Below are 112,788 nucleotides of genomic sequence, written 5' to 3'. Positions count from 1 at the left end.
CTCCGAGGCGTCCGGCGAGGCAGACTCCTCGGTCGGCGTGGGACTCGGCGTCGGGGTCTCCGCCCCGAGAGTCGAAACCTCGGGCGGCTGCTGTGCGTCGGAGGAGTCCCCGCCCATCCCGCATCCCGCCAGTGCCAGCGTCATCGCTGCCACCGCTGCCGCTCGTCGCCCTGCGCTGCGGATCACTCTCATCGTCCGTCTCCTCTGCACGTCGGTGATCACCATCATCTCCCGCTCCGCACCCCACGGAGGACGGAATCGTGTGCGCGATCCGCGACGGCTGTTGCCGTCCTGGCACAGGAACGATGACGTCGCGTTGACCGCGCCGGCGCGGTCTTGGCACGATGAGGCGATGCAGCCTGTCCTCGGTGTCATCTCCCACGGCACGTCCTCTCCCGACGGTCAGGCCGTCATCTTGGCCCTCGCCGAGGCGGTCGCCGCCGGGGACCGCCTCGCCGAGACCCTGATGTCGGGCCCGACAGAATGAACAGACTGCTGCGACGAGCGCAGCGGCTGATGGTGTTCGGGCTGCTCGCGTCCTTCCTCGGCTCACAGCTGGTCGAGGGGGCCGTCAACGGGCTCATCGTGCTGGGCGTTTTCCCCCTTGCGTGGATACCCATCTACCGCACGATCACCGACGTTCAGGATGCGTTCGCTGCGGCAGTGTCCCGGTTCGTCGAGCGGCACAATCCGGGTCACGTCCTCGTTGTCTGTGAAGCAACCGATGTCGTCCTCACGAGTGTGGCCATCGCCATGATCCTTCTCGGGCCGTCCGGCTGGGTGGCGCCGGTGCTCGTCGTCTACCTGTTGGTTGCCTCGTTCCTTCCTCTCGTCGTCGATCTCGCTGAAGAGTTCTATCTCAATGACGTTGCTCAGATCGACGGGGGAGCTGTTGTCCGAGCGAACACGCTCATCGCAGTGGGCACCGGTGTCGGTGGGCTGCTCATCGGTCGCCCCGTCGGTGCTTTGACCAGCGTTTCGGGTATCGCGACGGTGCTCGCCCTCAACGTCGCGCTCTCCCTCGTCGCGATAGTCCTGCGCATTCGCTCGGGTCGGCTCTATGCGCCCGAGCATGCGTCACCCTCGCCGGAGGCCGATGCCGACGGGTTCGTCGTGGGGATCAGGCGCTTCTTCTTCCCCTCCGGGCCGGGTGTGATCGTCCGCAACGGATTCCTGTCCCCGGTCTTCTCTTTCGTGTTCATGCTGAGTACGTCCGTTCTCGGAACGTACGTCGTCCTTTGGGTAGCGGGTGAAGCTGACGGGAATGGAGTCGTCACGCGGCTCAGCGTCCTTCTGTTCGCTATGGGCGCTTCTGCCATCGTCTCCCCGTATGTCATCGGTCGAATCCTCGAACGCAACGGCGAGACTGCCGGCCGTCTGCTGCGGTGGCTGCTCGGTCTCTTCTCCTTCGGCTGCACAGCCGCCGTGGTCGTTAGGCTGACCTGGGACGACGCGGTCGGATCGCTCGTGATCTTTCTTTGTCTGCTTGTCATCACTGCGAGCTCGCAAGGTGTGCTCTTCGCCGTATCGACTCTCAGGCAGCTTCGGTTGAGTTCCACGGAGTTCCGGGAGGTCGTCGGGTGGTCGTTCTCGATGTCCGCGATCGGCGGGATCTGCGGTGCGTGGTTGGGCTATGTCCTCCGAGCGGCCCAGGATCCACTGGCAGCTCTCCTCGTCGCGGCGGGGATCGGCACTGCCCTGTTCGTCTGGGCCATGATGTCGCGATTCTCCACCAGGTGACGGACTGTTCGGGACGGTACCCACGGGGGGCCGCTGGGCCCACACGACTGCCGAGCCTGAGGACGGCGAATCACCGTCGTCGGGCCGATGCTCAGGCCGAGTCTCGTCGTCGCGTTGACCGCGCCTGCGCGGTCTTGGCACGATGAGGCGATGCAGCCTGTCCTCGGTCTCATCTCCCACGGCACGTCCTCTCCCGACGGTCAGGCCGTCATCTTGGCCCTCGCCGAGGCGGTCGCCGCCGACCTGCGCGAGCGCGGGATCACCGACACCCTCGCCCTCGGCCACGTCGACGTCCAGGCCCCCGACGTCGCCGAGGTGCTCGCGACCCTGCCCGCGGATCGCACCACCGTCCTCGTCCCCCTCCTCCTCTCACCGGGCTACCATGTCCACGTCGACCTCGCCGAGGCGGTCGCAGGCGCCGGCGGTCCCGCCCCGGACGGAATGGGCTCGGTTCCCGGCCTGCCTGTCCGCGACATCCGCGTCGCCGGGACCCTCGGTCCGGACCCTCGCCTCGCCGAACTCCTCGCGGCGAAGCTGCCGGACCTCGACGACGGCGACGAGGTCATTCTCGTCGCGGCCGGATCGAGCGACGAACGCGCCAACGACGCGTCCCGTGCTGTCGGAGACCTCCTCGCCGAGACCCTCGCGCGTCCTGTGCACACGACCTTCCTCGCCGGAGACCGCGACAACCTCCGCGACATTGTTGAGCAGAAGGGTCATCTCGGTCGTCGGCTCGTCGCCGCCAACTACCTCCTCGCACCCGGCTACTTCGACGACCTCGCGGCCCGACTGCTCGCAACAGTCGGCGGTCGCCTCTCCGCACCGCTCCTCCACCCGTCGTCACCAGCCCCAAGACAGCTCGTCGACATCGTGCGCGACCGTATGGTCGCAGTCCTCTGAACCGACGTCAACCCCGTCCCTGCGATCCGTCATGCGGCGTCGCACAGCGTCATATGTCGAACAATGACGAGCTTATGCGAGCCTAATTTGTTGAGCAATCCTGTCGGTGTGTAGCGTGGCTGACCTAGCAATCGCACCAGCATGGGGAGATGGCAATGTCCACAGACGTGGAGCAGCGCGCCGCAGGCCGCGCAGACAGGGCCGCGACGCGACCGAAGAAGTCCAACGGACAGTGGAAGATCGACGGCCGCGAACCGCTCAACGGCAACGAGGTGTTCAAAGCCGAGGACAACGGCCTCAACGTCCGTGCACGGATCGAAGAGGTCTACGCGAAGTCCGGCTTCGCGTCGATCGACCCCGATGACCTCCACGGCCGCTTCCGCTGGTGGGGCCTCTACACCCAGCGCAAGCCGGGCATCGACGGCGGGCGGACCGCCACCCTCGAGCCGCACGAGCTCGAGGACGAGTACTTCATGCTCCGCGTGCGCATCGACGGCGGCAGGCTCACGACCGAGCAGCTGCGCACGATCGCCGACATCTCCAACGAGTTCGCCCGCGGCACCGCCGATCTCACCGACCGGCAGAACATCCAGCTCCACTGGATCGCGATCGAGGACGTCCCGGAGATCTGGCGACGACTCGAAGCCGTCGGGCTCCAGACCACGGAGGCCTGCGGCGACGTCCCCCGCGTCATCCTCGGCTCACCGGTCGCCGGCATCGCCGCCGATGAACTCATCGACCCGACCCCGGCGATCGAGGAGATCTCCCGCCGCTACATCGGGGATGAGAGCCTGGCGAATCTGCCGCGGAAGTACAAGACCGCGATCACCGGGCACCCCAGCCAGGACGTCGTCCACGAGATCAACGACTGCTCGTTCGTCGCCGTCGAGCATCCTGAGCACGGCATCGGCTACGACCTCTGGGTCGGCGGGGCACTGTCGACCGTTCCCCGCTTCGCCGAACGCCTCGGCGCCTGGGTCGCCCCCGACCAGGTCGTCGAGACCTGGCTGGGCGTGACAGAGATCTTCCGCGACTACGGCTACCGCCGCCTGCGCAACAAGGCCCGTCTGAAGTTCCTCATGGCCGAATGGGGTCCGGAGAAGTTCCGCGAGATCCTCGAGACCGAGTACCTCGGCTACCGCCTCGCCGACGGCCCGGCCCCCGCGAAGCCGCTGACCGAAGGGGACCATGTCGGCGTCCATCGCCAGGCCGATGGGAAGTACTACATCGGGGTCAGCCTCATCGCCGGCCGCGCCTCGGGAACCCTGCTCGGACAGATGGTCGACATCGCCGAGAAGTACGGCTCGACCCGGCTGCGGACGACCCCGCACCAGAAGATCCTCTTCCTCGACATCCCCGAGGACGACATCGATGCCGTCGTCGCCGACCTCGACGCGGTCGGTCTCTCGAGCCGCAAGGACCTCTTCCGCCGCTCGACGATCGCGTGTACGGGCATCGAATTCTGCAAACTCGCGATCGTCGAGACGAAGCAGACCGCCGCGGACACCATCGCGACCCTCGAAGCGCGCCTGGCCGAGATCGACCTGCCGCACCCGATCAGCCTCCACCTCAACGGCTGCCCGAACTCGTGCGCGCGCATCCAGACTGCCGACATCGGACTCAAGGGCCAGCTGGTGACCACCGACGACGGGGAGCAGAAGCCCGGGTTCCAGGTCCACGTCGGCGGGGGACTGGCCTCGAGTGACCGCGATGAGGCCGGCCTCGGCCGCACCGTGCGCGGCCTCAAGGTCACCGCGGACGATCTCAGCGACTACGTCGAGACCCTCGTGCGCCGCTTCCTCGCCGGTCGGTCCGAGACCGAGACGTTCTCCGAGTGGGCACACCGAGTTGACGATGAGGAGCTCGTATGACGAAGACCCAGTCCACTGACACCCAGACCGCCGGCACTCAGCCGACCACGACCACCGAGGCCGCGGTGACGCCGCCTGCCAAGCGCTCCCTCGAGGAGCTGCGCGCCCTCGCCGAGGCGGGTGCCCGCGAGCTCGCCGGTGACCCCGAGAACGGGGTGCCCGAGGCGAGTCCGGCCGACGTCATCCGCTGGGTCTCGAAGCACGTCGACGTCCGCGCCGCCGCCGTGGCCTGCTCGATGGCCGATGCGGCGCTGCCGCACTACGTCGCGCAGTACCTGCCCAACGTCGACGTGCTCTTCCTCGACACCGGCTACCACTTCCCGGAGACGTACGAGACCCGCAACGAGGTCGCCCGGACGATGGACGTGCGCATCGTCGACGTCCTCCCCGAACAGACCGTGGCCGAGCAGGACGCCGAATTCGGCGCCGAGCTCTTCGCCCGCGACCCCGGCCTCTGCTGCGCCCGCCGGAAGGTCGCGCCGCTCAAGCAGTCGCTGTCCGGCTACGAACTCTGGTTCACCGGGGTCCGCCGCGACGAGGCGCCGACACGGGCGAACACTCCGCTGGTGACCTTCGACGAGAAGAACGGCCTCATCAAGGTCAACCCCGTGGCCGCGTGGTCCTTCGACGACCTCCTCGACTACGCCGGGGCCTTCGGGGTCCCGGTCAACCCCCTCCTCAACCAGGGCTACCCGTCGATCGGGTGCCAGCCCTGCACACGCAGGGTCGCCCCCGGAGAGGATCCGCGGTCCGGGCGCTGGGCAGGTTTCTCCAAGACAGAATGCGGGCTGCACGTATGAGCATCGACACCACCACACCGACGACCCTCGACGTCCTCGAATCCGAGGCCATCCACATCATCCGCGAGGTCGCCGCCGAATTCGAGAAGCCGGTCCTCCTCTTCTCCGGCGGCAAGGACTCCGTCACCGTCCTCCACCTCGCGGCCAAGGCGTTCTGGCCGGCGAAGATCCCCTTCGGCCTCCTCCACGTCGACACCGGGCACAACTTCCCGGAGATACTGAACTACCGCGACCGCACGGCAGAGCGCTACGGGCTGAACCTCACGGTGGCCAAGGTCCAGGACTACATCGACGACGGGCGGCTGCGCGAACGCGCCGACGGCACCCGCAACACCCTGCAGACGCAGCCGCTCATCGACGCGATCGCCGCCGGAGGGTACGACGCCGTCTTCGGCGGGGCCCGCCGCGACGAGGACAAGGCGCGGGCGAAGGAGCGCATCATCTCCCTGCGCGACGAATTCGGCCAGTGGGACCCGAGCAACCAGCGCCCCGAGCTGTGGAACCTCTACAACGGCCGCCACGTCAGCGGTGAGCACGTGCGCGTGTTCCCGATCTCGAACTTCACCGAACTCGACGTGTGGACCTACATCGCCCGCGAAGGCATCGAACTCCCACCCCTCTACTTCGCCCACGACCGGGAGGTCTTCTCCCGCGACGGCATGTGGTGGGCGACCGGGGAGTTCTCCCAGCCGCGACCCGGCGAGGACGTCGTCACCCGGTCCGTGCGCTACCGCACGGTCGGGGACATGAGCTGCACCGGAGCGGTCGAATCGACTGCCGCCGACATCGCCTCCGTCGTCGCCGAGGTGGCGGTGACCACCGTGACCGAACGCGGCGCCACCCGCGCCGACGACAGGATCTCCGCCGCCGCCATGGAGGACCGGAAGAAGGACGGATACTTCTGATGACGACTGTTGCCCCCACGACCACGAAGACGCTGCTGCGGTTCGCCACCGCCGGCTCCGTCGACGACGGCAAATCGACCCTTGTCGGTCGCCTCCTCCACGATGCGAAGGCGATCCTCGCCGACCAGCTCGCGGCCGTGACCGCGACGAGCGCCGAACGCGGCTTCGTCGGCGGCGAGTTCGACTTCGCCCTCCTCACCGACGGCCTCCGGGCCGAACGCGAACAGGGCATCACGATCGACGTCGCCTACCGGTACTTCGCCACCGACCGCCGCTCGTTCATCCTCGCCGACTGCCCCGGACACGTCCAGTACACCCGGAACATGGTCACCGGCGCGACGACCGCCGACGCCGTCGTCGTCCTCATCGACGCCCGCAACGGCGCGACCGAGCAGACCCGCCGCCACCTCACCGTCGTCCACCGCCTCGGCATCCGCCACATCATCGTCGCGATCAACAAGATCGACCTCCTCGACTACGATGGGGCCGCCTTCGCCGAGGTGGCCCGTGAGGTCGGTGCGATCACCGAGGAGATCGGCCTCGAGGCACCCCACCTCATCCCTGTCTCCGCGCTCGCCGGGGACAACGTCGCTGCCGACTCGGCGAACACCCCGTGGTACGAGGGTCCCTCCCTGCTCGAACTCCTCGAGACCCTGCCGAGCATCGAGGAGGACCAGGCCGACCTCGAGCCCTTCCGCCTCGACGTCCAGTCCGTGCTCCGCCCGCAGGGCGGACTCGCCCCGGGACTCGATCCCGAGGACTTCCGCGACTACCGGGCCGTGACCGGGCAGATCACGTCGGGACGGGTCCGCGTCGGCGACGAGATCGACGTCCACCCGGCCGGGATGCGCACGAGAGTGACCGGCATCGACACCGCCGACGGCCCGCTCGAATCCGCCGGAGCCCCGCTCTCGGTGGCGCTGCGGCTGGCCGACGACATCGACACCGCCCGCGGCAGCGTGCTCGCCGCCGCCGGCAGCCTGCCGCCTGTGCGCAAGACCCTGCGCGCCGAGGTCTTCCCCTTCACCGCCGCCGGCCTCCGCACCGGCGACCGGGTGCTCGTCAAGGCCGGGACGACGACCGTCAAGGGCATCATCGGCATCGAATCCCGCCGGAACCTGCTCACGAACGCATCGGAGCCCGCCGAGGTGCTCGCCGGCAACGACATCGGCGTGGCCGAGGTGCGGCTGTCCGCGGCGCTCACCCTGCCCGACTTCCGCACCCACGGTCGTGCCGGAGGATTCCTCGTCATCGACGAGCAGACCGGAGCGACCGTGGCTGCCGGCATCCACACCCCCGCCGAGGAGGACGAAGGATGAGCATCGACCGCTTCGCCCCCGGCAGCGTCCTCCTCGTCGGCGCGGGACCCGGAACCCTCGACCTGCTCACGGTTCGGGGACTGCGCGCGCTCGAGACCGCCGACGTCATCGTCGCCGACCGCCTCGGCGCCCGCACCGTCCTCGACGACCTCGCCGCCGAACGGGGAGAGCCGCTGGACGCGGAGATCATCGACGTCGGCAAGACCCCCGGACACCACCCGGTGCCGCAGCAGCGGATCAATGAGATCCTCGTCGAACAGGCCCGCGCCGGCCGCCGGGTCGTGCGCCTCAAGGGCGGGGACCCGTTCGTCTTCGGCCGCGGGAGTGAGGAGCTCGCCCACCTTCGGGAGGCGGGGATCGTCGCCCAGGTGGTCCCCGGCGTGACGAGCGCGAACTCGGTGCCCGCGGTGGCCGGGATCCCGCTCACCCACCGCAGCCTGGCTACGACGTACACGGTCGTCACCGGCCACGACCAGCTCAGCGATCTCGGCGGGGGACGCGACCACACCGTCGTCATCCTCATGGGCATCGGGACGCTCACCCACTCGGCGATGGTGCTCGCCCGCGGCGACCGCGGCGGCGACTGCCCCGTCGCGATCATCGAGGACGGCTACGGCAAGAACCAGCGGGTGACGGTCGGGACGCTGAATACGATTGCCTTCCAGGCCGCACACCGGGGTGTGCGCTCACCGGCCGTCGTCATCGTCGGCGACGTCGTCCGGCTCAGCCCTTACGCCGCCGGTGCCTTCGACCAGACCCACCGACCAGCCCTGACGAGGACCCCATGACCTACATCATCGCCCAGCCCTGCGTCGACGTGAAGGATCGGGCCTGCATCGAGGAATGCCCCGTCGACTGCATCTACGAAGGCGAACGCAGCCTCTACATCCATCCCGACGAATGCGTCGACTGCGGGGCATGCGAACCCGTGTGCCCTGTCGAGGCGATCTACTACGAAGACGACGTGCCCGAGCAGTGGGAGTCCTACTACACCGCCAACGTCGAGTTCTTCGAGACGATCGGCTCTCCGGGAGGTGCCGCCGGCTTCGGCGTGAGCACCTTCGACCACCCCATCATCGCGGCCCTGCCGCCGCAGAACGCCGAGGAGTGAGGGCAACTCCCTCACGACCTCGCCCCTGACCGGGCACACAGTCGATGTGCCCGACAACGACTGAGGAGAACCATGACCCGTCCTTTCCGTGTGGCTATTGTCGGTGCCGGTCCCGCTGGGATCTATGCGGCTGATCTGTTGACGAAGGCTGAGCGTGATTTCGAGGTGAGCATCGATCTCTTCGAGCGACTCCCGACCCCGTTCGGTCTGGTCCGGTACGGGGTGGCTCCGGATCACCCCAGGATCAAGGGCATCATCAACGCCCTGATCAAGGTCCTCGACCGGGGTGATATCCGCCTGTTCTCGAACGTCGACTACGGAGTCGACATCACCTTGGACGAACTCACCGACCGGTATGATGCGGTGATCTTCTCCACCGGGTGCATCACGGATGCGCCTCTGAACATTCCCGGTGTCGACCTCGAGGGCTCGTTCGGGGCGGCGGACTTCGTCAACTGGTATGACTCCCACCCGGACGTCTCCCAGTCCTGGCCGCTCGAGGCTGAGTCCGTGGCGGTGATCGGGAATGGGAATGTGGCCTTGGATGTGGCCCGGGTGCTGGCGAAGCAAGCTGACGATATGCAGGTCACGGAGATCCCTGACCATGTGTATGAGGGACTGAAAGCGTCGAAGGTCACTGATGTCCATGTGTTCGGCCGCAGGGGTCCGGCACAGGCGAAGTTCACCCCGCTCGAGCTGCGGGAGCTCGGGCATGTGCAGGATGTCGACATCGTCGTCTATCCGGAGGACTTCGAGTTCGATGAGGGGTCGATGGAGGCGATCGAGTCATCGAATCAGGTCAAGCAGGTCGCGAAGACGCTGACCGATTTCACGCTGCGTGAACCGACCGGTGCGAGCAGGCGGCTGCATCTGCATTTCCTCCATGCCCCGACCGAGATCCTCGGCGATGGGCAGGTCGAAGGTCTGCGCACCGAGCGTCAGGAGCTCGACGGGACGGGCAACGTCCGCGGCACGGGCGAGTTCGTGGACTGGCCGGTACAGGCGGTCTACCGCGCCGTCGGCTATGCCGGCTCAGCACTGCCGCAGCTGCCGTTCGATCCGCGCCAGGGTGTCATCCCCAACCATGAGGGGCGTGTCGTCGACACCTTGGATCAGGCCGAAGCCCCGTCTGCTGATGTGGTGGCGGGTGTGTATGCGACCGGCTGGATCAAGCGTGGTCCAGTGGGTCTGATCGGGCATACGAAGGGTGATGCTCTGGAGACGATCGGGCATCTCATCGCTGATCGTGGTGCGGGTGTTCTGTCGGAGCCGGTGTTTCCCGAGGAGTCGGCGATCGTCGACCTCCTCGAGTCCAAGGGTGTGGATTTCGTGGATTGGGAGGGGTACCACCGGGTCGAGGCTGCCGAGAAGGCCGCTGGTGAGGTTCGGGGTCGTGAGAGGGTGAAGATCGCCACCCGTGAGGGGATGCTCGCCGCCGCCCGCGATGCCGCGCGCGCCCAGTCCGTGAGCTGATCCACTACGAGAAGTAGCCGTTGCGGTACCCGTACTCGACGGCGTCCCGGCGGTTGCGGACCCCGAGCTTGCGGTAGATCGCGGAGAGACGGTTCTTCACCGTGCCCTCGGCGAGGGAGAGATCGGCGGCGATGCGCGCGAGCGGTGTGGCCTTCTCGAGTCGGTAGAGCAGATCGAGCTCATGGGAGTCGAGCAGACGGTTCTCCACCCTGGCCTCCGACATCGTCACCGGCAGATCGAGGAGACGCGCCCGCAGCTGGGCTCCGGTGACCGGGGACATCGCGAACGTGTCGGCGATCCACTCCCACTGCGGGAAGTCGACGGTCATCTCGACGAAGTACGACCGGAGGTCGCTCGGCAGCAGCGCGAAGGGCAGGACCGAACCGGAGACGACGCAGTAGTCGAGGGCGTTGCGCACGTCGGCCAGTGCCGCCGCCTCGCGGCCGCGGCGGACGAGGGCTGCTGCACGCAGTGCCAGGGCCGCGCCCTTCTCCCGTGGGTCGGTGCCGGTGATGAGCACCTGGGAGGTGAAGGAGTCGACGACGTCGTGCTGGCCGAGGGCGAAGGCGACACGGGCGCGGGAGAGACCGTGTTCCCGGTCGAGTCGGGACGCCTTCGACGCGAGCGCCTGCGCCTCCCGCAGCGCTCCGGTCGCCACGGAGAGCATCGTCGTCAACGAGAACGTCGACCCCATCACCTGCGGTTCATGACCGGCCATCGGGGACTCCGGGGCCAGCGCGTGCTCCTTGAGATAGAGCTCCGCATTGCCCGAGTACATCGCGTGCAGGGCCTCGCCGTAGCGGAAGACGCCGGACCCGCGATGGGCGGGGGAGAGGGTGCGCGCGAGCGCGATCGCCGCGGCGGAGGCGACGAGGTCGAGCTGGTCGAGGGCCCGATGCAGGCGGGGGGTGTTGGCGATGTAGTCCGTCTGCAGGGTGTGGAATTCGAAGCGGGCCCGCAGCTCGTCGTAGCGGGAGAGCACCTGCTCGCTCTTCGGGCCGAAACCCGCAGCGATGTAGCCGACGGCTGCCACCGCGAGTGACGGGAGCAGAGGGAAGGGCTCGAAGGGGAGGATCGATTCGGCGATGACGACGGCGCGTTCGACGAGGTGCAGGCCTCGCCGGACGTCCCCGGTACGAGCGAGATCGAGGCCGCGCTCCATGAGGAGACGGGCATCGTAGAGGCGTGAGAGCGAGCCCGAGCCGGACTGCCGGGCGAAGATGAGCTCCATGCCCGCCTCGGCGGCGGCCACTGCGCCGTCGAGATCGCCGTGCTGCCGACGGTCGCGCATGGTCCGCAGGGTCATCACCGCCACCTCGTCGGCGGTGAAGTCACCGTCGTCGAGGCGCGCCCTCTCCTGCTCGAGAGTGGGGACGTCGAGGCGGTCGAAGGTGACGAGCGGAAGGACCTCACGCGGGTCGGTCGATCCGGTGCGGTTGCTGATGTTCGCGATCTCTCGGGCCGCGCTCTGCGCTTCGGCGAGGACGAGCGACCCGCGGACGACGGAGGCGGGGACGGAGAGGATCGTGTGGACGGCGGCGACGAACTCCGGGTAGAAGACGTTGAAGCCCCGCTCCGACCACACCTCGGTGAGCAGAGACCACGCCCCGAGATCGCCGATGAGGGCGAGCAGCGCATCGGGACGCACCGTGCCGACGTCGAGGAGGGAGCGGTGGGACTCCTCGAGCTCGAGTCCGAGCGCCTGCCTCGGCGAGATCCGCCCCTCCGGGGGATTCGGACCGATCCTGCGGGCCACGGCACGGATGAGGCCCGGCATGACATAGCTGCCCGCGTGCTTCGGGCAGAGGCTGAGCACCCCGGTGAAGACGAGTTGGGAGGTGAGCTCGTCGGCGCTCGGGACGGCGTCGTCGGGTGCCTCGCCGATGCGGGGGATCGCGCGATGGGCGAGCGCGATGAGGGGCGCCTCGATGGTCTCGACCTGCGCGACGAGGAGGAAGAGGCGCACGGCGGGGGAGTCCCAGTCGAGGGAGTCCGCATCGAGGGAGAACGGGGCGAGCAGGGTGCTGTAGTCATCGGCGGCGACGGCGTCGAGCGCGACCCGTGCGCGCTGGGCGCCGCTGACGACGGTGCGGGCGAGGCTGATATGACCGGCGGTGAGGTCGAACAGCGTGCGGACGGTCTCCTCCGACAGCGTCCCAGCGGTCAGTCCGGCCGAGAACTCGGCGAGATCGTCGATCCGCTCACCGAGGATCGCGTCGAAGGGGCCGGGCTCGGGGGAGGAGTGCGTCGGGGGATGGGGGATCACCTGTGTGCCTTCGGTCGTGCGTGAGGCGAACCTCGGCGGAGGCGCCGCGGCTCACTGGCGCAGCTGGGGAACGCTGCAGCTCCTGGGTCGGAGCACTTTCCAAGGCTACATTCAGCCGGGGCGCGAATCTGCGCGGGAAGCGCCGGGATGACCCGTCGGTAACCTTCGATGACGTCGATGTGACTTCGGGGTCGCAATTGTCCGGCAGGAATCCCTGCCGCCGGGCGGCCGGGCCCGCCGCGGCGGATGGGTGGTCCGCAGCCCCCGGGGCACGAGGGCTGCGGCTGACCTCACCGCGCGGCGGGAGCGTCGACGTCGGGGCGGGCCACGGTCTTCGCGAGGGCGTCGAAGGCCCGGATCGTCGGGAAGAGTTTCCGCGCGTCCTGCGGCAGCCCCCAGCTGGAGAGCTTGACGCCGACGAAGGAGGCTCCGGGGTTGATGTAGATCATCTGCCCGTGGATGCCGAGCGCGAGGAAGGCGTGCGAGTCCGGGTACGGGAACCAGAACTGGTTGCGGTACATCCCGCCGGGCATCCGGTTGTCGCCGGGGCTGTCGGCGAATGCCTGCCTCGTGTCCTCGCTGCCGGTGAGCGTGTCGCCGATCCACGAGGTGGGGACGACCTGTTCGCCGGTGAGCGAGACGCCGCGATTCGAGTAGAGGTAGCCGAAGCGTGCGAGATCGCGCAGGGTGGCATTGATGCCGCCGTCGAACATTCCGACGCCGAACTGGTCGGTGGCGATGAGGGCGTCGCGTTCGGCACCGATGCGCGACCACAGCACCCGCGACATGAGCGTCTGCATGCTCTCACCGGCGACCTTCTCGCACACCCAGCCGAGCACGTCGGTCTCGCACGAGCGGTACTCGAACGGTCCGCCGTGCGGGGCCTTCTGCTCAAGCGTGCGCAGGTAGGCGTACATGCCCACCGCCTCGGGGGAGGGCTCCTCCTCCGACCAGCCGATGGCCCGCTCGATCTGCCGGACCTCGGACTCCGGGTCGAGGTAGTTCTCGGAGAACCGGATGCCCGAGCGCATGTCGAGGATGTCGCGCACCGTCGCTCCTGCATACCCGGACTCTGCGAGGTCGGGGACGTAGTCGGTGACGAGTCGGCTCGTCTCGATCTCCCCGGCGCCGACGAGGACCCCGGCGACCGTGCCCACCAGCGACTTGCTCACCGACATGAGGAGATGCTCGGTCTCCGGCCGCATCGTGCCGAAGTACTCCTCGGTGAGCACGGTTCCCTGGTGGAGGACCATCCACGCGTCCGTGTCGCTGGACTCGATGACGCTGCGGACGCTGCGGGCCGCGGAGTATTCCGTCTCCGGGATCTCGATCCCGCCGAGATCCCGGAGGTCGACGGGGAACTGCGCGACCGGGCCGTCTCCGCGGGAGATCGGCGTCGTCGGCAGCACCTCGTCGACGTGCTGGAACGACCAGCGCACATGCTCGGCGTCCTGCCAGTTGTCCTTGTCGACTCCCTCGCCGGAGTCGACCGGGGTCGGCTCGGCGTGCGGGGCGAGCGACTCAGCGGGGTCGGTCGGGGCGACGACCGCCTCGGCGGAGGGACCGGCGGGAGCCGACCCTTCCGCCGCGAGGGCAGGGTCGGGCAGGGTCGGATCCGAAGACGCTTCGGTCACACTTCACCTCTCGATCTGTGCAGGGGTTGAGGACGAGACTATCAGTCGCCCTTCGCCCCCGGTCCGCCGATCGTCGGCGCGGGATCCTCCGCGGCGACGGGAACTCCGGCGTACATCGCACGGATCGAGTCGATGAAGTGCTTGGCTCGGATGCTCAGGGACTTCTTGCCGTCGGCATCGACCTGGAGCGGGTTCTTCGTCACGAGGACACCGAGGTCGGCGCCCTTCCACCGGTATTCGCCGGCTCCGTAGATGCGGAGGAAGAAGACTTCGCTGCCGTTCTGCAGAGGATGCCAGTCGAGTGCTGCCCGCTTGTACGTCAGCGTCCCGTACTGGTCGAGGAAGTACTGTCCGGTCAGCGGCGAGTGCGTGATGTACTCGGTGATCGGCGCGGTCTCCTTGATGACCATCTGGCTCCACTCGTCGGCTCCGGAGAGCTCCTCCCACCGTTCGTTGATCTCGTCGACGTCGAGGTCGAACTCGACGTCGAGGTACTCGAGGAGGTGGAAGAGGAAGAGCGGAACGTCGGCGTAGGCTCCCGCGGTGACGTTGGTGATCGCCGAGGCTCCGGAGATCCGGGGGTTGAGCTCGCCGAGGTAGACGTCGTTGGTGTCGAGATCGACGAGGACGTCGACCTCGAAGAATCCGCGGTAGCCGCGCTTGCGCAGGCCTTCGCCCATCCGGCGGACGAGCTCGCGGGCCCGTCCGCGCTGGTCGGCGGTGAGGACATCGGGCGTCATCTCGTTGCCGCACCAGCCACCCTTGTAGGGGGTGAGCTCGGGGAATCCGGCGAGTTCGGTGAGGAACGGGCCGACGACGACGCCGCTGCTCGTGATCACGGCTTCGACCGCCACAGGCGTGTTGTTGATCCGCTTCATCACCTTGAGCTGCTCGCCGATGATGTCGTCCCGGTGCTTGTCCCATTCCTCCTCGGAGGCGATGAAGAACGTCGTCTTGCCCGAGTCGCCGTAGGGGGTCTGCACGACGAGGTCGGTGCCGAGACCGGCCTCCGTCGACGCCTTCGTCAGCTCCTTATACGTGTCGGCCGTCGTGAGGACGTTGGGCACCGAGTAGGCACCGGCTTCGTTGCCGAGCTTCGTCGTCTCGATCTTCGAGTCGAGCTGGTTGCGCAGCTTCGCCGAGGGGAGGATGAGGTCGTAGCCGAGCTCCCTGCAGATCCGTTCGGTCTCCTCGTCGAAGAAGACCATGGCGACCTTCGGGCGCTCGCCGTGGGGGACGTTGCGGGTCATGTGCGCGCGGACCTCGGCGTTGAGCAGGAGCCAGTTGTTGATCGCCTCCCCTGATTCGAACTCGACGAACGGCTTGTAGCGGGGCGAGAACACGCGCGGGTGTCCCCCGTCCCAGCCGTCGTAGTACGTGATGTAGGAGAAGTTCCGGACCCAGCGGTCGAGACCGAGGAGGTTGAACGGGGTGGCGCCGATGAAGTAGATCGGCGTCTGGTTCGTACGGAAGAAGTGGCGGACCTCGGAGATGTTGCGCAGCGGGCGGCGCAGCTGGGCGCGGTCGGCCTCCTTTCCGGCGTAGGCGGCGTCGGTGCCGACGTGGACCTCGGCCTCGGCGGGGTCGGTGAGTCCGGGCTCGACGGGAGCGAGGGGCTCGACCGGGGCTGCAGCGGGTGCGGTCACCGGGGCTGCGGGTGCCGCGGCCGGGGCGGCCACCGATGCGGCGGCCACTCCGGCGGCTGGTGCCGGCGCGGGTGCGACGGGGGTGCCGGGAGCCGGCGGAAGGGCCGGTTCGACCGGGGCGGCCGGTGCCGGTGCCGCAGCGGCGGCCGGGGGAGCTGCGGCTGCCGGTGCTGCGGCTGCGGGTGCCGCAGCGGTGGCGGGGTCGGTCGCTGCCGCAGCGGGCACGGCGACTCCGTCCTTGACCGCCCGTCGCTTGGCCTCCGGAGCGGCGGGCGCGGTCGACTTCGCCGCCGGAGCCTTCGCAGCCGTCGACTTCTCAGCTGCAGTCTTTGTCGCGGCAGTCTTCTTCGCTGCGGGAGCCTTCTTCGTCGAGGGAGCCTTGGCGGCCGTGGACTTCGTCGCCGTCGACTTCTTCGCCGCGGGAGTCTTGGCGGCTGTGGACTTCGTCGTCGAGGGAGCCTTGGCGGCGGTGGACTTCGTCGTGGTCGACTTCTTCGCCGCGGGAGTCTTCGCCGCCGTGGTCGCCGTCGAGGACTTCTGCGTCGAGGACGTGCTCGCGGCGGACTTCGTCGTCGCGCCCGTGGCCGGCTTCGCCGACGTGCTCGCGGCAGCCGACGTCGTCGACGACGACTTCGCCGGTGAGGACGAGTTCGTCTTCGCCGCGCCGCTCCTGCTGGCGGACGTGCTCGTGCTCGCCGGTGAGCTCTTCGCCGTCGAGGCGCTCTTCGCGGACCCCGACTTCGCCGTCGAGGACGTCTTCTTCGCCGTCGGACTCACCTTCGTCGTCGCCGTCTTCGTCGTGGGCTTCTTCGCGGCGGCCGATGTCGCCGTCGTCGTCTTCGCCGCAGGCTTCTTCGTCGCTGACGTCTTCGCAGCCGATGCGGGCGACTTCGCGGAGGTCGAGCCTCCGGACTCCTTGTTGCCGCGGGGGGTGGCGGACGATGAGCTCGAGGGGTGGTTCGTCATTGCAGTGCTCCTTAGGGAAACGCCCGACGCCGGGGTTTCGTCGGCTCTGCCGAGGCTTCGGGTGACGCCTACAGCAGATGTGATGGGGACAACTTATCTCAGTTTTCGACGCCTGAGGTCGATGGTGCACCGATTGAGTGAATGGGAAGCGAAATCGTGACCACGGGAGAGGGTTCCTTGACCGAAGTCGCCGATTCCGCGTGCCCGGGTCGGTGAAGTTAGGCTGGGGCGAGTACCGACCTTTGTCGAAAGAGAGCAGACATGCCGGTGAATGCCGACAAGCAGGGAACCTCGTACACCCTGCCGCGTCCCTATGACGTCTCCCGTGAGGCGATCGCCGAGTTCGCCCGCGCGACGAACGCGACGGCCGACTACCACTTCGACCCCGCCGCCGCTGAGGCCCTGGGGTACAGGGACGTCATCGCCCCGACGACGTTCGCCGTGATCATCGCGCAGCGCAGCGAGGCCGCCTACATCTCCGACCCCGACTCCGGCATCGACTTCTCGAAGGTCGTCCACGGCTCAGAGCAGTTCAGCTTCGCCCGCTCGATCGTCGCCGGCGACAGCCTGCGTGCGACGACCCACGTCGACGGTGTCCGTGCAGCCGGCGACAACGCCATGATCACCACCCGCACCGAGATCACCGACGCCGCCGACCAGCCGGTGGTCACGGTGACCTCGACCATCGTCGTGAGAGGAGACGGAGAATGAGCCTCGTCGACCTGTCCCAGCTGAAAATCGGCGACGTCGTCGTCGAGACCGAGATCCCGCTCTCACGCGCCTCGCTCATCGACTACGCCGCCGCGTCGGGCGACCACAACCCCATCCACTGGTCGGAGCGCTTCGCGCAGGAGGTGGGCCTTGAGGGCGTCATCGCCCACGGCATGCTCTCGATGGCCGTCGTCGTCTCCCCGATCGCCGAATGGCTCGGCGACCCGGGGGCCATCGTCGACTACCGCACCCGGTTCTCCGCCCCCGTCCTCGTCCCCGACGCAGAGTCGGGTCCGCCGTCGACGCCGACCACCGCGCTCACCCTCACGGCGAAGGTCGGCGCCGTCGACCCGGCCGTCGGCACCCTGCGCATCGACGCCACCGTCACCGCCGGCGGCACCGACGTGCTCAGCCGCACTCAGATCCGGGTCGGACGGTGAACCTCTCCGAGCTCACGACGTTCCACCTCGGCGGGCCCGCTCCGGACCTCACGGTCGCAGGCTCCCGGGAGGAGCTGCTCGCGTTCGCCGCTGACAATGCCCTCGTCCCGAGCGCACCCCGGATGCCCGGCATCCTCCTCGTCGGCGGCGGATCGAATCTCCTCATCGCCGATGCGGGCTTCGCCGGTCCCGTCGGCGTCGTCGCGACGAAGGGCGTTGAGACCACGGAGCTCTCCGACACCCATGCCCAGGTGACCGCCGAGGCGGGGGAGGACTGGGACGACTTCGTCGCCGGCACGCTCGCGCAGGGTCTCACCGGGCTCGAGGCCCTCTCCGGGATCCCCGGATCGGTCGGGGCCACGCCGATCCAGAACGTCGGGGCCTACGGGACCGAGGTCGCCGAGCTCATCACCTCTGTCGAGGTCTACGACCGCGTCGCCGGGCAGATCCGTTCGCTGAGCGCCGCAGAGCTCGAGTTCGGATACCGCACCTCACTGCTCAAACGCGCCCAGCAGGCCGCGGGCACCCCCGCCCACATCGTCCTCTCGGTGACGTTCACCCTGCAGCGCGGACCGGGGTCGCTGCCGGTGCGCTACGCCCAGCTCGCCTCGGCGCTCGGGGTCGGGATCGGCGAGAGCGTTCCGGCCGCTGACGTCCGCGAGGCCGTGCTCGCGCTGCGCCGGTCGAAGGGCATGGTGCTCGACCCGGAGGACCATGACACGTGGTCGGCAGGGTCGTTCTTCACCAACCCGATCGTCGACGCGGAGGCCGCGCTGCCCGCGGAGGCTCCGCGCTTCCCGGTCACCGATCCCCTCAGCGGGGCACCGATCCCCGGGCTGACGAAGACCTCGGCCGCCTGGCTCATCGAGCGCGCCGGGTTCGACAGGGGCTTCGCCCTGCCGGGCGCTCGTGCGAGCCTGTCGACGAAGCACACGCTGGCTCTGACCAACCGCGGCGGGGCGACGACCGCCGACGTCCTCGACCTCGCCCGAACCGTCGTCGCCGGAGTCGAGGAGCGGTTCGGGATCGTCCTCGAACCCGAACCCACCTTCGTCGGCGCGAGCCTGTAGGCCTGGACCCGGGGCCGGAACCCGGCCCCTCAGGCCGTCGTCCGGTCCTCCAGCCACGCGTCGATGTCGGCTTGGGCGGCCTCGCGCACGGACTCGGGGGCGGCCGAGATCGCGAACGAGTCACGGGCCAGGCCGGCGAGGTCGCCGGCGGTGAGACCCAGCTGCTCGGCGAACCGGTACTGGTCGACGAGTCGGGTGTGGAAGATGAGCGGATCGTCGGCACCGAGGGCGACCTTCGCACCCGCATCGAGAAGCGTCCGCAGCGGCACCTCATCGATGTCGGGGTAGACGCCGAGGGAGACGTTCGACCCCGGACACACCTCGAAGCCGACACCCGCCTCGACGATCTCGCCCAGCAGCTGCGGATCCTCACCCGCACGGATCCCATGCCCGAGGCGGTCGGGGGAAAGGTCGCGGACGACCGAGCGGATGTGCTCGGGACCGAGCAGCTCCCCGCCGTGCGGGACCGAGAGCAGCCCGGCACGGCGGGCGGTGTCGAAGGCCCGGGCGAACTCCGCGGTCTCACCTCGGCGCTCGTCGTTGGACAGTCCGAAGCCGATGACCGTGCCCGGACCCTCACCGGCGTGGTGGGCGGCGAGACGGGCGAGCATCCGCGCATCGAGGGGGTGCCGGGTGCGGGAGGCGGCGACGATGATCGCCATCCCGAAATCGTCGTCGCTGGCCTTCGCCGCCTCGTCGAGGATGATCTCCAGGGCCGGGGTGATGCCGCCGACGAACGGGGCATACGAGGTCGGGTCGACCTGGAGCTCGAGCCAGCGGGACCCCTCGGCCCGGTCGGCTGCCGCCGCCTCACGGACGAGCCGGCGCATGATGTCCTCCCCGCGGACGACGCCGCGGGCCATGTCGTAGAGGCGTTGGAAGCGGAACCAGCCGCGCTCGTCGGGGCTCAGTCCCGTGACCTTGTCGGCGAAGAGCTGATCGGACAGGCTCACGCCCGCCTCGGCGGCGAGGTCCTGCAGGGTGTCGGCCGACATCGAACCGGTGAAGTGCAGGTGCAGGTGTGCCTTGGGCAGGGACACGAGAGGGTCCGTCATCTGCCCAAGGATAGTCCGACGACCAGGGCGCATCCCTAGAATGGGTCCGTGTCGTCACCCCGTCTCCTCCTCCTGCTCCTCGTCCTCACCGTCGTCACCCTGCCCTGGGCGCTCTTCACCGCCCGTGCCGATCTGAGCTTCGGCCCCCATGAGGCGCAGTACCGCGTCACCGCCGATTCGCGGCTCACCCTCGACTTCGGGCCGCTGGGCACCCTCCTCGTCCCTGCCGGGGACTATCTGCCGCTCGGACTGGGGGTGAGCGTCGACATCGGGGAGATCCCCGTCTCCGGTGCCGCCGAGGACACGACCTCGGCCTCCGGCGGTGCCGCCGACAGCGGCGGAGGGACGATCGACGCCCTCGGTGGGGACATCGCCTCCTATGCCTCGCTCTTCTCCGCCCCGCAGGTCCAGATCGACCTCATCGTCGAGGGCCTGACGCGGGAGATCCTCATCCGCTGGGCGCTCGCGGTGTGTCTGCTCTCGGGAGCCGTCGTCGGCGGCATCCACCTGCTCGGGCCGGCACGGATCGCCGCGCTGCGGCAGGGACTGGCGAGCCGGGAGCTCACGGCGATCGGCGCGGTCGTCGTCCTTCTCCTGTCCGGGGTGAGCGCCGTCGCACTCACCCGTCCGGAACCGCTGCGGCCGGACCCGGCGTTCGCGGGGACCCCGCTGGCCGGATCGCAGGTGACCGGCCGCCTCGGCGGGATCATCGACCAGGCGTTCACCGCGGTCAGGGACTTCTCCGAGGACAACGACGCCTTCTACGACGCCGTCCTCGCCGGCCTTCGCGGAGCGTGGAGCGAACGCCCCCTCAGCGGCGACTGGACCTCGCAGGGCATGGTGCCCCCGCCGGCAGGGAAGGCCGGCGTCTCGACCTTCGTGCTCAGCTCCGACGTCCACTGCAACATCGGCATGGCTCGCGTGGTCGGTGCGGTCACCCGGCTGAGCGGGGCCGACGCACTCATCGACGCCGGCGATGTGACGATGACGGGGACCTCGGCCGAGAACTACTGCATCGACGTCCTCGGGAACGAACTGCCCGAGGGACTGCCGCGGATGTTCGTCAAGGGCAACCACGACTCGCAGGAGACCGCCCGCCATGCCCGGCGCAGCGGGTGGACGGTCCTCGATGACTCCACGGCGGAGCTCGCGGGCGTGCGCTTCTTCGGCGGTCCCGATCCTCGCCGGACGGTGTTCGGCTCCGGACCCCAGCTCGAGACCGAGCTGAGCGCCGACGAATACGCGGCCCGGCTGCGCGACGAGGCGTGCACGGCCGACTTCGACGTCATGCTCGTCCACGACCCCAGGATCGTCCAACCGGCCCTCGACTCCGGGTGCGCGGACTACGCCCTGAGCGGACACTGGCACCGCACCGTCGGACCCGAGGCCTTTGGTCGGGGAGTGCGATACGTGAGTTCGACGACAGGCGGAGCGCTCGCGAACGCGCTCACCCCGGGTCCCTTGAAGATGGATGCCACGGTGAGCATCATCCGCGTCGACAACCGGACGAAGAGACCCATCGACCTCCAGATCATCACTGTCTCCCCAGGTGAGGAGGTCAGCATCGGTCCGTGGGTGCGTTTCCCCGAGCCGCAGCCCCTCGTCGCCGACCCCGTCGAACCGAGTGAGTAGGGGGCCACGGCACACGCGGACTGCGCTCGGTTCGACGGATCGCGGTGGGAGACGGTATGCTCGTTTCTCGTGGTTGGACACCCCCTCAGCTGGGGGAGTCGAATCGAAGGGGTGTGGCGCAATTGGTAGCGCAACGGTCTCCAAAACCGTAGGTTGCAGGTTCGAGTCCTGTCACCCCTGCGCAGTCGAAGCCTGCCGCGGCGATCACCGCCGGACAGAGCGCAGACTGACTGGCTGAGGCAGTTGAGCAGTCCCAAAGGATTCCGACCGAGTGAGGATGTGTGAGCGACACACCGGCAAAGAAGACAGGAAACGCGTCTGAGAACGCCTCCCGTCGCAAGCAGCTCGGATTCTTCGGACGGATCATCCAGTTCCTCCGCGAAGTCGTGGCGGAGCTGAAGAAGGTCGTCACCCCGACCCGCAAGCAGCTGGTCAACTACACACTCGTCGTGCTGGGGTTCATCCTCGTCATGATGGTCATCGTCACGGTCCTCGACCTCGTGTTCGGCAAGCTCGTCGGATTCGTCTTCGGCGGAACTCCGCTCTGGCCACTGTGGTGAGTCGCCCCGTGCGGCGATAACCTGGATACAAACAGCACATCCTTCGGACACGCAAGCCGTCCGACTACACGCGAAGCGAGGAATTGATCGGTGTCGGATACCAGTTCACCCGAACAGGACGCCCCTGAGACTGAGGTCGACGCGCCTGAGACCGAGACGGTCGAGGAGTCGACGACCGAGGCGACCGCCGACGTCGACGCGACCGCTGCCGATGAGGCACCGGCCGAGGACTCCGCCGCTGACGATTCCGCCGAGTCCGGCGACGACGTCGACCCCGCCGAGGAGTTCAAGGCCGAGCTGCGGATGCAGGAGGGCGACTGGTACGTCATCCACTCCTACGCCGGCTACGAGAACCGCGTGAAGCAGAACCTCGAGAACCGCGCCGTGAGCCTCAACCTCGAGGACTTCATCTTCGAGTCGCAGGTCCCCATGGAGGACGTCGTCGAGATCAAGAACGGTCAGCGCAAGCAGGTCCGCCGCGTGCGCGTGCCCGGCTACGTGCTCGTCCGGATGGAGCTCACCGACGAGTCGTGGGGCGCCGTGCGCCACACCCCGGGCGTGACCGGCTTCGTCGGCAACGCCTACGACCCGGTCCCGCTCTCGATCGACGAGGTCTTCACGATGCTCGCTCCCGTCTTCGAGGAGCGCCAGGCCGAAGCCGCCGCCGCTGAGGGCGTGGCTGCCGAGGCTGCGGCGAAGTCCGCCCCCATCACCGAGGTGGAGTTCGAGGTCGGCGAATCCGTCCTCGTCAAGGAGGGCTCGTTCGAAGGCCACCCCGCCACGATCCAGGAGATCCGCCCGGACTCCCAGAAGCTCACCGTGCTGCTGTCGATCTTCGAGCGCGACGTTCCCGTCGAGCTCGGCTTCGACCAGGTCTCGAAGCTCTGACCCGACCAGCGCACACCATCGCAGGGGCCCGGTTCCGACCGGGCCCCTGACGCGTTCTTCCACCCTGTGTTCCCGCTCACGACCATTTGCCCGAAGCCGGGCGAGCGTGGAATGATGGTGTGGTTTGATTGTCGGCCCTGTATCGGCAGGCCGGCATCGGATGATGCGCCGCGTTCTCTCGGCGCATGGACACTCTCAAGATTAAGGACCGCACATGCCTCCCAAGAAAAAGGTAGCCGGCCTCGTCAAGCTCCAGATTCAGGCAGGCGCCGCCAACCCGGCGCCTCCGATCGGTCCGGCGCTTGCCCAGCACGGCGTCAACATCATGGAATTCACGAAGGCGTACAACGCTGCGACTGAATCCCAGCGCGGGAACATCGTTCCCGTCGAGATCACGGTCTACGAAGACCGTTCGTTCACCTTCGTCCTCAAGACCCCGCCGGCCGCGGAACTCATCAAGAAGGCCGCCGGCGTGAAGTCGGGTTCGGCGACCCCGCACACCGTCAAGGTCGCGCACCTCAGCGCCGACCAGGTCCGCGAGATCTCCACGACGAAGATGCCCGATCTCAACGCCAACGACCTCGACATGGCCGATCGCATCATCGCGGGCACCGCTCGTTCGATGGGCATCACCACCGACATCGAGGTCTGAGACCAGACATCCCACTGTGGCAGGGCGGACGCAGCCCCGACCACGACTGCAAGGAGAGAAGCAGATGGCAAAGCGCTCGAAGGCCTACCAGGCCGCGGCTGAGAAGATCGCCGCAGATGTGAAGTACGAACCGGCTCAGGCGATCGACCTGGCCAAGGAGACCTCGGTGGCGAAGTACGACGCCACCGTCGAGGTCGCCCTCCGCCTCGGGGTCGACCCCCGCAAGGCAGATCAGATGGTGCGCGGCACCGTCAACCTCCCGCACGGCACCGGCAAGACCGCCCGGGTCCTGGTGTTCGCCGCCGGCGACCGTGCAGAGGCAGCCCGCGAAGCAGGTGCCGACTACGTCGGTTCCGATGACCTGCTGGAGAAGGTGGCCGACGGCTTCACCGACTTCGACGCAGCGGTTGCGACCCCCGACATGATGGGCAAGGTCGGACGTCTGGGCAAGGTGCTCGGTCCCCGCGGCCTCATGCCGAACCCGAAGACCGGCACGGTGACCATGGACGTCGCCAAGGCCGTGTCCGACATCAAGGGCGGAAAGATCGAATTCCGCGTCGACAAGCACTCGAACCTCCACTTCATCATCGGCAAGGCCTCGTTCTCCGAGCAGGCCCTGCAGGAGAACTTCGATGCTGCGATCGAGGAGATCCTCCGCCTCAAGCCGTCCTCCTCGAAGGGCCGCTACATCACGAAGGCGACGATCACGACCTCGAACGGTCCCGGTATCCCGGTCGACGCAGCCGCGCTGCGCGCCTGATTCCGACCGTGGAGTGATCCGCGCCTGAAGGGCGGGAAGTGAGTCTCTCACTTCCCGCCCTTCGTCGCATCTGCGCCTCTTCGCTTCCCACGGGTCCTCACGTGCGCTGGTGACCTTGCTCACGTTCGTCGCAGCCGATAGATTGGGATGACCCCAGTGACCTGCATGACGACCGCCGACGGAGGTGGAGCGGACTGCGATGAGCACGACACCGCTGCTGCACGACGACTATCAGCTCATCGTGCGTCGGGCCCACAGTCACCTCGCCGCTCCCAACCCTGAGCGGCGCGGCGTCCCCGGGGTGCGATCGACGGTCCTCGAGTCCTGGACCCGTTCCCTCGATCGACTCCGCGACCCGTCCGGCGTCCGTGCCCGGGTGGCCTATGAGGACGCTCAGCTCGCCGAGGTGCGCCGCCGTCATCCCTTCCACTCGATCATGCCGCTGCTGCGCTCCCACCTCATCGAACCGGCCACCGGCGCGGGCCTCCTCGTCGCCCTCGGCGATGAGCAGGGATGTCTGCTCTGGGTCGAGGGGGAGCGGTCCGTGCGCGAGCGTGCCGAGTCGATGGGCTTCGTCCCCGGCTCCGACTGGTCCGAGGATGCGATGGGCACCTCGGCACCGGGTCTCGCCCTCCAGTCCCGTTCGGCCGTCCAGATCAGCCAGGCCGAGCACTTCGCCAGCGACGTCCACGCGTGGAGCTGCAGCGCGGTGCCCGTCACCCATCCCGGCACCGGCGAGGTCATCGGCATCATCGACGTCACCGGGGGAGACGATGCCGTGTCCTCGATCGTCCTGCCCCTGCTCGGCTCGACCGCTCAGGCTGCCGCCAGAGGACTCTCCCGCCTCTACCGGTCCGATGCCGCCGAGGCGGGGGACCGGGACTCCGCCGCCCGCGTCCGCCTCGCGGTCAGCGGTTCGGCTCCCGCCCTGACCGGGCCCGACGGCGCGCGCATCGAACTCTCGAAGCGCCACGCCGAACTCCTCCTCCTGCTCCACCGCAGCCCTGCCGGGCTGACCAATGCCGAACTCGCCGATCGGCTCTGGCCGACCGGAGGCAGCGACGTCACCGTGCGCGCGGAGATCGCGCGCCTGCGCAAGACGATCGCCGCCCTCAGCGACCTCGAGGTGGCCGGACGGCCCTACCGCCTGGTCGGCGATCTCGACAGCGACGTCGACACCGCCCATCGGGCCTTGGGCCAGGGCGACGTCGAGACCGCACTCGAGGCCTACCGCGGCCGGGTGCTTCCCGAATCCGACGCCCCCGGGGTGCGGGAGATCAGCGGCGAGCTCGAGGCGCTGCTGCGCGAGACCCTGCTCCAGGACGGGACCTGGCAGCAGCTGTGGCGCTTCGCCAGGCTGCCGGAGAACCAGTCCGACACCGAGGTGCTCATGGCCGTCCTCCGGCTCGCCCCGCCCGACGCCCCCGAGCGCACCGCCGCACTCGTCCGTCTCGAGGCGCTCGGCAGCTGAGGTCCCGCCTCGGCGATGCAACGCTCATGCAACGTTGCCCTCTGTAGCGTGATCGTCAATCGGGGATCACTCCCGAGGACATCGCAGCAAAGGAGTTGCCATGACGGTATACGCACGGCCGGGCGAAGACGGCTCTCTCGTCACCTTCAAGCCCCGCTACGAGAACTACATCGGCGGGGAGTGGGTGCCGCCGACGAACGGAAACTACTTCGACAATCCCACGCCCGTGACCGGCCAGCCCTTCACCGAGGTGCCCGCGAGCACTGCCGAGGACATCGAACTCGCCCTCGACGCCGCCCACGCCGCGGCCCCCGCATGGGGGAAGACCTCGCCGACGGAGCGGGCGAACATCCTCCTCCAGGTCGCCGACCGCATGGCGGAGAACCTCGAGATGCTCGCGGTCGCCGAGACCTGGGACAACGGCAAGGCCGTCCGCGAGACCCTCAACGCCGACCTGCCGCTGGCCGTCGACCATTTCCGGTACTTCGCCGCGGCGATCCGCACCCAGGAGGGCGGGCTCTCCCAGCTCGACGAGCAGACCGTGGCGTATCACTTCCATGAGCCGCTCGGCGTCGTCGGACAGATCATCCCCTGGAACTTCCCGATCCTCATGGCCGTGTGGAAGCTCGCTCCGGCCCTCGCCGCCGGCAACGCGGTCGTTCTCAAGCCCGCCGAGCAGACCCCGGCCTCGATCCTCGTCCTCATGGAGCTCGTCGGCGATCTGCTGCCGCCCGGCGTCGTCAACGTCGTCAACGGCTTCGGGCTTGAGGCGGGCAAACCGTTGGCCTCGAACAAGCGCATCCGCAAGATCGCGTTCACCGGTGAGACCACGACGGGCCGGCTCATCATGCAGTACGCCTCGCAGAACATCATCCCGGTCACCCTCGAGCTCGGCGGCAAGAGCCCGAACATCTTCTTCGATGATGTCATGGCCAAGGACGACGCCTATTGGAACAAGGCGCAGGAGGGCTTCACGATGTTCGCCCTCAACCAGGGCGAAGTCTGCACGTGCCCGTCGAGGGCGCTCATCCAGGAGGGCATCGCCGCGGACTTCCTCGAATCCGTCGTCGCCCGCACTGAGAAGATCGTCCAGGGCAACCCGCTCGACACCGACACGATGATGGGTGCGCAGGCCTCGAACGATCAGCTCGAGAAGATCGTCTCCTACCTCGACATCGGCAAGCAGGAGGGCGCCGAGGTCCTCATCGGCGGCGAACGGGCCGAACTCGACGGGGACCTCTCCGGCGGCTACTACGTGCAGCCGACCATCTTCAAGGGCGACAACGGGATGCGCATCTTCCAGGAGGAGATCTTCGGCCCCGTCGTCTCGGTGACGACGTTCACCGACTACGACGACGCGATGCGCATCGCCAACGACACCCTCTACGGCCTCGGCGCCGGTGTGTGGAGCAGGGACGGCAACACCGCGTACCACGCCGGCCGCGACATCCAGGCCGGTCGCGTGTGGGTGAACAACTACCATGCGTATCCCGCGCACGCGGCGTTCGGCGGCTACAAGGCCTCGGGCATCGGACGCGAGAACCACAAGATGATGCTCGACCACTACCAGCAGACGAAGAACCTCCTCGTCAGCTACTCCGACGAGGCCCTCGGCTTCTTCTGAGCCGACCTCCCGCCGGTCCTGCGCGCCGGACCCCAGCGCGCAGGACCGTCACGGCCGACCGCCTCGGCGGTCCTCCGTATTCCCCTCCACCCAGTGCATCCGCCCCATCGCAGCCACTCCCACCTCGGCGAACGCCGCCCCTCCAAGCGAAACCCCGGAACCACCCCATCACAACGAAGGAGTCGATGATGTCGGCAATGAAAGCAGCAGTCGTAGAAGGATTCGGCGAGGACCTCGTCGTCGGGGACAACCCGATTCCGGAGCCGGGTCCGGGTCAGGCCCTGGTCAGGCTTATCGCCTCGGGCGTGTGCCATACCGACCTCCACGCCGCCCACGGGGACTGGCCCGTCAAGCCGAAGGTGCCCCTCATCCCCGGCCACGAAGGCGTCGGCATCGTCGAGAAGGTCGGCGAAGGGGTCACCGAGGTCGAGGTCGGCCAGATGGTCGGCAACGCCTGGCTGTGGGCGGCCTGCGGAGTCTGCGAGCACTGTCGGCAGGGCTGGGAGACGCTCTGCGAATCCCAGGTCAACGGCGGTTACGGCGTCGACGGGTCGTTCGGGGAGTACATGCTCGTCGACGAGAAGTTCGCCGCCGTCATCCCCGACGGCGCCGACCCCTATGAGATCGCCCCCGTCCTCTGCGCCGGAGTGACCGTCTACAAGGGACTCAAACGCACCGAGGTCAAACCCGGACAGTGGGTCGTCATCTCCGGCATCGGCGGGCTCGGGCACATCGCCGTCCAGTACGCGGTGGCCATGGGCATGCGCGTCGTCGCCGTCGACGTCGCCGACGACAAGCTCGCCCTGGCGAAGAAGCACGGGGCGGAGATCACCGTCAACGCCTTCGCCGAGGACCCGGCCGAGGTCATCCAGGAGAAGATCGGCGGCAGCCACGGCGTGCTCGTCACCGCCGTCCACCCGGCAGCGTTCGGGCAGGCGATCGGCATGACCCGCCGAGGCGGCACGATCGTCTTCAACGGCCTGCCCCCGGGCGACTTCCCGGCCCCGATCTTCGACATCGTCCTCAAGGGCCTGACGATTCGCGGATCGATCGTCGGCACCCGCCAGGACATGGTCGAGGCCCTCGAGTTCTACGCAGCCGGCAAGATCCACCCGACCTACTCCAAGCGCCCCCTCGAGGACATCAACGCCGTCTTCGATGAGATGCTCCACGCGAAGATCGACGGTCGCGTCGTCATCGAGTTCTGACCCGCCGAGGCGGTGCCCGCTTCCGCCCACACCGACCGAGGACCGTGCCGTCGTCCGCTGCGAACGCCGGCACGGTCCTCCCATGTGTGTCAGGGAAGGGTCATGTCAGGGCGGCATGCGACCATGACTCCATGTTCGAGTCATTCACCGCGGAGACCTTTGGGACCGGCGACGCTGAGATCTATGTCCGCCATGGTGGGGATGGCCCGGCCGTCGTCCTCCTCCACGGTCACCCGCGTACCGGGTCGACGTGGTACGCCGTTGCGCCGGCTCTCGTCCGTGCCGGCTTCACGGTGGTCGTCCCGGACCTCAGAGGCTATGGGCGATCGCGCGGACCGCGCCCGGCGCCGGATCATCGGCCGCATTCCAAACGTGCCTCAGCTGGAGACATCGCGACGGTCATGACCGCCCTCGGCCACGAGCGCTTCAGCATCGTCGGTCACGACCGGGGCAGCTACGTGGGTCTGCGGCTCGCTCTCGACTGCCCCGAACGGACGCAGGCGGCCGTCCTGATCGACTGTGTGCCGATCAGTGAGCACCTGCGACGGGCGGATGCGAAGTTCGCCGCGCAATGGTGGCACTGGTTCTTCTTCGCACAGCCCGAGGTGCCAGAGCGCGTGATCAACGCCGATCCGGATGCCTGGTATTCCGGCGACCCCGCTGTGATGGGGGAGGAGAACTTCGCGGAGTTCCGCCGAGCGACCCGCGATCCCGAGGTGGTCACGGCGATGCTCGAGGACTATCGAGCGGGACTCACCGTTGATCGGGCTGACGAGGAGGCGGACAGAGCCGCCGGCAGACGCCTGCGGATGCCGGTGCAGATCCTCTGGTCGCGCCGCGACGACCTCGAAGACCTCTACGGCGATCCGTTGGAGATCTGGCGTGAGTGGGCCGATTGCCTCACGGGGCATTCGATCGATTCCGGTCACCACGTGGCTGAGGAGGCTCCCGGTGAGCTCGTCGAATCTCTCGTTCCTTTTCTGCGTTCGCATACCGCATGAGGACTTAGGTGATGTGACCAGTGTCTCCGGGGGAGCGACGGCTCCCGATTGGACTGAGCGCGGGGGGACTGGCTAAGCTGGAGACACCGAAGACCGTCGGTCTCTGTGGGAATGCATGAATCCGCCATCGGATCCCTGTGCCCGCAGACGAAGACTCCGCAAGGAGTGACCCTCGCAGGTGAGCCAGAGATCCTTCAGTGAGAACCTCGTTCTCAGCCTCGAAGCGTTTCGCGCGTACCTGCGTGGAGCGCTTTTTTCGTTGTCGGGACGCAGACCGGCGCCTGTACGAAAGGAATACCATGGCGAGGCCAGACAAGGCAGCCGCAGTCGAGGAGCTCAAGCAGCAGTTTGAGAACTCCGACGCTGTATTGCTGACCGAGTACCGCGGTCTCACCGTCGCGCAGATGAAAGAGCTGCGCGTCTCTCTTGGTGAGAACGTCAGCTACGCCGTGGTAAAGAATACGCTGACCAAGATTGCAGCCAAGGAAGCCGGCGTGACCGGTCTCGATGAGCTCCTCAACGGGCCCACCGCGATCGCGTTCGTCAACGGCGAACCGCCTGAGGCTGCCAAGGCTCTGCGTAACTTTGCCAAGGCGAATTCTCAGCTCGTCGTCAAGGGTGGCTACTTCGACGGTGCCGCCCTCAGCGCTGAGAATGTCAACCAGCTCGCCGACCTCGAATCCCGCGAAGTGCTGCTTGCGAAGGCAGCCGGTGCCATGAAGGCAAGCCTCCACCAGGCGGCTTACCTCTTCACCGCTCCGCTGGTCAAGGCCGCGCGCACTGTCGATGCCCTCCGCGAGAAGCAGGACTCCGCTCCTGCCGAAGACGCCTGAGCATCACCCCATCAACCCGGTCACCGCAGGTGACCACCACAGGAAGGATTGGCCACCATGGCTAAGCTCACTGCAGACGAGCTCATCGAAGCTTTCAAGGAGCTCACCCTCATCGAGCTCTCCGACTTCGTCAAGAAGTTCGAAGAGGAATTCGACGTCGAGGCCGCTGCCCCGGCCGCTGTCGCCGTTGCCGCTCCGGCAGCCGGTGGCGGAGAAGCCGCCGCTGAAGAGAAGACCGAGTTCGACGTCATCCTCGAATCGGCCGGCGACAAGAAGGTCCCCGTCATCAAGGAAGTCCGTGGACTCACCTCGCTCGGACTGAAGGAAGCCAAGGACCTCGTCGACGGCGCCCCCAAGGCCGTCCTCGAAGGCGCTTCGAAGGAAGACGCCGAGAAGGCCAAGGAGACCCTCGAGGCTGCCGGCGCGACCGTCACCCTCAAGTGATCACCTTCGCGGCAGCCTGACTGACCGCAGAGGCACGAGCCCCGCAGCCGATCCGGCTGTGGGGCTCGCGTCGTCCCAGCGCCCTGTCCGGGCGGCAGGTGGCAGATCCGCACCATGGCTGTGACAACAGGTGTGAGCGCCCACCGTAGAGTTGGAACCATGACGACGACCGACCGCCTGCTCGGACAGCTGCGGGACCGCATCAGAGGGGCCTGGGACACCGGCCCGCTCTGGGTCGACCCCACGCTCGCCCCCGGTCTCACCGACAGGCAGCGGAGCGCGGTCGAGACGGCGACCGAGAACGCTGCCCGATCCGGACTCCCCGTCTTCGTCGCCGTGACTCCGGAGATCTGGATCGGCTACCACGACCAGTGGGACGCGTTCACCGCCGACCTCGCCTTCGAGATGTTCGACCGGACGGGAGAGGACCAGGCTCTCGTCCTCTTCACCGAGGCCGAGACCTCCGCCCGCAGCCGGTCCTACCTCGTCGATGGGAACGGTCCGAGCGTGCCGCCGAACTCCCAGGTCCTGCAGCGCTCGTCAAGCGACGACTTCCTCCCCATCGAGCTCGCCGTCGACTACCACCTCCGCGTCCTCGTCGCCGCCGCGACAGGGGAACCGGCACCGCCGCTGCCCGACTTCGACCCGGTCGACGTCGGCGAGTCACGGGGGGACTACATCGAGGCGACCGGCCTCGACCTCGGCAACCCCGACGGCATCGTCTTCGGCGTCTCCACCCTCGCCGCCCTCGGGCTCACCGCGTGGGTGCTCACCCGGAAGACGCGGTACCGGTGGAAGTCGGAGCTGACGACCGAACCGGAGCTCGTCCGCCGTCACCGCCTCGTCCCCGAGGTCACGCGGGCGCTCGAGCCCTTCCCGGAGCCCACCTCCGCCGACGAGGAGGGCTGGGCGATCCGCGACCGCGGGCTGCGCGTGCAGCGGGCCATCGACGCGGTCACCGATGCCCACCCCGACTGGGCGTCCTCTCCCGACCACTCCCACCGCCAGGCGATCTGGGCCCTCGTGCGCACCGACAGGGCGCTGCGGGCGATGAACGGCCTCGGCCGCCGAGCGGCATCGGCCGAGACCGCCGCGCCCGAGTTCTGCTACTTCTTCCCCGCGCATACGAAGCCCGTGGAGAGCATCGCGTGGAAGCAGTCGGGGACTGTGCTCACCATCGATGCCTGTCAGACGTGCATCGCCGACCTCGACGCCGGACACGACCCCGTCTGCCTTATGGTGCCGAAGGACCCGACTATCCTCACCTCCCGACCCGTGCCCTACTTCCGGCGCGACGACGCCTACGCGCTCTCCGGGTTCGGCAGCTTCACCCCGCTCGAGGACGCCATCCTCGACGACGGCGTGCCCGGTGCCGAACGCCCAGTCCGGACGGGGAGGCGGTCATGACACGCTCCGGTGCCTCCCGCACTGCCCTCCTCATCCGCATCGCGATCGCCGCCGTCGTCTTCTCCGCGGTCACCGCCGGGGCGATCGTCTGGAGCGTCTCCCTCTTCGACGACGCGAAGGACGAGCGCATCGAGCGGGCGAACAGCGACGACATCCGCGTCGACTCGATCTACTCCGACCGCATCGAGTCCCGCGTCGACGCCGACTACGACCGGACCCGCTACCGCACGATCGCCGAGGACCTCGCCTCCGACCCGATCTACGTCGACGCGTACCAGGCGTGGGCGGTCACCGACCCCGAACTCGACACCCTGCGCGACGAACTCGACGGGTCCGAGGTCCCCGTCTACGTCGCGTTCATGACGCTGTCCGATCTCGACGACGCCGACGGTGAGGGGAAGCTCGTCGCCGCCCGCATCGCCCGGGAGCTGCCGGAGGAGAAGGCGACTGTGCTCGTCGTCGGCAGCACCAGTGAGGACGTCGCGGACAAGGGCATCGAACGAAGGATCGTCGACTACCCCCGGCCGGCCGCGGATTCCACCCCGCCCGGCAGGGCGCTGGACTGGGTGCGGGTGCTCAAGCAGACCGAGGTCGACGAACCCTACGCCGAGCTCGAGTACGTCGACGAGCGCAGCGATGAGCAGCGACCCGAGGAGCTCGCCTACCCTGCGGTGTCCGCGATCACCTCTGTCGGCTTCGGCCTCGTCCTCGGCGTGCCCGCCGCGATTCTCCTCGTGTGGGTCGTGCGCAGGGTCCGCAGTCGGAAGGGTGCGCCCGTGCGGTCGGGACCGACCGGAGGGAGGCGCCGATGACCGCGACCGGAGAGCAGATCGCCGAGGCGCTGGGGGCCGATCCGTTCTGGATCGACCCGGCCGTCGCCGACCGGCTCAACCCCGCCCTGATGGAGAAGGCGACGACGACGGTCGAGGGTCTCGACTTCCCCGTCTACGTCATCGCCGTCGACGCCCCGAGCGTTGATCGCGAGCTGCTCCAGCAGGTCAAGGTCGCCCACGGCGGCGAGGGGGCCTTCGTCATGATCAACGGCACCGACGGTCTCATCGCCGACCAGACGTTTGCGGACACGGACCAGAAGATCGAGGTCATGGACCAGTACACGAACGCCATGGGGGAGTGGAACGTCTCGACCCCGTCGACGACGAAGCTCAACATCCTCCTCGGCTACTACGCCGATCCGCAGGAGCGCACCGAGGCGCAGGCGGGCACGGGGCAGGAGGTGCCCGGCAGCGAAGTCGTCGTAGACAGCGGTTCGGGATCACTCGCCCCGCTCCTCCTCGGCGGCTCCATCCTCGTCCTCGCCCTCGTCATCGCCGGTGTCTGGCTGTTGCGCCGTCGCCGGCAGGGCGCGGCCTACCGACTGCCCTCGCGGCTCCTCGACCGCGTCGACACCCTCCAGCGCGACTCGCTGCGGGATTCGATCAGCGACGACACGACGGCATTGGCCGAGTCGATCGACCGCCTCCACACCGCGGACCTGCCCGCCGCCGATGCCGACCGCGTCGAGCGGGCCCTCGACGCCTACCAGATCGCCCGCCGCATCGTCGACGACACGAGCTCGTCGCGGATCGACCTCGCCGGGGCCATGGTCCTCATCCGCCAGGCGGGCAGGGAGATCGCCGAGGCGCAGCGCGGTGGCCGGAGGAGGCGCGGTCGCACGGGCAGCCTTCCGGAGAGCCTGTGCACGGTCAACCCGCTCCACGGTGAGGCGCAGTCGACCTCCCGGGTCGACGCCGACGGGCAGAGCATCCGCGTGCCCGTGTGCCGGATGTGCGCAGAGGACCTCGCCGCCGGGCGCGAACTGCAGTGGATCTTCGACGGCGACAGGCCCTACGTCGAGGCCCGGAGCATCTGGGCGCGCACACTTTTCGGTGCGATCGGCGGCGACCTCGTCACCGCGCTCCACCGCGAACGACCAGAGTTCGACCGCGAGGCCTGACCAGACCGGCTCCATCTGCTGAGAGTCACCGGCGTCCAGCGGCCGTGTCCAGGACGCTGAGTGTCGATTCTGGGCCGGCAGATCGACACTGAGCGTCCAAAAGTCGAGGCCCCGAGTGGCCGGCTCACTCCATCGGCAACGTCAGCTCCCGCGGGATCGTGCGGTCGCGGTCACCGGGCATGGCACGGGAGGGCAGGGTCACCTCGGCGTCGGGCCCGTGCTCATGCTCCTGCGCGTCCTCCCACACGTCCTCGCTGTCGGCACCGAAACCCCCGGTCGACAGGTCGGTGTCCGGTCTCTGCCCGGGCACGGACGCGAGCCGGAAGCCGTCGATGTCCTCGAGCTGTCGTTCGACGAACGCCCGATCGACAGGAACCCCGTGCCCGGGGACGAAGACCTCGGCCCCGGGGAGAGCGAGCAGCGCGTGGAGGCTCTCGACCCAATGGCTCAGGGACGCGTCGGCACCGGCCTGCGGGGCGGAGCCCTCCTCGACGAGGTCCCCGGTGAAGACGATCCCGGCCTCGGGGAGGCTGACGATGACATCGGCCGTGGAATGTCCGCCGAGCACAGAGAGTTCGACGGGGAAGTCGCCGAGGTCGACCACCGTGGGCTCCGCACCCGCCTCGGCGATGGGGGTGACCTCGACGAGGAGGTCGCCGGGATCCTCCGGCAGGCTCGCGGCGAAGTCCGCGGTGTCGGGATTGGTCCGCAGGGCGTCGAGGGAGATCCACGTGCTCGCGGCCTGATCGGCGGCGAAGGCGGGGGAGGCGAAGACGCGGTCGATGCCGGCGGCGACGAGGGCGGCGGCTCCGAGGTGGTGGTCCCAGTGGTCGTGGGTGATGACGAGATCGATGGGGGTGACGATCTCATTGGCAGCGCGGCTGAGCTCCTGTGCGCGCTCGACGAGGCGGGCGGCCGTGTCCGGCCCGGGACTCGAGTCGACGATGAGGGTGCGGTCGGCGCCGGTGATGATCCCGGAGTTGACGGCGGCCGGGTCGAACGTGAGCACGGTGATGGTCGTCATGGCCCCAGTGTACGGGCGGGCACCGGCCCGAATCCGGTCTCGACGGCCTCGCCGTCGTCTGCGGTTAGACTCGCTCTCGGAGCGCTTCGCACCGCGGCGGGCGCAGGCACGCGAGGACAAGGAGATCGATGGAGATCACGCACATCCCGGCAGGCTCGCTCACCGAGTCCGAGATCGAGGACACCGTCGCCGAGGTGGTCGCCTTCGATCGCGTCGTCAACTCAGCCTCCGGCCTCGGCCCCGACTTCGACCCCCGCCCCGGAGAGGTGCGCCGGACGTTGCGGAGGACGAACGACTATCTCACGCACGCGCTGTGGCTCGGCCGCCTCGGCGCGGACATCGTCGCCAAGGGCATCGCCTACCTCAGCCTCAAGGACAACGAGGATGCCGCCGAGATCCACGTCGCAGTCCACCCCGAGCACCGCCGGCAGGGACTCGGCACCGAGCTGCTCGCGGCTATGGAGGAGCAGCTGGCCGGCGACGGACGGACGAGGTTGACGAGCTTCGGTGAGTCCCCGGCCGCGGTCGTCGACGCCGATCCGCGGATCGCGCGAGTCGCCGCGGCCTCGGGGACGGGGGCGCTGCCCTCGACCCTGCCGGAGGTCGCCTTCGCCCGCACCCACGGGTACTCTCTGCGGCAGCTCGAACGGTGCTCGGTCGTGCGGATCCGCGAGGCCGGGGGAGGGCTGGGTGCGGAGGACGAGGGCGACGACGGCTACACGATCCTCACGTGGGCCGGACCCACCCCCGAGGAGCACCTCGAGGCGCTCGCCCTCCTCCACCGGAGGATGTCGACGGACACGCCCGGGGCCGCCGACCTCGAGGAGGAGGAGTTCTGGGATGCCGACCGGGTGCGTGCGAACGACGCCGACCGGGAGGCATCCGGCAAACGGATGATGACGGCGCTGGCGATGAAGGGCGACGAGGTAGCCGGCTACACTCAGGCCGCCCACTTCGCCGACCGCCCCGAGGTCGGCGACCAGGGTGGGACTCTCGTCATCCGCGAGCACCGCGGGCACCGCCTCGGCGCGAGGCTCAAGAGGGCCAACCACGCGGCGCTGCTGCAGGAGTCGGCGGTCGAGCGGGTCTACACGTGGAATGCGGCGGAGAACACGTGGATGCTCGCGATCAACGACCTCGCCGGATTCGAGACGTTCGCGTGGACGAGCGTGTGGAAGAAGGTGCTGCCCACGGGCGCCACGGCGGGGGAGTGAGGCCGTCACCAGCCGAGCGCGATGACAAGGACGGCCACCGTGAGCACCGCCCCGGTCGGCACCATCGTCGCGCGTTCGGTCCGGCTGCCGGAGACTGCGTTGGCCACCGTGCTCAGGGCGAGCACGCCGACGAGCACCCATGTCGCGACGATGACGACGGTGGAGTCCCGGCCGGGCAGCACCCCCGTGCGGCTGAGCAGCAGGGCGGCGAAGACCGCGTAGGCGGCGAGGGTCGCGAGACTCGAGAGCCGCAGCCGGGTCGGCAGCACGCGTTCTCGCCCGCCCCAGAGCAGACTGCCGACGGGCAGCCCCGCCGCCCCGAGGATCTGGAGGGCGGCGAGGGCGGCGAGCAGCACCAGGGCGATGATCAGGGCGAGGGTCACGACTGCTCCAGGTCGTCGAGCCACTGCACTGCCAGGGCGTGGGAGCGCAGCCCGTAGTCGAGGGTGGCCCTCTCGAAGCGATGGTTCTCCCGCGCGGCATCCGGTACCTCGGCGGCATCGAGGTCAGCGGCGAGGGCTGTCAGCGCAGACGCATCGGCGTCGAGTCGCGAGCGGATCTCCGCGAGGCATGCCGCGCGCTCGGTCTCCGGCAGCCGGCCGAGCAGGTAGACCTTCGCGAGCATGGTCTGCTCCGGATTCGACCCGGTGGGTGGTTCGCCCATCCATTCCCGCCAGCGTGTCCGCCCTGCGGCCGTGAGCGAGTAGAGCCGGCGCCCGCGCGCCGAATCGGGAACGTCGTCGACCGTGACCCAACCGCTGTCGCGAGCACGGTCGAGGGCCCGCTGGATGCTGCCGAAGCTCGCGGCGTAGAACAGCGAGATCCCGCGGGAGAACCTTCGGTGAAGGTCGTAGAGGGTGCGCGGTCCGTCGTGGAGGAGTCCGAGAAGGAGGAACACCATGACCTGAATATACCCTTGAGGGATATCGATGTCACGGGTGGGAGACGGGGTTCGGAGACGGACCTTGCGGGACTTGACCGAATGCTATAAGCTTGATATTTGCGTTGCTGTGCCTGTGGCGTGCCTTCATATAGCGGGGGGCAGGCCAGTTCCACTCCAGTGAACCACGTCGTCGCCCGGTGTCGAAACCGACACACGGATCGGCAGCCGGTCGGGGTGGGGTGGCAACGCGTCAATTGGTGAAGCACTCGGAAGGATCCCATTGGCCGCCGCCAACGATAACACCAGGACCGCTAATCCCCCCAAGAGAATCTCGTTCGCGAAGATCCGCGAACCGCTCGAGGTTCCCGACCTGCTCGGACTCCAGACCGACAGCTTCGACTGGCTCATCGGATCGGAAGCGTGGCAGGACCGCGTCGCCGAGGCCATCGAAATCGGAGACGACTCCGTCGCGACCACCTCCGGTCTCGAGGACATCTTCGAAGAGATCTCGCCGATCGAGGACTTCGGCGGATCGATGTCGCTGTCGTTCCGTGAGCACAGGTTCGAAGCTCCCAAGTACTCGATCGACGAGTGCAAGGAACGCGACATGACCTACTCGGCGCCGCTCTACGTCACCGCCGAGTTCATGAACAACAACACCGGCGAGATCAAGTCCCAGACCGTCTTCATGGGCGACTTCCCGCTCATGACCGACAAGGGCACGTTCATCGTCAACGGCACCGAGCGCGTCGTCGTCTCGCAGCTGGTCCGTTCGCCGGGCGCCTACTTCGAGTCGAGCGTCGACAAGACCACGGACAAGGACATCTTCTCCGCGAAGATCATTCCCTCCCGCGGTGCATGGCTCGAGTTCGAGGTCGACAAGCGCGACCAGGTCGGCGTCCGCCTCGACCGCAAGCGCAAGCAGTCGGTCACCGTGCTGCTCAAGGCCCTCGGCTGGACCGAGTCGAAGATCCTCGAGGAGTTCGGCGAGTTCGAGTCGATCCGCGAGACCCTGGCGAAGGACACCGTCTCCACGCAGGAGGAGGCGCTGCTCGACATCTACAAGAAGCTGCGTCCCGCCGAGCCCGCGACCGCCGAGGCTGCGCGCAACCTGCTCAACAACCTCTACTTCAACCCCAAGCGCTACGACCTGGCCAAGGTCGGCCGCTACAAGGTCAACCGGAAGCTCGGCGTCGATGCCCCGCTGTCGGACTCGGTGCTCTCTGTCGACGACATCGCCGCGACCATCCGCTACCTCGTCTCCCTCCACGCCGGAGTCGAGACGACGAAGGGTGAGCGCGACGGCGAGGAGATCGAGGTGCGCGTCAAGCTCGACGACATCGATCACTTCGGCAACCGCCGCATCCGCGCCGTCGGCGAGCTCATCGAGAACCAGGTCCGCACGGGCCTCTCCCGCATGGAGCGCGTCGTGCGCGAGCGCATGACCACCCAGGACGTCGAGGCGATCACGCCGCAGACGCTCATCAACATCCGTCCCGTCGTCGCCGCGATCAAGGAGTTCTTCGGAACCTCGCAGCTGTCGCAGTTCATGGATCAGAACAACCCGCTCGCGGGTCTGACCCACAAGCGCCGCCTCTCGGCGCTGGGACCCGGCGGCCTCTCGCGCGACCGTGCGGCGATGGAGGTCCGAGACGTCCACCCGTCGCACTACGGCCGCATGTGCCCGATCGAGACCCCCGAGGGTCCGAACATCGGTCTCATCGGTTCGCTCGCCTCCTACGCCCGGATCAACCCGTTCGGCTTCATCGAGACCCCGTACCGCAAGGTCGTCGACGGCGTCGTCACGGACGAGACCGAGTACCTCACCGCCGATGACGAGCTCGACTACAACATCGCGCAGGCGAACGCCCCGCTGACCGACGATCAGCGCTTCGCCGAGGAAGAGGTCCTCGCCCGTCCGAAGGGCGGCGGCGGCGAAGCCGAGCTGGTGCTCCGCGACCAGATCGACTTCATGGACGTCTCCGCACGTCAGATGGTGTCCGTCGCCTCGGCGCTCATCCCGTTCCTCGAGCACGACGACGCGAACCGCGCCCTCATGGGTGCGAACATGCAGCGTCAGGCTGTGCCGCTGGTCATGTCCGAGGCCCCCGTTGTGGGCACCGGCATGGAGTACCGTGCGGCCGTCGACGCCGGCGACGTCATCGTCGCGGAGAAGGCGGGCGTCGTCACCGAGGTCTCGGCTGACTTCGTCACGGTCCTCGCCGACGACGGCACGATGCAGACCTACCGGGCCGCGAAGTTCAAGCGCTCGAACCACGGCACGTCCTACAACCAGCGCATCATCGTCGACGAGGGAGACCGCGTCGAGGCCGGTGCTGTGCTCGCCGACGGACCGTCGACGGAGAACGGCGAGATGGCTCTCGGCAAGAACCTCCTCGTCGCGTTCATGTCGTGGGAGGGCTACAACTTCGAGGATGCGATCATCCTCTCGCAGCGTCTCGTCCAGGACGACGTCCTCTCCTCGATCCACATCGAGGAGCACGAGGTCGACGCCCGCGACACGAAGCTCGGTGCCGAGGAGATCACCCGGGACATCCCGAACATCTCGCCCGACGCCCTGGCCGACCTCGACGATCGCGGCATCATCCGCATCGGCGCCGAGGTCACTGACGGCGACATCCTCGTCGGCAAGGTCACCCCGAAGGGTGAGACCGAGCTGACCCCGGAGGAGCGTCTGCTCCGGGCGATCTTCGGTGAGAAGTCCCGTGAGGTCCGCGACACCTCGCTGCGCGTGCCCCACGGCGAGATCGGCACCGTCATCGGCGTGCGCGTCTTCGACCGTGAGGACGACGACGAGCTCTCGCCGGGCGTCAACCAGATGGTCCGCGTCTACGTCGCCCAGCGACGCAAGATCACGATCGGTGACAAGATGGCCGGCCGTCACGGCAACAAGGGCGTCATCTCGACGATCCTGCCGGTCGAGGACATGCCGTTCCTCGCCGACGGAACCCCCGTCGACGTCATCCTCAACCCGCACGGTGTGCCCCGTCGTATGAACATCGGCCAGGTCTTCGAGATCCACCTCGGTTGGATCTCGAAGCAGGGCTGGAAGATCGAGGGCAACCCCGAGTGGGCCGAGGAGCTTCCGCAGCTCGCCCGCGAAGCCGAGGCCGGCACGAACCTGGCCACCCCGGTCTTCGACGGTGCCCACGAGCAGGAGCTGCGCGGACTGCTCGACGCCACGACCCCGAACCGCGACGGAGACCGACTCATCGACTCCTCGGGCAAGGCCCAGCTGTTCGACGGTCGCTCCGGTGAGCCGTTCCCGTACCCGATCTCGGTCGGCTACATGTACATGCTCAAGCTCCACCACCTCGTCGACGACAAGATCCACGCGCGGTCGACCGGCCCGTACTCGATGATCACCCAGCAGCCGCTCGGTGGTAAGGCGCAGTTCGGCGGTCAGCGCTTCGGTGAGATGGAAGTCTGGGCCCTCGAGGCCTACGGCGCTGCGTACACGCTCCAGGAGCTGCTGACGATCAAGTCCGATGACATCCCGGGCCGCGTCAAGGTCTACGAAGCCATCGTCAAGGGTGAGAACCTGCCCGACCCGGGAATCCCCGAGTCGTTCAAGGTCCTCATCAAGGAGATGCAGTCCCTGTGCCTCAACGTCGAAGTCCTGTCTTCCGACGGCGGCCAGGTCGAGATGCGCGACTCGGAGGACGAGGTCTACCGCGCAGCCGAAGAGCTCGGCATCGACCTGTCCTACCGCGAAGCCCAGACCGTCGAAGAAGTCTGAGCACTTCCACTCCAACCGACACAAGAATTTCTGATGGACCACGAGTCCATCGCCAGGAAAGAGGATTTACGTGCCTGACGTTAATTTCTTTGATGAGCTGAGGATCGGTCTCGCCACCGCGGATGACATCCGCGGCTGGTCCCACGGCGAGGTGAAGAAGCCTGAGACCATCAACTACCGCACCCTCAAGCCGGAGAAGGACGGACTCTTCTGCGAGAAGATCTTCGGTCCCACCCGTGACTGGGAGTGCGCCTGCGGAAAGTACAAGCGCGTCCGCTTCAAGGGCATCATCTGCGAACGCTGCGGCGTCGAGGTGACCCGTGCCAAGGTGCGCCGTGAGCGCATGGGCCACATCGAGCTTGCCGCTCCCGTGACCCACATCTGGTACTTCAAGGGCGTCCCCTCGCGCTTGGGCTACCTGCTCGATCTCGCGCCGAAGGACCTCGAGAAGGTCATCTACTTCGCCGCGTACATGATCACCTCTGTTGACGAGGAGTCCCGTCACCGGGATCTGCCGAGCCTGCAGAACAAGATCGACGTCGAGAAGCAGCAGATCGGCGACCGCCGCGACGCTGACATCGACCGTCGTGCCAAGAAGCTCGAAGAGGATCTCGCAGCGCTCGAGGCCGAGGGCGGCTCCGCCCAGGCGAAGAAGAAGCTGCGCGATGTCGCCGACAAGGAGATGGACAAGCTGCGCAAGAACGCCGATCGCGAGATCGACCGTCTTGAGCAGGTGTGGGACAGGTTCAAGAACCTCAAGGTCAACGACCTCGAGGGCGATGAGAGCCTCTACCGCGAGATGTTCGCCCGCTTCGGCCTCTACTTCACCGGTGCCATGGGCGCCGAGGCGATCCAGAAGCGCCTCCTCGACTTCGACCTCGAGGCCGAAGCCGAGAAGCTGCGCGAGCTGATCAACACCGGCAAGGGACAGCGCAAGACCCGCGCGCTCAAGCGCCTCAAGGTCGTCAACGCGTTCCTCACCACGGACAACAACCCCGAGGGCATGGTCCTCGACGTCGTCCCGGTGATCCCGCCCGAGCTGCGCCCGATGGTCCAGCTCGACGGCGGCCGCTTCGCGACCTCGGATCTCAACGACCTCTACCGTCGTGTGATCAACCGCAACAACCGCCTCAAGCGGCTCCTCGACCTCGGCGCCCCCGAGATCATCGTCAACAACGAGAAGCGGATGCTCCAGGAGGCCGTCGACTCGCTGTTCGACAACGGCCGTCGCGGACGTCCTGTGACCGGACCGGGCAACCGTCCGCTCAAGTCGCTCTCCGACATGCTCAAGGGCAAGCAGGGCCGGTTCCGTCAGAACCTGCTCGGCAAGCGCGTCGACTACTCGGGCCGTTCGGTCATCGTCGTCGGTCCGCAGCTCAGCCTCCACCAGGCCGGTCTGCCCAAGACCATGGCCCTGGAGCTGTTCAAGCCGTTCGTGATGAAGCGCCTGGTCGATCTCAACCATGCGCAGAACATCAAGTCGGCCAAGCGGATGGTCGAGCGCCAGCACCCGCAGGTGTGGGACGTCCTCGAAGAGGTCATCACCGAGCACCCGGTGCTGCTCAACCGCGCACCGACCCTGCACCGCCTCGGCATCCAGGCGTTCGAACCGCAGCTTATCGAGGGTAAGGCCATCCAGCTCCACCCCCTCGTGTGCTCGGCCTTCAACGCCGACTTCGACGGTGACCAGATGGCTGTCCACCTGCCGCTGAGCCCCGAGGCGCAGGCTGAGGCCCGCATCCTCATGCTCTCGGCGAACAACATCCTCAAGCCCTCCGACGGCAAGCCCGTGACCATGCCCTCGCAGGACATGATCATCGGCCTCTACCACCTCACCTCGGAGCGCAAGGGACTCGCCGGCGAGGGCCGGTCGTTCTCCAGCCTCGGCGAGGCCATCATGGCCTTCGATCACGGCGAGCTCGACCTCGGTTCGGTCGTGACCATCCGCCTCGAGAACGTCGTTCCGGGTGCGGACCTCGAGGTTCCCGAGGGCTGGGAGCCGGGTATGCCGCTCGACGTCACCACGACGCTGGGCCGTGCCCTGTTCAACGAGTACCTGCCCGCCGACTACACGTTCGTCAACTCGACGATCGACAAGAAGGCGCTGAGCCGGATCGTCAACCACCTCGCCGAGGAGTACCCGAAGGTCGAGGTCGCGCACACGCTCGACAACTTCAAGTCCGGCGGCTTCCACTGGGCGACTCGTTCGGGTATCACCGTGGCGATGTCGGACATCGTCTCGCCCGAGGCGAAGACGGAGATCCTCGACAACGCCGAGGCGCTCGACACGAAGGTCCAGCAGCAGTACGAACTCGGTGCGCTCACCGACGACGAGCGCCGCAACGAGCTCGTCAAGCTGTGGACCGAGACCACCGAGAAGGTCGACCAGGTGATGCGGACGAACTTCCCGGAGGAGAACTCCGTGCTCCGCCTTGTCGACTCGGGTGCGTCCGGCAACTGGATGCAGGTCCGTCAGCTCGCCGGTATGCGCGGTCTGGTGACGAACCCGAAGGGTGAGATCATCCCGCGTCCGATCACGTCGAACTACCGTGAGGGACTCTCGGTGCTCGAGTACTTCATCGCCTCCCACGGCGCCCGCAAGGGCCTCGCGGACACGGCGCTGCGTACCGCTGACTCCGGTTACCTCACGCGTCGACTCGTCGACGTCTCGCAGGACGTCATCATCCGCACCGCGGAGACCGATTCGACCAAGGGCATCACCCTGCCCGTGGCCGAGCGCGACCACGACGGCAACCTCGTTCCGCACGAGTTCGTCGAGACCAGCGTCTACGGCCGTCTCACGGTCTCCGACGTCACCGACGCCGACGGCAACGTCATCGTCCCGGCGAAGACGGACGTCACCGCTGAGGTCGTCGACACCCTCGTGGCCGCCGGCATCGAAGAGCTCAAGGTCTACTCCGTGCTCACCGCGGATTCGGACACGCAGATCTCGGCGATGCACTACGGTCGTTCGATGGCCACCGGCAAGCTCGTCGACATCGGCGAGGCGATCGGCACGGTCGCTGCCCAGTCGATCGGCGAGCCCGGCACGCAGCTGACGATGCGCACCTTCCACACCGGTGGTGTGGCGGCGTCCTCGGGTGACATCACCCAGGGTCTGCCCCGTGTCACCGAGCTCTTCGAGGCCCGCACCCCGAAGGGCTTCGCCCCCATCGCCGAGGCGACCGGTCGGGCGAAGATCGACGACAGCCGCAAGACCCGCTTCGTCGTCATCACCCCCGATGACGGCAGCGAGGAGATCGAGCACGCAGTCTCCAAGCGCGCCCGCCTCCTCGTCGAGGACGGTCAGCACGTCAAGGCGGGCGAGCAGCTCGTCGTCGGTGCTGTCGATCCGAAGCAGGTGCTGCGCATCCGCGGTCGCCGTGAGGCCGAGCGCTTCCTCGTCGAGCAGGTGCAGAAGGTGTACCGCTCGCAGGGCGTGGGCATCCACGACAAGCACATCGAGGTCATCGTACGGCAGATGCTGCGTCGCGTGACCGTCATCGAGTCGGGCGACACCAACCTGCTGCCCGGCGAGCTCGTCGACCGCGGCCGCTACCAGGCGGAGAACCGTCGCGTCGTCGCCGAAGGCGGACAGCCGGCTTCGGCCCGTGACGAGCTCATGGGCATCACGAAGGCCTCGCTGGCCACCGAGTCGTGGCTCTCGGCTGCGTCCTTCCAGGAGACCACGCGCGTCCTCACCGAGGCCGCGATGGAAGGCAAGTCGGACACGCTCATGGGGCTCAAGGAGAACGTCATCCTCGGTAAGCTCATCCCGGCCGGCACCGGCCTCCAGACGCACCGCAACATCGTTGTGGAGCCGACGGAGGAGGCGAAGGCCGAGATGTTCACCAACAGCTACGGTGACTTCTACGCGGGCATCGGCGCCGACTCCGGCTCCGCGATCCCGCTCGAGGACTACGACTACGGCGCCTTCAGCTGAGTCTGAGTTCCAGACCGCCTGAGGTCTGAACGGCAGAGGGGCACCCACCGACACGGTGGGTGCCCCTCGTGCATTCAGCGCTTGGGCCGCCGCTCGCGCGGTTGCGACGCCTTCCGCGCGGATCGCGACTACCCGAAGAGAACCTGCGCCTCTTCCCAGCGGTCGAGCGGCACCGTCTTGAGGCTGTCGACGGCCGAGGCCATCTCGACGGCGACGATGTCGGTGCCCTTGAGGCTCGCCATCTTCCCCCATTGCTCGTCGTGGGCGAGGTCGGCTGCGGCCATGCCGAGCCGGGTCGAGAGCACCCGGTCATACGCGGTGGGGGAGCCGCCGCGCTGCAGGTGTCCGAGGATCGTCGCGCGGGTCTCGATGCCCGTGGTCTCCTCGATGAGGGGTGCGAGGTAGTTCGCGATGCCGCCGAGGCGGGCCCGGCCCCGGCTGTCGAGACCGCGGTCGGCGATCTGCTCGTCGAGGCCCTCGGGCACGAAGCCTTCGGCGACGACGACTATCGGGGCGCGACCGCGGTCCCTCGCCGAGGTCACCCACTGCCCGATCTGGTCCATCGAGACGGGGAACTCGGGCATGAGGATCGCGTGCGCGCCGCCGGCCATACCCGAGTGCAGCGCGATCCAGCCGACGTTGCGGCCCATCACCTCGATGACCATGCACCGGTGGTGCGACTCAGCGGTCGTGCGCAGCCGGTCGATCGCCTCGGTGGCAATCGACTGGGCGGTGTCGAAGCCGAACGTGTAGTCGGTGTTGTCGAGGTCGTTGTCGATCGTCTTCGGCACCCCGACGATGTTGAGCCCCTCCTCCTCGACGAGGCGCGAGGCACCCGAAAGCGTCCCCTCGCCGCCGATCGCGACGATCGCATCGATGTCGTGGGCGGCCATCACCTCGCGCATCCGCGCCGGACCGCCGTCCTCGTAGGGGTGAGTGCGGGAGGTGCCGAGGATCGTGCCGCCGCGTCCGGACAGGCCGCGGACATCGAGCATCGACATCTCGAACACGTCGTCCTCGAGGAGTCCCCGCCAGCCGTCCCTGATCCCGACGAACGAGGAGCCGTGGGAGCGGATGCCCTTGCGGACGATGCCGCGGATGACGGCGTTGAGTCCGGGGCTGTCGCCGCCGGAGGTGAGGATCCCGATTCTCATGTCAGCTGTCCCTGGTCCTTTCCTCGGTAGCCCTTCGCCAGGTGGATGTCGTGGCCGGCCATGAGCGACATGCCCTTGAGCACGAGCGTTCCGTTCGATCCGTCGCCGCGGGCGGACTGCCGGACCTCGTTGCCGGCCATGATGTTGATCGTCTCGTCCTTGATCCGCACGCCCGGCGGGACGTAGATGTCGTTGCCGCCCCACATCGCGAAGGAGTGGAGCTCGACGGTGACACCGGGGCCCATCACCTCGCAGAGGTCGATGTTGTCCCCGCCCATGAGCGCGTACGTCGTCACCTCGGCGGTGCCGGCGGGCACGTCGATCTCGCGCCCGGACATGATCGCCACGGAGTTCACCGGCGCCGAGGTGCCGGGTGCGGCGAGCGGCGACAGCGGTGCGGGTCGGTTGCCGGGGACGATCTGCGATCCGGGGGTCGTTCCGCCCGTCTGCGCCTCGAGCGATCGGTGGAGGTCGTTGCCCTCGGGAAGGTCGACGATGAGCGGCATGAGTTCGTCGAGGTACTTCGCCGCGATCGCCTCGTCCTGCCGCTCAGCGGTCTCCTCGGGGTCGAGGCGACCGTTCGAGACGGCGTCGGTGATGACGGCGAGCACGGCGTCGCGGTCCTTGTCAGAGGCGCGGATCCGCGGACGGGAGGGGAGCTCTGGCTGTTCGTCGGACATGGTCACCAGTGTAGCGGGGACCACACCCGTCGACCGGGGACAGCACACGGGCGGTGCCCCTGGTTGGGGCACCGCCCGTAGGATGCGGAACCGTGCCCTCGCCGAGGCGGTGGCACGGACCCCGCGCCACCGCCTCGGCGAGGGGGTCGGCTCAGCGCTTCAGGTCGTAGCGGTCGGCTTCGACGACCTTCGTCCAGGCACGGACGAAGTCGGTGACGAACTTCTCCTGCGCATCGTCGGAGGCGTAGACCTCGGCGATCGCACGCAGCTCGGAGTTCGCACCGAAGAGCAGGTCGACGCGGCTGCCCGACCACAGCTTCTCACCATCGGGGGAGTAGTTCTCGTAGAGGTTCGTCGTCGCCGAATCGCCGACGGCCTTCCACGTGTTGCCGAGCTCGAGGAGGTTGACGAAGAAGTCGTTCGTCAGCTGCTCCTTGCGGTCGGTGAAGACGCCGAGCTCGGAGTCCTCGTAGTTCGCCCCGAGGACGCGCAGGCCGCCGATGAGGACGGTGAGCTCGGACGGGGTGAGCCCGAGCAGGCTCGCCTGGTCGAGCAGGAGGAACTCCGCGGCCAGGGGCAGATCCGGGGTGAGGTAGTTGCGGAAGCCGTCGTGGGTGGGCTCGAGGTAGGAGAACGACTCGATGTCGGTCTGCTCCTGCGAGGCGTCCCCGCGACCGGTCGAGACCGGGACGGTGATGTCGTGGCCGGCCGCGGCGGCGGCGGTCTCGACGCCCACGGCACCGGCGATCGCGACGACGTCGGCGAAGGAGGCGCCGGTCTGGTCGGCGATGCCCTCGAGGACGCCGATCACCTCGGCGAGCTTCGCCGGCTCGTTCGCGGTCCAGTCACGCTGCGGTTCGAGGCGCAGGCGCCCGCCGTTGACGCCGCCGCGCATGTCGGAGACGCGGTGCGAGGAGGCGGCGGCCCACGTCGTCGAGACGAGCTGGGACACGCTCAGACCCGAGTTGCGGATCGAGGCCTTGACGAGCTCGAGCTCACCGTCGTTGAGAGGGGTGCCGGCCGGGATCGGGTCCTGCCAGATGAGCTCCTCGGTGGGAACCTCGGGTCCGAGGTACCGGGTGGCCGGGCCCATGTCACGGTGGGTGAGCTTGAACCAGGCCCGGGCGAACGCGTCTTCGAAAGCGGCCTGGTCGTCCTTGAAGCGGCGCGAGATCTTCTCGTAGGCGGGGTCGAAGCGCAGGGAGAGGTCGGTGGTGAGCATGCGCGGCTCCCGGCGTCCCTCACCCTGGGCCATCGGGACCATGTCGTCGCCGCCGCCGTCGATCGGACGCCACTGGATGTGGCCGCCCTCGTTCTCGAACTTCTCCCACTCGTAGGCGAAGAGGATGTGGAAGAACTCGTTGTCCCAGCGGGTCGGATGGTAGGTCCACGTGACCTCGATGCCGCTGCCGATCGAGTCATTGCCGTGCCCGGTGCCGAAGTCGGACTTCCAGCCCAGACCCTGCTGCTCGAGCGGGGCGCCCTCGGGGTCGGCGCCCTTGTGGCTCTCGGGGCCGGCGCCGTGGGTCTTGCCGAAGGTGTGACCGCCGGCGATGAGGGCGACGGTCTCCTCGTCGTTCATCGCCATCCGACCGAAGGTGTCGCGGATGTCGGCAGCGGCCTTGAGCGGGTCGGGCTCGCCCTCAGGGCCTTCCGGGTTGACGTAGATGAGGCCCATCGTCGTCGCCGCCAGCGGCTTCTGCAGCTCGCGGTTGCCCGCGTAGCGCTTGTCGGTGCCCAGCCATTCGGTCTCCGAGCCCCAGTAGACGTCGTTGTCCGGCTCCCAGACGTCCTTGCGTCCGCCGGCGAAGCCGAAGGTCTTGAAGCCCATCTGCTCGAGGGCGACGTTGCCCGCGAGGATGAAGAGGTCGGCCCAGGAGATCTTCTTGCCGTACTTCTTCTTCAGCGGCCACAGCAGACGCCGGGCCTTGTCGAGTCCGACGTTGTCGGGCCACGAGTTGAGCGGGGCGAAGCGCTGCTGGCCCTCACCGCCGCCGCCGCGACCGTCCTGGACGCGGTAGGTGCCCGCCGAGTGCCAGGCCATGCGGATCATGAACGGGCCGTAGTTGCCGAAGTCGGCGGGCCACCAGTCCTCGCTCGTGCGCTGCATCTCCGCGAGGTCGGCCTTGAGAGCGAAGTAGTCGAGGCTGTTGAACTCGGCCGCGTAGTCGAAGTCCTCATCCATCGGGTCGCGGGCCGGCTGGTTCTTCGCGAGGATCTTGAGGTTGAGGCGGTTGGGCCACCAGTGGGAGTTGGCGTCGCCCTGCATCGGAGAGGTCAGGGACCCGGGCTCGGTGGTCGCGGTTGCCGTCGAGTCGCCGTGGACGACCGGGCAGCCGCCCGTGGTGGAGGTTTCGGACATGGGGTTCCTTTCGGGTTCGAGCCGCAGGGCGGCTCAGCTGTTGTCCTCGGCAGCGGTTGCCCGCAGGCGTCTGCGCCGGTTCACGCGACAGAGGTGCGTTGCTCAGTCTCCCTGGTCGCTCGGTCCCTCACTGCCGCTGCGGCAGTCGGGGCAGAGTCCCCAGAACGTCACCTCGGCCTGGTCGACTGCGAATCCGTGATCGTGCGACGGACTCAGACAGGGCGCCCGGCCGACCGTGCAGTCGACATCGACGATGAGACCGCACGACCGGCAGACGAGGTGATGGTGGTTGTCGCCGATGCGCCGCTCGTATCTGGCCACGGACCCGGACGGCTGGATGCTCCGGACGAGGCCGACCGCGGTGAGCGTGTGCAGCGAATCGTAGACGGCCTGATGGGAGACGTCCGGCAGGCTCTCCCTGACGGATCGGATGACGGTCTCGGTGTCGGCATGGGGGTGGGTGTCCACCGCCGCCAGCACCGCGACCCTCTGCTTCGTCACGCGCAGGGAACTGCTCCGCAGGGTCGCGGAATAGTCCTCGGCGTGCACGCGTTCTTCCTCTGACACACCTTCACCCTGCCCCGTTTTCTTGAATGAGTCAAGGAAGCGGGTCCTCAGCCGTGCCTCCTCGCCGAGGTGGCTGCCGGGCCGGAGGGCCGTGTGACCCCGGTCTCGCCGGGGCGGAGGCCCTCGCGCTCCCGTTCCGGCAGGGTGCCGGTGGTTTTGACCGGAGGCTCGCGCACGCGATATTCTGGGATGCGACTGATTGTGTTATCTGTGTCGTCGGACGATCATGCCAGGTGTTCTGTGAGGCCTGGGACCAGTGTGAGTGCGACCGGCGCAGGCCGCCGAAACCGCGGGCCTCTGCGCGTGCGTGTCCTTGCGACACTCCCGACCGCAGGGTGCGTGGCATCGCGCGGATACTGGCATCGGGAGTCAAGCTTCACCCGGTGTTCAGTCGGATATGTCCCACGGTTCACAGACGCGCATGCGCGACCGATGTGGGAATTAGGTTCATCGAGAAGCAATGGAGAACGCTTAGTGCCGACAATCCAGCAGCTCGTCCGCAAAGGACGGCATAACAAGTCCGCAGGGTCCGACGCCCCTGCCCTCAAGGGCAGCCCCCAGCGTCGCGGCGTGTGCACCCGTGTGTACACCACGACCCCCAAGAAGCCGAACTCGGCTCTTCGCAAGGTCGCTCGTGTCAAGCTCTCGAGCCAGATCGAAGTGACCGCGTACATCCCCGGCGAGGGACACAACCTGCAGGAGCACTCGATCGTGCTCGTCCGCGGCGGCCGTGTCAAGGACCTCCCGGGTGTGCGCTACCGGATCGTGCGCGGTTCCCTCGACACCCAGGGTGTCAAGGGCCGTCAGCAGGCCCGCAGCAAGTACGGAGCGAAGAGGGAGAAGAAGTAATGCCGCGCAAAGGTCCCGCACCCAAGCGACCGATCGTCATCGACCCGGTCTTCAACTCGCCGCTCGTCACGCAGCTGATCAACAAGATCCTGCTCGACGGCAAGCGGTCGACGGCCGAGCGCATCGTCTACGGTGCCCTCGAGGGAACTCGTGAGAAGAACGGCAACGACCCCGTCGCCAACCTCAAGAAGGCCCTCGACAACATCCGTCCGTCCCTCGAGGTCCGCTCCCGCCGTGTCGGCGGTGCGACCTACCAGGTTCCGGTCGATGTCCGTCCTGCTCGTTCGACCACCCTCGCGCTGCGCTGGCTCGTCGGCTACGCCCGCCAGCGTCGCGAGAAGACGATGACCGAGCGCCTCATGAATGAGATCCTCGACGCCGGCAACGGCCTCGGTGCCGCAGTCAAGCGCCGTGAGGACACCCACAAGATGGCCGAGTCCAACAAGGCCTTCGCCCACTACCGCTGGTAATCGTCGCCCCCGCCCCCGGTCGGTCCGCTCCGGACCGACCGGGGGCCGGGGGAGTCGATCAAGTCATCGATTGAGAGAGAGACACCGTGGCACTTGACGTGCTCACCGACCTGAACAAGGTCCGCAACATCGGCATCATGGCCCACATCGATGCCGGTAAGACCACCACGACCGAACGCATCCTGTTCTACACCGGTGTGAACTACAAGATCGGCGAGACCCACGACGGTGCCTCGACGATGGACTGGATGGAGCAGGAGCAGGAGCGCGGCATCACGATCACGTCGGCCGCGACGACCTGCTACTGGCACGACTACCAGATCAACATCATCGACACCCCCGGGCACGTCGACTTCACCGTCGAGGTGGAGCGCTCGCTCCGCGTCCTCGACGGCGCCGTCGCTGTGTTCGACGGCAAGGAAGGCGTTGAGCCGCAGTCCGAGACCGTGTGGCGTCAGGCCGACAAGTACAACGTTCCGCGCGTGTGCTTCGTCAATAAGATGGACAAGCTCGGTGCGGACTTCTACTTCACCGTGCAGACCATCAAGGACCGCCTCGGTGCGAAGCCGCTCGTCATCCAGCTGCCGATCGGCGCCGAGTCCGAGTTCGAGGGCATCGTCGACCTCCTTGAGATGAAGGCCTACATCTGGCCTGACGAGTCCAAGAAGGGTCAGGACATGACCGAGATCGAGATCCCCGCGGATCTCAAGGACAAGGCCGAGGAATACCGCGCCCAGCTCGTCGAGGACGTCGCCGAGAGCTCTGAGGAGCTCATGGAGAAGTACCTCGAGGGCGAAGAGGTCTCCATCGAGGAGATCAAGGCCGGCATCCGCTCTCTCGTCATCAACTCCGAGGCCTTCCCGGTCATGTGCGGTTCCGCGTACAAGAACAAGGGCGTCCAGCCCATGCTCAACGCGGTCCTCGACTACCTCCCCTCGCCGCTCGACGTGCCTCCGATGATCGGACACAACCCGAGCAACGAGGAAGAGGAGATCGTCCGCAAGCCCGACGTCAAGGAGCCGTTCTCGGCGCTCGCGTTCAAGGTCGCCACGCACCCGTTCTTCGGTGCGCTGACCTACGTCCGCGTGTACTCGGGACAGGTGAAGTCGGGTGAGCAGGTCCTCAACGCCACGAGCGGGAAGAAGGAGCGCGTCGGAAAGCTCTTCCAGATGCACTCCAACAAGGAGAACCCGGTCGAAGAGGCGATCGCGGGTCACATCTACGCGTTCATCGGCCTCAAGGACACCACCACCGGTGACACCCTGTGCGATCCGGCACACCCGATCGCGCTCGAGTCGATGACCTTCCCCGAGCCCGTCATCTCCGTGGCCATCGAGCCCAAGACGAAGGGCGACCAGGAGAAGCTCTCGGCTGCCATCCAGAAGTTCGTCAAGGAAGACCCGACCTACCAGGTCGAGCTCGACGCGGAGACCGGTCAGACCGTCATCCGCGGCATGGGCGAACTCCACCTCGACATCCTCGTCGACCGCATGCGTCGCGAGTTCAAGGTCGAGGCGAACGTCGGCAAGCCGCAGGTCGCGTACCGCGAGACGATCCGTCGGGCCGTGGAGAAGTACGACTACACCCACAAGAAGCAGACGGGTGGATCGGGACAGTTCGCGAAGGTCCAGGTCACCTTCGAGCCTCTCGAGGTCGACGGCGACACGATCTACGAGTTCGAGAATGCCATCACGGGCGGCCGGGTGCCGCGCGAGTACATTCCGAGCGTCGACGCTGGCATCCAGGACGCCATGCAGCTCGGTGTCCTCGCCGGCTACCCGCTGGTCGGCATCAAGGCCACCCTGGTCGATGGTGCCTACCACGACGTCGACTCCTCGGAGATGGCGTTCAAGATCGCCGGTTCGATGGTCCTCAAGGAGGCCGTCCGGAAGGCGAACCCGGTTCTGCTCGAGCCGGTCATGGAAGTCGAGGTGCGCACCCCTGAGGAGTACATGGGTGACGTCATCGGCGACCTCAACTCTCGGCGTGGCCAGATCCAGTCGATGGACGACGCTTCCGGCGTGAAGGTCGTCCGCGCGATGGTCCCGCTCTCGGAGATGTTCGGCTACATCGGCGACCTGCGGTCGAAGACCCAGGGCCGTGCGGTGTACTCGATGCAGTTCTCCAGCTACGCGGAGGTCCCGAAGGCTGTTGCCGACGAGATCATCCAGAAGGTGCGCGGCGGAGAGTGATCTCCTAAGGCTCATCGCCAAGGTGATGTAGAACAACATCACCGGAATGAAAGATAACCAACAAAGGTCTAAGATATGAACCGCATATCTTTTGCCAACCACGAGGAGGAACCCAGTGGCAAAGGCTAGTTTCGATAGGACTAAGCCGCACGTCAACATCGGCACCATCGGCCACGTTGACCACGGAAAGACCACCTTGACCGCTGCGATCACCAAGGTCCTGGCGGACAAGTACCCCGATCTCAACGAGGCTCGTGCCTTCGACCAGGTGGACAACGCACCTGAGGAGAAGGAGCGCGGCATCACCATCAACGTCTCGCACGTTGAGTACCAGACCGAGAAGCGTCACTACGCTCACGTCGATGCCCCGGGTCACGCCGACTACATCAAGAACATGATCACCGGTGCTGCTCAGATGGACGGCGCGATCCTCGTCGTCGCCGCCACCGACGGTCCGATGCCGCAGACCCGTGAGCACGTCCTGCTCGCGCGTCAGGTGGGTGTGCCCTACATCGTCGTGGCTCTCAACAAGTCCGACATGGTCGAAGACGAGGAGCTCCTCGAGCTCGTCGAGTTCGAGGTCCGCGACCTCCTCTCCAGCCAGGAGTTCGACGGGGACAACGCTCCCGTCGTCCAGGTCTCCGCTCTCAAGGCCCTCGAGGGCGACGAGAAGTGGGTCAAGACCGTCGAAGAGCTCATGGACCAGGTCGACGACTTCGTTCCCGAGCCGGAGCGCGACGTCGACAAGCCGTTCCTCATGCCCGTCGAGGACGTCTTCACGATCACCGGTCGTGGAACCGTCGTCACCGGTCGTGTCGAGCGCGGCGTCCTCCTCCCCAACGAGGAGATCGAGATCGTCGGCATCAAGCCGAAGTCCTCGAAGACCACGGTCACGGCCATCGAGATGTTCCGCAAGACCCTGCCGGACGCCCGTGCAGGTGAGAACGTCGGTCTGCTTCTCCGCGGCACCAAGCGCGAAGACGTCGAGCGCGGTCAGGTCATCGTCAAGCCGGGTTCGATCACCCCGCACACCAAGTTCGAGGCCCAGGTCTACATCCTGAGCAAGGACGAGGGCGGCCGTCACAACCCGTTCTACTCGAACTACCGTCCGCAGTTCTACTTCCGGACCACGGACGTCACCGGCGTCATCACGCTGCCCGAGGGCACCGAGATGGTCATGCCCGGCGACAACACCGACATGTCGGTCGAGCTCATCCAGCCGATCGCCATGGAGGAGGGCCTCCGCTTCGCCATCCGCGAAGGTGGACGCACCGTCGGCGCCGGTCGAGTCACCAAGATCATCGAGTGATCTGACTCGTCTGAGTGAACTCAGCCTTCGGACCCCGGTCTGAAGCAGTTCAGGGGCTGCAATCCCGTACAGGGATTGCGGCCCCTGTCGCGTCTATGCTGGAGACGTCGGAGTTCGATCCCGTGAGGAGACCCATGACGACAGATGCAGCGAGGCCGCAGGAGCACGGCAGGCCCCAGCCTTCGGTCCCGCCCTCGCCGAGGTGGTCCGACGACGCCGTCATCTACCAGATCTACCCCCGGTCGTTCGCCGACGGAGACGGCGACGGAGTAGGGGATCTGCGGGGCATCCTCGATCGCCTCTCGCACATCGTCGACCTCGGGGTCGACGCGATCTGGCTCTCGCCCTTCTACCCCTCACCGCAGAACGACGCCGGCTACGACGTCGCCGACTACGTCGACGTCGACCCGCTCTTCGGCAGCCTTGAGGACTTCGACGAGCTCGTCGCCCGCGCCCACGACGCAGGCATCCGCGTCATCGTCGACCTCGTGCCCAACCACACCTCGTCGACGCATCCGTGGTTCCAAGCGGCCCTGACCGCCGAGGCGGGGGACCCCGCCCGCGATCTCTACGTCATCCGCCCCGGCCGAGAGGGTGGGGACGCCCCGCCGAACAACTGGACCTCGGTCTTCGGCGGTCCCGCCTGGACCCGCCTGCCCGGCAGCGACGACTGGTACCTCCACATCTTCGACCCCACCCAACCCGACCTCGACTGGTCGAACCCGGCCGTGCACGAGGAGTTCGCCGATATCCTGCGCTTCTGGCTCGACCGCGGCGTCGACGGCTTCCGCGTCGACGTCGCCCACGGACTCGTCAAGGCCGAGGGGCTGCCCGACCATGTCCCCGCGCTCGGAGCCTCGGGCGAGCCGGTGCCCTCGTCCTCACCGACGGCCGCCTCGCCGTTCTTCGACCAGGACGGGGTGCACGAGATCTACCGTGAGTGGAGGAGGATCCTCGACGCGTACCCGGGGGAGAGGATCCTCGTCGCCGAGGCGTGGGTCGAACCCCTCGAGCGTCTCTTCCGCTACGTCCGCGCCGATGAGATGGATCAGGCCTTCAACTTCACGTTCCTCATGGCCGGCTGGGATGCTCCCGGTCTCGCCCGTGCGATCGAGGGCACCTTCGCCGCGGCCGCTGAGGTCGGCGCGGCACCGACTTGGGTGCTCTCGAACCACGACACCGTCCGCCACCCCAGCCGCTTCGGGGTCGCCGAACCTCCGCCCCACCAGCGGGGCATCGGACCCGACGACCCGCAGCCGGATCTCACGCTGGGACGTCGTCGCGCCTCGGCGATGGCGCTCATCGAACTCGGACTGCCGGGATCGGCCTACATCTACCAGGGTGACGAACTCGGGCTGCCCGAGCACACGCAGCTGCCCGCCTCGGCGCGGCGCGACCCGGTCTATGCGCGCAGCCGCGGAGCCGAACTCGGCCGTGACGGGGCCCGCACCCCGTACCCGTGGTCCGCCTCGGCGCCGCATCTGGGTTTCGGCACGCCGGCGGGGGAGGAGACGTGGCTTCCCCAGCCCGAGGGCCACTCCGTCCTCGCCCATGACATCCAGAACGACGACCCCGAGTCCCACCTCCACCTCTACCGGGGACTGCTCCGGACTCGCCGGGAGCTCGGGATGGGGCGGGGAGCGTTCGCGTGGCACCCCCTCCACGATCCGCAGCGGGGACTCCTCGCCTTCACCGTGACGACGGAGACCGCCGCGGTGCTCGTGGCCGCGAACCTCTCGGAGGCGCCGATCGCCCTGCCCGAGGCGGTCGGGCGGCCGATCCTGGCCGCAAGCGGACCTGCCGCATGGGACGAGGGGACGCTGTCGGGCGAGAGTGCAGTGTGGGTGCCACTGGCATGAGTGCCGACTTGAGGTAATGTGTGATCCAGGTGGCAGTGCCACCGGCAACGTCGCAGACTGGCAGGTAGGCAATGAGGCATACGGCAAGGAAGCTCCGGCCCTGGCGAACGGGCCTGGCCGCGTTCGCCCTGCTCGGACTCGTCGGGATCACCGGCTGTGCGAGCGGAACGTCGACACCGACGCTGACGTGGTACATCAACCCTGACAACGGGGGTCAGGCGAAGATCGCCGAACAGTGCACTGCAGAGGCGGACGGGAAGTACCGGATCTCGACGAGTCTGCTGCCCAACGACGCTCCCAGCCAGCGAGAGCAGCTCATCCGCCGCCTCGCCTCATAGGACTCCTCGATCGACATCATGAGCCTCGACCCGGTCTACGTCGCCGAGATGGCCAACGCCGACTACCTCACCCCGGTTCCCGAGAAGTACGTGAACGAGTTCACCGAAGGCGTCATCCCGTCCTCCGTCGAGTCCTCGACTCGCCAGGACGAACTCGTCGCGACCCCGTTCTGGGCGAACACGCAGCTGCTGTGGTATCGGAAGTCCGTCGCCGAGGCGGCGGGCCTCGACATGTCCCAGCCGGTCACCTGGGACCAGATCATCGACGCCGCCGCGGAGCAGGACAAGCGCGTCGGCGTCCAGGGCATTCGGGCCGAGTCCCTGACCGTGTGGATCAATGCGATGATCGAATCCGCCGGCGGATCGATCGTGACGAACCCCGACTCCGACGGCGCCGACGAGGTCAAGCTCGGCATCGACTCCGAGGCGGGCAGGAGCGCCGCGGAGATCATGTCCAAGATCGGCTCCACCGGTGTCGGCGGACCTCAGCTGTCCAACCTCGACGAGAATGCCTCGATGCTCGAGTTCCAGTCCGACGACGGCGGGTTCATGGTCAACTGGCCCTTCATCTACCCGGCGACGAAGGCTGCCGTCGACGAGGGAAGCCTCGACCAGGCGGTGCTCGACGACATCGGCTGGACGATCTACCCCCGGGTCGACGAATCCCAGGAGGCGCGACCGCCGTTGGGTGGGATCAACCTCGGCGTCGGCGCGTTCTCCGAGAACCCCGACCTCGCCTACGAGGCCGTCGCGTGCATCAGGCAGCCGGAGAAGCAGGCGGAGTACTTCCTCACCGACGGCAATGCTCCCTCGAACCTCGCCGCCTTCGACGACCCTGAGGTCCAGAAGGAGTTCCCCGTCGCCGAGACCGTCGCCGAGTCGTTGAAGATCTCGGCAGCCCGCCCGCTCACCCCGTACTACAACGAGGTGACAGGCGGCATCCAGAAGTCCTGGCATCCGCCGGGCAGCGTCGACCCCGAGTCGACGCCGGCACGATCTCAGGAGTTCATCCTCGAAATCCTCCGAGGGGAGAGGCTGCTGTGAAGGCACGTGTGTCGAACCGGCAGCGAGGGGAGACGCGACTGGGCTGGATGCTCTCGGCCCCCGCGGTCATCATCCTCCTCGCCGTCACCGGTTATCCCATCCTCCAGGCCGTCTACTTCTCGTTCTTCAACTACCGGATGACGGACCCTGACAACCGCTTCGTCAACTGGGGGCAGAACTACATCGTCATCCTCACCGACCCACTGTGGTGGCAGACGGTCGGGGTGACTCTGCTGCTCACCGTTGTCACGGTCGCCGTCGAACTCGTCCTCGGGTTCGCACTCGCCCTCGTCATGCTCAATGCACTCAAAGCGGTGCGCCCGTGGGTGCGCACCGCGATCCTCATTCCCTACGGCATCATCACCGTCGTCGCCGCCTTCTCGTGGAAGTACGCCTTCGACCTCGGCACAGGCTTCGTCGGGACGTGGCTCTCGATGCCCGAGTTCGACTGGTTCGGTGACTTCTGGTCGGCGTTCCTCGTCATCTGTGCGGCCGAGATCTGGAAGACGACGCCGTTCATCTCGCTCCTCCTGCTCTCCGGTCTCGCGCAGATCCCCGGCGACATGCTCGAGGCGGCGACCGTCGACGGCGCCTCGTGGTGGCAGCGGATGTCGAAGGTGATCATCCCGAACATGAAGGCCGCGATCATGGTCGCCCTCCTCTTCCGCACCCTCGACGCCTTCCGCGTCTTCGACTCGGTCTTCGTCATGACCGCCGGCGCCCAGAACACGGCGACGGTCTCCTTCCTCACGTACAACCAGTCGATCGGTCAGCTCCAGCTGGGAATGGGTTCGGCGCTCTCGGTCCTGCTCTTCCTCAGCGTCGCCCTCATCTGCTTCATCTTCATCAAGGTCTTCAAGGTCGACTTGGCCCAGGCGAGGGGAGAGTGACGATGTCGGGTCGCAAGCACACAGTCTGGTGGATCGTCATCAGCCTCATCGTCGCCGTCTACGCACTGTTCCCGGTGCTGTGGATCGTCTCCCTGTCGCTCAAGTCGCCCGGGGACATCGCGAACAAGCGGTTCTGGCCCACGGCGATCGACTGGTCGAACTACGAGCTCATCTTCACGGGTGCGGCCAAGGACCTCTTCCTCCCGGCGCTCGTGAATTCGATCGGCATCTGCCTCATCGCCACCGTCATCGCCGTGGTGCTCGCCACCCTGACGGCCTATGCGGTTGCCCGGCTCGACTTCCCCGGCAAGAAGTTCATCCTCACCATGGCGCTCGCGGTCTCGATCTTCCCCGTCATCTCCCTCGTCACCCCGCTGTTCCGGATCTGGTCGGCGATCGGGCTCTACGACACGTGGGCGGGCCTGATCATCCCCTATCTCTCGCTCACCCTTCCGATCTCGATCTGGACGCTTGCGGCGTTCTTCCGGCAGATCCCGTGGGAGCTCGAGCAGGCGGCACAGGTCGACGGGGCGACGAGCTTCCAGGCGTTCCGCAAGGTCATCGTGCCCTTGGCCGCGCCCGGCGTGTTCACCACCGCGATCATCGCCTTCTTCATCGCCTGGAACGACTTCGTCTACGGCATCTCCCTGACCTCCACCTCGGCGGCGCGCCCGGTGCCGGCGGCACTCTCGTTCTTCACCGGAGCCAGCCAGTTCGAAGAGCCGGCGGGTGCGATCTCCGCGGCCGCCATCATCGTCACCATTCCGATCATCATCATCGTCCTCCTCTTCCAGCGCCAGATCGTCTCCGGCCTGACCTCGGGAGCGGTGAAGGGATGATCAGCCCAGCAGCCACAGCCACCGGTCGCGGGAGCGCAGAGCAGCACTCTGCGGACCCGCGGATCGTGACCGCACAGATACGGAGCACACGACCATGTCAGTGATCGAACTGCGCAACATCGTCAAGCGCTACGGCGACGGATTCCCGGCGATCAACGACGTCAGCCTCGACATCGCCGAGGGCGAGTTCGTCATCCTCGTCGGCCCCTCCGGTTCGGGCAAGTCGACGCTTCTGCGGATGATCGTCGGCCTCGAGGACATCACCGAGGGGGACCTCCGCATCGACTCCGAACGGGTCAACGACTCCGCACCCCGGGAGCGGGACCTGGCGATGGTGTTCCAGAACTACGCCCTCTATCCGCACCTCACCGTGGCCGAGAACATCGCGTTCCCGCTCATCCTCGCCAAGGGCCAGTACAGCAGGCAGGAGATCGACGAGCGGGTGTCGCGGGCGGCGAAGCTCCTCGAACTCGGCGACCACCTCGACCGCAAGCCTGCGAACCTCTCCGGCGGTCAGCGTCAGCGCGTGGCGATGGGGCGGGCGATCGTCCGCGATGCGAAGGCCTTCCTCTTCGACGAGCCGCTGTCGAACCTCGATGCGAAGCTGCGGATCCAGATGCGCACGGAGATCGCGCGGATGCAGCGCAACCTCGCGGTGACGACCGTCTACGTCACCCACGACCAGACCGAGGCGATGACGCTCGGGGACAAGGTCGCCGTGCTCAAGAAGGGCGTCCTCCAGCAGTACGCCAGTCCGCAGGAGCTCTACGACGAGCCGGTCAACCTCTTCGTCGCCGGCTTCATCGGCTCCCCGCCGATGAACTTCCTGCCGGTGGAGAACGTTGACGGTGAGCTGCGCTCGCCCTTCGGCGTCTTCACCCTGCCCGAGGGCGAGCGGGAGAAGCTGCGCGACGCACCCCAGTACCTCGTCGCCGGCATCCGACCCGAGGACTTCCACGATGCGGCGACGATCGATGAGGAGCGCCGCGGACGCGGCGCCCTGCTCAGCGCCGAGGTCGACGTCACCGAATGGCTGGGCAACGAGGTCTACGCCTACCTGCCCTTCGAAGCGGCGCCCGCCGTGCGCGAGGCCCTCGAAGAGCTCGACCGGGACCTCGACGGCGAAGGCGCGCGCACTCAGGTCGTCGCCGTCCTCGATCCGGCGACGAATGTCCAGGAGGGTGACACCGTCGACCTCTGGTTCGACCCGGCCAAGGTCATGGTCTTCGACCCCGAGACAGGGGAGAACCTCACCCGCGACCCGGAGAACGCGAAGCGTCTGGCAGCCGAATCGGAGGCCGCCCGGAAGCGCGCGCTCGACCGTGCCAAGGCCCAGCAGAACGGGAACGGGCAGTCGCAGCGCAACGGCGGGGTCCGGGCCGACGGCGAGGTTCAGCAGAACGGTCAGACTCAGTCCGCCGCCGAGGCGTAGCCGCACTCAGTTCACCACCCCCGCCGAAGCATGAGAACGGCACCGGTCGCGAGAGGGAAGGCCGCCTCGGCGGGGCAGCTTGTACGGGTGGAGGACGACCGCCTAGGCGGGTTGGCACTTGCGGGTCAAGGACGACGGCCTCGGGCAGGTGCAACCGCCGAACCAACCCGTGTGTGGTCGATGAACCGAGGCGAATCGGCGATTTCGGCGCATTTTCCACGGTTCTTCGACCACTAACGCACTCCTGAAGGTGTGCGATTCTTCGGAACCGGAGCGTGCCCTGCCGGCTGGGAGCGAGGGACCACCTCGGCGGGGCAGCTTGTACGGGTGGAGGACGACCGCCTAGGCGGGGCGGCACTTGCGGGTCAAGGACGACGGCCTCGGGCAGGTGCAACCGCCGAACCAACCCGTGTGTGGTCGATAAACCGAGGCGAATCGGCGGTTTCGGCGCAATCACCTCGGTTCTTCGACCACAGACGCGACTTCGGGCCGAAAGAACCCCGACGGAGGCATCGCGGACTGGTGAGTCAGTCGGGCGCGAGCTGCGCTCTTCGGGACGGAAGAAGTTCGGGGCTGAGACCCTTCTCACTCGTGAGGGGTCGGCGGCGGGGAGCCGGAGTGGTTCGCTGAGACTTCTCTCACAAGCGAGAAGCCCGGAATTGCGCGGGACACCGGGACTGTGACAAGATGGTCAGGTTGCGTTTCGGGTGTTGACCCCTGCACTGCGGCCTTCGGCCGCGAACAGCCCGGAACACTATCGGATCGATGAATCTGCTTCACTGCGGGTTCGGACCGAGCAGCCAATGAGTAGAAGCGCCGTCGGACCGCGCGAGGAAATCGAAGGATTTCTCCGCAAGGAACAGCCGACACGCCCGACCGCGGGGGCCGGTCATAGTCAGCCGGCACAGACCACGCCCGAGCATTCTCGGGTGATGGTTGATGGCCGGAAGGAACTGAAGAAAGAGACGACGCCATGGCGGGACAGAAGATCCGCATCCGGCTCAAGTCGTACGACCACGCTGTGATCGACAGTGCTGCACGCAAGATCGTGGACACCGTCACTCGCGCTGGTGCGACTGTTGTGGGCCCCGTGCCGTTGCCGACGGAGAAGAACGTGTACTGCGTCATCCGTTCGCCGCACAAGTACAAGGACAGCCGTGAGCACTTCGAGATGCGCACGCACAAGCGTCTGATCGACATCGTCGATCCGACGCCGAAGGCAGTCGATTCGCTCATGCGTCTCGACCTCGCTGACGACGTCAACATCGAGATCAAGCTCTAAGGGAGGGAAAAATGGCGAACACTCGTTCCTCAGCTCTCCCGACCACCCGCAAGGTCAAGGGCCTTCTGGGTACCAAGCTGGGCATGACCCAGGTGTGGGATGAGCAGAACAAGCTCGTGCCGGTGACCGTTGTGGCCACCGGAAACAACGTTGTCACCCAGATCCGCGACGAGGAAACCGATGGTTACCCCGCCGTGCAGATCGCATTCGGCGAGATCGACCCGCGCAAGGTCAACAAGCCGACCGCAGGTCACTTCGAGAAGGCCGGCGTGACCCCGCGTCGCCACCTCGTCGAGCTGCGCACCGCTGACGCCGGCGAGTACTCGCTCGGCCAGGAGCTCGGTGTCGACACGTTCGAGGCCGGAGTCAAGGTCGACGTCACCGCGAAGACCAAGGGCAAGGGCACCGCCGGTGTCATGAAGCGCCACGGCTTCGCCGGTGTCGGCGCCTCGCACGGTGCTCACCGCAACCACCGCAAGCCCGGTTCGATCGGTGGAGCGGCTACGCCGGGTCGCGTGTTCAAGGGCATGCGCATGGCCGGCCGCATGGGTGCCGTCAAGCACACCACCCAGAACCTCACGATCCACGCCGTGGACCCCGAGAACAACTTCCTGCTCATCAAGGGCGCCGTTCCCGGCCCCAAGGGCGCCGTCGTTCTCGTTCGCTCGGCCGCGAAGGAGGCCTGAACGATATGTCTGATGTCAAGACAGTCGACGTCGTCGATGCCACCGGTGCGAAGACCGGCTCGGTCGACCTGCCTGCCGAGGTCTTCGGCGTGCAGACGAACGTGCCGCTCATCCACCAGGTCGTCGTCGCGCAGCTCGCTGCTGCCCGTCAGGGCACGCACAAGACCAAGACCCGCTCCGAAGTTCGCGGCGGCGGTCGCAAGCCCTACCGTCAGAAGGGAACCGGCAACGCCCGTCAGGGTTCGATCCGCGCTCCCCAGTACAACGGCGGTGGAATCGTGCACGGTCCGGTGCCGCGCGACTACTCGCAGCGGACGCCGAAGAAGATGAAGGCCGCCGCCCTGCGCGGTGCCCTCTCCGACCGCGCACGCCTCGATCAGGTCTTCGTCGTGAAGAACCTCATCACCGGCGACGCCCCGTCGACCAAGCAGGCGAAGCTCGCGCTCGCCGGCCTCTCCGACCGGAAGAACACCCTCGTGGTGCTCGACCGCGACGACGAGGTCACCTACCTCAGCGTGCGCAACCTGCCCCACGTCCACGTGCTCACCTCCGATCAGCTCAACACCTACGATGTGCTGATCGCCGATGACATCGTGTTCACCGAGGCAGCTCTTGCCGCGTTCCTGGGCGGAAACCGCAATTCGGAGGACGCATCATGAGTCTCAACTTCAAGGATCCGCGCGACATCATCATCGCGCCGGTCGTCTCGGAAAAGACCTACAGCCTGATGGACGAAGGCAAGTACACCTTCATCGTCGATCAGCGCTCGAACAAGACCGAGATCAAGAACGCCATTGAATCGATCTTCGATGTGCAGGTCGCCAAGGTGAACACCCTGAACCGTCAGGGCAAGCGCCGTCGCACCCGCACCGGCTGGGGGAAGCGCAAGGACACCAAGCGTGCCATCGTCGCCCTCAAGGACGGATCGATCGACATCTTCGGTGGATCGCTCTAAGCGATCCTTCGCCAGAGAAGGACAAGACTCATGGGAATCCGCAAGCACAAGCCGACGACCCCGGGCCGCCGTGGCTCTTCGGTCGCCGACTTCGTCGAAGTGACCCGGTCGACGCCGGAGAAGTCGCTTCTGCGCCCGCTGCCCAAGCGCGGCGGCCGCAACAACCAGGGACGCGTGACCACCCGCCATCAGGGCGGCGGACACAAGCGCCAGTACCGTGTCATCGACTTCCGTCGCCATGACAAGGACGGCGTGCCCGCCAAGGTCGCACACATCGAATACGACCCGAACCGCACCGCGCGCATCGCCCTCCTGCACTACGCAGACGGTGAGAAGCGCTACATCATCGCCCCGCACAACCTCAAGCAGGGCGCACAGGTGGAAGCGGGACCGGGCGCCGACATCAAGCCGGGCAACAACCTCGCCCTGCGCAACATCCCGGTCGGCACCGTCGTCCACGCCGTCGAGCTCCGCCCCGGTGGCGGCGCGAAGATCGCCCGCTCTGCCGGTTCGTCCGTGCAGCTCGTCGCGAAGTACGGCCGTTTCGCTCAGCTGCGGATGCCTTCGGGCGAGATCCGCAACGTCGACGCCCGCTGCCGTGCCACGGTCGGCGAGGTCGGCAACGCCGAGCAGTCGAACATCAACTGGGGCAAGGCAGGCCGCATGCGCTGGAAGGGCAAGCGCCCGACCGTCCGCGGTGTTGTGATGAACCCGGTCGACCACCCGCACGGCGGTGGCGAGGGCAAGACCTCCGGTGGTCGTCACCCGGTCAGCCCTTGGGGTCAGCCAGAAGGCCGCACTCGCCGGCCGAAGAAAGAGAGCGACAAGTACATCGTGCGCCGTCGCCGGACCGGCAAGAAGCGCTGATTGGAGTACTGACTTATGCCTCGTAGCCTCAAGAAGGGTCCTTTCGTCGATGAGCACCTGTACCAGAAGGTCGCTCGTCAGAACGAAAAGGGCACCAAGAACGTAATCAAGACATGGTCGCGTCGCTCGATGATCATCCCGGACTTCCTGGGACACACCATCGCCGTTCACGACGGACGCAAGCACGTGCCGGTCTTCATCACTGAAGCGATGGTCGGGCACAAGCTCGGCGAGTTCGCACCCACACGGACGTTCCGTGGCCACGAAAAGGACGATCGCAAGGGTCGCCGCCGCTGAGGCGGGGGACTCTCGATCTTAGACAAGAGAGAAGGAAGCGATGGAAGCCAAGGCTAAGGCGCGTTACCTGCGCGTCACGCCTCGCAAGGCTCGGCGCGTCATCGACCTCATTCGTGGTCAGCAGGCGACCGAAGCACTTGCAGTGTTGAAGTTTGCAGAACAGTCCGCATCCGATCCGATCTACAAGCTCGTCGCCTCGGGCATCGCCAATGCGCGTGTCAAGGCCGACGAGGAGGGCCTTGCGTTCGACGAGAACGACCTGGTCATCTCGGAGGCGTTCGTGGACGAAGGACCGACCATGAAGCGGTTCCGCCCGCGTGCTCAGGGACGTGCGTTCCGCATCGAGAAGCGCACCAGCCACGTCACCGTGGTCCTGGCCAGCGGCGATGACCTGCCTCAGCGCAAGAGCCGGAAGGGGAACCGCTAATGGGCCAGAAGATCAATCCGAACGGATTCCGACTCGGAATCACCACGGACCACAAGTCGAAGTGGTTCGCTGACTCGACCAAGCCGGGGCAGCGCTACAGCGACTACGTGCTCGAAGACGTCAAGATCCGTCAGATGATGACCAAGGGCCTCGAGCGGGCCGGCATCTCGAAGGTCAACATCGAGCGCACCCGTGACCGTGTCCGCGTCGACATCCACACCGCCCGTCCGGGCATCGTCATCGGACGTCGCGGCGCCGAAGCCGACCGCATCCGCGGTCAGCTCGAGAAGCTCACCGGCAAGCAGATCCAGCTCAACATCCTCGAGGTGAAGAACCCCGAGATCGACGCTCAGCTCGTCGCTCAGGGTGTTGCCGAGCAGCTCGCGAGCCGTGTGGCGTTCCGCCGTGCGATGCGCAAGGCGATCCAGTCGGCGCAGCGCGCCGGTGCCAAGGGCATCCGCGTGCAGTGCTCGGGTCGTCTCGGCGGCGCCGAGATGAGCCGGTCGGAGTTCTACCGCGAAGGCCGTGTGCCCCTGCACACCCTGCGCGCGAACATCGACTACGGATTCCACGAGGCGCACACCACCTTCGGACGCATCGGCGTCAAGGTGTGGATCTACAAGGGCGACATGACCGACAAGGAGCTTGCCGCCGAGCAGGCGAAGGCTCCTGCTGCCCGCGGCCCGCGTGGTCGTGGACGCGGTCGTGGCGGCCGTGGCCGCGGTCAGGAAGGCGGAGCCCGCCGGAACGACTCGGCCCGTACCACTGAGAACAGCGCCGAGGCCCCCGCGGCTGAGGCCGGAACGGAGGGCTGAGACATGTTGATCCCTCGTCGAGTGAAGTACCGCAAGCAGCACCACCCCAAGCGGGGCGGCGCCGCCAAGGGTGGCACGACGGTGGCCTTCGGTGACTACGGCATCCAGGCCCTCGAGCCGGCCTACGTCACCAACAGGCAGATCGAAGCCGCACGTATTGCCATGACGCGCTACATCAAGCGCGGTGGCAAGGTGTGGATCAACATCTACCCTGACCGACCGCTGACGAAGAAGCCCGCCGAGACCCGCATGGGTTCCGGTAAGGGCTCTCCCGAGTGGTGGGTCGCCAATGTCAAGCCGGGTCGGGTCATGTTCGAACTCGCCGGCGTGTCCGAGGAAGTTGCTCGCGAGGCCCTGCGCCTGGCGATCCACAAGCTTCCGCTCAAGGCCCGCATCGTGGCCCGCGAAGGTGGTGAGTGAGCATGGCAATCGGTTCGAAGAACCTGTCCATGGACGCGCTTGACGGTTTCGACAACGAGCGTCTGGCAGAGGAGCTCAAGAAGGCCAAGGCCGAGCTGTTCAATCTGCGTTTCCAGTCGGCCACCGGCCAGCTGGAGAGCCACGGCCGCCTCAAGGCTGTGCGTCGCGACATCGCTCGTATCTACACCGTGCTCAACGAGCGGGAGCTGGACATCCGTCCGAACCCCGCTGATGCGAAGGAAGAGGACAAGTGATGGCGGAGACCACCAAGCCCGAGGCGACGACCCCCGAGCGCAACTCCCGCAAGACTGCGCGTGGCTACGTCGTGTCCGACAAGATGGACAAGACCATCGTCGTCGAGGTCGAGGAGCGCATGAAGCACCGCCTCTACGGCAAGGTCATGCGCAAGTCGGTCAAGATCAAGGCTCATGACGAGGAGAACACCGCCGGTATCGGCGACCTCGTCGTCGTGGCCGAAACGCGGCCGGTCTCGGCCGCGAAGCGCTGGCGGCTCGTCGAGATCGTCGAACGAGCCAAGTAAAGCCGGCATCGCCCCTCCCTCCTGGTCCCGCCCATGGTCTCGTCCGCGAGACCATGGGCGGCTACCGGGAACGGGGTGAGTATGTCAATGAATCCGTTCCGCAAGGCTCGCAGCACCATCGTGAGAACCAGCGCGACGACAGGAGAAAACAGTGATTCAGCAAGAGTCGCGACTCAAAGTCGCCGACAACACCGGAGCCAAGGAGATCCTGGCCATCAGGATCCTCGGCGGTTCCGGTCGGCGCTACGCCTCGATCGGTGACACCATCGTGGCCACCGTCAAAGACGCAATCCCCGGCGGCAATGTGAAGAAGGGTGACGTCGTCAAGGCCGTCATCGTCCGCACCGCCAAGGAACGCCGTCGTCCGGACGGCTCCTACATCAAGTTCGACGAGAATGCAGCAGTCATCCTCAAGAACGATGGGGAACCGCGCGGCACCCGCATCTTCGGACCCGTGGGACGCGAATTGCGTGACAAGAAGTTCATGAAGATCGTCTCCCTGGCACCGGAGGTGTTGTGAGCATGGCGAACAAGCTCAAGATCAAGAAGGGCGACCTCGTCCAGGTGATCGCAGGTGCCCGTCAGTCGCGCGGCGGCGACCGGGGGAAGCAGGGCAAGGTCCTTGCCGTCTACCCCGAGCGCAACCGCGTCCTCGTCGAGGGCGTCAACCGCGTGATCAAGCACAAGAAGGCAACCCAGACTCAGGCCGGCGGCACCGCCGGTGGCCGTGAGACGCACGAAGCCCCCATCCATGTGTCCAACGTGGCGCTCGTTGATCCCAAGGACAACAAGCCGACCCGCGTCGGATACCGCGAGGAGAAGGTCGAGCGGGACGGTCGCACCAAGACCGTTCGCGTCCGCTACTCGCGTCGCACCGGGGAGGAGATCTGATGACGGAGACAAGCACGAACCGTCCGGCGCCGCGCCTCAAGCAGGTCTACCGCGATGAGATCGTCGGTAAGCTCCAGGACGAATTCGACTACGCGAACCCGATGCAGGTTCCCGGCCTGACCAAGGTCGTCGTGAACATGGGTGTGGGTGACGCTGCGCGTGACTCGAAGCTCATCGAAGGTGCGATCAACGACCTCACCCTCATCACCGGCCAGAAGCCGGTCGTGACCCGGGCGAAGAAGTCGATCGCCCAGTTCAAGCTGCGCGAGGGCCAGCCCATCGGTGCGCACGTGACCATGCGCGGCGCCCGCATGTGGGAGTTCGTCGACCGTGTCATCTCCCTGGCGCTTCCGCGCATCCGCGACTTCCGCGGACTCTCGGACCGTCAGTTCGACGGCAACGGCAACTACACCTTCGGTCTCACGGAGCAGTCGATGTTCCACGAGATCGACCAGGATCGCATCGATCGCGTCCGCGGTATGGACATCACCGTCGTCACGACCGCCAAGACCGACGATGAGGGACGTGCTCTGCTGCGTCACCTCGGGTTCCCGTTCAAGACCAAATGATCTCTACGTTGCAGGTCCAAGCGCGCACGTCGCGGGCGGAAACCGTAACGAGGAAGGGCATGAGCCCACAATGACAATGACTGATCCAGTCGCAGACATGCTCACGCGTCTGCGCAACGCCAACTCGGCTTACCACGAGGACGTCAGCATGCCGTTCTCGAAGCTGAAGTCGAACATCGCCGAGATCCTCAAGGAGGAAGGCTACATCACCGGGTGGAGCGTCGAAGACGCGACCGTCGGGAAGACCCTTCGCCTCGATCTCAAGTTCGGCCCCAACCGTGAGCGTTCGATCGCCGGCCTCCGCCGTGTGTCGAAGCCCGGGCTGCGCGTCTACGCGAAGTCGACCAACCTGCCGAAGGTCCTCGGTGGACTCGGCATCGCCATCCTGTCGACGTCCTCAGGTCTCCTGACCGATCGACAGGCCGCCAAGAAGGGTGTGGGTGGGGAAGTCCTCGCCTACGTCTGGTAAGGAAAGGAGAGAAGAGCATGTCACGCATTGGCAAGAACCCGATCTCCGTTCCCTCTGGTGTCGAGGTGAAGATCGACGGCCAGGATGTCGCCGTCAAGGGACCCAAGGGCGAACTGTCCGTGACCATCGCCGAGCCGATCACCGTGTCGCTCGAGGATGGCGTCGTGACCGTGGCCCGTCCTGACGACGAGCGCGAATCGCGTTCGCTCCACGGACTGTCCCGCACCCTGATCAACAACATGATCATCGGTGTCACCGATGGCTACTCGAAGGGCCTCGAGATCGTCGGCACCGGCTACCGTGTGCAGGCGAAGGGATCGAACCTCGAGTTCGCTCTCGGCTACAGCCACTCGATCACCGTCGAACCGCCGGAGGGCATCTCGTTCACCGTCGAGGGGCAGAACAAGGTGGCCGTCCACGGCATCGACAAGCAGTTGGTCGGCGAGACCGCTGCGAACATCCGGAAGCTGCGCAAGCCTGAGCCGTACAAGGGCAAGGGTGTGCGCTACGCCGGCGAGAACGTCCGTCGCAAGGTCGGAAAGGCTGGTAAGTAGAGATGGCCTTTGGCAAGAAGGAAAGCTACGGCAAGGGCAGGGCAGCTGCTCGCAAGCGTCGTCACGCTCGTCTGCGCAAGCACGTCAGCGGCACGGCCGAGCGCCCGCGTCTCTCAGTGACCCGTTCCACGCGCCACGTCTTCGTCCAGGTCATCGACGACACCGTCGGCAAGACCCTGGCATCGGCGTCCACCATGGAAGCCGAGCTGCGCGCACTCGAAGCAGACAAGACCGGCAAGGCCCGCAAGGTCGGCGAGCTGGTTGCTCAGCGCGCCAAGGAAGCCGGCGTCGAGGCCGTCGTGTTCGACCGTGGAGGCAACGCCTACCACGGCCGAGTGCAGGCCATCGCCGAAGGTGCCCGTGAAGGAGGATTGGCCCTATGAGCACTGAAGAGAACAAGGAATCGCAGGAGACTGCGGAGAACCGCGGCGGCGACAGCCGCGGCGGTGACAACCGCGGCGGACGCGGCCAGGGTCGCGGACGCGGCGAAGGCCGTGGACGCGGCGGTCGCGGAGACCGCGAGGAGAAGAGCCAGTTCATCGAGCACGTCGTCACGATCAACCGCGTGTCGAAGGTCGTCAAGGGTGGACGTCGGTTCTCCTTCACCGCCCTCGTCGTCGTCGGTGACGGAGACGGCATGGTCGGCATGGGCTACGGCAAGGCGAAGGAAGTGCCCGCCGCGATCGCGAAGGGTGTCGAGGAGGCGAAGAAGAACTTCTTCCGCGTCCCCCGCATCCAGAAGACGATCCCTCACCCCGTCCAGGGTGAGGAAGCGGCAGGCGTCGTCCTGCTCCGCCCGGCCGCTCCGGGTACCGGCGTCATCGCCGGTGGTCCGGTCCGCGCCGTGCTCGATGCCGCCGGCGTCCAGGACATCCTGTCCAAGTCGCTGGGTTCGTCGAACGCGATCAACATCGTCCACGCTGCAATCAAGGCTCTGCAGAACCTTGAGCGTCCCGAGGAAGTCGCGGCCCGCCGCGGCCTGCCCGTCGACGAGGTCGCTCCGCACGCTCTCCTGCGTGCGGCCGCCGAAAGCGGGGCGAAGTCCTGATGGCGAAGCTCAAGGTTACTCAGAAGAAGTCCGAGATCGGCGGCAAGCAGAACCAGCGTGATTCGCTGCGTTCGCTCGGCCTCAAGCGGATCAACGATGTGGTGGTGCACGAGGATCGTCCGGAGATCCGGGGAATGATCAACGTCGTGCGTCACCTTGTGACTGTGGAAGAGGTGGACTGATATGGCGAACAACGACGCACTCAAGCTCCACGATCTCCGTCCGGCCCCGGGCGCCAAGACCGCGAAGACCCGTGTGGGTCGCGGTGAGGGCTCGAAGGGCAAGACCGCCGGACGCGGAACCAAGGGCACGAAGGCCCGCTACCAGGTTCCGCACGGCTTCGAGGGCGGCCAGACGCCGATGCACATGCGTCTGCCGAAGCTGCGTGGGTTCAAGAACCCCGCGAAGGTGACCTTCCAGGTCGTCAACCTCGACAAGCTGTCGGCACTGTTCCCGGAAGGCGGCGACGTCACCGTCGCCGATCTGGTCGCCAAGGGCGCTGTGCGCCCGAAGCAGCCGGTCAAGGTTCTGGGCACGGGCGAGATCACTGTGGCGATCAACATCACCGCAGACAAGTTCTCGGGCTCCGCGCTCGAGAAGATCAAGGCTGCGGGCGGCAACGCCACCGAGGCCTGATCCGTTCAGCGCCCTGCGCTGAGTCGGACCACGGCTGAGAGGGGACGGTCACTTCGGTGACCGTCCCCTTCGTCGTCCCTGCGCACCCAGCCACCGCCTCGGCGGGCGAGCGGGGACACCATCGCCGAGGCGGCACCCGGCACCCGCGGAGACCCCGGTCACGGCGGGGCGGGGAGAACGGCGAGAAACCGGGGGAGAGGGGCCCGTCCGGTTTCGGTCTGGACCCTCGACCCTGGTAGTCTTTTGCAGGTATTTGTCTCATTCGCCAGGTCGTGACAGCGACCCTGACTTCCATCCCCCACTGAGGAGGACGCTTGATCGGCGCAATTCGGAGGGCCTTCACCACGCCTGACCTGAGGAACAAACTCCTCTTCACCCTGGGCATCATCGTCATCTTCCGACTGGGCTCGTTCATCCCCTCGCCCGGCATCGACTACACGAAGGTCCAGGAGTGCGTGGCCTCCCCGCAGCTGAACTCCGGCGGGTTCGCGATGATCAACCTCTTCAGCGGCGGCGCCCTGCTCCAGCTGTCGATCTTCGCTCTCGGCATCATGCCCTACATCACGGCGAGCATCATCGTCCAGCTGCTGCGCGTCGTCATCCCGCGCTTCGAGGCCCTCCACAAGGAAGGCGCCTCCGGCCAGGCGAAGCTCACCCAGTACACGCGCTACCTCACGATCGGTCTCGCGGTCCTCAACTCGACGACACTGGTCGCCACCGTGGAGTCGGGTGCGCTCTTCGGCAACATCCAGGGCTGCACCGACCTCATCGTCAACAACGAATGGTGGGGTCTGGCGATCCTCGTCCTCACGCTCACGGCCGGCACCGGTCTGATCATGTGGCTCGGCGAGCAGATCACCGAGCACGGCGTCGGCAACGGCATGTCGATCCTCATCTTCACCTCCGTCGCCTCGGCGTTCCCCTCCTCGCTCGGGGCGATCCTCAGCGAGCAGGGCATCGACGTCTTCCTCATCGTCATCGCCGTCGGACTCGTCCTCGTCGCCCTCGTCGTCTTCGTCGAGCAGTCGCAGCGACGCATCCCCGTCCAGTACGCCAAGCGCATGGTCGGGCGCCGTATGTTCGGCGGCACGTCGACGTACATTCCGATCAAGGTCAACATGGCCGGCGTCATCCCGGTCATCTTCGCCTCCTCGGTCCTCTACCTGCCGAGCCTCATCGCTCAGTTCTTCGACCCGCAGACGGGCTGGGTCGAGTGGATCAACACGTACTTCACGCGCGGCGACCACCCGATCTACATCGCCGCCTACGCGGTGCTCGTCATCTTCTTCTCCTACTTCTACGTCGCGATCACCTTCAACCCGGAGGAAGTCGCGGACAACATGAAGAAGTACGGCGGCTTCATCCCCGGCATCCGCGCCGGCCGCCCCACCGCCGACTACCTGAGCTTCGTGCTCAGCCGGATCAACTTCCCCGGATCGCTCTACCTCGCGTTCGTCGCGCTCATCCCGCTCATCGCCCTGGTCCTCATCAACGCGAACCAGAACTTCCCGTTCGGCGGCACGTCGCTGCTCATCATCGTGGGAGTCGGCCTCGAGACGGTCAAGCAGATCGACGCCCAGATGCAGCAGCGCCACTACGAGGGCCTGCTGCGCTGATCCCGCGCCACCACGAGGGCCTCCGGCGCCGCACCGGCGTCGGTCACGGCCCTGGAAGCACAGACCGATCACGGTCTGGGAAGGACAGATATGAGTTCACGCATCATCCTCATCGGCCCGCCCGGAGCGGGCAAGGGCACCCAGGCGGCACGGCTGGCCGAGGCCCTGAGCATCCCTGCGATCTCCACCGGTGACATCTTCCGCGCCAACGTCAAGGGGGAGACGGAGCTCGGCAAGCTCGCCAAGCGCTACATGGATGCCGGGGAGTACGTCCCCGACGAGGTGACGAACAAGATGGTCGCCGATCGTCTCAGTCAGGACGACGCACGTGAGGGCTTCCTCCTCGACGGCTACCCGCGCACCGCTGCGCAGGTCGCCGAACTCGACCGGATGCTCGCCGAGGCGGGCACCGAGCTCTCCGGCGTCGTCGAGCTCACCGCCGACACCGACGAGGTCGTCGCCCGTCTGCTCGCGCGCGCGGAGAAGGAAGGGCGCAGCGACGACAGCGAGGACGTCATCCGCCACCGCCTCGACGTCTACGCCGAGCAGACCCAGCCGCTGACCGACATCTACCGCGAACGCGGGCTCCTGCGCGAGGTCGACGGCCTCGGCGAGGTCGCCGAGATCACCGACCGCATCCTCGCCGCCCTGCGATGATCTTCGGTCCGCGGATCGAGCTCAAGTCCCCCGCCGAGCTCGTGCGGATGCATCGGGCCGGCCTGGTCACCAGGGCGGCTCTCGATGCAGCCCGTGCGGCCGCGGTGCCGGGGGCCACGACCGCGGAGGTCGACGCGGCAGCCGAACGCGCGATCGCGGACGCCGGAGCGACGTCGAACTTCAAGGGCTATCAGGGGTTCCCCGCGGTCCTCTGCATCTCCGTCAACGAGGAGATCGTCCACGGGATCCCCGGGAAGCGTGTCCTGGAGCGCGGGGACCTCGTCTCCATCGACGGCGGGGCGATCGTCGGGGGATTCCACGGCGATTCCGCGTTCACGATGGTCGTCGGCGGGGACGACGCCGGCACCGAGGCGGACCGTGCCCTCTCCCGTGCCACTGAAGGCGCGATGTGGGCGGGCATCGCGGCGTTCGCGACGGGGACGAAGGTGAGCGACATCGGGGACGCCATCGACGACTACGTCACCGAGGCGGCGCCTGCGCTCGGCCTCGTCGAGGAGTTCACCGGGCACGGCATCGGCACGGCCATGCACATGGCACCCGAGGTGCTCAACTACCGGGCGAAGTCGAACGGCCCGAAGATCCGGCCCGGAATGTGCCTGGCCATCGAGCCGATGCTCACCGCCGGCAGCCCCGAGACTGTGACGCTCGCCGATGACTGGACCGTCGTCACGGCCGACGGTTCCCGGGCCAGCCACTGGGAGCACAGTGTCGCCCGGCACGCTGACGGGGTCTGGGTGCTCACCGCCGCCGACGGCGGTGCGGCCGGGCTCGCCCCGTTCGGGATCGTGCCGGTGCCGCCGGCTGGCAGCTAACGCCCGCCGACTGCTAGCGACCGCATGCGGCCGGCGCCTGAGGGCAACTGACGCCCGCCGGCAGCCGGCAGCCGGCCGTCGGCCGCCGTGACGGCGCGGTGCCGGGCAGGGTGAGGGGAGGTCGGGGAGGACCGGATCAGGCGGCCGCGTCGACTCGGGTCCGCTTGCCGGCGGCAGCGTAGCCGAGGTAGCTGGCGACGAAGACGCCGGAGAACGTCATCGCCCCGAGCGCGAACATCCACGCGGCGGTGTCGAGGATCCCGGCTCCGACGATCTGGAAGATCGCGAAGGCGAGGAACGTCGCGATTCCTCCGGCGATTGCGGCGGTCGTGCGGGCCTGGTGGTAGGTGCGCAGGGTCTGGGTGTGCTTCTCATCGTCCATGACTGACCTCTCTTCACATCGGCGCAGGTGGGGAAGCGTTCCGAGCAGGGGAACATCCCCGGATCCGCGGGGGCTGACTGCCTGCTCTCAAGGTACGATCAGGCTGTGGGCCGAGTCCAAGATGTCACGAAACGGAGCTCAGATGTGGGCGATCGCTACCGGCTGACCAGGATCACCTTCGACGTGATCTCCGTCTTCGGGTGTCTGCGCGCGAGCGCCGTGCCCGGTCCGATCATCGTGCGCATCCTCGCCGACCACGGGTATTCGGCCTCAAGCGTGCACAACCAGCTCACCCGCATGGTCCAGCGCGAGCTCGTCACCGCCGAGCGCCGAGGCCGGGTGACCCTCTACCGTCTGCGCGAACGTATCCTCTCCCAGTTCCACGACATCGGCGGAGAGCGGACGGCGCCGGAGTTCGACGGGCATTTCCACGCCGCGATCTACACGATCCCTGAGGCCTCCCGCCAGCTGCGCGACCGCTTCCAGTACTCGGCGCGGATGCTCGGGTACCGGCAGCTGCGGTCGGGTCTGCTCATCGGCTTCCACGACCATGCCCGTGCTCTCGTCGCGCAGCTGCCGGAGATGACCAACGGCGGCTGGTACGAGTTCACGCGCCTCGTCCCTGACGACCTCGAGTCCGCGAAGCGGCTGACGGCCATCGCCTTCGACCTCGACTGCGCGCGCACGGAGATCGAGTCCCTCGAGGCCGAACTCGCGCTCCTCGCCGGGGAACAGGGCAGACCCGGCACCGGGCTGCCGGAGCTGCCGATCGGCCGGTTCTTCGACCTCTACTTCCGGGTCGGTCGCGCGGTGATGGAGAATCCGCTGCTGCCTGTCGACCTCGTCGGCGAGGAGCAGCCGTCACAGCGGTTCCGGGCCGTCATGGACCGCTGCAACCTCGAGTACTACCTCCGCTACGACCAGCAGGTCCGGGAGGCTGCGGCGGAGAGCCCCTCCTATGACCTCGTCGACTGGCTGCCCGAGGGCTGATCCGGGCGGATCCCTCAGCCCTTCGTCGCGGCGGCGATGCGCTCGACCGCCTCGCGCAGGAGGGGGCGGGGGAGGGCGAAGTTGAGGCGCACGTGTCCGGCCCCGACCTCTCCGCACAGTCGGCCCTCGGTGAGCGCGACCTTCGCCGTCTCGGTGAAGTGCTTCGTGAGGTGGTCGTCGAAACCGTAGCCGCGCATGTCGAGCCACGCGAGATAGGTGCCCTCGGGAGGCAGGAAGGGGATGTCCGGCAGCTCCGCCGTGAGGAGTTCGGTGAGGAGGTCGCGGTTGCCGGCCAGGTATCCGGTGATCTTCGCGAGCCACTCACCGCCGCGGGTGTAGGCGGCCGTCGTCGCAAGAATCCCGGGATTCGACGCCGCCTGGGAGACGAACAGTCCGCGTCGCTTCCACTCGGCCCGGTCCTCGGATGAGGTGAGGATGAGCTGGGCGCACTTGAGCCCGGGGATGTTGAAGGCCTTCGAGGCGGCGGTCGCCGTGACCGTGTGGGCGGCGGTGGTCTCGCTCAGACTCGCGTAGGGGACGTGGCGCGCCGGTTCATAGACGAGCGGTGCGTGGATCTCGTCGGAGAACACACGGGCACCGTTGGCTTCGACCACATCGGCCAGCGCTGTGAGTTCGGACTCCGTGTAGACCTTGCCGATGGGATTGTGCGGGTTGCACAGGACGAGGGTGGCACCGGGGCTCAGCGCGGCGTCGATGGCCTCGAGGTCGACCGACCATCCGGTCGCGGTGCGCAGCATCGGCACTTCGATGAGCTCGCGACCGGTCACCCTGGCGACGTCGAAGAACGGCATGTACGCGGGGGTGGGGAGGACGATCGGCGTCCCTGCGGGGGTGAGGAGGTCGAGGACGGCGATGAACGCGGCGATGACGTCGCTCGCCGGTTCGACGTGCGCGGCGGGGAACCGCCAGCCGTAGCGTTCGGCGCAGAAGTCGGCCGTCGCCTCTCGGAGATCGGCGACGATCTGTGCGGGCGCATAGCCGTAGAGGTCGCGGTCGTCGATCTCCGTCAGCGCCTCCCGGACGACGGGAGCGACCCCGAAGTCCATCTCCGCGATGAACGCACCGAGGCTGCCGGGGTAGGTCGACCACTTCCGCCCGCCCTTCGCGACGAGCGATTCCTCGGTGATGGCGTCCAGATCGTCCATGGTCCCTGCTCTCCCCTCGATGATGGCGACCTCACTCACGCTAGCAGTCGACCCACCGGCCGCGATCGTCCGTCCGACATGCTCCGTCACAGCCGCGACCGCCTCGGCGAGAGCCCGGCAACTGTGACCACGGTCACGAAACGATAACGAAAAACTTGAAAACTTCCTGACCGTTATCTGTGCGTTACGATGACGAGCATGACCCGAATCACATTGAGAGGGTCTTCGCGTGTCCTGGGAGCGTCGATCATCGGCGCTTCTCTGCTGTTCGCGGGGGCTCTGCCCGCCGCGGCCGCCGGTCCCGCGGAGTCACCCGCAGAGTCCATCCAGAAGCCCGCAGCCGACGAAGCGACAGACGTCGACGAGCTCGAGATCGTCCTCGGCACCGACGCCGAGGTGACCGCCTCGACCTCGCTCGTCATCCCCGTCACCGTCCGCGCCTCCGATGCAGCGACGACGCTGCGCATCGTCCACTCGGCGAACAACGAACCCGTCGCCGGCACTGACGTCGTCGTCCCCGCCGGATCCGGCACCGTCGAGACCGAACTCGACGGATCGGGACTGACCCCCGGCACCTACATCGTCAAGTCGGACGACGGGCTGAAGACGAGCGAGGACTTCACGGTCGTCGCTGACGAGACCGCAGCACCGACACCGACCGACGACCCGACGCAGACTCCGACCGAGTCACCCAGTCCGAGCGGCGAGCCGACGGAAGAGCCCAGCGAGGACGCGACCACAGCACCGGCGGCGGGTGAACTCGACGAGTACTACCCGCAGCTGGCGAAGGAGCTCTTCCGCCAGGACGACGGCACCTACCGCATCCCCGACCCGAAGGGCGGCGGCAAGGGCGCGGGCAATATCCCCGCGGGCCTGAAGAAGTACTACAACCAGAAGGTCGACCTCAGCGCCGAGAACTGCGGCAAGCTCGGCTACCCCGACTACACCGAGCGCATCGGACGCACCCCGGTCTGCGGCTACCTCATCGCTCCCATCGACGCGAAGGATCCTGCCGCCGGCAACGTCGCGATCGCGATGATGAAGGTCCCCTCCGGCAAGATGGTCGACGGGAAGTTCGTCAAGTCCACACCGCAGGGCACCGTCGCCTGGAACCCGGGCGGACCGGGCGGTTCGGGCATGACGCTCGGCGTCGCCGGTGCACTCTTCGAACCCGACCTCGCAGCGAACTTCGACCTCGTCGGCTTCGACCCGCGTGGCACGGGCGGCTCGATGCCCTTCTCCCAGTGCTCGACCGATGAGCAGATCGACGCCGACCGCGCCGAGGACGCGTGGGCCGGTGACCGCGAGGACGCCGAGGACATCCTCAACGACCAGGCGGAGCGGTTCGCCGGTGACTGCATCGAGAACACCGGCAAGCTCTTCGACCTCGGTGAGGGAGGCCAGGAGAACCTCATGAAGCACCTGGGGACGTGGGACGCCGTCGGCGACCTCGACCTCATCCGTTCGACGAGCGGCGACGACAAGCTCGACTTCATCGGCTTCTCCTACGGGACCCGGCTCGGGTACGTCTATGCGCAGAAGTTCGGCGACAGCGTCGGCCGGCTCGTCCTCGACGGCGCCGTCGACCCCGGCAACGTCTCCGCGTACAAGGCTCTCAAGGACATCAACAAGGACCCCCAGGCCTACCTCGACGCCGACGGCAAGCTCGTGAGCAAGGCCGACGCCGAAGAGGACGCCGACGACTCGGTCAAGCAGATCGCCGGCTTCCAGGACACCTTCGAACAGTTCGCGCTCGACTGCTCGGCCAAGGGCACCGAGGGCAGGACGTGGGGCGAGACCTACCCGAACCTCGAGTACCCTGACCGGCTCGCCGACCTCAAGGACGCACCGTTCACCTGCGCCCTCGGCGACGGGATCACCGACAGGGCGGAGCTGACCACGGCCGTGCAGGGGATCCTCCGCTCCCTCGAAGGCAAACCGCTGCCGGCGGGATCCGAGGGCGATGACCGCGAGGTCACCTTCGGCGATGCCCGCACCGGCGTCATCCAGGCCCTCTACTCCGAGGACCTCTGGGCGCAGCTCGCGCTCGGGCTCACCGAACTCAAGGCCGGAGAGACCGCCGGGGTGCTCATGACGCTCGCCGATTCATACAACTCCCGCGACGAGACCGGCCACTACGACCCGATGCTCCAGGCGTTCACGAACATCCGCTGCACGGATGAGAACAGCTACGGGAACAAGCCGGACATCGAGGAGCTGCGCGACCTGGCCAAGCGCTACGACGAAGCCGGACCGTTCCAGGCGGCGTCGGTCTCGCCGGGCGTCTACGACTACTGCGACTTCTGGAAGTTCAAGGGCACCCTGCCCAAGCCGGAGAAGCTCACCGCGGTGCCGAACATCCTCGTCGTCTCGACCTCCCACGACTCGGCGACCCCGTACGCCTCGGGCGTCAAGCTCGCCCGCACGATCGACGGCAGCCTGCTCTCGGTCTCCGGTGCCTCGCACACCTCGTACATGTCGCGGGACGAGAACAAGGCGTGCACGGACCAGACGGTCAACGAGTTCCTCTCCGCAGGCACACTGCCCAAGGTCGGGGACTTCGGACCCAAGCTGCCGACACCGGACACCGCGGTCGATGACCGCGGGGAGACGATCACCCTGCCCAACCGGTGCCGGATGGACACGTTCCGCGCCGACGACTTCTCGCTTGAGAAGGAGAAGGTCGCGGCAGGGGAGAGCGTCATCGCCTCGGTCAAGCACCAGGCCTCGGAAGCCGACTACACCGTCGCCTTCGAGACCGGAGGCACGCTCGGCACGCTGACGACCGACAACGGCGGAAACGCCGTGAGCAAGGTCGTCGTCCCGAAGAAGGCGAAGCCGGGCACCTACGTCGTCCAGCTCCTCGACGCGAAGGGCAAGACCGTGGCGAACACGACGCTCACCGTCGTCGGCGACGACGACGGCAAGGGCGGCAAGGGCTCCGACGGAGGCAAGGACTCCGGCGGCGGCAACGGCTCCGGTGGTGGCGATGACGAGAACCCGAAGGGCGGCGGGGACGCCCCCGGCGCGGGCAGCGGCGGATCCGGCAGCGGATCCGGCGGAAGCCTCCCGCGCACCGGTGCCGACATCTGGCCCCTGCTCGCGGGAGCGCTCGCCCTGCTCACCGCCGGTGGAGTCGTCTACCGGATGACGCGCGGAAAGGGCGCGAAGCACTGAGCTCGGGCCGGGCTCGGCTGCCCTGACCGTCGGGCCTGACACCCCCGGTCGAGCACTGCAGGCGGCCGGGAGCGGATCTCACCACCGTTCCCGGCCGCCTCGGCGTCTGCGGTTCTCGGCTAGCATCGATGCGGACCGAGGATATGAGGAGGGGAACGTGGCGAGCACGTTCGTGCGCAATCAGTGGGCGCTGTGTCTGGCGCAGCTCTTCGCCGGCATCGGCGTGGCCACCGGGTTCGCCGTCGGCGGCATCCTCGCCGAACAGCTCACCGGTCGCACCGAACTCGCCGGGTTCGCGCAGACGGCCTCGATCCTCGGCGCAGGACTGCTCGCTCTGCCGCTCGCGCGTCTCGCGCAGGTGCGCAATCGCCGCTGGGCGCTCGCCGTCGGCTATGGACTCGCCCTCACCGGAGCGCTCCTCATCGTCGTGGCCATCCTCGCGGGCATCGCCCTGCTGTTCTTCGTCGGTATGGGCTTCTTCGGGTCCGCGACCGCCTCGGGCCTGCAGAGCCGGTACGCGGCCACCGACTCCGCGCCTGAGCAGCTCAAGGGTCGAGCGATGTCGATCGTCGTGTGGGCGACGACCGTCGGGTCGGTCCTCGGACCCAACCTCGCCGAACCCGGTGCCCGGCTCGGGCGCTCGCTCGGCATCGACCCCTTCGCCGGTCCCTTCCTCATCGCCGTCGGCGGATACCTCCTCTCCTTCGTCTGCGTCCTCTTCCTCCGGACCCCGCGCTCCGATCGACCCGGCGTCGGGGCGGACCGGATCGTCGCCGCCCCGACGGCCCCTCGCCGAGGCGGCACCTGGGCGGCCGTGCGCCGATCCCCGGGTGCGCTCCTCGGTCTCCTCTCCGTCGTCAGCGGGCACATGATCATGGTCGTGACGATGGTGATGACCCCGGTCCACATGGACCATCACGGGTTCGGCCTCGGGCTCATCGGCGTGACGATCGCCGGGCACATCTTCGGCATGTACGGACTCTCTCCGGTCTTCGGCTACCTCACCGACCGGTTCGCTCCCGGACGCGTCATCCTCCTCGGGCAGGTGCTCTTCGCCGCCGCGCTCATCCTCGGCTTCATCGACGCGGCAGGCGAGTCCTCCTTCGTCCGGCTCTCCCTCGCGCTCTTCCTCCTCGGACTCGGGTGGTCGGCGTGCCTCATCGCCGGCTCGACCCTGCTCACCCAGGAGATCGACCCGGCGCATCGGATCCCCGTGCAGGGACTCTCGGATGCGGGGATGAACCTCGGAGCGGCCGCGGTCGCCGCACTCGCCGGTCCGCTGCTCTCACTCGGCGGCTTCGCATGGGTCACCGTGCTCGGCTTCCTCGTCCTCGCCGTCGCCGTGGCCATGGGGATCCGCACCGGCTACGGGGCACGCGCCCGCGGGTGAGTGCCCCGCCCCGGCGAGGGACTCGGGGCCGGACGACGGTCGGGCAGGGCCGCCTCGGCGGGGGAGCGGGGTGTGCGGAACGGACGGGGACATCGCTTCGGGGCACCGCCTCGGCGGGGTGACGGGGTGTGAGGAACGGACGTGACGCCGATCCGGCGGGCCGCCTCGGCGAGGGGAGCCGGGATTGTAGGGGAAGTCACGCGCGGAATCCAGGACCGCCTGGAAGATCTTCGGATCGTGGTGTAGAGTAGATGATTGGTCTGTTCTCACTCAACTCATCCATTCACGGTTGTGGGCGGCGTCACGCCATCCACAGCCTTTCATGTGGTGGGGGAGGGCCGGAGCAGTCTGTGGGGATCGTCGGTGCCGACCGACGATCGACGATTACGTCGAACGCGAAGGTTTCGCGGGAATACGAGGTTAGCGAACGATATGGCCAAAAAAGAAGGGGTCATTGAGATCGAGGGCACCGTTGTCGAAGCTCTCCCGAACGCATCGTTCCGGGTCGAGCTGAGCAACGGGCACAAGGTGCTCGCGCACATCTCAGGGAAGATGCGGCAGCACTACATCCGAATCCTGCCCGAGGACCGAGTCATCGTGGAGCTGTCTCCTTACGATCTCTCGCGTGGACGAATCGTTTACCGCTACAAGTAAGGATCTTCGATCATTCGCGCCGGATTCCCTGGGAAGGGAGACCGGCCGAGAGAAGGAAAAACGATGAAGGTTAAGCCCAGCGTCAAGAAGATCTGCGAGAAGTGCCAGGTGACCCGCCGTCACGGTCGAGTCATGGTGATCTGCTCCAACCCGCGCCACAAGCAGCGTCAGGGCTGAGCAGCTCTTCGAGCAGAGGGAGCCCCGATACGGGGCTGCCAGCAGCACCACACCCACGCAGACCTCGCCCCCTGCGCATGCCGGACCGGCCTGAGCAGGACGATACCTTCGGTCGGGGGCCGAGGACCTCAGGTCACTGAGGACAGGTCTGCATCAGCACCTCCGAAACATCAACAGGAGTAAGAACCTATGGCACGTCTTGCCGGAGTCGACATCCCGCGCGAAAAGCGCGTGGAGGTCGCCCTGACATACATCTATGGTGTGGGCCGCACGCGTGCGCGCCAGACCCTGACGGAAACCGGGATCAACCCCGACACCCGTGTGAAGGACCTGAGCGACGCCGAGCTCGTTCAGCTGCGTGACTACATCGAGGGCACGTTCCAGGTCGAGGGTGACCTCCGTCGTGAGGTCGCCGCCGACATCCGCCGCAAGGTGGAGATCGGCAGCTACGAAGGCCTGCGCCACCGCCGCGGTCTCCCGGTTCGCGGACAGCGGACCAAGACCAATGCGCGCACCCGCAAGGGGCCGAAGCGCACCGTGGCCGGTAAGAAGAAGTAACATGCTCACCCGGTTGACCGGCGTCAACCACCTCGATCAGGAGTAAAACCTATGCCTCCCAAGTCACGCGCCGCTTCAGCGCGCAAGCCTCGCCGCAAGATCAAGAAGAATATCGTTGCCGGCCAGGCGCACATCAAGTCCACCTTCAACAACACCATCGTGTCGATCACCGATCCGACCGGTGCTGTCATCTCCTGGGCCTCCTCCGGTGAGGTCGGCTTCAAGGGCTCGCGCAAGTCGACGCCCTACGCCGCTCAGATGGCTGCGGAATCCGCCGCCCGCCGCGCGCAGGAACACGGCCTGAAGAAGGTCGACGTCTTCGTCAAGGGACCGGGCTCGGGCCGCGAGACCGCGATCCGCTCTCTGCAGGCCGCCGGCCTGGAACTGGGCACCATCCAGGATGTCACCCCGGTTCCGTTCAACGGCTGCCGTCCGCCCAAGCGCCGCCGCGGCTGACCCTTTCCGTGGAACTGCCGCAGGCGACGGGCCGTTTTGTGCCCGCCGCCTGAGGCAGAACGGATTCATCGCATAAACCGAACCGTTCTTCATGGCCGACTGCCATGACGTGCAGTGCGAACGTCATATAGCGGATGTTCGCTGAAAGGAAGCCCACGTGCTCATTGCACAGCGCCCAACACTCACGGAAGAAGTCGTCTCCGACAACCGCTCCAGGTTCGCCATCGAGCCGCTCGAGCCCGGATTCGGCTACACCCTCGGCAACTCGCTTCGTCGCACCCTGCTGTCGTCGATTCCGGGAGCCGCCGTCACCTCCATCCGGATCGACGGCGTCCTCCACGAGTTCAGCACCGTCCCGGGAGTGAAGGAGGATGTCACCGAATTCATCCTCAACCTCAAGTCCCTGGTCGTGTCGTCTGAATTCGACGAGCCTGTCGTTGCGTACCTGCGCAAGCAGGGCCCTGGCACCGTGACCGCTGCCGATGTCTCGGCTCCCGCCGGAGTCGAGATCCACAACCCGGACCTGCACATCGCCACGCTCAATGGCGAAGGCCGTCTGGACATGGAGCTCACCATCGAACGCGGACGCGGCTACGTGTCGAGCGCCCAGAACAAGAACGCCGATGCCGAGATCGGCCGGATCCCGGTCGACTCGATCTACTCGCCCGTTCTCAAGGTCACCTACAAGGTCGAGGCCACTCGTGTCGAGCAGCGCACCGACTTCGATCGCCTCGTGCTCGATGTCGAGACCAAGCCGTCGATGACCCCGCGCGACGCCATCGCGTCGGCAGGCAAGACGCTGGTCGAGCTGTTCGGCCTGGCACGCGAGCTCAACGTCGAAGCCGAGGGCATCGAGATCGGCCCGTCGCCGGTCGACGCCGCTCTCGCCGCCGACCTGGCGCTTGCCATCGAGGACCTCGATCTGACCGTGCGCTCCTACAACTGCCTCAAGCGTGAGGGCATCCACACCGTCGGCGAGCTCGTCGCCCGCAGCGAAGCCGACCTCATGGATATCCGCAACTTTGGTTCGAAGTCGATCGACGAGGTCAAGGCCAAGCTCAACGAGCTCGGACTCAGCCTCAAGGACAGTCCTGCCGGGTTCGAATCCGGTCTCGCGGAAGAGGACCAGTCCTACGTCGAAGACGAACAGTACTGATCAAGACCTAGGAGTTTTCCACTATGCCTACCCCAACGAAGGGCCCCCGCCTCGGCGGTTCGCCCACCCACGAGCGCCTCATGCTCAACAACCTGGCAGCGCAGCTCTTCGAGCACAAGCGCATCACGACGACCGTGACGAAGGCCAAGCGCCTCCGTCCGGTGGCCGAGCGCCTCATCACCGCTGCGAAGAAGGGCGACCTCGCCGCCCGTCGTCGCGTGCTCGCCCAGATCGCCGACAAGTCGATCGTCCACGAGCTCTTCACGACGATCGCCGAGACCATGGCCGAGCGTCCGGGCGGATACACCCGCATCACGAAGATCGGTCCGCGCAACGGCGACAACGCTCCGATGGCCGTCATCGAACTCGTCCTCGAGCCCTACTCGCCGAAGCAGGCCACGGTGAAGGAGGCCGAGCAGGCCACCGCGACCGCCGCTGCCGCCTCGACTGACTCCTCCGGCTCCTCCGACGAGAAGGTCGTCTCCGACGACGTCACCGTCACCGAGGATGCCGATGGCGACGTCGTCGTCGACGAGGTCAAGGTCACCGAGGATGCCGAAGGCAACGTCGAGGTCGACGAGACCGTCGAGACCGTCGACCCCGAGGCCGGCAAGGACAAGTGATCGCCGCCTCTCTGTGAGGCCGCGCCTGATTGTGAGGCACTGCCTCGCTGAGAGGCCGATCCGTTCCTGACACCGCAGGCGGGCACCCACGCACGGGTGCCCGCCTGCAGTGCATTCACGGGGTGGGAGTTGGGGAGGGTGCGGTGTTCGGGGAGGGGGCCGTGTCGCCTGCGCTCGATCCACGCGGGGCGCGAGGCAGCGACGGTTGGCGCGGCCGGGCGTGCTCATTCCACGCCTGGTCGGTTTTCTACGGGTTCGACGAACTAGCCTGCGCTCGAACCACGCGCAGCTCGAAATCCGCGTCGCCCCGGACGCGGATTTCCGCGCAACTGTGGAGCGAGCGACGAGGTCTCCGCGAGGCCACCCTCGCTACACGCGAACGCCGCACTCCACGCGAACGTCGAATGCACGACGGCCCCCCACTCCGCGGGGGAGTGACGGGCCGCTGTGGTGGATCAGTGCGCGGTGTGCGGCGTGACCTCTCAGCCAGCGACCGCTCAGCGCGCGACCTCCTCGGCGCTCACCTCACCTTCGACAGCTCCACGCCCTCATCGAACTCGGCGTCGATCTCCGGGTTCGGCTTGTAGGTTGCGAGGCTGACGACGACCGCGACGATGAGGTTGATTGCGAAGCCGGGGATGATCTCGTAGATCGAATTCGTCAGGGGAGTGTTGAGCTGACCCCAGACGAAGGCGACGACGGCACCGGAGATGAGGCCGAAGAGCGCGCCCCAGTTCGTCAGCTTCTTCCAGAACAGGGTGAGCAGGACGATCGGGCCGAACGAGGCGCCGAAGCCCGCCCACGCGAAGGCGACGAGATCGAGGATGCTGTTCGACGGCGAGATCGCGAGAAGGACGGCGATGACTGCGACGATGAGGATGCCGAGGCGGCCGAGCAGCACGTACGTCTTGTCCTGGAGGGTGCGCGTCGACCCAGCGCGCTTCGCGACGATCTTGAAGAGGTCCTCGACGAGTGCCGAGGAGGTGACGACGAGCTGCGAGGAGATCGTCGACATGATCGCCGCAAGCACCGCGGCGAGGACGAGCCCGGCGATGAACGGGTGGAAGAGGATCTGCGCGAGGTCGAGGAAGACCGTCTCCGGGTCGGTGGGTGCCTGATCGGCGTGCTGGGAGAAGTAGGAGATGCCGACGATGGCCGTGGCGATCGCACCGGCCGCCGAGATCGCCATCCAGCCCACACCGATGCGCCGGGCGACCGTCGCGTCGGCGGGGGTGCGCAGGGCCATGAAGCGCACGATGATGTGCGGCTGGCCGAAGTAGCCCAGACCCCACGCAAGCGAGGAGATGACGGCGAGATAGGTCCCACTGGCCCAGAACGAGCCGGAGCCGAAGAGGCTGAGCAGGCTCGGGTCGATCTCCCGGACGTTGGCGATCACCTCGGCGGGTCCGCCGGCGTTGATAACGGCGACGATGGGCACGGCGATGAGGGCGGCGAACATGAGCAGCCCCTGGGCGACATCGGTGAGCGTGGCGCCGAGGAAGCCGCCGAAGAGCGTGTAGACCATCGTGATCGCGGCGACGATGAGCATGCCCGCGAGGTAGTTGAGGCCGAAGCTCGATTCGAAGAACTTCCCGGCCGCGACCATCCCCGAGGAGACGTAGAACGTGAAGAAGACGAGGATGATGAGGCCGCAGACGATGCGCAGCAGATGCGTGCGATCCTGGAGGCGCTGCTCGAAGAAGCTCGGGATGGTGATCGAGTCACCGGCGGTCTCCGTGAAGGCGCGGAGCCTGGGCGCGACGAACTTCCAGTTCACCCAGGCGCCGACGGTGAGACCGATCGCGATCCAGGCTTCGACGAGGCCCGAGAGGTAGATCGCGCCCGGCAGGCCCATGAGCAGCCAGCCCGACATGTCGGAGGCTCCGGCGCTCAGCGCTGCGACGCTCGGGCGCAGGCCCCGGCCCGCGAGCATGTAGTCGTCGAGACTGTCCTTCGTCTTCCGGTAGGCGAACCAGCCGATGGCGAGCATACCCGCGAAGTAGAGGATGATGGCGATGGTGCGGAACGTTGTCTCGGACATGGGGTTTCGTCTCCTTTGATCAGCACCGGAGACTTTACAGTAAAGCATGAGCCGGGTGTGAATACCGTGTGAAGATCCGCCCAGGGGTGGAATCGCGGTCCGATCGACAGGTATGAAGGCGGGTTGTCGACGGTTCCGCCCACGCCGAGGTGGGAGTTCGTCCCCGCCGAGGTGGTCCCGCACTCCCCGCCGAGGCGGTTGTCCCGTCCCGCTGAGGTGGTCCGGATACCTCGCCGATGCGGGCGACGGTTCCGTGGGCCGTCCCGGTCGGGGTGTTGTCCCTCAGGCGTCCGAGCGCCGATGCGAGCGGGGAACCCGGGTCGTCGACCGGCCGACGGAGAACGCGGCGATGGGACGGGTGAACCTGGCGCTGCCGTCGGGGAGAGTTTCGCTGCCGGCACACTTCTGTCGGCCGAGCAGGTCGCGCAGAGACGCGTGGGTCTCCGGGCAGTCCTTGATCTCCGAGTGGACATCGACGCGCAGGCCCGCCCGATCGAAGAGCAGCCAGGTGCGCAGCAGATCGCGTCCGAGACGGAGCTCCCGCGCAGCAGCCATTGCCTCCACGTCAGCCGGGGCCGTATCAGCCGGGACTGTATCCGCCCGGGCCGCGCTTGCAGAGTCTGCCTGACCAGAGTCCGCAACCGCCGAGGCAAACGTCGTCGGGTTCGCCGCGGGCGTTCCGTCGTCAGCGACTTCCGTGTCTAAGGCAGCCTCAGTGACGGCAAGGATGAGGTGATGGGGTGCGCCGGTGCGCCTCGGAGGAGTTTCGGCGGCAGGCCCCTGCGGGCGGCGCGTGAACCATCCGACCGGTGCGAGAGCACCGGAGACCGCCCGGGCGACGAATGGGCGCAGAGGCGCCCGATTGAGGAGTGCCGCCGCTCGTGCCCCGATGGACGGGATGCGCAGGCACTCGGCGGTGAGTCCGTCCTCGCGGTACGCCGGATCGCGCGGGTCGAAGCGCAGCCATGCGAGGGTCTCGATGAAGACGGCGGGCGTGGAGAACGACCAGTGTTCGGCGCGGTCGAGCAGTCGCGCCCACAGTCCGTCCGTGACCTCGACGAGCCGTGCCCCGGACTGTGCGAGTGCGATGTTGGCCGTCTCGACGGCGGCGGCGAGGGTCGCCTCGTCACGGGCGAGGGGGCCGCGGTCGACCTGCCGGTGCTCGAGATCGGCGACCGTGAACGACGGCCAGGCAGCGACAGGGGAATCTGAGCCGCCCGCGCGGCCGGCACCGCTGCGCACGTCGAGTCCGACAGTGAGCCCCGGTCCCCACCCGTCGACGGAGGCGACGTCGACCGCGAGGTCCGCTTCGGCGGCGGCGATCGCGAACGCCTCGATCCAGCACCCGAGCGAGAGGTGGAGGTCCTCGGAACGGGGATCGCCGGCCGGCAGGGTCCGGTCCGGGTCGACGGTGAGACTCACCTCGGCGACGGCACCGTCCTCAGCGATGCCCGCGACGGTCGGCATCCACGGCTGGGTGTTGTGCGCCGAGGGTGCCCGCCCGGCCGTGCGGAACAGCGACGTCAGTAGGCGTGCGCTGATGCCGGGGGACGACTGCGGGCCCGACCCCGCCGTGACTGAGGTTCCCGGCCCCGCCGTGACAGAGGTGCCCGTCGCCGCCGTGACTGAGGCTCCCGTCCTGGTCGTGTCGGACGCATCCGCCCCCTCAACGTCGGACGCGTCCGACCCCGTCGTGTCCGCGTCGTCCGTCGCCGCAGTGTCTGAGGCATCCGCCGCCGGCCGTTCGAGGGCCAAGTCCGTTCCCTCCGGCGCGGACTCGAGCCTCCGGTCGAGGAAGCAGAGCGAGTGCAGGGGCGTGCCTCCGGCCTTGGCGAAGACCGCCGCCGAGGCGGGATTGTCCTCGGCGATGAACGTCACCCGCACCCGCCGGTAGCCGCCGGCGACGAGTCCCGCGTACACCTCCCTGGTGACGAGGGAGAGCAGACCCTGACCCTGGTAGCGGGGATCGGTGCCCTGGATGATGAGCACGGCGTCGGTGAGGCGGGAGCGGTGACGCAGCAGGTCCCAGAGCGCTGACGGACCGAGTCGGCCGCCATGGCGACGGAGCACCGGGACAGGGTCGGGAACGACGAGGGCGAAGCATCGCGACGGCGCGTCATCGCCCTCCTCGGCGCCGACGACATCGACGATGAGTGAGGGATCGGCCAGCACTGAGAGCCCTGCCATCTGCGATCTCAGCTGGGCGGGGGAGATCTGCGTGAAGTAGGGCAGGGCTGAGAACGCGGCGTTGAGCGTCGGCAGCAGCCGGGCGGCGAACCCGCGCATGCCCAGACGTGTGGCGGGCCGACGACGCAGTCCGTGTTCGGCCCATTCGACGGGGCTGACTGCGGTCGCGCGAGTGTGGGGGACCGTGTCGAGCCTGACCTCCCATGTCTGCGCGGGACCCCATGTCGAGAATCCCGCGGCGGCGAAGGCCTCGGTGATGAACTCGGGATTCCATGCGGTGTCGAAGAATCCGGGATGCTCGAAGCCTGCCGTGACAAGTCCGCCGGTGACATTGGGAAGCGGGGAGACGGGACCGAAGACCCGGCAGGCGCCGAGCGCATCCGCCCGATCGAGGACGAGGGCGATGATCTCCTCGATCACGGCCGCATCGAGGGCCTCGAGCGCACCGAAGAAGAGGGTCTCTGGTGCCTGCGCTCCCGGACCGTCGCTCAGCCGTTCGGCGAGGAGACGGGACCGATGGCAGAGCACCCGGCCCACGGCCGCACCGGAGTCATCCGTGAGTAGCCAGAGCTCGACCTCCTCGGCGAACCAGCCGGACCCCGAGGCCCACGCGGTGATGTCCGAGGCGACGAGGGGGACGACATGATCGGACTCGCCCCGGGCGGACGCGATCGAGGCGGTGAGGTCGATGAAGCCTCGCAGCTCGGCCTTCGTCGTCACCCGGCGGCGCGTCAGTCCCGACCGTGGACCTCCGGCCTCCACGCTCACTCCTCGGAGATCGGGGTGAAGGAGTCGATCATGGCGAGGCGGCCGTCCTCGGCGCGGAACTCGCCGTTCGTGTAGCCCCACTCCTCGGCCTCAAGGAGGCGGATGAAGCCGCCGCGGGCCGGCGACTTCTCACCGTCGCCGATGAGCCAGTGCATGATCTCGACGTGTTCGGGGGTGCGCGCGAACCGCAGGAGGTCGTCTCGGGTCGCGAAGGCGACGAAGAGGCCGATGCGGTCGGGGAACTCGTAGTAGCTGCGATGCCAGAGGTAGCCCGGTGCCCGCCTCAGCGCCTTCGCGAGCTTCGGCCAGCGCCGGAGCTGGCCGAGCATGACGAGCGGGCTGCGGTACCGGTTGGCGCCGAGGAAGTACGCCCCGGCTCGGGCCTGCGGCGGGGCCTGTGAGAAGTCAATCGATCGCATTGTTCTCCCCTGACTGAGTTGCGGGTGCGGACGCGAACGCCGCAGGCTGCTTCTGGAGGTAGACGTTCTTGATCTTCGTCGACGCCTCGGCGAAGGGGCCGGTGCTGAAGTCGTGGATTTCGATCTCGAGCTCCGCGGTCGTCGGGTCCTCCTTCATACTCTGCGCGAAGTCCCGGGAGACCGAGGCGAGGTGGCCGAGGACGCCGGTCCGGATCGTCTCGGCGAGTTCGGCTCGCTCACCGGCGGCAAGCGCCGGAGCGGTCTCGCGCAGCTGGATGTGCAGAGCCGGGCGGTGCTCGTGGTCGGCGAGTTCGCGCAGCTCGATCCGGAAGGACTCGATGAGGTGGGCGCGGGGGTTGTCCCGGTAGAGGCCGTTCTCGATGTCGAGGGGGTAGATGTTCGCGCCCATGTACGAGATCGTCGAGTCCGAGCGGCCGAAGAGGAGGACGAACGGCAGCTTCATCCCGTTGCCGGCGAACGCCTGCGAGCATGCGCGAGCGAGGTCGGGGTGTCGGCGGGTGAGTTCGACCATCGTCGGGAAGTCGATGAGTCTCGCCTCGTCGCCGATGTTGTAGCGCAGCCTGGGACTCATCACCGACGCAGAGTTGATCGTCGCGACGAGCTCCCCGTCCTCGGTCGTCTCGAGGTAGGTCTCGAGCGGGTTGTACTGGAAGACCATGGGCACACGGGACTCGTCGGGTCCGAGCACCGCGGCGCGGAAGTCGAGGTCGTGGGCGAGCGCCCTGCGGATGACGACGGAGAGGTCGGACTCCCCGGCCATGCCGATCGTCAGGTCGGAGGCCCCGTAGCCGGAGTAGACCCGGTCGAAGCGCTGTTCGAGGTAGTCGCGCAGCCCCTCGGTCATCGCCTCACCGCCGACGAAGCCGCTCATCCGGTAGCCGTCCCAGACGCCGGGCTCGGAGTCCATCCGGTCGACGAGATGCTTGAGGAACGGAGGATAGGCGCTGATGAGGTACGTGTGGTCGGGCCCGAAGTGACGCATCGTGTCGAGGATCTTCTCGAGGTCGGGCCCGGTGTTCTTGACCATCGCGACCTTCGCCATCGCCAGACCCGTGTTCGTCCCCGTCGCCCACGCGCCCATCGAGAACGCGTTGATGCAGAAGAGGTCCTTGTCCCCGAAGAGCATCGTCAAGTACCCGGCGACGTTCTTGTGCACGGTGTCGAGTTCGCGCTTCGAGCGCATCCAGTTGAACGGTGTGCCCGAGGAGCCCGAGGACTCGTCGACGACCGTGCCCACCCGCTCGATCCTCCCGCCCCAGCACCGGTGCTCCTCAGAGTACTTCCGGACGAAGGCGTCCTTCGACGTCGGGGTGTAGGCCTCGAGGTCCCACCATGAGAAGGCGAAGCCGGTGCGCGCGAGGTAGTCCTGGTAGGCGGGGACGTCGAGGGAGGCCTGCTGGCAGATCATCCACGCGTTGAGCCGGGCGAAGGGTTCGAGCTTCGGCGAATAGTGCCGGGCGGTGAAGCGCCATATCGCCGGGTGCATCCGGTACGTCCCGTACGCGGCCGTCAGCCCGAGGTTCGCGGTCCGCAGCAGGGCCTGCCGGGCGAGGTTGACGGGTCCGCGCGGGATCGGCAGGCGGCGCAGGCCTGTGGGCTGAGTCTCACTCATACAGTGACAGTAGCCCAGCCCGGGCCCGCGCGGGCCGGCTCGGAGGGATTTGTGTCAGTTCCGCACCACGTCGCCGAGGCGGGGGTGCGGATCCCGCCGAGGCGCACGCCCCCGCATCCCGCCGAGGCGGGCCCCCCGTTCCCCGCCGAGGTGGGGCCTCGTTCCGCTCAGTCGAAGACGACCGTGCGGTGACCGTCCATGAGGACGCGCCCCTCGGCATGCCAGCGCACGGCGCGGGCGAGGACGGCGGCCTCGACGTCCTGCCCCTGCGTGATGAAGTCGGCGGTGTCGTGGTCGTGGTCGACACGGGCGACGTCCTGTTCGATGATCGATCCCTCGTCGAGGTCGGAGGTGACGTAGTGGGCGGTCGCCCCGATGATCTTCACTCCCCGGGCGTGGGCCTGATGGTAGGGCCGGGCGCCTTTGAAGCTCGGGAGGAAGGAGTGGTGGATGTTGATGACGCGGCCTTCGAGGGCCGCGCAGAGGTCGGGGGAGAGGATCTGCATGTACCGGGCGAGGACGATGAGTTCGACGTCGAGGTCGGTGACGAGGCGACGCAGCTCCGCCTCGGCGCTCTCCTTCGTCTCCGGGGAGATGGGGATGTGGTGGAAGTCGTGGCCGTGGAACTCCGCGAGCGGACGGAGCACGTCGTGGTTCCCGGCCACCCCGACGATGTCGATGGGCAGGCGGCCCGCGCTCTGCTGGAAGAGCAGCGTGTTGAGGCAGTGTGCGGCCTTCGAGACGAGGACGAGGGTGCGGGTGCGCTTCTCACCCGGCTGCAGGCCGATCTCCATCGCGAAACGGTCAGCCACCTCGGACAGCGAGCCTTCGAGGTCTGCGGCGGTGACCGGGGTCGGTGTGGAGAAGGAGAGGCGGAGGAAGAACTGGTGCGAGTCGGGGGAGGAGAACTGCTGGGATTCGGTGATGTTCGCTCCGATTCCGGCGAGCACCCCGGTCACGGCGTGGACGATTCCGGTCGCATCGGGGCAGGTCACTGACAGTATCCATTCACGGCTCATGCCCGGAATCCTATCGTCGCCGACCCTGCCGGCCGCTCACGTGTCCGGGATCCGGCAGGCGGTCGGCCTGAGCCGGGCGGGGGCAACGCTGTTAGCATTGCCTCGGAACGCGCGCGGGCCGGATCCGTGCCGCCAGTCCTCGACGCCACAGGAGTGCATATGTCCGACACCTCGCTGCAGGCTTCGCTTGCAGACATCGACCCGCAGATCGCCGAAGTCCTCGACCTCGAGTTGGGCAGGCAGCGTTCGACGCTCGAGATGATCGCCTCGGAGAACTTCGTTCCCCGCGCGGTCCTCGAAGCCCAGGGCTCGGTGCTGACGAACAAGTACGCGGAAGGGTACCCGGGCAAGCGCTACTACGGCGGCTGCGAGTTCGTCGACATCGCCGAGAACCTGGCGATCGACCGGGCCAAGAGCCTCTTCGGCGCCGAGTACGCCAACGTCCAGCCGCACTCGGGTGCCTCGGCCAATGCCGCGGTCATGCATGCGCTCGCCCGCCAGGGCGACAAGATGCTCGGCCTCTCGCTCGCCCACGGCGGCCACCTCACCCACGGCATGAAGATCAACTTCTCCGGCCGCCTCTACGACGTCGCCTCCTACGAGGTCGACCCCGACACGTACCGCATCGACATGGACAAGGTGCGTGAGCGCGCCCTCGAACACCGTCCCGAGGTCATCGTCGCCGGCTGGTCCGCCTACCCGCGCCAGCTCGACTTCCAGGCCTTCCGCGACATCGCCGACGAGGTCGGTGCGAAGCTCTGGGTCGACATGGCCCACTTCGCCGGGCTCGTCGCCGCAGGCCTCCACCCCAACCCCGTCCCGTTCGCCGATGTCGTCTCCTCGACGGTGCACAAGACGATCGGCGGCCCCCGGTCGGGCTTCATCCTCGGCAAGGAGGAGTACGCGAAGAAGCTCAACTCCGCGGTCTTCCCCGGCCAGCAGGGCGGTCCGCTCATGCATGTGGTCGCGGCGAAGGCCGTGGCGTTCAAGCTCGCGGCGACCGAAGAGTTCAAGGACCGTCAGGAGCGGACCCTGCGCGGCGCGCAGATCCTCGCCGACCGTCTCCTCGAGGCCGATGTCGCCGAGGCGGGGGCGACCGTGCTCACCGGCGGCACCGACGTCCACCTCGTCCTCGTCGACCTGCGCAACTCCGCCCTCGACGGGCAGCAGGCCGAGGACCTCCTCCACGAGGTCGGCATCACCGTCAACCGCAATGCCGTGCCCTTCGACCCGCGCCCGCCCATGGTCACCTCGGGTCTGCGCATCGGTACCCCGGCGCTGGCGACCCGCGGATTCGGCGACGCCGAGTTCACCGAGGTCGCCGACGTCATCGCCGAGGCGCTCAAGCCCGGTGCCGACGTCGAGGCGCTCGCCGCCCGGGTGAAGCGGCTCAGCGACGACTTCCCGCTCTACGAAGGTCTGGAGCAGTACTGATGGCCGCGCAGATCCTCGACGGCAAGGCCGTCGCCGCGCAGATGAAGGACGAGATGCGGGCGCAGGTCGGTCAGCTCGCTTCGCGGGGGATCGTCCCCGGTCTCGGGACGGTCCTCGTCGGCGACGATCCGGGATCGAAGTGGTACGTCGCCGGCAAGCACCGCGACTGCGCGGAGGTCGGCATCGAGTCGATCCGTCGCGACCTGCCCGCCTCGGTGACGCAGGAGGAGCTCGAAGAGGTCATCGACGAGCTCAACGCCAACGAGGCGTGCACCGGCTACATCGTGCAGCTGCCGCTTCCCGACCACATCGACACCGATGCGATCCTCGAGCGCATCGACCCGGCCAAGGACGCCGACGGACTCCACCCGACGAACCTCGGTCGGCTCATGCTCAACGTGGGCCGCCCGATCACCACACCCCTGCCGTGCACCCCGCGCGGGGTCATCGAGCTCATGGTCCGCAACGGCATCGAGCTCGACGGCAAGCACGTCGTCGTCATCGGCCGCGGGGTCACCGTCGGCCGGTCGATCGGCTCGCTGCTCACCCGCCGGGAGTACAACGCGACGGTCACGCTCACCCACACGGGCACCCGGAACCTCCCCGAGCTGCTCAAGCAGGCCGACGTCATCGTCGCCGCCGCCGGTGCCCCGCGCATCGTCCGGCCCGAGGACGTCAAGCCCGGTGCGATCGTCCTCGACGTCGGGGTCTCCCGTGAGGAGGACCCGGAGACGGGGAAGTCGAAGATCGTCGGTGACGTCGATCCCGGCGTCGCCGAGGTGGCCGCCTGGGTCTCGCCCAACCCCGGTGGGGTCGGTCCGATGACCCGTGCCCTGCTGCTCAAGAACGTCGTCGACACCGCGCAGCGCTCCGCCCAGTGACACGCTGAGCCGACGACGCAGAACGGCCCGGATTGTTCCGGGGAACTGCAGACGGCCCGGCCGCCTCTCGTGAGGCGGCCGGGCCGTTCGCTGTCTCTGCTCAGTCCGGAGTCGGGCCTGCGAGGACCCTGCCCTGCTCCCGCAGGGCGTCGAGTCCCGCGGCGATGACGGGATGGTCGGCGCTGCCGGGGCGGACGTGGGCGCGCAGCAGCCGATGGGGAATGGACGGGGAGTCGGGCCACGTCACCGGGATCCTCGAGACGGCGGCACCGGCCGGCAGGGAAGCGGTGCGCGGGAACAAGGCGATGCCGTGGCCGTGACCGACGAGCGCGGCGACCGCCGACCAGTCGAGCGCGTCGTGGCGCACGCGCGGGCGAAAGCCCGCCTGAGCGCAGAGGTCGGCGAACACCACCTGCTGGTCGCGGATATCGCCGGCCCCGATCCAGGTCTCGTCGGCCAGATCGGAGAGGCCGACGGAAATCGCGTCGGCAAGCGGGTGGGCCTCCCCGACGAGGATGTCGAGCGGGTCGACGAGGAGATCGTGCGCTTCGCCTCCCCGATCCTCTGCGGCCCCGACACGGTGAGAGCCGGCGACGGCGACGACGATGTCGGTCTCCGCGTCCGCGAGCATCCGGAACCGGTCCCCGATCGCGTCCTCGCGGATCTCCACTGCGATCCGCGGGTCGAGGTTGCGAAGGCGGTCGACGGCGGGACAGATGAGGGAGACGATCGCCGAGGCGATCCCGGAGATGCGCAGACGAGCGCCCTCGTCCGCGCGCAGGGTCGCGAGGTCCGCGAGCGTTCGCTCCCATTCGGCGTCGAGCGCCGAGGCATGGGAGAGGACGATCTCCGCCGCCTCTGTGAGACGGACATTCCGTCCGACGGGTTCGACGAGTTCGGCACCGACGAGGCGGGAGAGCTGCTTGAGATGCTGGGACACCGTCGACGGGGTGACATGGAGGGCGGCCGCGGCTCCCGTGACGGTCCCGACCTCGCGGACGGCTCGGAGAGTGCGCAGGCGCGGATCGATCATGGTGAAACACTACACAATGAATGGCGAAATCTTCGATAGACGCGAACGGTTCGGATGAGCCATCGTGGCCGTATGTGGCAGGCATTCGGACTCGGACTCTGGGCCGGCTACGGACTGGCGATCCCCGTCGGTGCCGTCGCCGTCCTCCTCATCCACCGCAGCGCGTCCGCGACGCTGCGGCAGGGACTCGCGGCGGTCCTCGGGGCCGTGGCCGCGGATGCGCTCTACGCCGTGGCGGCGCTGCTCGGCGGCGCGGCCGCCGCCCGCCTCATCGCACCATGGCAGTCGGCGGTCACCGTCGCCGGTGCCGGTGTCCTCCTCGTCCTGGCCGCCCGCATCGCGATCGACGGTCTCACCCGCGACCCGGCGGATCCCGAACGCGGAACCGCCGGTGGTGAACCGAAGTGCGGCGACGGACAACCGCCTCGGACCGCGCCCGGGCGCGCCTGGCGTGAAGCGCTCCTCTTCTTCTCCCTCACCTCGCTCAACCCGTGGCCGCTGCTCTACTTCGTCTCGGTGGTCGTCTCCGGGGGGCTGCTGAGCGCGGGCACCGCATCCGAGGCCGTCGCGCTCCTGACCGGCATCATCCTCGCCTCTGCTTCGTGGCACTGCGTGCTTGTGCTCATCGGCCGCAGTGCGGGGAAGGCGCTCCTCTCCGGATCCGGCCGGCGGATCACTGCGATGGTCTCCGCAGCGGTCATCGCCGGTCTGGCGCTGCGGCTGCTCGCCTCGGGGTGAGCGGTGAGAGCGCGGACGACGACGGCCCGGTCACCTCGTTGGAGATGACCGGGCCGCGTGCGGCGCTCCGGGGGAGGCGCCTCAGTCCTGGTTGAGCTTGAGCTCGAAGAAGACGCGCGGGTTGCCGGGGCCCGCGTAGTCCTCGACGAGTTCGCCGCTGAAGCCCATCGACGAGTGGAACGAGATCGCTCCGGTCTGCTCGGGATCCGTCGTCGCCTGCACCGTATCGCCGCCGAACTGGCGCACGTGGTCGAAGAACGCGCGGTAGAGCTCACGGCCGATGCCCAGGTGGCGGAAGTCCGACCGGGCGGCGACGAGGTGGATGTAGGCAGGCCCTCTGGCGGGGATCTCACCGAGCAGGTAGCCGACGATCTCCGAGCGGTAGCGGGCGACGAGGCCGGAGGCGACGAACTGGCGGAACCAGTACGCGTCGTGGTCGGCCCGCAGGTCGCGGTCTCCCCAGAAGTTCTCCTGCGCACTGAGGAGGAACTCGCGCATCTCGCGGGCGTCGACCTCATCGAGCGGACTGATGCTCAGCTCTTCCGGATCGAATCTCTCATCAGCCATTGCCCCTCCTCAGGTGGTTCGTTCGTGCTCTCACTCTATAACGCCGGTGCGCGGAAGAGTACTTCGCTCTGCCATCATAGAGGAATGATCCGCATTGCCTCAGTCAACGTCAACGGTGTCCGCGCAGCATGGCGAAAGGGGATGCCCACCTGGGTCGATGCCTCCGCCCCCGACCTCATCACCCTCCAGGAGGTCCGTGCCGCCAACGACATCGCCCTCGGCGTCCTCGAAGGTGCGGGGTACACGACGATCAGCCATGACGCCGAGGCCAAGGGCCGTGCCGGAGTCGCCGTGATGGCGAAGGCCGAACCCCTCGCCACGCGGGAGGGCATCGGCTCCGACGGCTACTTCGACCGAGCCGGGCGGTGGCTCGAGACGGACTTCCGCCTCGGCGACGACACCGTGCTCACCCTCGTCTCCGCCTACGTCCACTCGGGTGAGGCTGGCACCCCGAAGCAGGACGACAAGTACCGGTTCCTCGACCGGATGACCGAGCGCCTTCCCGAGCTCGCTGCCGCCTCCGACCATGTTCTCGTCACCGGCGACCTCAACGTCTGCCACACCGAACGGGACCTGAAGAACTGGAAGGCGAACCGGAAGAAGGCCGGATTCCTGCCCGAGGAGCGGGCCTACTTCGACCGGTTCTTCGGCGAGGTCGGCTACGTCGACGTCCACCGGCAGCTGGCCGGCGACATCGACGGCCCCTACACGTGGTGGTCGATGCGCGGCCAGGCCTTCGACAACGACGCGGGATGGCGCATCGACTACCACATGGCGACCCCGGGGCTCGCGGCAACGGCCAGGGGAGCAAGTGTCGACCGGGCGAACAGCTGGGGCGAGCGCTGGTCCGATCACGCCCCGCTCGTCATCGACTACGAGATTCCCGCTCCGGCCTGAGGCCGCCCCGCCCGAGCCGGGCGCCGCGCGGCAGGGTCGGGGCGGCCGGTCCGGGCACGGAGGTTCAGGAGAGGGTGATCTGCGAGCCGACCTCGATGAGGAGGACGCCGACGATGATGAGGGCGATGCCGGCGATCATCACCCGGGTCAGCCGCTCCCGGAAGAGGACCCGACCCGCGAGGGCGGTGAGGGCGACGCCCGTGGCCGCCCAGATCCCGTAGGCGACCCCGAGCGGGAACCCGGTGCGCAGGGTGAGGCTGAGCAGGCTGAAGGAGACGATGTAGCCGCCTGCCACACCCGCGTACCATGCCCTCGATCCGCCGACCGAGGCCATGCGCAGGCAGATCGTCGCCGCGACCTCGAGGAGGATCGCGCCGATGAGGAGGATCCAGCCGACGATCATGCGTCCTCCCCTCGCCGAGGCGGCAGGTCGATGCGCGCCGACGCCGGCTTCTCCTCACCGCGGTGGCCGACCTCGACGAGGACGACCCCGGCCATGATGCAGACGATGCCGATGCCCATGACCGGGGTGATCGGCTCCCCGAAGAGGCCCGCCGAGGCGGCGGCGGTGAGCGCGACCCCGGCCGCGCCCCAGATCCCGTAGGCGATGCCCAAGGGCATCCCCGACCGCAGCGTGAGGCTGAGGAAGACGAACGCGCACGCGTATCCCAGCGCCATGAGGACATAGAGGGCGGGGTGCTCGAGGGCGGCCTTCATCGACAGCGTCCCCGTCACCTCGGCGAGGATCGCCCCCGCAAGAAACAGCCACGTCCGCATGCCTCCATCTTCGACGATGGGAGGAGCCGACGACAATCCGTCTCAGCGGCAGAGCTCTGCTGTGACAGAGCCCTGTCCCCGCGGCCGAAGTCGTCTCAGCCGCGGGGACGACTCAGCAGCAGCGGGCCTTCGGGTTGCGGTCCTGCTCGTCGGTGACGTCGCGCCAGAACTCGCGCTCACCCATCGCTCCCTCCCGGGTGCCGTGCCGGCGCTCGTAGGACTCGAGGTAGTGGATGTAGGCGTTCTCGCCCATGATCTCCTTGAGATACCACAGCAGCCAGGCCCCGCCTCGGCGCAGCGACCCCCACGGGTCCCTGACGAGGCGGGTGAGCGGATGGGTCTGCGTGTCGGTCATGGCCGTGGCTCCGTGCCCGATCGTTCCTCCCACTGCGCCTGGACCTCGCGCTCGGCCCGGCGGGCGATGAGCCCGGCGGGGGCGAAGAGCTTCGACTGCGTGAAGGGCTCCTCACTCGTGGGCATCGAGCCCTTGCGGATGGCTTCGATCGACTTCCACAGCGCCATGACGACGACCATGGCGACAAGGAGGGCGAAGACGATCGAGAGCGTGCCCTGGACGAAGGTGTTGCGCACGACCGCGTTCATCGCCTCGACCCCCTGCGTGGCTCCGACCGAGGTCTCCCCGGCCGCGAGTGCGTCACGGTAGGTGAAGTGCTGGGCCCAGTAGCCGAGCTTCGGGTCCGAGGAGAAGATCTTCTGCCACGAGGCCGTCATCGTCACCACGAGATCCCATGCGAGCGGGATCCCCGGGATCCACGCATACCGGGCCAGACCCATCTTGCACACGATCGCGAAGATCACGGCGAGCGCGATCGCGGCAAGCAGCTGGTTCGAGATGCCGAAGAGCGGGAAGAGGGTGTTGATGCCGCCGAGCGGATCGGTCACGCCCATGAGGAGGATCGATCCCCACGCGCCGACCATGATCGCCGTCGTCAGCCAGGCGCCGGGCGTCCACGAGGGATCCCGGAAGCGCTTGGCGAAGTTGCCGAGCGCATCGCTGAGCATGAAGCGGGCGACGCGGGTGCCGGCATCGATCGTCGTGAGGATGAAGAGCGCTTCGAACATCACAGCGAAGTGGTACCAGAACGACATCCACGCCGGTCCGCCGAAGACGTTGTGGAGGATGTGCGCCATGCCCATCGCCAGCGTCGGGGCACCGCCGGTGCGGGAGACGATGCTCTCCTCACCGACATCGGTGGCCGCCTGCTGGAGGTACTCCGGGGTCGTCTCGACCCCGGACATGCCGAGCGAGTTGTTGATGAAGTCGGCCGCGCCCTGGACGGTGCCGCCGGTGAGCGGTTCGGCGGCGTTCATCGCGAAGTAGAGGCCCTTGTCGAGGCAGATCGCTGCGACGAGCGCCATGATCGCGACGAAGGACTCCATGAGCATGCCGCCGTAGCCGATGAGCCGGGCCTGCGACTCCTTCTCGATGAGCTTCGGGGTCGTGCCCGAGGAGATGAGCGCGTGGAATCCGGAGAGGGCACCGCAGGCGATCGTGATGAAGAGGAACGGGAAGAGGGCGCCGGCGAAGGCCGGGCCCGCGGTGTTGAACGCGAACTCCGTGAACGCGGGCATCTGCACGGTCGGGTTGACGATGAGGATGCCGACGGCCAGCAGCACGATCGTGCCGATCTTCATGAACGTCGAGAGGTAGTCGCGCGGGGCGAGCAGGACCCACACGGGCAGGACTGCGGCGAGGAAGCCGTAGATCATCAGGCACCATGCGAGGGTGACCTTGTCGAGGAGGAAGACCTCCGACCAGTACGGGGAGCTGTTGACCCACCCGCCGGCGACGATCGCCGCGACGAGGAGGACGATGCCGATGACCGAGGTCTCGACGACCTTGCCCGGTCGCAGGTAGCGCATGTAGACGCCCATGAAGACCGCGATCGGGATCGTCATGGCGATGGAGAACACGCCCCACGGGCTCTCGGCGAGCGCATTGATGATGACGACGCCGAGGACCGCGATGAGGATGACCATGATGAGGATGATCCCGATCGAGGCGATGATGCCGCCGGTGCGGCCGAGCTCGTCGCGGGTCATCTGACCCAACGAGCGTCCGTTGCGTCGCATCGAGAAGAAGAGGACGAGGTAGTCCTGGACGCCGCCGGCGACGATGACGCCGAGGATGATCCACAGGGTGCCCGGCAGGTAGCCCATCTGCGCGGCGAGGATCGGGCCCACGAGCGGTCCGGCACCCGAGATCGCAGCGAAGTGATGGCCGAAGAGGACCCGGCGGTCGGTGGGAGCGAAGTCGCGGCCGTTGTCGTTGAGCTCAGCGGGCGTGGCCCGCCTGGGGTCGGGACGGGCGATCTTCCATTCGATGAACTTCGCGTAGAAGCGGAACGCGATGAGGTAGCTGCCGACCGCGGCGGCGACGAACCAGCTCGCCGACATCTCCTCGCCGCGGACGAAGGCGACCATCGTCCACCCGGCACCGGCGATGAGCGCGATGGCCACCCACAGCACGATCTTCGCCGGAGTCCACCGGGGCCTTTCGACCACCGCGACAGGAGGCAGGCTCTCCTCCGTCTTGACGTATTCAACCGACACTCGGTCCTCCTCATTGAGCTTGGGGCACTTCCGGTCACGAGTCGATCAGCGTCGTCACAGGCAGCGGGTGCGAACCCGATCCTGAGAGTCGCCTTGGCGAATCATGTGTCCTTCATCGCCAGTGTACTCGCAGGTGTGGTCCGGATCTCACCCCCGCCTCGGCGAGGGGACGGACGCGGTGGGGAACGGGCCGCACACACGCCCGCGATTGGCGGGGGTGAGCAGGTCAGAGGCATCATAGAGGCATGACGACACCTTCACTGCCCCGCACGGTCTCGGGCATCCAGGCCACCTCGGATTCCCTCCATCTCGGCAACTACATCGGAGCCCTGCAGCAGTTCGTCACCCACCAGGAGTCCCACGACGCCTTCTACTTCATCGCGAACATGCACGCGATCACCGTCGAGCAGGATCCCGCCGAACTGCGTGAGCGGACCCTGACCACTGCGGCGCAGTTCATCGCCGCCGGCCTCGACCCGGAGAAGTCGACGATCTTCGTCCAGTCCCAGGTTCCCGCGCACCCCCGGCTGAGCTGGGTGCTCGAGTGCACGACCTCGATGGGCGAGGCGACGCGGATGACGCAGTTCAAGGACAAGTCCGCCAAGCAGGGCCATGTCTCCCTCGGCCTGCTCACGTATCCGGCGCTCATGGCCGCCGACATCCTCCTCTACAACCCGCAGATGGTGCCCGTCGGGGAGGACCAGCGTCAGCACCTCGAACTCACCCGCAACCTCGCCGAGCGCTTCAATCACCGCTTCGGGCAGACCTTCGTCGTGCCCGAGGCGCAGATCCTCAAGGCGACGGCGAAGATCTACGATCTCCAGAACCCGGAGGCGAAGATGTCGAAGTCGCTGCCGTCCCCGCTCGGGCGCATCGACCTCCTCGACGAGCCGAAGGCCCTGACGAAGAAGATCAAGTCCGCCGTCACCGACGACGAGACGGAGATCCGCTTCGACCCCGAGGCCAAACCCGGCGTGTCCAACCTGCTCACGATCTACTCCTCGCTCACCGGTCGCCCCGTCGCCGACATCGTCGCCGACTACGAGGGGAAGATGTACGGCCACCTCAAGGTCGACCTCGCCGAGGTGGCGGTCGAGGCGCTCGCCCCGATGCGCGAGCGCACCACCGAGCTCCTCGCGGACCGGGCCCAGCTGCAGCGCCTCCTCGACGCCGGAGCGGAGAAGGCGAATGCCATCGCCGAGGTGACACTGCGCGAAGTCTATGACAAGGTCGGTTTCATCTGATCCGACCTCGGCGCATCGGCGCCGGCGGTCGCAGAGAGCACTGACCACACCCTGACGACAGCGAGCCGGAGGATCACCCGTGGCCAAGAAGAAGCCCGACGAGGGACCGCTCAACCTCACACCCGACATGCTCCACACCGCAGCCCGGCTCGAGGACCGGTTCAACCGCTGGATCCAGAATCGGGCGACCGATCAGAACTACCAGCGCACCGTGCTCGCCTACGACACGTACGGGGGCACCGACTGGGTGCGGGTCCTCGCCCGACTCGTCCTCACCCCGGACGGCCATCCGTCGGCCGACGCGCAGGCGAGCGTGCGCGGCTGGCGGTCGTTCGTCAGCGTGCCGCTGCCCAACGACACGGCGTGGGTGCGCATCAACGACGAAGAGCACATGGTCACCTCCGACCGCGGCGGGATCATCGACACGGTCATCCCCGGCAATTTCACCCCGGGGGAGACGGAGATCGAGCTGTGGACCGACGGCTCACTCGTCGACTCCGCGGCGGTGCGGATCATCGGGGAGGACTCGACGTTCGGGATCATCTCCGACATCGACGACACCGTCATGGTCACCTCGCTGCCGAGGCCGTTCCTCGCCGCCTGGAACACCTTCGTCCTCAGCGAGCACGCCCGCTCACCCGTGGCGGGCATGTCGGTCCTCTACGACCGGATCACCTATATGCGCCCCAACACCCCGATCCTCTACCTCTCGACGGGGGCGTGGAACTCGGCGACGACGCTCAAACGTTTCCTCTCCCGCAACCTCTATCCCATCGGGCCGCTCCTGCTCACCGACTGGGGGCCGACGACGACGCGCGTGTTCCGCTCGGGCAAGGAGCACAAGCGCAACACGCTCGAACGCCTCGCCCGGGACTTCCCGTGGATGAAGTGGCTGCTCATCGGCGACGACGGGCAGAACGACGAAGAGATCTACGGCGAGTTCGTCGAGAACCACCCGAACAACGTCGCGGCCGTCGCGATCCGCCAGCTCACCGTCGGCGAGGCCGTGTGGGCGGGCGGTCGCTCGAAGCGCCACGGCCGCGGCCAGGGCGTGCCGTGGATCTATGCGCCCGACGGCGCCGGTCTCGCGTCCCGCCTGACCGAGCGGGGGATCATCTCGACCGTCTGAGCTCCGGCGGGCTGCCCTGGGGGACGAGGACGACGAGTCCGACCCCGACGAGGGTGAGCACGGTGCCCGTCCACTGGACGAAGCTCAGCCGCTCACCGAAGAGCAGCGCCGCCTCGAGGGCGGCCAGCGGGGGTGCGCCGAGGACGAGAGCCGAGACGTAGGCCGCGGAGCGCACGCGCACGAGGTGGACCATGATGAGCATCGCGAGGATCGAGATGCCCAACACCGACCACACGAGTCCGGCGAGGAAGGGCCAGCCGAAGTCAGCGCCCCGCTCGTCGGTGAGGATCGCCGCGACGAAGGCGACGCCTGCCGCTCCGAGGGACTGCCAGGCCAGGGTCGGCAGCAGAGGATGGGCGGCGACGCGCTTCTGCCAGATCGTGCCCGCGGACAGGCACGTGACCGCGGTGAAGGCGAGGACGATGTGGATCGGCCGCACCGGGCCCGCGGTCCCGAGAACACCGGGCACGAGGACGAAGGCGATGCCGACCAGCGAGACCCCGACGCCGAGCAGAACGGCCTGATCAGGGCGCCTGCGCACGACGAGCGCGGTGACGACGAGGGTGAGCACCGGCTGCCAGCCGCCGACGAGAGCCATGATCCCGGCCGGAAAGCCGTCGACGACGGCGAAGTACGACAGGCACAGGTACGCGCCGTTCTGCAGCGCACCGATGAGGAGGAGCGTCCACACCGTGCGCACTCCTGACCCCGGCTCCGCGGTCTCGGCACCGACGAGAGCGGCCGCCGGCTTCCACAGTCGCAGACGGTGGGGAAAGCGGGTGACGAGGTGGCGACAGACGACGCAGACGAGACCGAGGACGAGCGCGGCGCCGAGGAAGCGGCAGAAGAGAAACGTCTGCGGGGCATCGCCGATGCCTCGGGCGACGATGAAGCCGGTCGACCAGATGAGGACGAAGGTCACTGAGGCGAGGATCTGCATGCTCGAAGCCTAGGTCCGGGACACTTCGGAGCCGGCCGAAGTGTCCTGGGCGTAGACTCCGACCATGAGAAGCGCAGCTCCCGCCCCGGTCGTCGTCCCGCCGTTCTGGGAGCTCGCCCGGCTGCTCGCCGACCCGACCCGGGCGAAGGCCCTCGATCTCCTCCTCGACCGCTCGCGCACCCCGGTGTCCTATCTCGCGAGCTACTGCGGCGTGAGCGCGCAGACGATGACCGGTCACCTCTCCGTGCTCCGGGAGGCCGGATGGGTGAGTGTGCGGCGCAGCGGACGCTACCGCTATGTCGAGCTCGCCGAGAGCGTCCGGGCCGACATCGCCGTCGTCATCGAGCACCTCGGAGCGCTCTGCGCCCCTCCTGCGGTGACATCGCTGAGCAGCCACCGTGAGCTCGCGGCGCTGTCACGGGCACGCACGTGCTACGACCACCTCGCGGGTCGCCTCGGCGTCGACCTCCTCGGCGTCCTCGTCGAACGCGGCGGCATCGACCGCGACGACGTCGACCCCGACGATCCCGACCGGGTGACCGGTGCCGACTGCCCCCTGCACCTCGGCGACGAGGTCGAGGCCGTGCTCGAGGACATGTTCGGCGTCCGCCTCGAGCTCCCACCCGGGCGCGGGCGGGGGATCGGAGCGTGCATGGACTGGTCGCAGCGGGAGATCCACTGCTCGGGCCGGTTCGGGCGGCGTCTGCTCACCGTGTGCGAAGACCTCGCGCTGGTGCGCAGGCGCCCGGCGGGGCGATCGTTGGAGATCACCCCGCTGGGCGTCGAACGGTTCTCGGCTCTCGGCATCGACTGCGCGTGAGTCCGTGAGCCTGCCTCAGAGGGTGCCGGCCGCCTGCGTCGGTGCGGACTGGGTGCGGGCGAGGCGGGTCTGCAGCTGCGCCTGGGCCGCCTCGTACTCGCCGACGAGGCGATCGACGAGGTCGGCCGTCGAGCACTGCAACCCGAGGGCGCCGATGCCCTGGCCCGAGCCCCAGATGTCCTTCCACGCCTTTGCGCTCGTGCCCGACTCCGGGTCGGTGCCGAAGTCCATCTTCGTCGGGTCGGCCTCCGGCAGGGCGTCGGGGTCGAGGCCGGCGGCGACGATCGATCCGCGCAGGTAGTTGCCTTTGACCCCGGTGAAGTAGTTCGAGTAGACGACGTCATCGGCGACCGAGTCGACGATCATCTGCCGGTACTCGTCGACGACGTTGGCCTCGTGGGTGGAGAGGAACGCGGAGCCGATGTAGGCGAAGTCCGCGCCGGCGGCGAGCGCTGCGAGGATCGACTGGCCGTGCGCAATCGCCCCGGAGAGCAGCAGCGGTCCGTCGAACCACGAGCGGATCTCCTGGACGAGGGCGAAGGGGGAGAGCGCACCGGCATGCCCGCCGGCACCGGCGGCGACGGCGATGATGCCGTCGGCGCCCTTCTCGACGGCCTTGTGCGCGAAGCGGTTGTTGATGACGTCGTGGAGGACGACCCCGCCGTAGGAGTGGACGGCCTCGTTGACCTCCTCGCGGGCGCCGAGCGAGGTGATGACGATCGGCACCTCATGGCGGACCACCTCGGCGAGGTCCGCTTCGAGGCGGTTGTTCGAGCGGTGGACGATGAGGTTCGCGGCGAACGGGGCGGCCGGACGCTCAGGGTGCGCTGCGGTCCAGTTCGCATTCGATTCCGTGATCTCGGCGAACCAGTCGGCGAGCATCGACGCCGGGCGCGCATTGAGCGTGGGGAATCCGCCGATGATGCCCGACTGGCATTGGGCGGTGACGAGCTCGGGGCCCGATGCGATGAACATCGGGGAGCCGACGACGGGAAGTCGCAGGCGCAGGTCGAGCGTCTCGAACAGGTTCACGATGCCTCCTTGGATGAGCGAACAGCCCCACTCTAACTGAACGATTGTTAGGTTGCGGTGAGGGCCCACCATCCGGGCGCTCTTCGCGGGCCGGGAGACGACGCAGGGCGCGGACGGGATCGCCTCCCGTCCGCGCCCTGCGGCCTCGCGCGCTGTCAGCGTCGGCGGCTACGAGTCCGTGAAGTTCGGGTCGCGCTTCTCGACGAAGGCGGCCATGCCCTCGGACTGGTCGTTCGTCGCCAGGGCCGAGTGGAAGAGCCGACGCTCATAGCGCAGACCCTGTTCGAGGGTCGTCTCGAAGGCGACGTCGATCGCCTCCTTGACCATCGCCGAGGCGATGAGGGACTTCCCGGCGATCGTCCGAGCGATCTCGTTCGCCGTCGCCAACAGCTCCTCGGGTGCGACGACCCGGGCGACGAGCCCGGAGCGTTCGGCCTCCTCGGCGTCCATCATCCGACCCGTCAGGCACATGTCCATGGCCTTGGCCTTGCCGACGGCGCGGGTGAGACGCTGCGAGCCGCCCATGCCCGGGAGCACGCCGAGGTTGATCTCGGGCTGGCCGAACTTCGCCGTGGTCGCGGCGATGAGGATGTCGCCCATCATCGCGAGTTCGCAGCCGCCGCCGAGCGCGTAGCCGCCGACAACGGTGATGATCGGCTTGCGGACGCTCGTCAGCCGCTCCCAGCCGGCGAACCAGTCGGCACGGTACGCGGTGGCGAAGTCGAGGTCGGCCATCTCCTTGATGTCGGCGCCGGCGGCGAAGGCCTTCTCGCTGCCGGTGATGATGATCGCGCGCACGGAGTCGTCGGCGTCGAAGGCCGTGGCCGCATCCGTGATGTCGGTGAGGACCTGGAGATTGAGGGCGTTGAGGGCCTTCGGCCGATCGATCGTGATCGTCGCGACGCCGTCGTCGACGCTGGTGAGGATCGTTGCGAATTCGCTCATGAGAACACCTTGGCTTCCTGTTCGGTGGTGAGGATCTGCTCGACGGTGGCGTCGTCGACCTCCGCGAGGGTGGCCGGGGACCACTGGGGGTTGCGGTCCTTGTCGATGACCTGCGCGCGGATGCCCTCCCTGAGGTCAGGGCGACGGGTCATCTCGACGGCGGTCCGGTAGTCCTGCTCGAGGACCTCGGGCAGGGTCATCGTCGCCGCCTTCCGCAGGGCCGCCAGCGTCACCTTCACCGAGGTGGGGGCCTTGGTGAGGATGAGCTCGGCGGCGGCGCGGGCGTCGGGGCTCTCGTGGGCGGCCAGGGCTGCGACGATCGCCTCGGCGTCATCGCCGCGGTAGCATTCGTCGATCCAGGCGGCCGCCTCGGCGAGTTCGCTCTCCGGGGGTTCGGCCGCATACCGGGCGATGACGGTCTCGACGTCCCCGCCGGACTCGAGGTCGGTGATGAGGTCGGCGATGTCGGCCTCGGGCACGTAGTGGTCGGCGAGCCCGAGCGCGATCGACGCTCCGGGGCCGACGGCGGTGCCGGTGAGCGCGAGGTGGGTGCCGAGCTCTCCGGGGGCGCGGGCGAGCAGGTACGTGCCGCCGACGTCGGGGAAGAGGCCGATGCCGGTCTCGGGCATGCCGACCTTCGTCGAATCGGTGACGATGCGGTGGGAGCCGTGCCCGGAGATCCCGACGCCGCCGCCCATCGTGATGCCGTTCATGATGACGACGTAGGGCTTCGGGTATTCGGCGATGGCCGCATTCATCCGGTATTCGCGGTTCCAGAACCGGGAGTTCTCGTCGCTGCCGGCGACGATGTCGGTGTACACGGCTTTGATGTCCCCACCGGCGCACAGACCGCGGTCGCCGCGACCGGTGACGAGGACGAGCGCGACGCCGTCGTCGTCATACCAGGCCCGCAGGGCATCGTCGATGCCGGCGACCATGTCGAGGCTGAGCGCATTGATCAGCTTCGGTCGGTTGAGTTCGATGCGTCCGACTCCGCCGGAGTCCGAGGTGAGGATGCTCGGCTCTGCCGAGGCCTGTGTCGTCATATCAGCCCACTCCTGTGCTCTTGCGCGAGATGATCACGCGCATGATCTCGTTGGTGCCTTCCAGAATCTGGTGGACCCGCAGGTCACGGACCAGCTTCTCAATCCCATACTCTGTCAGATACCCGTAGCCGCCGTGGAGCTGGAGGGCGCGATTGGCGACATCGAAGCCGGAGTCGGTGGCGGTGAGCTTGGCCATGGCCGAGAGCAGTGAGGTGTTCGGATCCCCGGCGTCGTAGGCGTTCGCGGCGCGCCAGAGCAGGGACCGGGCGGCTTCGAGCTTCGTCTGCATCTCGGCGACCTCGAAGCGCAGGGCCTGGAAGCCGGTGAGTTCGGTGCCGAAGGCCTGGCGCTCGCCCATGTACTCGATCGCCTTCTCCAATGCCGACTGTCCGCCGCCGAGCGAGCACGCGCCGATGTTGAGTCGGCCGCCGTCGAGTCCGGACATCGCGATCTTGAAGCCCTGCCCCGGTTCTCCGAGCATGTTCTCCTTCGGCACCCGGACGTTCTCCATGATGACCTGGCGGGTCGGCTGCGCACGCCAGCCCATCTTCTGCTCGTTGGCACCGAAGGTCAGTCCCTCCATGCCCTTCTCGAGGATGAACGCGGAGATGCCGCGGGCCCCCTCCTGCCCGGTGCGCGCCATGACGAGGTAGGTCTCGGACGACCCGGCACCGGAGATGAACTGCTTGACGCCGTTGAGGACGAAGTGGTCACCGTCCTCCCTGGCGGTCGTGCGCAGCGCCCCGGCATCGGAGCCGGCATTGGGCTCGGTGAGGCAGTAGCTGCCGAGGTGCTCCATCGAGACGAGCGGGAGCAGGTATTTCTCCTTCTGCTCCTCGTTGCCGTACTTGTCGATCATCCACGCGACCATGTTGTGGATCGAGATGTAGGCGGCCACCGAGGGGCAGCCGGTCGACATCGCCTCGAAGATGAGGGCGGCGTCCATCCTGCCCATCCCGGTGCCGCCGGACTCCTCACGGACGTAGATGCCGCCCATGCCGAGGTCGGCGCTGCGCTTGATGACGTCGACGGGGAAGTGGTGCTGCTGGTCCCATTCGAGGGCGTGCGGGGCGATCTCGGTGTCGGCGAAGTCGCGGACCATCGCGGAGATGGTCTGCTGCTCCTCGGTGAGTCCGAACGGCAGGGCAGTCGCAGTGCTGCGGGACATGGTTCCTCCAGGAAGGCGAATGGGCGCTCAGCGCGCAGTTCCGAGGTGACCGCGGTCACCGTTTCCACCAGGATACGGAGGATTTACTTGGACGTCCAACTAAATGGGGGAGTCCGGTCCCGTGGCAGCGGGTGTCTGCCGTGCCCGCGGTTCAGGGACGGGGTTCGAGGCTGGTGCGCAGCGCTTCGAGGTGGGGGAGGAGCTCGCCGAGGTCGGTGCCGGCGAAGGCCGGGGACGTGAAGACCTCGTCGTTGAGCGCCGAGGTGGCCCGTGCGGCGAGTTCCCGCCCGGCCTCGGTGAGGTCGACGAGAGTGGTCCGGCGGTCGTCGGGGTGGCTGCGGCGGCGGACGAGTCCGGCCTTCTCGAGCCGGTCGACGGAGTTCGTCGTCGACGTCGCGTGGACCTGGAGCCGGGCGGAGATCTTCGACATCGGCAGGGTGCCCGCGCGTGTGAAGGAGAGGAGGGTGAGGACCTCGTACCGCGAGAAGGTCAGTGCGAAGGGCTTGAGCGCGGAGTCGACCATGGCGAGGAAGAGCTGATGGATGCGCATGACCGAGATGACGGTGTTCATTCCGTCGGTCGCCTCGTCCCACCCGTGGGCGAGCCACTGCTTCCGAGACTCCTCGATGGGATCGAATCTCAACGCTGTGCTCTTCTCCGCCGCCATTGTCGACAGTGTAGTGAAGTGAGAGGATTGGCGCATGTGCGGTCGACTCAATCTGTCCTCGGATCCGGCGGACCTCGCCGACGAGCTGCGACTCGACGTCGTCTCCTATGACTACACCCCGCGCTACAACGTGCCTCCGGGAGCCGACGTCCCCATCGTCGTCGAACGCCTCGACGACGAAGGGGAGGTGACGAGGCGCCTCGAGACCGCTCACTGGGGTCTCGTCCCCAGTTGGGCGAAGGATCCGGGAATCGGCTTCAAGGCCTTCAACGCGCGGTCGGAGACCGTGCTCGAGAAGCCGATGTTCCGCCAGGCGATCAAACGCCGCCGCTGCGCGCTGCCCATCCCGGGCTACTACGAGTGGGAGGTCACCGAGGACGGCAAGCAGCCGTGGATGATGTCGGCGGCCGGAGCCGATCCGCTGTTCATGGCCGGACTCTTCGAGTTCTGGAAGCAGCCGGACGATGCGTGGCTCGTCTCCACCTCGATCCTCACGATGGAATCCGCCGGGCACCTGCGCGAGGTCCACGACCGTATGCCCGTGATCCTCTCCCGGGAGCACCTCGACGACTGGATCGACCCGGCGGTGCCGAGCGGCGAGGTTCCCGATCTGCTCGCCTCGACCCTCTCCCAGGTCGACCCGGCCTCGGTGACGCGGCACAAGGTGGGCCGGGCCGTCGGCAACGTCCGTAACGACTCGCCCGAGCTCGTCGCGCCGGTGGCGTGAGGCTGCTGCCGTCGCATCGGTGGCGTCGCGCCGGTGGCGTGAGAACGCAGGCGCGGAGCTGAATGAATTCGCCGGGGTTCCGGCACTCAGCGGCCGGCGCCGGGATCGCGGTGAGCGAGATCACCTCTGCAAGGCCCTTCTCGGCCTTGCCTGAGCGGATCGCACTCGTGTAGAGTAGATCGAGCTGCTGAGGCAGCGAACGCTTCAGTTCGATGACGAATCCGAGTGACGCGAAGATGAACTTCGAGTTGCACGGTTCGGAAAGACACTGTAGAGTAGACATCCGCTGGTACGGCGGGCCGCAAGGCGAAAAGTGCGAAATCTGTGGATGCCCCCAACGAGCACGCGAATATTCGTGTGTGGTGTGGGTGTGTGTTTGTGGTTTGAGAATCCAATAGCGTGTTTGTTTGAACAATGTGATGCCAGAAATTTTTTCTGGTAAGACAACCAAAATCCATGGACTGTTTCGGTTCATGGTGGGGTCACCGTCCACCCCCGTGGATGGGTGACTGTCTTGCCGGGATCACTAGAAGTAAATTTTTTATGGAGAGTTTGATCCTGGCTCAGGACGAACGCTGGCTGCGTGCTTAACACATGCAAGTCGAACGCTGAAGCCTGGTGCTTGCACCGGGTGGATGAGTGGCGAACGGGTGAGTAACA

General features: G+C 67.5%; 110 protein-coding genes, 1 tRNA gene, 1 rRNA gene and 1 pseudogene (1 of these 113 only partly in view). 82 read left to right on the top strand and 31 right to left on the bottom strand.

Annotated features, from left to right (window positions below; genetic code table 11):
- Nucleotides 1-192: the 5' end (the start) of a hypothetical protein gene (locus BC102111_RS07480; protein ID WP_232252563.1), read on the bottom strand. It extends 327 nt beyond the left edge of the window; 192 of the gene's 519 nt are visible here — the first part of the coding sequence; it begins with the start codon at nt 190-192; the stop codon falls past the left edge of the window.
- 160 nt (nt 193-352) lie between these two features.
- Here BC102111_RS07480 and BC102111_RS17995 point away from each other — a divergent pair, with 160 nt between their 5' ends.
- The 10 genes from BC102111_RS17995 (at nt 353) to BC102111_RS07430 (ending at nt 10,119) form a co-directional block, all read left to right on the top strand.
- Nucleotides 353-487, top strand: coding sequence for a hypothetical protein (locus tag BC102111_RS17995; RefSeq protein WP_257957708.1), 135 nt, complete (start codon nt 353-355; stop codon nt 485-487).
- Entirely contained in the window at nt 484-1,740 is a 1,257-nt protein-coding gene (locus tag BC102111_RS07470) for an MFS transporter (protein WP_146001404.1), read from the top strand. Before BC102111_RS17995 ends, BC102111_RS07470 begins: the two co-directional genes overlap by 4 nt.
- Nucleotides 1,741-1,890: 150 nt before the next feature.
- Entirely contained in the window at nt 1,891-2,640 is a 750-nt protein-coding gene (locus tag BC102111_RS07465) for a sirohydrochlorin chelatase (RefSeq protein WP_101623936.1), read from the top strand.
- 155 nt (nt 2,641-2,795) lie between these two features.
- On the top strand, nt 2,796-4,511 hold the full coding sequence (locus BC102111_RS07460; RefSeq protein WP_009379096.1) for a nitrite/sulfite reductase: 1,716 nt from the start codon (nt 2,796-2,798) through the stop codon (nt 4,509-4,511).
- Nucleotides 4,508-5,311 (top strand): phosphoadenylyl-sulfate reductase, encoded by an 804-nt coding sequence (locus BC102111_RS07455; protein WP_232252564.1) that lies wholly within the window; start codon nt 4,508-4,510, stop codon nt 5,309-5,311. The genes BC102111_RS07460 and BC102111_RS07455 overlap by 4 nt, the downstream gene beginning before the upstream one ends.
- Entirely contained in the window at nt 5,308-6,216 is a 909-nt protein-coding gene (gene cysD, locus BC102111_RS07450; protein WP_009379100.1) for a sulfate adenylyltransferase subunit CysD, read from the top strand. Before BC102111_RS07455 ends, cysD begins: the two co-directional genes overlap by 4 nt.
- A complete protein-coding gene (locus BC102111_RS07445) occupies nt 6,216-7,535 on the top strand; it encodes a sulfate adenylyltransferase subunit 1 (RefSeq protein ID WP_101623935.1) in 1,320 nt (439 codons plus the stop codon). Before cysD ends, BC102111_RS07445 begins: the two co-directional genes overlap by 1 nt.
- Nucleotides 7,532-8,323, top strand: a complete 792-nt coding sequence (gene cobA, locus BC102111_RS07440) for a uroporphyrinogen-III C-methyltransferase (protein ID WP_101623934.1) — start codon at nt 7,532-7,534, stop codon at nt 8,321-8,323. The genes BC102111_RS07445 and cobA overlap by 4 nt, the downstream gene beginning before the upstream one ends.
- Nucleotides 8,320-8,646 carry a ferredoxin gene (gene fdxA / locus BC102111_RS07435; RefSeq protein ID WP_009379106.1) on the top strand — a complete coding sequence of 109 codons (327 nt, stop codon included), beginning with the start codon at nt 8,320-8,322 and terminating at the stop codon, nt 8,644-8,646. The genes cobA and fdxA overlap by 4 nt, the downstream gene beginning before the upstream one ends.
- Nucleotides 8,647-8,718: 72 nt before the next feature.
- A complete protein-coding gene (locus BC102111_RS07430) occupies nt 8,719-10,119 on the top strand; it encodes an FAD-dependent oxidoreductase (RefSeq protein ID WP_101623933.1) in 1,401 nt (466 codons plus the stop codon).
- A 4-nt stretch (nt 10,120-10,123) separates the two neighbouring features.
- Here the strand turns inward: BC102111_RS07430 and BC102111_RS17990 are convergent, their stop codons facing one another.
- From BC102111_RS17990 to BC102111_RS07415, 3 genes are all read right to left on the bottom strand, one after another.
- On the bottom strand, nt 10,124-12,385 hold the full coding sequence (locus BC102111_RS17990; protein WP_063249192.1) for a response regulator transcription factor: 2,262 nt from the start codon (nt 12,383-12,385) through the stop codon (nt 10,124-10,126).
- Between the two features lie 290 nt (nt 12,386-12,675).
- Nucleotides 12,676-14,019, bottom strand: coding sequence for a serine hydrolase domain-containing protein (locus tag BC102111_RS07420; RefSeq protein ID WP_180960590.1), 1,344 nt, complete (start codon nt 14,017-14,019; stop codon nt 12,676-12,678).
- Between the two features lie 41 nt (nt 14,020-14,060).
- Nucleotides 14,061-15,890 (bottom strand): biotin carboxylase, encoded by a 1,830-nt coding sequence (locus BC102111_RS07415; protein WP_009379112.1) that lies wholly within the window; start codon nt 15,888-15,890, stop codon nt 14,061-14,063.
- 13 nt (nt 15,891-15,903) lie between these two features.
- Between BC102111_RS07415 and BC102111_RS07410 the strand changes: the two genes are divergently transcribed.
- The 4 genes from BC102111_RS07410 to BC102111_RS07395 all read left to right on the top strand — a co-directional run bounded on the left by BC102111_RS07410 (nt 15,904) and on the right by BC102111_RS07395 (nt 18,852).
- The gene (locus BC102111_RS07410) at nt 15,904-16,791 is read left to right on the top strand and encodes a hypothetical protein (protein ID WP_146001403.1); all 888 of its coding nucleotides are present in this window, start codon (nt 15,904-15,906) and stop codon (nt 16,789-16,791) included.
- A 101-nt stretch (nt 16,792-16,892) separates the two neighbouring features.
- The gene (locus tag BC102111_RS07405; protein WP_063249189.1) at nt 16,893-17,342 is read left to right on the top strand and encodes an FAS1-like dehydratase domain-containing protein; all 450 of its coding nucleotides are present in this window, start codon (nt 16,893-16,895) and stop codon (nt 17,340-17,342) included.
- Nucleotides 17,339-17,782 carry a MaoC/PaaZ C-terminal domain-containing protein gene (locus BC102111_RS07400; protein WP_009379115.1) on the top strand — a complete coding sequence of 148 codons (444 nt, stop codon included), beginning with the start codon at nt 17,339-17,341 and terminating at the stop codon, nt 17,780-17,782. The genes BC102111_RS07405 and BC102111_RS07400 overlap by 4 nt, the downstream gene beginning before the upstream one ends.
- Nucleotides 17,779-18,852, top strand: coding sequence for a UDP-N-acetylmuramate dehydrogenase (locus tag BC102111_RS07395; RefSeq protein ID WP_101623931.1), 1,074 nt, complete (start codon nt 17,779-17,781; stop codon nt 18,850-18,852). The genes BC102111_RS07400 and BC102111_RS07395 overlap by 4 nt, the downstream gene beginning before the upstream one ends.
- A gap of 29 nt (nt 18,853-18,881) precedes the next feature.
- On the opposite strand, the gene BC102111_RS07390 is transcribed toward BC102111_RS07395, so the two are convergent.
- Nucleotides 18,882-19,907 carry an adenosine deaminase gene (locus BC102111_RS07390; protein ID WP_180960589.1) on the bottom strand — a complete coding sequence of 342 codons (1,026 nt, stop codon included), beginning with the start codon at nt 19,905-19,907 and terminating at the stop codon, nt 18,882-18,884.
- A gap of 48 nt (nt 19,908-19,955) precedes the next feature.
- On the opposite strand from BC102111_RS07390, the gene BC102111_RS07385 reads away from it, so the two are divergent.
- The 15 genes from BC102111_RS07385 to BC102111_RS07315 all read left to right on the top strand — a co-directional run bounded on the left by BC102111_RS07385 (nt 19,956) and on the right by BC102111_RS07315 (nt 34,341).
- The gene (locus tag BC102111_RS07385; protein ID WP_101623930.1) at nt 19,956-21,539 is read left to right on the top strand and encodes a metallophosphoesterase family protein; all 1,584 of its coding nucleotides are present in this window, start codon (nt 19,956-19,958) and stop codon (nt 21,537-21,539) included.
- A 107-nt stretch (nt 21,540-21,646) separates the two neighbouring features.
- Nucleotides 21,647-21,719: transfer RNA gene (locus BC102111_RS07380), tRNA-Trp, on the top strand.
- 101 nt (nt 21,720-21,820) lie between these two features.
- Nucleotides 21,821-22,099, top strand: a complete 279-nt coding sequence (gene secE / locus BC102111_RS07375; RefSeq protein ID WP_009379120.1) for a preprotein translocase subunit SecE — start codon at nt 21,821-21,823, stop codon at nt 22,097-22,099.
- Nucleotides 22,100-22,189: 90 nt separating this feature from the next.
- Nucleotides 22,190-22,987, top strand: a complete 798-nt coding sequence (gene nusG, locus BC102111_RS07370) for a transcription termination/antitermination protein NusG (RefSeq protein ID WP_009379122.1) — start codon at nt 22,190-22,192, stop codon at nt 22,985-22,987.
- A gap of 214 nt (nt 22,988-23,201) precedes the next feature.
- Complete coding sequence (rplK, locus tag BC102111_RS07365; RefSeq protein ID WP_009379129.1) at nt 23,202-23,639, top strand: 50S ribosomal protein L11; 438 nt, start codon at nt 23,202-23,204, stop codon at nt 23,637-23,639.
- 64 nt (nt 23,640-23,703) lie between these two features.
- Nucleotides 23,704-24,399 carry a 50S ribosomal protein L1 gene (gene rplA / locus BC102111_RS07360; protein ID WP_009379130.1) on the top strand — a complete coding sequence of 232 codons (696 nt, stop codon included), beginning with the start codon at nt 23,704-23,706 and terminating at the stop codon, nt 24,397-24,399.
- Between the two features lie 199 nt (nt 24,400-24,598).
- Complete coding sequence (locus tag BC102111_RS07355; RefSeq protein ID WP_101623929.1) at nt 24,599-25,870, top strand: helix-turn-helix domain-containing protein; 1,272 nt, start codon at nt 24,599-24,601, stop codon at nt 25,868-25,870.
- A 100-nt stretch (nt 25,871-25,970) separates the two neighbouring features.
- Nucleotides 25,971-27,494, top strand: coding sequence for an acetaldehyde dehydrogenase ExaC (gene exaC / locus BC102111_RS07350; protein ID WP_063249184.1), 1,524 nt, complete (start codon nt 25,971-25,973; stop codon nt 27,492-27,494).
- Between the two features lie 188 nt (nt 27,495-27,682).
- A complete protein-coding gene (gene adhP, locus BC102111_RS07345; protein WP_101623928.1) occupies nt 27,683-28,702 on the top strand; it encodes an alcohol dehydrogenase AdhP in 1,020 nt (339 codons plus the stop codon).
- Nucleotides 28,703-28,833: 131 nt separating this feature from the next.
- Nucleotides 28,834-29,703: an alpha/beta fold hydrolase gene (locus tag BC102111_RS07340; protein ID WP_101623927.1), complete on the top strand. Its 870-nt coding sequence runs from the start codon at nt 28,834-28,836 to the stop codon at nt 29,701-29,703.
- Between the two features lie 299 nt (nt 29,704-30,002).
- Nucleotides 30,003-30,536 carry a 50S ribosomal protein L10 gene (gene rplJ, locus BC102111_RS07335; protein ID WP_009379140.1) on the top strand — a complete coding sequence of 178 codons (534 nt, stop codon included), beginning with the start codon at nt 30,003-30,005 and terminating at the stop codon, nt 30,534-30,536.
- Between the two features lie 57 nt (nt 30,537-30,593).
- Nucleotides 30,594-30,980 carry a 50S ribosomal protein L7/L12 gene (rplL, locus tag BC102111_RS07330; protein ID WP_009379144.1) on the top strand — a complete coding sequence of 129 codons (387 nt, stop codon included), beginning with the start codon at nt 30,594-30,596 and terminating at the stop codon, nt 30,978-30,980.
- A 159-nt stretch (nt 30,981-31,139) separates the two neighbouring features.
- Entirely contained in the window at nt 31,140-32,387 is a 1,248-nt protein-coding gene (locus BC102111_RS07325) for a hypothetical protein (protein ID WP_101623926.1), read from the top strand.
- Nucleotides 32,384-33,199 carry a hypothetical protein gene (locus BC102111_RS07320; RefSeq protein WP_101623925.1) on the top strand — a complete coding sequence of 272 codons (816 nt, stop codon included), beginning with the start codon at nt 32,384-32,386 and terminating at the stop codon, nt 33,197-33,199. Before BC102111_RS07325 ends, BC102111_RS07320 begins: the two co-directional genes overlap by 4 nt.
- Nucleotides 33,196-34,341, top strand: a complete 1,146-nt coding sequence (locus BC102111_RS07315) for a hypothetical protein (protein ID WP_009379150.1) — start codon at nt 33,196-33,198, stop codon at nt 34,339-34,341. The genes BC102111_RS07320 and BC102111_RS07315 overlap by 4 nt, the downstream gene beginning before the upstream one ends.
- Before the next feature lie 124 nt (nt 34,342-34,465).
- Here BC102111_RS07315 and BC102111_RS07310 read toward each other — a convergent pair whose 3' ends face one another.
- The gene (locus tag BC102111_RS07310) at nt 34,466-35,365 is read right to left on the bottom strand and encodes an MBL fold metallo-hydrolase (protein ID WP_009379152.1); all 900 of its coding nucleotides are present in this window, start codon (nt 35,363-35,365) and stop codon (nt 34,466-34,468) included.
- Nucleotides 35,366-35,493: 128 nt separating this feature from the next.
- On the opposite strand from BC102111_RS07310, the gene BC102111_RS07305 reads away from it, so the two are divergent.
- Nucleotides 35,494-36,579 carry a GNAT family N-acetyltransferase gene (locus tag BC102111_RS07305; RefSeq protein WP_009379155.1) on the top strand — a complete coding sequence of 362 codons (1,086 nt, stop codon included), beginning with the start codon at nt 35,494-35,496 and terminating at the stop codon, nt 36,577-36,579.
- Between the two features lie 5 nt (nt 36,580-36,584).
- Here BC102111_RS07305 and BC102111_RS07300 read toward each other — a convergent pair whose 3' ends face one another.
- The gene (locus tag BC102111_RS07300; protein WP_009379156.1) at nt 36,585-36,962 is read right to left on the bottom strand and encodes a hypothetical protein; all 378 of its coding nucleotides are present in this window, start codon (nt 36,960-36,962) and stop codon (nt 36,585-36,587) included.
- Complete coding sequence (locus tag BC102111_RS07295; protein ID WP_009379159.1) at nt 36,959-37,480, bottom strand: PadR family transcriptional regulator; 522 nt, start codon at nt 37,478-37,480, stop codon at nt 36,959-36,961. The genes BC102111_RS07300 and BC102111_RS07295 overlap by 4 nt, the downstream gene beginning before the upstream one ends.
- Nucleotides 37,481-37,742: 262 nt before the next feature.
- Here BC102111_RS07295 and rpoB point away from each other — a divergent pair, with 262 nt between their 5' ends.
- Both rpoB and BC102111_RS07285 read left to right on the top strand, forming a co-directional pair.
- Nucleotides 37,743-41,222, top strand: coding sequence for a DNA-directed RNA polymerase subunit beta (gene rpoB, locus BC102111_RS07290; protein WP_009379160.1), 3,480 nt, complete (start codon nt 37,743-37,745; stop codon nt 41,220-41,222).
- Between the two features lie 70 nt (nt 41,223-41,292).
- Nucleotides 41,293-45,165, top strand: a complete 3,873-nt coding sequence (locus BC102111_RS07285) for a DNA-directed RNA polymerase subunit beta' (RefSeq protein WP_009379162.1) — start codon at nt 41,293-41,295, stop codon at nt 45,163-45,165.
- Between the two features lie 128 nt (nt 45,166-45,293).
- On the opposite strand, the gene BC102111_RS07280 is transcribed toward BC102111_RS07285, so the two are convergent.
- The 4 genes from BC102111_RS07280 to BC102111_RS07265 form a co-directional block, all read right to left on the bottom strand.
- Nucleotides 45,294-46,319, bottom strand: coding sequence for a 6-phosphofructokinase (locus BC102111_RS07280; RefSeq protein ID WP_009379164.1), 1,026 nt, complete (start codon nt 46,317-46,319; stop codon nt 45,294-45,296).
- On the bottom strand, nt 46,316-46,999 hold the full coding sequence (locus tag BC102111_RS07275) for a DUF1707 SHOCT-like domain-containing protein (RefSeq protein ID WP_009379165.1): 684 nt from the start codon (nt 46,997-46,999) through the stop codon (nt 46,316-46,318). The genes BC102111_RS07280 and BC102111_RS07275 overlap by 4 nt, the downstream gene beginning before the upstream one ends.
- Before the next feature lie 151 nt (nt 47,000-47,150).
- The gene (gene katG, locus BC102111_RS07270; protein WP_063249173.1) at nt 47,151-49,361 is read right to left on the bottom strand and encodes a catalase/peroxidase HPI; all 2,211 of its coding nucleotides are present in this window, start codon (nt 49,359-49,361) and stop codon (nt 47,151-47,153) included.
- 102 nt (nt 49,362-49,463) lie between these two features.
- Complete coding sequence (locus BC102111_RS07265) at nt 49,464-49,928, bottom strand: Fur family transcriptional regulator (protein WP_269447351.1); 465 nt, start codon at nt 49,926-49,928, stop codon at nt 49,464-49,466.
- Nucleotides 49,929-50,402: 474 nt separating this feature from the next.
- Here BC102111_RS07265 and rpsL point away from each other — a divergent pair, with 474 nt between their 5' ends.
- From rpsL to map, 32 genes and pseudogenes are all read left to right on the top strand, one after another.
- Nucleotides 50,403-50,777, top strand: a complete 375-nt coding sequence (rpsL, locus tag BC102111_RS07260) for a 30S ribosomal protein S12 (RefSeq protein ID WP_009379175.1) — start codon at nt 50,403-50,405, stop codon at nt 50,775-50,777.
- Nucleotides 50,777-51,247 carry a 30S ribosomal protein S7 gene (rpsG, locus tag BC102111_RS07255; protein WP_009379177.1) on the top strand — a complete coding sequence of 157 codons (471 nt, stop codon included), beginning with the start codon at nt 50,777-50,779 and terminating at the stop codon, nt 51,245-51,247. The genes rpsL and rpsG overlap by 1 nt, the downstream gene beginning before the upstream one ends.
- 86 nt (nt 51,248-51,333) lie before the next feature.
- Entirely contained in the window at nt 51,334-53,439 is a 2,106-nt protein-coding gene (gene fusA, locus BC102111_RS07250; RefSeq protein ID WP_009379179.1) for an elongation factor G, read from the top strand.
- Between the two features lie 115 nt (nt 53,440-53,554).
- The gene (gene tuf, locus BC102111_RS07245; protein WP_009379181.1) at nt 53,555-54,748 is read left to right on the top strand and encodes an elongation factor Tu; all 1,194 of its coding nucleotides are present in this window, start codon (nt 53,555-53,557) and stop codon (nt 54,746-54,748) included.
- A 134-nt stretch (nt 54,749-54,882) separates the two neighbouring features.
- Complete coding sequence (locus BC102111_RS07240; protein ID WP_101623924.1) at nt 54,883-56,607, top strand: glycoside hydrolase family 13 protein; 1,725 nt, start codon at nt 54,883-54,885, stop codon at nt 56,605-56,607.
- Nucleotides 56,608-56,678: 71 nt separating this feature from the next.
- Nucleotides 56,679-57,989, top strand: a pseudogene (locus BC102111_RS07235) (extracellular solute-binding protein).
- A gap of 47 nt (nt 57,990-58,036) precedes the next feature.
- Nucleotides 58,037-58,879, top strand: coding sequence for a carbohydrate ABC transporter permease (locus BC102111_RS07230; protein ID WP_009379187.1), 843 nt, complete (start codon nt 58,037-58,039; stop codon nt 58,877-58,879).
- A gap of 2 nt (nt 58,880-58,881) precedes the next feature.
- Complete coding sequence (locus BC102111_RS07225; RefSeq protein WP_009379189.1) at nt 58,882-59,718, top strand: carbohydrate ABC transporter permease; 837 nt, start codon at nt 58,882-58,884, stop codon at nt 59,716-59,718.
- Between the two features lie 94 nt (nt 59,719-59,812).
- Nucleotides 59,813-61,150 (top strand): ABC transporter ATP-binding protein, encoded by a 1,338-nt coding sequence (locus BC102111_RS07220; RefSeq protein ID WP_101623923.1) that lies wholly within the window; start codon nt 59,813-59,815, stop codon nt 61,148-61,150.
- A 973-nt stretch (nt 61,151-62,123) separates the two neighbouring features.
- On the top strand, nt 62,124-62,432 hold the full coding sequence (rpsJ, locus tag BC102111_RS07215; RefSeq protein WP_009379191.1) for a 30S ribosomal protein S10: 309 nt from the start codon (nt 62,124-62,126) through the stop codon (nt 62,430-62,432).
- A gap of 11 nt (nt 62,433-62,443) precedes the next feature.
- Nucleotides 62,444-63,118 carry a 50S ribosomal protein L3 gene (gene rplC, locus BC102111_RS07210; RefSeq protein WP_009379192.1) on the top strand — a complete coding sequence of 225 codons (675 nt, stop codon included), beginning with the start codon at nt 62,444-62,446 and terminating at the stop codon, nt 63,116-63,118.
- A gap of 5 nt (nt 63,119-63,123) precedes the next feature.
- The gene (gene rplD / locus BC102111_RS07205; RefSeq protein ID WP_009379193.1) at nt 63,124-63,777 is read left to right on the top strand and encodes a 50S ribosomal protein L4; all 654 of its coding nucleotides are present in this window, start codon (nt 63,124-63,126) and stop codon (nt 63,775-63,777) included.
- Complete coding sequence (rplW, locus tag BC102111_RS07200) at nt 63,774-64,073, top strand: 50S ribosomal protein L23 (RefSeq protein WP_009379194.1); 300 nt, start codon at nt 63,774-63,776, stop codon at nt 64,071-64,073. Before rplD ends, rplW begins: the two co-directional genes overlap by 4 nt.
- Before the next feature lie 30 nt (nt 64,074-64,103).
- On the top strand, nt 64,104-64,940 hold the full coding sequence (gene rplB / locus BC102111_RS07195; RefSeq protein WP_009379195.1) for a 50S ribosomal protein L2: 837 nt from the start codon (nt 64,104-64,106) through the stop codon (nt 64,938-64,940).
- A 15-nt stretch (nt 64,941-64,955) separates the two neighbouring features.
- On the top strand, nt 64,956-65,237 hold the full coding sequence (rpsS, locus tag BC102111_RS07190; RefSeq protein ID WP_009379196.1) for a 30S ribosomal protein S19: 282 nt from the start codon (nt 64,956-64,958) through the stop codon (nt 65,235-65,237).
- Nucleotides 65,238-65,277: 40 nt separating this feature from the next.
- Entirely contained in the window at nt 65,278-65,664 is a 387-nt protein-coding gene (gene rplV, locus BC102111_RS07185) for a 50S ribosomal protein L22 (RefSeq protein WP_009379197.1), read from the top strand.
- Nucleotides 65,664-66,479, top strand: coding sequence for a 30S ribosomal protein S3 (gene rpsC, locus BC102111_RS07180; protein ID WP_009379198.1), 816 nt, complete (start codon nt 65,664-65,666; stop codon nt 66,477-66,479). The genes rplV and rpsC overlap by 1 nt, the downstream gene beginning before the upstream one ends.
- 3 nt (nt 66,480-66,482) lie before the next feature.
- Complete coding sequence (gene rplP / locus BC102111_RS07175; protein ID WP_009379199.1) at nt 66,483-66,899, top strand: 50S ribosomal protein L16; 417 nt, start codon at nt 66,483-66,485, stop codon at nt 66,897-66,899.
- 2 nt (nt 66,900-66,901) lie between these two features.
- On the top strand, nt 66,902-67,153 hold the full coding sequence (gene rpmC, locus BC102111_RS07170; RefSeq protein WP_009379201.1) for a 50S ribosomal protein L29: 252 nt from the start codon (nt 66,902-66,904) through the stop codon (nt 67,151-67,153).
- Nucleotides 67,153-67,440 (top strand): 30S ribosomal protein S17, encoded by a 288-nt coding sequence (gene rpsQ / locus BC102111_RS07165; RefSeq protein WP_009379203.1) that lies wholly within the window; start codon nt 67,153-67,155, stop codon nt 67,438-67,440. Before rpmC ends, rpsQ begins: the two co-directional genes overlap by 1 nt.
- Nucleotides 67,441-67,591: 151 nt before the next feature.
- Complete coding sequence (gene rplN, locus BC102111_RS07160; protein WP_009379205.1) at nt 67,592-67,960, top strand: 50S ribosomal protein L14; 369 nt, start codon at nt 67,592-67,594, stop codon at nt 67,958-67,960.
- Nucleotides 67,961-67,962: 2 nt separating this feature from the next.
- Nucleotides 67,963-68,331, top strand: coding sequence for a 50S ribosomal protein L24 (rplX, locus tag BC102111_RS07155; RefSeq protein ID WP_009379207.1), 369 nt, complete (start codon nt 67,963-67,965; stop codon nt 68,329-68,331).
- Nucleotides 68,331-68,900 (top strand): 50S ribosomal protein L5, encoded by a 570-nt coding sequence (rplE, locus tag BC102111_RS07150; protein ID WP_009379209.1) that lies wholly within the window; start codon nt 68,331-68,333, stop codon nt 68,898-68,900. The genes rplX and rplE overlap by 1 nt, the downstream gene beginning before the upstream one ends.
- 70 nt (nt 68,901-68,970) lie before the next feature.
- Nucleotides 68,971-69,369, top strand: coding sequence for a 30S ribosomal protein S8 (gene rpsH, locus BC102111_RS07145; RefSeq protein WP_009379210.1), 399 nt, complete (start codon nt 68,971-68,973; stop codon nt 69,367-69,369).
- A 17-nt stretch (nt 69,370-69,386) separates the two neighbouring features.
- The gene (gene rplF / locus BC102111_RS07140; protein WP_009379212.1) at nt 69,387-69,923 is read left to right on the top strand and encodes a 50S ribosomal protein L6; all 537 of its coding nucleotides are present in this window, start codon (nt 69,387-69,389) and stop codon (nt 69,921-69,923) included.
- Between the two features lie 2 nt (nt 69,924-69,925).
- The gene (rplR, locus tag BC102111_RS07135) at nt 69,926-70,306 is read left to right on the top strand and encodes a 50S ribosomal protein L18 (RefSeq protein WP_009379213.1); all 381 of its coding nucleotides are present in this window, start codon (nt 69,926-69,928) and stop codon (nt 70,304-70,306) included.
- Nucleotides 70,303-70,971 carry a 30S ribosomal protein S5 gene (gene rpsE / locus BC102111_RS07130; protein ID WP_063249168.1) on the top strand — a complete coding sequence of 223 codons (669 nt, stop codon included), beginning with the start codon at nt 70,303-70,305 and terminating at the stop codon, nt 70,969-70,971. Before rplR ends, rpsE begins: the two co-directional genes overlap by 4 nt.
- The gene (rpmD, locus tag BC102111_RS07125) at nt 70,971-71,153 is read left to right on the top strand and encodes a 50S ribosomal protein L30 (protein ID WP_009379218.1); all 183 of its coding nucleotides are present in this window, start codon (nt 70,971-70,973) and stop codon (nt 71,151-71,153) included. Before rpsE ends, rpmD begins: the two co-directional genes overlap by 1 nt.
- Nucleotide 71,154: 1 nt before the next feature.
- Nucleotides 71,155-71,607 (top strand): 50S ribosomal protein L15, encoded by a 453-nt coding sequence (gene rplO, locus BC102111_RS07120; RefSeq protein WP_009379220.1) that lies wholly within the window; start codon nt 71,155-71,157, stop codon nt 71,605-71,607.
- 314 nt (nt 71,608-71,921) lie between these two features.
- The gene (gene secY / locus BC102111_RS07115) at nt 71,922-73,223 is read left to right on the top strand and encodes a preprotein translocase subunit SecY (RefSeq protein ID WP_009379221.1); all 1,302 of its coding nucleotides are present in this window, start codon (nt 71,922-71,924) and stop codon (nt 73,221-73,223) included.
- A 90-nt stretch (nt 73,224-73,313) separates the two neighbouring features.
- Entirely contained in the window at nt 73,314-73,880 is a 567-nt protein-coding gene (locus BC102111_RS07110) for an adenylate kinase (RefSeq protein WP_009379223.1), read from the top strand.
- Complete coding sequence (map, locus tag BC102111_RS07105; RefSeq protein ID WP_101623922.1) at nt 73,877-74,713, top strand: type I methionyl aminopeptidase; 837 nt, start codon at nt 73,877-73,879, stop codon at nt 74,711-74,713. Before BC102111_RS07110 ends, map begins: the two co-directional genes overlap by 4 nt.
- A gap of 136 nt (nt 74,714-74,849) precedes the next feature.
- On the opposite strand, the gene BC102111_RS07100 is transcribed toward map, so the two are convergent.
- The gene (locus BC102111_RS07100; protein WP_009379229.1) at nt 74,850-75,095 is read right to left on the bottom strand and encodes a hypothetical protein; all 246 of its coding nucleotides are present in this window, start codon (nt 75,093-75,095) and stop codon (nt 74,850-74,852) included.
- A gap of 144 nt (nt 75,096-75,239) precedes the next feature.
- On the opposite strand from BC102111_RS07100, the gene BC102111_RS07095 reads away from it, so the two are divergent.
- Nucleotides 75,240-76,085, top strand: coding sequence for a PaaX family transcriptional regulator (locus BC102111_RS07095; protein WP_101623921.1), 846 nt, complete (start codon nt 75,240-75,242; stop codon nt 76,083-76,085).
- 14 nt (nt 76,086-76,099) lie between these two features.
- On the opposite strand, the gene BC102111_RS07090 is transcribed toward BC102111_RS07095, so the two are convergent.
- Nucleotides 76,100-77,251, bottom strand: a complete 1,152-nt coding sequence (locus BC102111_RS07090; RefSeq protein ID WP_101623920.1) for a MalY/PatB family protein — start codon at nt 77,249-77,251, stop codon at nt 76,100-76,102.
- A gap of 198 nt (nt 77,252-77,449) precedes the next feature.
- Between BC102111_RS07090 and BC102111_RS07085 the strand changes: the two genes are divergently transcribed.
- The 8 genes from BC102111_RS07085 (at nt 77,450) to rplQ (ending at nt 85,442) form a co-directional block, all read left to right on the top strand.
- On the top strand, nt 77,450-80,428 hold the full coding sequence (locus BC102111_RS07085; protein ID WP_101623919.1) for an alpha/beta fold hydrolase: 2,979 nt from the start codon (nt 77,450-77,452) through the stop codon (nt 80,426-80,428).
- A 157-nt stretch (nt 80,429-80,585) separates the two neighbouring features.
- A complete protein-coding gene (locus BC102111_RS07080; RefSeq protein ID WP_101623918.1) occupies nt 80,586-81,818 on the top strand; it encodes an MFS transporter in 1,233 nt (410 codons plus the stop codon).
- Between the two features lie 432 nt (nt 81,819-82,250).
- Nucleotides 82,251-82,472 (top strand): translation initiation factor IF-1, encoded by a 222-nt coding sequence (gene infA / locus BC102111_RS07075; RefSeq protein ID WP_009379245.1) that lies wholly within the window; start codon nt 82,251-82,253, stop codon nt 82,470-82,472.
- Between the two features lie 63 nt (nt 82,473-82,535).
- Nucleotides 82,536-82,649 carry a 50S ribosomal protein L36 gene (gene rpmJ / locus BC102111_RS07070; protein ID WP_009379247.1) on the top strand — a complete coding sequence of 38 codons (114 nt, stop codon included), beginning with the start codon at nt 82,536-82,538 and terminating at the stop codon, nt 82,647-82,649.
- A 189-nt stretch (nt 82,650-82,838) separates the two neighbouring features.
- Nucleotides 82,839-83,207, top strand: a complete 369-nt coding sequence (rpsM, locus tag BC102111_RS07065; RefSeq protein ID WP_009379249.1) for a 30S ribosomal protein S13 — start codon at nt 82,839-82,841, stop codon at nt 83,205-83,207.
- Between the two features lie 51 nt (nt 83,208-83,258).
- Nucleotides 83,259-83,663: a 30S ribosomal protein S11 gene (gene rpsK, locus BC102111_RS07060; protein WP_009379251.1), complete on the top strand. Its 405-nt coding sequence runs from the start codon at nt 83,259-83,261 to the stop codon at nt 83,661-83,663.
- 157 nt (nt 83,664-83,820) lie between these two features.
- Entirely contained in the window at nt 83,821-84,819 is a 999-nt protein-coding gene (locus tag BC102111_RS07055) for a DNA-directed RNA polymerase subunit alpha (protein WP_009379253.1), read from the top strand.
- Between the two features lie 23 nt (nt 84,820-84,842).
- Entirely contained in the window at nt 84,843-85,442 is a 600-nt protein-coding gene (gene rplQ / locus BC102111_RS07050; protein WP_101623917.1) for a 50S ribosomal protein L17, read from the top strand.
- Between the two features lie 520 nt (nt 85,443-85,962).
- Here the strand turns inward: rplQ and putP are convergent.
- From putP to purU, 5 genes are all read right to left on the bottom strand, one after another.
- Nucleotides 85,963-87,483, bottom strand: coding sequence for a sodium/proline symporter PutP (putP, locus tag BC102111_RS07045; RefSeq protein WP_101623916.1), 1,521 nt, complete (start codon nt 87,481-87,483; stop codon nt 85,963-85,965).
- A gap of 282 nt (nt 87,484-87,765) precedes the next feature.
- Nucleotides 87,766-90,432 carry a hypothetical protein gene (locus BC102111_RS07040; protein ID WP_101623915.1) on the bottom strand — a complete coding sequence of 889 codons (2,667 nt, stop codon included), beginning with the start codon at nt 90,430-90,432 and terminating at the stop codon, nt 87,766-87,768.
- 2 nt (nt 90,433-90,434) lie between these two features.
- Nucleotides 90,435-90,857 (bottom strand): hypothetical protein, encoded by a 423-nt coding sequence (locus tag BC102111_RS07035; RefSeq protein ID WP_101623914.1) that lies wholly within the window; start codon nt 90,855-90,857, stop codon nt 90,435-90,437.
- Nucleotides 90,844-92,490 carry a phenylacetate--CoA ligase family protein gene (locus tag BC102111_RS07030; protein WP_101623913.1) on the bottom strand — a complete coding sequence of 549 codons (1,647 nt, stop codon included), beginning with the start codon at nt 92,488-92,490 and terminating at the stop codon, nt 90,844-90,846. Before BC102111_RS07030 ends, BC102111_RS07035 begins: the two co-directional genes overlap by 14 nt.
- A 167-nt stretch (nt 92,491-92,657) precedes the next feature.
- Entirely contained in the window at nt 92,658-93,509 is an 852-nt protein-coding gene (gene purU, locus BC102111_RS07025) for a formyltetrahydrofolate deformylase (RefSeq protein ID WP_101623912.1), read from the bottom strand.
- A 159-nt stretch (nt 93,510-93,668) separates the two neighbouring features.
- Between purU and glyA the strand changes: the two genes are divergently transcribed.
- Together glyA and BC102111_RS07015 are read left to right on the top strand one after the other, a co-directional pair.
- The gene (gene glyA / locus BC102111_RS07020; protein WP_009379272.1) at nt 93,669-94,943 is read left to right on the top strand and encodes a serine hydroxymethyltransferase; all 1,275 of its coding nucleotides are present in this window, start codon (nt 93,669-93,671) and stop codon (nt 94,941-94,943) included.
- Nucleotides 94,943-95,824, top strand: coding sequence for a bifunctional methylenetetrahydrofolate dehydrogenase/methenyltetrahydrofolate cyclohydrolase (locus BC102111_RS07015; RefSeq protein WP_101623911.1), 882 nt, complete (start codon nt 94,943-94,945; stop codon nt 95,822-95,824). The genes glyA and BC102111_RS07015 overlap by 1 nt, the downstream gene beginning before the upstream one ends.
- A gap of 100 nt (nt 95,825-95,924) precedes the next feature.
- On the opposite strand, the gene BC102111_RS07010 is transcribed toward BC102111_RS07015, so the two are convergent.
- A complete protein-coding gene (locus BC102111_RS07010; RefSeq protein WP_101623910.1) occupies nt 95,925-96,857 on the bottom strand; it encodes a LysR family transcriptional regulator in 933 nt (310 codons plus the stop codon).
- Between the two features lie 72 nt (nt 96,858-96,929).
- Here BC102111_RS07010 and BC102111_RS07005 point away from each other — a divergent pair, with 72 nt between their 5' ends.
- On the top strand, nt 96,930-97,595 hold the full coding sequence (locus BC102111_RS07005; RefSeq protein WP_180960588.1) for a LysE family transporter: 666 nt from the start codon (nt 96,930-96,932) through the stop codon (nt 97,593-97,595).
- Between the two features lie 81 nt (nt 97,596-97,676).
- Here BC102111_RS07005 and BC102111_RS07000 read toward each other — a convergent pair whose 3' ends face one another.
- Nucleotides 97,677-98,162 (bottom strand): GNAT family N-acetyltransferase, encoded by a 486-nt coding sequence (locus BC102111_RS07000; protein WP_009379278.1) that lies wholly within the window; start codon nt 98,160-98,162, stop codon nt 97,677-97,679.
- 84 nt (nt 98,163-98,246) lie between these two features.
- Between BC102111_RS07000 and BC102111_RS06995 the strand changes: the two genes are divergently transcribed.
- Nucleotides 98,247-99,059, top strand: coding sequence for an exodeoxyribonuclease III (locus BC102111_RS06995; RefSeq protein ID WP_101623908.1), 813 nt, complete (start codon nt 98,247-98,249; stop codon nt 99,057-99,059).
- A gap of 64 nt (nt 99,060-99,123) precedes the next feature.
- Here BC102111_RS06995 and BC102111_RS06990 read toward each other — a convergent pair whose 3' ends face one another.
- The 4 genes from BC102111_RS06990 to BC102111_RS06975 form a co-directional block, all read right to left on the bottom strand.
- Nucleotides 99,124-99,462 (bottom strand): DMT family transporter, encoded by a 339-nt coding sequence (locus BC102111_RS06990; RefSeq protein ID WP_101623907.1) that lies wholly within the window; start codon nt 99,460-99,462, stop codon nt 99,124-99,126.
- Nucleotides 99,459-99,836 carry a DMT family transporter gene (locus BC102111_RS06985; RefSeq protein ID WP_063249831.1) on the bottom strand — a complete coding sequence of 126 codons (378 nt, stop codon included), beginning with the start codon at nt 99,834-99,836 and terminating at the stop codon, nt 99,459-99,461. Before BC102111_RS06985 ends, BC102111_RS06990 begins: the two co-directional genes overlap by 4 nt.
- Before the next feature lie 112 nt (nt 99,837-99,948).
- A complete protein-coding gene (locus tag BC102111_RS06980) occupies nt 99,949-100,191 on the bottom strand; it encodes a CstA-like transporter-associated (seleno)protein (protein ID WP_009379286.1) in 243 nt (80 codons plus the stop codon).
- Complete coding sequence (locus tag BC102111_RS06975) at nt 100,188-102,410, bottom strand: carbon starvation CstA family protein (protein ID WP_101623906.1); 2,223 nt, start codon at nt 102,408-102,410, stop codon at nt 100,188-100,190. The genes BC102111_RS06980 and BC102111_RS06975 overlap by 4 nt, the downstream gene beginning before the upstream one ends.
- Nucleotides 102,411-102,655: 245 nt before the next feature.
- Here BC102111_RS06975 and trpS point away from each other — a divergent pair, with 245 nt between their 5' ends.
- On the top strand, nt 102,656-103,654 hold the full coding sequence (trpS, locus tag BC102111_RS06970) for a tryptophan--tRNA ligase (RefSeq protein ID WP_009379289.1): 999 nt from the start codon (nt 102,656-102,658) through the stop codon (nt 103,652-103,654).
- Nucleotides 103,655-103,733: 79 nt separating this feature from the next.
- The gene (locus BC102111_RS06965) at nt 103,734-104,783 is read left to right on the top strand and encodes an App1 family protein phosphatidate phosphatase (protein WP_009379290.1); all 1,050 of its coding nucleotides are present in this window, start codon (nt 103,734-103,736) and stop codon (nt 104,781-104,783) included.
- Here the strand turns inward: BC102111_RS06965 and BC102111_RS06960 are convergent.
- Nucleotides 104,767-105,723, bottom strand: coding sequence for a DMT family transporter (locus tag BC102111_RS06960; protein ID WP_101623905.1), 957 nt, complete (start codon nt 105,721-105,723; stop codon nt 104,767-104,769). The two genes, BC102111_RS06965 and BC102111_RS06960, sit on opposite strands and share 17 nt — an antisense overlap.
- A gap of 64 nt (nt 105,724-105,787) precedes the next feature.
- On the opposite strand from BC102111_RS06960, the gene BC102111_RS06955 reads away from it, so the two are divergent.
- A complete protein-coding gene (locus BC102111_RS06955; RefSeq protein ID WP_101623904.1) occupies nt 105,788-106,543 on the top strand; it encodes an ArsR/SmtB family transcription factor in 756 nt (251 codons plus the stop codon).
- 15 nt (nt 106,544-106,558) lie between these two features.
- On the opposite strand, the gene BC102111_RS06950 is transcribed toward BC102111_RS06955, so the two are convergent.
- From BC102111_RS06950 to BC102111_RS06930, 5 genes are all read right to left on the bottom strand, one after another.
- Nucleotides 106,559-107,575 carry an NAD(P)H-dependent flavin oxidoreductase gene (locus tag BC102111_RS06950; RefSeq protein ID WP_197907838.1) on the bottom strand — a complete coding sequence of 339 codons (1,017 nt, stop codon included), beginning with the start codon at nt 107,573-107,575 and terminating at the stop codon, nt 106,559-106,561.
- 168 nt (nt 107,576-107,743) lie between these two features.
- Nucleotides 107,744-108,520, bottom strand: a complete 777-nt coding sequence (locus tag BC102111_RS06945; protein WP_095376852.1) for an enoyl-CoA hydratase — start codon at nt 108,518-108,520, stop codon at nt 107,744-107,746.
- Nucleotides 108,517-109,566, bottom strand: a complete 1,050-nt coding sequence (locus BC102111_RS06940) for an enoyl-CoA hydratase/isomerase family protein (RefSeq protein WP_095376851.1) — start codon at nt 109,564-109,566, stop codon at nt 108,517-108,519. Before BC102111_RS06940 ends, BC102111_RS06945 begins: the two co-directional genes overlap by 4 nt.
- Nucleotide 109,567: 1 nt before the next feature.
- Complete coding sequence (locus BC102111_RS06935; RefSeq protein WP_095376850.1) at nt 109,568-110,734, bottom strand: acyl-CoA dehydrogenase family protein; 1,167 nt, start codon at nt 110,732-110,734, stop codon at nt 109,568-109,570.
- A 151-nt stretch (nt 110,735-110,885) separates the two neighbouring features.
- The gene (locus BC102111_RS06930) at nt 110,886-111,401 is read right to left on the bottom strand and encodes a MarR family winged helix-turn-helix transcriptional regulator (RefSeq protein WP_040342047.1); all 516 of its coding nucleotides are present in this window, start codon (nt 111,399-111,401) and stop codon (nt 110,886-110,888) included.
- Nucleotides 111,402-111,435: 34 nt separating this feature from the next.
- On the opposite strand from BC102111_RS06930, the gene BC102111_RS06925 reads away from it, so the two are divergent.
- On the top strand, nt 111,436-112,128 hold the full coding sequence (locus tag BC102111_RS06925) for an SOS response-associated peptidase (RefSeq protein ID WP_101623903.1): 693 nt from the start codon (nt 111,436-111,438) through the stop codon (nt 112,126-112,128).
- 540 nt (nt 112,129-112,668) lie between these two features.
- Nucleotides 112,669-112,788 (top strand): 16S ribosomal RNA (locus BC102111_RS06920); the annotation flags it as partial.

Origin of the sequence: Brevibacterium casei CIP 102111 (assembly GCF_900169275.1) — a bacterium.
In the GTDB taxonomy this organism is placed as follows: Bacteria; Actinomycetota; Actinomycetes; order Actinomycetales; family Brevibacteriaceae; genus Brevibacterium; species Brevibacterium casei.
This window is presented reverse-complemented; position numbering and strand designations above follow the sequence as displayed.

Excerpts from the sequence above, each read along its gene's own strand:
- BC102111_RS17995 (WP_257957708.1), top strand. The coding sequence starts at position 353 with ATGCAGCCTGTCCTCGGTGTCATCTCCCACGGCACGTCCTCTCCCGAC.
- BC102111_RS07470 (WP_146001404.1), top strand. The coding sequence starts at position 484 with ATGAACAGACTGCTGCGACGAGCGCAGCGGCTGATGGTGTTCGGGCTG.
- BC102111_RS07465 (WP_101623936.1), top strand. The coding sequence starts at position 1,891 with ATGCAGCCTGTCCTCGGTCTCATCTCCCACGGCACGTCCTCTCCCGAC.
- BC102111_RS07460 (WP_009379096.1), top strand. The coding sequence starts at position 2,796 with ATGTCCACAGACGTGGAGCAGCGCGCCGCAGGCCGCGCAGACAGGGCC.
- BC102111_RS07455 (WP_232252564.1), top strand. The coding sequence starts at position 4,508 with ATGACGAAGACCCAGTCCACTGACACCCAGACCGCCGGCACTCAGCCG.
- cysD (WP_009379100.1), top strand. The coding sequence starts at position 5,308 with ATGAGCATCGACACCACCACACCGACGACCCTCGACGTCCTCGAATCC.
- BC102111_RS07445 (WP_101623935.1), top strand. The coding sequence starts at position 6,216 with ATGACGACTGTTGCCCCCACGACCACGAAGACGCTGCTGCGGTTCGCC.
- cobA (WP_101623934.1), top strand. The coding sequence starts at position 7,532 with ATGAGCATCGACCGCTTCGCCCCCGGCAGCGTCCTCCTCGTCGGCGCG.
- fdxA (WP_009379106.1), top strand. The coding sequence starts at position 8,320 with ATGACCTACATCATCGCCCAGCCCTGCGTCGACGTGAAGGATCGGGCC.
- BC102111_RS07430 (WP_101623933.1), top strand. The coding sequence starts at position 8,719 with ATGACCCGTCCTTTCCGTGTGGCTATTGTCGGTGCCGGTCCCGCTGGG.
- BC102111_RS07405 (WP_063249189.1), top strand. The coding sequence starts at position 16,893 with ATGCCGGTGAATGCCGACAAGCAGGGAACCTCGTACACCCTGCCGCGT.
- BC102111_RS07400 (WP_009379115.1), top strand. The coding sequence starts at position 17,339 with ATGAGCCTCGTCGACCTGTCCCAGCTGAAAATCGGCGACGTCGTCGTC.
- BC102111_RS07390 (WP_180960589.1), bottom strand. The coding sequence starts at position 19,907 with ATGACGGACCCTCTCGTGTCCCTGCCCAAGGCACACCTGCACCTGCAC.
- rplK (WP_009379129.1), top strand. The coding sequence starts at position 23,202 with ATGCCTCCCAAGAAAAAGGTAGCCGGCCTCGTCAAGCTCCAGATTCAG.
- rplA (WP_009379130.1), top strand. The coding sequence starts at position 23,704 with ATGGCAAAGCGCTCGAAGGCCTACCAGGCCGCGGCTGAGAAGATCGCC.
- BC102111_RS07355 (WP_101623929.1), top strand. The coding sequence starts at position 24,599 with ATGAGCACGACACCGCTGCTGCACGACGACTATCAGCTCATCGTGCGT.
- exaC (WP_063249184.1), top strand. The coding sequence starts at position 25,971 with ATGACGGTATACGCACGGCCGGGCGAAGACGGCTCTCTCGTCACCTTC.
- adhP (WP_101623928.1), top strand. The coding sequence starts at position 27,683 with ATGTCGGCAATGAAAGCAGCAGTCGTAGAAGGATTCGGCGAGGACCTC.
- BC102111_RS07340 (WP_101623927.1), top strand. The coding sequence starts at position 28,834 with ATGTTCGAGTCATTCACCGCGGAGACCTTTGGGACCGGCGACGCTGAG.
- rplJ (WP_009379140.1), top strand. The coding sequence starts at position 30,003 with ATGGCGAGGCCAGACAAGGCAGCCGCAGTCGAGGAGCTCAAGCAGCAG.
- rplL (WP_009379144.1), top strand. The coding sequence starts at position 30,594 with ATGGCTAAGCTCACTGCAGACGAGCTCATCGAAGCTTTCAAGGAGCTC.
- BC102111_RS07325 (WP_101623926.1), top strand. The coding sequence starts at position 31,140 with ATGACGACGACCGACCGCCTGCTCGGACAGCTGCGGGACCGCATCAGA.
- BC102111_RS07320 (WP_101623925.1), top strand. The coding sequence starts at position 32,384 with ATGACACGCTCCGGTGCCTCCCGCACTGCCCTCCTCATCCGCATCGCG.
- BC102111_RS07315 (WP_009379150.1), top strand. The coding sequence starts at position 33,196 with ATGACCGCGACCGGAGAGCAGATCGCCGAGGCGCTGGGGGCCGATCCG.
- BC102111_RS07310 (WP_009379152.1), bottom strand. The coding sequence starts at position 35,365 with ATGACGACCATCACCGTGCTCACGTTCGACCCGGCCGCCGTCAACTCC.
- BC102111_RS07305 (WP_009379155.1), top strand. The coding sequence starts at position 35,494 with ATGGAGATCACGCACATCCCGGCAGGCTCGCTCACCGAGTCCGAGATC.
- BC102111_RS07295 (WP_009379159.1), bottom strand. The coding sequence starts at position 37,480 with ATGGTGTTCCTCCTTCTCGGACTCCTCCACGACGGACCGCGCACCCTC.
- BC102111_RS07280 (WP_009379164.1), bottom strand. The coding sequence starts at position 46,319 with ATGAGAATCGGGATCCTCACCTCCGGCGGCGACAGCCCCGGACTCAAC.
- BC102111_RS07275 (WP_009379165.1), bottom strand. The coding sequence starts at position 46,999 with ATGTCCGACGAACAGCCAGAGCTCCCCTCCCGTCCGCGGATCCGCGCC.
- katG (WP_063249173.1), bottom strand. The coding sequence starts at position 49,361 with ATGTCCGAAACCTCCACCACGGGCGGCTGCCCGGTCGTCCACGGCGAC.
- rpsG (WP_009379177.1), top strand. The coding sequence starts at position 50,777 with ATGCCGCGCAAAGGTCCCGCACCCAAGCGACCGATCGTCATCGACCCG.
- BC102111_RS07240 (WP_101623924.1), top strand. The coding sequence starts at position 54,883 with ATGACGACAGATGCAGCGAGGCCGCAGGAGCACGGCAGGCCCCAGCCT.
- BC102111_RS07230 (WP_009379187.1), top strand. The coding sequence starts at position 58,037 with ATGCTCTCGGCCCCCGCGGTCATCATCCTCCTCGCCGTCACCGGTTAT.
- BC102111_RS07225 (WP_009379189.1), top strand. The coding sequence starts at position 58,882 with ATGTCGGGTCGCAAGCACACAGTCTGGTGGATCGTCATCAGCCTCATC.
- BC102111_RS07220 (WP_101623923.1), top strand. The coding sequence starts at position 59,813 with ATGTCAGTGATCGAACTGCGCAACATCGTCAAGCGCTACGGCGACGGA.
- rpsJ (WP_009379191.1), top strand. The coding sequence starts at position 62,124 with ATGGCGGGACAGAAGATCCGCATCCGGCTCAAGTCGTACGACCACGCT.
- rplC (WP_009379192.1), top strand. The coding sequence starts at position 62,444 with ATGGCGAACACTCGTTCCTCAGCTCTCCCGACCACCCGCAAGGTCAAG.
- rplD (WP_009379193.1), top strand. The coding sequence starts at position 63,124 with ATGTCTGATGTCAAGACAGTCGACGTCGTCGATGCCACCGGTGCGAAG.
- rplW (WP_009379194.1), top strand. The coding sequence starts at position 63,774 with ATGAGTCTCAACTTCAAGGATCCGCGCGACATCATCATCGCGCCGGTC.
- rplB (WP_009379195.1), top strand. The coding sequence starts at position 64,104 with ATGGGAATCCGCAAGCACAAGCCGACGACCCCGGGCCGCCGTGGCTCT.
- rpsS (WP_009379196.1), top strand. The coding sequence starts at position 64,956 with ATGCCTCGTAGCCTCAAGAAGGGTCCTTTCGTCGATGAGCACCTGTAC.
- rplV (WP_009379197.1), top strand. The coding sequence starts at position 65,278 with ATGGAAGCCAAGGCTAAGGCGCGTTACCTGCGCGTCACGCCTCGCAAG.
- rpsC (WP_009379198.1), top strand. The coding sequence starts at position 65,664 with ATGGGCCAGAAGATCAATCCGAACGGATTCCGACTCGGAATCACCACG.
- rplP (WP_009379199.1), top strand. The coding sequence starts at position 66,483 with ATGTTGATCCCTCGTCGAGTGAAGTACCGCAAGCAGCACCACCCCAAG.
- rpmC (WP_009379201.1), top strand. The coding sequence starts at position 66,902 with ATGGCAATCGGTTCGAAGAACCTGTCCATGGACGCGCTTGACGGTTTC.
- rpsQ (WP_009379203.1), top strand. The coding sequence starts at position 67,153 with ATGGCGGAGACCACCAAGCCCGAGGCGACGACCCCCGAGCGCAACTCC.
- rplX (WP_009379207.1), top strand. The coding sequence starts at position 67,963 with ATGGCGAACAAGCTCAAGATCAAGAAGGGCGACCTCGTCCAGGTGATC.
- rplE (WP_009379209.1), top strand. The coding sequence starts at position 68,331 with ATGACGGAGACAAGCACGAACCGTCCGGCGCCGCGCCTCAAGCAGGTC.
- rpsH (WP_009379210.1), top strand. The coding sequence starts at position 68,971 with ATGACAATGACTGATCCAGTCGCAGACATGCTCACGCGTCTGCGCAAC.
- rplF (WP_009379212.1), top strand. The coding sequence starts at position 69,387 with ATGTCACGCATTGGCAAGAACCCGATCTCCGTTCCCTCTGGTGTCGAG.
- rplR (WP_009379213.1), top strand. The coding sequence starts at position 69,926 with ATGGCCTTTGGCAAGAAGGAAAGCTACGGCAAGGGCAGGGCAGCTGCT.
- rpsE (WP_063249168.1), top strand. The coding sequence starts at position 70,303 with ATGAGCACTGAAGAGAACAAGGAATCGCAGGAGACTGCGGAGAACCGC.
- rpmD (WP_009379218.1), top strand. The coding sequence starts at position 70,971 with ATGGCGAAGCTCAAGGTTACTCAGAAGAAGTCCGAGATCGGCGGCAAG.
- rplO (WP_009379220.1), top strand. The coding sequence starts at position 71,155 with ATGGCGAACAACGACGCACTCAAGCTCCACGATCTCCGTCCGGCCCCG.
- BC102111_RS07110 (WP_009379223.1), top strand. The coding sequence starts at position 73,314 with ATGAGTTCACGCATCATCCTCATCGGCCCGCCCGGAGCGGGCAAGGGC.
- map (WP_101623922.1), top strand. The coding sequence starts at position 73,877 with ATGATCTTCGGTCCGCGGATCGAGCTCAAGTCCCCCGCCGAGCTCGTG.
- BC102111_RS07100 (WP_009379229.1), bottom strand. The coding sequence starts at position 75,095 with ATGGACGATGAGAAGCACACCCAGACCCTGCGCACCTACCACCAGGCC.
- BC102111_RS07090 (WP_101623920.1), bottom strand. The coding sequence starts at position 77,251 with ATGGACGATCTGGACGCCATCACCGAGGAATCGCTCGTCGCGAAGGGC.
- BC102111_RS07085 (WP_101623919.1), top strand. The coding sequence starts at position 77,450 with ATGACCCGAATCACATTGAGAGGGTCTTCGCGTGTCCTGGGAGCGTCG.
- infA (WP_009379245.1), top strand. The coding sequence starts at position 82,251 with ATGGCCAAAAAAGAAGGGGTCATTGAGATCGAGGGCACCGTTGTCGAA.
- rpmJ (WP_009379247.1), top strand. The coding sequence starts at position 82,536 with ATGAAGGTTAAGCCCAGCGTCAAGAAGATCTGCGAGAAGTGCCAGGTG.
- rpsM (WP_009379249.1), top strand. The coding sequence starts at position 82,839 with ATGGCACGTCTTGCCGGAGTCGACATCCCGCGCGAAAAGCGCGTGGAG.
- rpsK (WP_009379251.1), top strand. The coding sequence starts at position 83,259 with ATGCCTCCCAAGTCACGCGCCGCTTCAGCGCGCAAGCCTCGCCGCAAG.
- rplQ (WP_101623917.1), top strand. The coding sequence starts at position 84,843 with ATGCCTACCCCAACGAAGGGCCCCCGCCTCGGCGGTTCGCCCACCCAC.
- putP (WP_101623916.1), bottom strand. The coding sequence starts at position 87,483 with ATGTCCGAGACAACGTTCCGCACCATCGCCATCATCCTCTACTTCGCG.
- BC102111_RS07035 (WP_101623914.1), bottom strand. The coding sequence starts at position 90,857 with ATGCGATCGATTGACTTCTCACAGGCCCCGCCGCAGGCCCGAGCCGGG.
- BC102111_RS07030 (WP_101623913.1), bottom strand. The coding sequence starts at position 92,490 with ATGAGTGAGACTCAGCCCACAGGCCTGCGCCGCCTGCCGATCCCGCGC.
- purU (WP_101623912.1), bottom strand. The coding sequence starts at position 93,509 with ATGAGCCGTGAATGGATACTGTCAGTGACCTGCCCCGATGCGACCGGA.
- glyA (WP_009379272.1), top strand. The coding sequence starts at position 93,669 with ATGTCCGACACCTCGCTGCAGGCTTCGCTTGCAGACATCGACCCGCAG.
- BC102111_RS07015 (WP_101623911.1), top strand. The coding sequence starts at position 94,943 with ATGGCCGCGCAGATCCTCGACGGCAAGGCCGTCGCCGCGCAGATGAAG.
- BC102111_RS07010 (WP_101623910.1), bottom strand. The coding sequence starts at position 96,857 with ATGATCGATCCGCGCCTGCGCACTCTCCGAGCCGTCCGCGAGGTCGGG.
- BC102111_RS07005 (WP_180960588.1), top strand. The coding sequence starts at position 96,930 with ATGTGGCAGGCATTCGGACTCGGACTCTGGGCCGGCTACGGACTGGCG.
- BC102111_RS07000 (WP_009379278.1), bottom strand. The coding sequence starts at position 98,162 with ATGGCTGATGAGAGATTCGATCCGGAAGAGCTGAGCATCAGTCCGCTC.
- BC102111_RS06995 (WP_101623908.1), top strand. The coding sequence starts at position 98,247 with ATGATCCGCATTGCCTCAGTCAACGTCAACGGTGTCCGCGCAGCATGG.
- BC102111_RS06990 (WP_101623907.1), bottom strand. The coding sequence starts at position 99,462 with ATGATCGTCGGCTGGATCCTCCTCATCGGCGCGATCCTCCTCGAGGTC.
- BC102111_RS06985 (WP_063249831.1), bottom strand. The coding sequence starts at position 99,836 with ATGCGGACGTGGCTGTTTCTTGCGGGGGCGATCCTCGCCGAGGTGACG.
- BC102111_RS06980 (WP_009379286.1), bottom strand. The coding sequence starts at position 100,191 with ATGACCGACACGCAGACCCATCCGCTCACCCGCCTCGTCAGGGACCCG.
- trpS (WP_009379289.1), top strand. The coding sequence starts at position 102,656 with ATGACGACACCTTCACTGCCCCGCACGGTCTCGGGCATCCAGGCCACC.
- BC102111_RS06960 (WP_101623905.1), bottom strand. The coding sequence starts at position 105,723 with ATGCAGATCCTCGCCTCAGTGACCTTCGTCCTCATCTGGTCGACCGGC.
- BC102111_RS06955 (WP_101623904.1), top strand. The coding sequence starts at position 105,788 with ATGAGAAGCGCAGCTCCCGCCCCGGTCGTCGTCCCGCCGTTCTGGGAG.
- BC102111_RS06945 (WP_095376852.1), bottom strand. The coding sequence starts at position 108,520 with ATGAGCGAATTCGCAACGATCCTCACCAGCGTCGACGACGGCGTCGCG.
- BC102111_RS06940 (WP_095376851.1), bottom strand. The coding sequence starts at position 109,566 with ATGACGACACAGGCCTCGGCAGAGCCGAGCATCCTCACCTCGGACTCC.
- BC102111_RS06935 (WP_095376850.1), bottom strand. The coding sequence starts at position 110,734 with ATGTCCCGCAGCACTGCGACTGCCCTGCCGTTCGGACTCACCGAGGAG.
- BC102111_RS06930 (WP_040342047.1), bottom strand. The coding sequence starts at position 111,401 with ATGGCGGCGGAGAAGAGCACAGCGTTGAGATTCGATCCCATCGAGGAG.
- BC102111_RS06925 (WP_101623903.1), top strand. The coding sequence starts at position 111,436 with ATGTGCGGTCGACTCAATCTGTCCTCGGATCCGGCGGACCTCGCCGAC.